General features: G+C 64.5%; 76 protein-coding genes, 1 tRNA gene and 2 pseudogenes. 43 read left to right on the top strand and 36 right to left on the bottom strand.

Features of this window, described 5'->3' with window-relative positions; genetic code table 11:
* Positions 1–150: 150 nt before the first annotated feature.
* The 12 genes from GNZ21_RS14055 to GNZ21_RS14005 all read left to right on the top strand — a co-directional run bounded on the left by GNZ21_RS14055 (position 151) and on the right by GNZ21_RS14005 (position 11,652).
* Complete coding sequence (locus GNZ21_RS14055) at positions 151–738, top strand: YdhK family protein (RefSeq protein WP_157325414.1); 588 nt, start codon at positions 151–153, stop codon at positions 736–738.
* Positions 739–791: 53 nt separating this feature from the next.
* The gene (locus GNZ21_RS14050; RefSeq protein ID WP_157325412.1) at positions 792–2,990 is read left to right on the top strand and encodes a heavy metal translocating P-type ATPase; all 2,199 of its coding nucleotides are present in this window, start codon (positions 792–794) and stop codon (positions 2,988–2,990) included.
* A 14-nt stretch (positions 2,991–3,004) separates the two neighbouring features.
* Entirely contained in the window at positions 3,005–3,325 is a 321-nt protein-coding gene (locus GNZ21_RS14045) for a metal-sensitive transcriptional regulator (protein ID WP_157325410.1), read from the top strand.
* Between the two features lie 20 nt (positions 3,326–3,345).
* Complete coding sequence (locus GNZ21_RS16110) at positions 3,346–3,477, top strand: hypothetical protein (RefSeq protein ID WP_268234837.1); 132 nt, start codon at positions 3,346–3,348, stop codon at positions 3,475–3,477.
* A gap of 246 nt (positions 3,478–3,723) precedes the next feature.
* Entirely contained in the window at positions 3,724–4,611 is an 888-nt protein-coding gene (locus GNZ21_RS14040) for an AraC family transcriptional regulator (protein ID WP_188503673.1), read from the top strand.
* 329 nt (positions 4,612–4,940) lie between these two features.
* Positions 4,941–5,855, top strand: coding sequence for a bifunctional DNA primase/polymerase (locus tag GNZ21_RS14035; protein ID WP_414477749.1), 915 nt, complete (start codon positions 4,941–4,943; stop codon positions 5,853–5,855).
* A 5-nt stretch (positions 5,856–5,860) separates the two neighbouring features.
* Positions 5,861–6,673, top strand: a complete 813-nt coding sequence (locus GNZ21_RS14030) for a DUF2637 domain-containing protein (RefSeq protein ID WP_157325437.1) — start codon at positions 5,861–5,863, stop codon at positions 6,671–6,673.
* 152 nt (positions 6,674–6,825) lie between these two features.
* Positions 6,826–7,218 (top strand): hypothetical protein, encoded by a 393-nt coding sequence (locus tag GNZ21_RS14025; RefSeq protein WP_157325404.1) that lies wholly within the window; start codon positions 6,826–6,828, stop codon positions 7,216–7,218.
* A 77-nt stretch (positions 7,219–7,295) separates the two neighbouring features.
* On the top strand, positions 7,296–8,186 hold the full coding sequence (locus GNZ21_RS14020) for a hypothetical protein (RefSeq protein ID WP_157325403.1): 891 nt from the start codon (positions 7,296–7,298) through the stop codon (positions 8,184–8,186).
* On the top strand, positions 8,183–9,259 hold the full coding sequence (locus GNZ21_RS14015) for a ParB N-terminal domain-containing protein (protein WP_157325402.1): 1,077 nt from the start codon (positions 8,183–8,185) through the stop codon (positions 9,257–9,259). Before GNZ21_RS14020 ends, GNZ21_RS14015 begins: the two co-directional genes overlap by 4 nt.
* A 30-nt stretch (positions 9,260–9,289) precedes the next feature.
* The gene (locus GNZ21_RS14010; RefSeq protein WP_157325400.1) at positions 9,290–9,967 is read left to right on the top strand and encodes a hypothetical protein; all 678 of its coding nucleotides are present in this window, start codon (positions 9,290–9,292) and stop codon (positions 9,965–9,967) included.
* A gap of 26 nt (positions 9,968–9,993) precedes the next feature.
* Positions 9,994–11,652 (top strand): M23 family metallopeptidase, encoded by a 1,659-nt coding sequence (locus tag GNZ21_RS14005; RefSeq protein WP_157325398.1) that lies wholly within the window; start codon positions 9,994–9,996, stop codon positions 11,650–11,652.
* A 213-nt stretch (positions 11,653–11,865) separates the two neighbouring features.
* Here the strand turns inward: GNZ21_RS14005 and GNZ21_RS14000 are convergent, their stop codons facing one another.
* Positions 11,866–12,696, bottom strand: coding sequence for a hypothetical protein (locus tag GNZ21_RS14000; RefSeq protein ID WP_157325396.1), 831 nt, complete (start codon positions 12,694–12,696; stop codon positions 11,866–11,868).
* Positions 12,697–12,992: 296 nt separating this feature from the next.
* On the opposite strand from GNZ21_RS14000, the gene GNZ21_RS13995 reads away from it, so the two are divergent.
* The 6 genes from GNZ21_RS13995 to GNZ21_RS13970 all read left to right on the top strand — a co-directional run bounded on the left by GNZ21_RS13995 (position 12,993) and on the right by GNZ21_RS13970 (position 19,176).
* Positions 12,993–13,259, top strand: a complete 267-nt coding sequence (locus GNZ21_RS13995; protein ID WP_157325394.1) for a DUF6112 family protein — start codon at positions 12,993–12,995, stop codon at positions 13,257–13,259.
* A gap of 164 nt (positions 13,260–13,423) precedes the next feature.
* Positions 13,424–13,744 carry a DUF6112 family protein gene (locus GNZ21_RS13990; protein ID WP_229659499.1) on the top strand — a complete coding sequence of 107 codons (321 nt, stop codon included), beginning with the start codon at positions 13,424–13,426 and terminating at the stop codon, positions 13,742–13,744.
* 34 nt (positions 13,745–13,778) lie between these two features.
* On the top strand, positions 13,779–15,281 hold the full coding sequence (locus tag GNZ21_RS13985; RefSeq protein WP_229659500.1) for a conjugal transfer protein TrbL: 1,503 nt from the start codon (positions 13,779–13,781) through the stop codon (positions 15,279–15,281).
* A 6-nt stretch (positions 15,282–15,287) separates the two neighbouring features.
* The gene (locus tag GNZ21_RS13980; protein WP_157325392.1) at positions 15,288–16,760 is read left to right on the top strand and encodes a PrgI family protein; all 1,473 of its coding nucleotides are present in this window, start codon (positions 15,288–15,290) and stop codon (positions 16,758–16,760) included.
* Between the two features lie 50 nt (positions 16,761–16,810).
* Positions 16,811–17,701, top strand: coding sequence for a hypothetical protein (locus GNZ21_RS13975; protein WP_157325390.1), 891 nt, complete (start codon positions 16,811–16,813; stop codon positions 17,699–17,701).
* Positions 17,698–19,176 carry a TraC family protein gene (locus GNZ21_RS13970; RefSeq protein WP_157325389.1) on the top strand — a complete coding sequence of 493 codons (1,479 nt, stop codon included), beginning with the start codon at positions 17,698–17,700 and terminating at the stop codon, positions 19,174–19,176. The genes GNZ21_RS13975 and GNZ21_RS13970 overlap by 4 nt, the downstream gene beginning before the upstream one ends.
* A gap of 78 nt (positions 19,177–19,254) precedes the next feature.
* On the opposite strand, the gene GNZ21_RS13965 is transcribed toward GNZ21_RS13970, so the two are convergent.
* The 4 genes from GNZ21_RS13965 to GNZ21_RS13950 all read right to left on the bottom strand — a co-directional run bounded on the left by GNZ21_RS13965 (position 19,255) and on the right by GNZ21_RS13950 (position 24,381).
* Positions 19,255–20,493, bottom strand: a complete 1,239-nt coding sequence (locus GNZ21_RS13965) for an MFS transporter (RefSeq protein WP_157325386.1) — start codon at positions 20,491–20,493, stop codon at positions 19,255–19,257.
* Positions 20,494–20,509: 16 nt separating this feature from the next.
* Positions 20,510–20,899 carry an ArsR/SmtB family transcription factor gene (locus GNZ21_RS13960; protein ID WP_157325384.1) on the bottom strand — a complete coding sequence of 130 codons (390 nt, stop codon included), beginning with the start codon at positions 20,897–20,899 and terminating at the stop codon, positions 20,510–20,512.
* Between the two features lie 882 nt (positions 20,900–21,781).
* On the bottom strand, positions 21,782–23,215 hold the full coding sequence (locus GNZ21_RS13955) for an IS1380 family transposase (protein WP_188503674.1): 1,434 nt from the start codon (positions 23,213–23,215) through the stop codon (positions 21,782–21,784).
* A 254-nt stretch (positions 23,216–23,469) separates the two neighbouring features.
* Positions 23,470–24,381: a hypothetical protein gene (locus GNZ21_RS13950; RefSeq protein ID WP_157325380.1), complete on the bottom strand. Its 912-nt coding sequence runs from the start codon at positions 24,379–24,381 to the stop codon at positions 23,470–23,472.
* Between the two features lie 200 nt (positions 24,382–24,581).
* Here GNZ21_RS13950 and GNZ21_RS13945 point away from each other — a divergent pair, with 200 nt between their 5' ends.
* Entirely contained in the window at positions 24,582–24,860 is a 279-nt protein-coding gene (locus tag GNZ21_RS13945) for a hypothetical protein (protein ID WP_157325378.1), read from the top strand.
* A 41-nt stretch (positions 24,861–24,901) separates the two neighbouring features.
* Complete coding sequence (locus GNZ21_RS13940) at positions 24,902–25,327, top strand: hypothetical protein (RefSeq protein WP_157325376.1); 426 nt, start codon at positions 24,902–24,904, stop codon at positions 25,325–25,327.
* 100 nt (positions 25,328–25,427) lie between these two features.
* Here GNZ21_RS13940 and GNZ21_RS13935 read toward each other — a convergent pair whose 3' ends face one another.
* A complete protein-coding gene (locus GNZ21_RS13935; protein ID WP_157325374.1) occupies positions 25,428–25,625 on the bottom strand; it encodes a hypothetical protein in 198 nt (65 codons plus the stop codon).
* A 748-nt stretch (positions 25,626–26,373) separates the two neighbouring features.
* Here GNZ21_RS13935 and GNZ21_RS13930 point away from each other — a divergent pair.
* From GNZ21_RS13930 to GNZ21_RS13905, 6 genes are all read left to right on the top strand, one after another.
* Complete coding sequence (locus GNZ21_RS13930; RefSeq protein WP_157325372.1) at positions 26,374–26,961, top strand: hypothetical protein; 588 nt, start codon at positions 26,374–26,376, stop codon at positions 26,959–26,961.
* Positions 26,958–28,736, top strand: coding sequence for a TraM recognition domain-containing protein (locus GNZ21_RS13925; RefSeq protein WP_157325370.1), 1,779 nt, complete (start codon positions 26,958–26,960; stop codon positions 28,734–28,736). The genes GNZ21_RS13930 and GNZ21_RS13925 overlap by 4 nt, the downstream gene beginning before the upstream one ends.
* Before the next feature lie 299 nt (positions 28,737–29,035).
* Positions 29,036–29,593, top strand: coding sequence for a hypothetical protein (locus tag GNZ21_RS13920; protein WP_188503675.1), 558 nt, complete (start codon positions 29,036–29,038; stop codon positions 29,591–29,593).
* Between the two features lie 92 nt (positions 29,594–29,685).
* Positions 29,686–34,659, top strand: a complete 4,974-nt coding sequence (locus GNZ21_RS13915) for an SNF2-related protein (protein WP_188503676.1) — start codon at positions 29,686–29,688, stop codon at positions 34,657–34,659.
* A gap of 123 nt (positions 34,660–34,782) precedes the next feature.
* The gene (locus GNZ21_RS13910; protein ID WP_157325367.1) at positions 34,783–35,262 is read left to right on the top strand and encodes a single-stranded DNA-binding protein; all 480 of its coding nucleotides are present in this window, start codon (positions 34,783–34,785) and stop codon (positions 35,260–35,262) included.
* Positions 35,263–35,275: 13 nt separating this feature from the next.
* Complete coding sequence (locus GNZ21_RS13905) at positions 35,276–35,893, top strand: hypothetical protein (RefSeq protein ID WP_157325359.1); 618 nt, start codon at positions 35,276–35,278, stop codon at positions 35,891–35,893.
* Positions 35,894–35,962: 69 nt separating this feature from the next.
* On the opposite strand, the gene GNZ21_RS13900 is transcribed toward GNZ21_RS13905, so the two are convergent.
* Positions 35,963–36,691, bottom strand: a complete 729-nt coding sequence (locus GNZ21_RS13900; RefSeq protein WP_157325357.1) for a DUF6349 family protein — start codon at positions 36,689–36,691, stop codon at positions 35,963–35,965.
* A gap of 228 nt (positions 36,692–36,919) precedes the next feature.
* On the opposite strand from GNZ21_RS13900, the gene GNZ21_RS13895 reads away from it, so the two are divergent.
* The gene (locus GNZ21_RS13895; protein ID WP_157325354.1) at positions 36,920–37,255 is read left to right on the top strand and encodes a sulfate permease; all 336 of its coding nucleotides are present in this window, start codon (positions 36,920–36,922) and stop codon (positions 37,253–37,255) included.
* Between the two features lie 159 nt (positions 37,256–37,414).
* On the opposite strand, the gene GNZ21_RS13890 is transcribed toward GNZ21_RS13895, so the two are convergent.
* The 8 genes from GNZ21_RS13890 to GNZ21_RS13855 all read right to left on the bottom strand — a co-directional run bounded on the left by GNZ21_RS13890 (position 37,415) and on the right by GNZ21_RS13855 (position 46,978).
* Positions 37,415–37,615 (bottom strand): helix-turn-helix domain-containing protein, encoded by a 201-nt coding sequence (locus tag GNZ21_RS13890; RefSeq protein ID WP_157325352.1) that lies wholly within the window; start codon positions 37,613–37,615, stop codon positions 37,415–37,417.
* A 31-nt stretch (positions 37,616–37,646) separates the two neighbouring features.
* Positions 37,647–38,972 carry a tyrosine-type recombinase/integrase gene (locus GNZ21_RS13885; protein WP_157325350.1) on the bottom strand — a complete coding sequence of 442 codons (1,326 nt, stop codon included), beginning with the start codon at positions 38,970–38,972 and terminating at the stop codon, positions 37,647–37,649.
* Positions 38,973–39,358: 386 nt separating this feature from the next.
* A complete protein-coding gene (nrdF, locus tag GNZ21_RS13880; RefSeq protein WP_188503677.1) occupies positions 39,359–40,351 on the bottom strand; it encodes a class 1b ribonucleoside-diphosphate reductase subunit beta in 993 nt (330 codons plus the stop codon).
* A gap of 79 nt (positions 40,352–40,430) precedes the next feature.
* A complete protein-coding gene (nrdE, locus tag GNZ21_RS13875; protein ID WP_229659503.1) occupies positions 40,431–42,563 on the bottom strand; it encodes a class 1b ribonucleoside-diphosphate reductase subunit alpha in 2,133 nt (710 codons plus the stop codon).
* A 26-nt stretch (positions 42,564–42,589) separates the two neighbouring features.
* On the bottom strand, positions 42,590–43,027 hold the full coding sequence (gene nrdI / locus GNZ21_RS13870) for a class Ib ribonucleoside-diphosphate reductase assembly flavoprotein NrdI (RefSeq protein WP_157325344.1): 438 nt from the start codon (positions 43,025–43,027) through the stop codon (positions 42,590–42,592).
* A gap of 20 nt (positions 43,028–43,047) precedes the next feature.
* Entirely contained in the window at positions 43,048–43,299 is a 252-nt protein-coding gene (gene nrdH / locus GNZ21_RS13865; RefSeq protein ID WP_157325342.1) for a glutaredoxin-like protein NrdH, read from the bottom strand.
* Positions 43,300–43,664: 365 nt separating this feature from the next.
* A complete protein-coding gene (gene glpK, locus GNZ21_RS13860; protein WP_157325340.1) occupies positions 43,665–45,182 on the bottom strand; it encodes a glycerol kinase GlpK in 1,518 nt (505 codons plus the stop codon).
* Entirely contained in the window at positions 45,179–46,978 is a 1,800-nt protein-coding gene (locus GNZ21_RS13855; RefSeq protein WP_188503678.1) for a glycerol-3-phosphate dehydrogenase/oxidase, read from the bottom strand. The genes glpK and GNZ21_RS13855 overlap by 4 nt, the downstream gene beginning before the upstream one ends.
* Before the next feature lie 146 nt (positions 46,979–47,124).
* On the opposite strand from GNZ21_RS13855, the gene GNZ21_RS13850 reads away from it, so the two are divergent.
* Positions 47,125–48,033, top strand: a complete 909-nt coding sequence (locus tag GNZ21_RS13850) for a GTP pyrophosphokinase (RefSeq protein WP_157325337.1) — start codon at positions 47,125–47,127, stop codon at positions 48,031–48,033.
* Positions 48,034–48,132: 99 nt separating this feature from the next.
* Here the strand turns inward: GNZ21_RS13850 and GNZ21_RS13845 are convergent, their stop codons facing one another.
* The 9 genes from GNZ21_RS13845 to mptB (GNZ21_RS13805) form a co-directional block, all read right to left on the bottom strand.
* Positions 48,133–49,770, bottom strand: coding sequence for a gamma-glutamyltransferase (locus GNZ21_RS13845; protein ID WP_157325335.1), 1,638 nt, complete (start codon positions 49,768–49,770; stop codon positions 48,133–48,135).
* A 105-nt stretch (positions 49,771–49,875) separates the two neighbouring features.
* On the bottom strand, positions 49,876–50,733 hold the full coding sequence (gene thiD, locus GNZ21_RS13840; RefSeq protein ID WP_157325333.1) for a bifunctional hydroxymethylpyrimidine kinase/phosphomethylpyrimidine kinase: 858 nt from the start codon (positions 50,731–50,733) through the stop codon (positions 49,876–49,878).
* Between the two features lie 91 nt (positions 50,734–50,824).
* Entirely contained in the window at positions 50,825–51,868 is a 1,044-nt protein-coding gene (locus tag GNZ21_RS13835) for an ABC transporter ATP-binding protein (protein ID WP_188503679.1), read from the bottom strand.
* Positions 51,865–53,394 carry an ABC transporter permease gene (locus GNZ21_RS13830; protein WP_198346036.1) on the bottom strand — a complete coding sequence of 510 codons (1,530 nt, stop codon included), beginning with the start codon at positions 53,392–53,394 and terminating at the stop codon, positions 51,865–51,867. The genes GNZ21_RS13835 and GNZ21_RS13830 overlap by 4 nt, the downstream gene beginning before the upstream one ends.
* A 108-nt stretch (positions 53,395–53,502) precedes the next feature.
* A complete protein-coding gene (locus GNZ21_RS13825; RefSeq protein WP_157325331.1) occupies positions 53,503–54,555 on the bottom strand; it encodes an iron ABC transporter substrate-binding protein in 1,053 nt (350 codons plus the stop codon).
* Between the two features lie 130 nt (positions 54,556–54,685).
* A complete protein-coding gene (locus GNZ21_RS13820; RefSeq protein ID WP_229659504.1) occupies positions 54,686–55,654 on the bottom strand; it encodes an AEC family transporter in 969 nt (322 codons plus the stop codon).
* Position 55,655: 1 nt separating this feature from the next.
* Entirely contained in the window at positions 55,656–57,005 is a 1,350-nt protein-coding gene (locus tag GNZ21_RS13815) for a glycosyltransferase family 87 protein (protein ID WP_157325327.1), read from the bottom strand.
* Positions 57,002–58,663 carry a polyprenol phosphomannose-dependent alpha 1,6 mannosyltransferase MptB gene (gene mptB, locus GNZ21_RS13810; protein ID WP_157325326.1) on the bottom strand — a complete coding sequence of 554 codons (1,662 nt, stop codon included), beginning with the start codon at positions 58,661–58,663 and terminating at the stop codon, positions 57,002–57,004. The genes GNZ21_RS13815 and mptB (GNZ21_RS13810) overlap by 4 nt, the downstream gene beginning before the upstream one ends.
* Complete coding sequence (mptB, locus tag GNZ21_RS13805) at positions 58,641–60,149, bottom strand: polyprenol phosphomannose-dependent alpha 1,6 mannosyltransferase MptB (protein ID WP_157325324.1); 1,509 nt, start codon at positions 60,147–60,149, stop codon at positions 58,641–58,643. Before mptB (GNZ21_RS13805) ends, mptB (GNZ21_RS13810) begins: the two co-directional genes overlap by 23 nt.
* A 108-nt stretch (positions 60,150–60,257) precedes the next feature.
* On the opposite strand from mptB (GNZ21_RS13805), the gene orn reads away from it, so the two are divergent.
* A complete protein-coding gene (orn, locus tag GNZ21_RS13800; RefSeq protein ID WP_157325423.1) occupies positions 60,258–60,782 on the top strand; it encodes an oligoribonuclease in 525 nt (174 codons plus the stop codon).
* Positions 60,783–60,879: 97 nt separating this feature from the next.
* Positions 60,880–60,955, top strand: a tRNA-His gene (locus GNZ21_RS13795).
* Positions 60,956–61,177: 222 nt separating this feature from the next.
* On the opposite strand, the pseudogene GNZ21_RS13790 reads toward GNZ21_RS13795, so the two are convergent.
* Positions 61,178–61,321: pseudogene (locus GNZ21_RS13790) on the bottom strand (IS3 family transposase); the annotation flags it as partial.
* A gap of 239 nt (positions 61,322–61,560) precedes the next feature.
* Between GNZ21_RS13790 and GNZ21_RS13785 the strand changes: the two are divergent.
* From GNZ21_RS13785 to GNZ21_RS13755, 7 genes are read left to right on the top strand one after another with little or no spacing between them, the layout of a single operon-like run.
* Complete coding sequence (locus GNZ21_RS13785) at positions 61,561–61,797, top strand: heavy-metal-associated domain-containing protein (protein WP_157325322.1); 237 nt, start codon at positions 61,561–61,563, stop codon at positions 61,795–61,797.
* Positions 61,798–61,848: 51 nt separating this feature from the next.
* Positions 61,849–63,888 (top strand): heavy metal translocating P-type ATPase, encoded by a 2,040-nt coding sequence (locus tag GNZ21_RS13780; RefSeq protein ID WP_188503681.1) that lies wholly within the window; start codon positions 61,849–61,851, stop codon positions 63,886–63,888.
* Positions 63,889–63,903: 15 nt separating this feature from the next.
* Positions 63,904–64,335, top strand: coding sequence for a cupin domain-containing protein (locus GNZ21_RS13775; protein ID WP_017791817.1), 432 nt, complete (start codon positions 63,904–63,906; stop codon positions 64,333–64,335).
* Positions 64,336–64,370: 35 nt separating this feature from the next.
* Positions 64,371–65,276 (top strand): NADP-dependent oxidoreductase, encoded by a 906-nt coding sequence (locus GNZ21_RS13770; RefSeq protein WP_157325320.1) that lies wholly within the window; start codon positions 64,371–64,373, stop codon positions 65,274–65,276.
* Entirely contained in the window at positions 65,273–65,941 is a 669-nt protein-coding gene (locus GNZ21_RS13765; RefSeq protein ID WP_157325318.1) for a class I SAM-dependent methyltransferase, read from the top strand. The genes GNZ21_RS13770 and GNZ21_RS13765 overlap by 4 nt, the downstream gene beginning before the upstream one ends.
* Before the next feature lie 53 nt (positions 65,942–65,994).
* On the top strand, positions 65,995–66,723 hold the full coding sequence (locus tag GNZ21_RS13760; RefSeq protein WP_087625637.1) for a Crp/Fnr family transcriptional regulator: 729 nt from the start codon (positions 65,995–65,997) through the stop codon (positions 66,721–66,723).
* Between the two features lie 58 nt (positions 66,724–66,781).
* On the top strand, positions 66,782–68,659 hold the full coding sequence (locus GNZ21_RS13755) for a heavy metal translocating P-type ATPase (RefSeq protein ID WP_157325316.1): 1,878 nt from the start codon (positions 66,782–66,784) through the stop codon (positions 68,657–68,659).
* 22 nt (positions 68,660–68,681) lie between these two features.
* Here the strand turns inward: GNZ21_RS13755 and GNZ21_RS13750 are convergent, their stop codons facing one another.
* The 3 genes and pseudogenes from GNZ21_RS13750 to GNZ21_RS16030 all read right to left on the bottom strand — a co-directional run.
* Positions 68,682–68,993 carry a metal-sensitive transcriptional regulator gene (locus tag GNZ21_RS13750; protein ID WP_017791812.1) on the bottom strand — a complete coding sequence of 104 codons (312 nt, stop codon included), beginning with the start codon at positions 68,991–68,993 and terminating at the stop codon, positions 68,682–68,684.
* Positions 68,994–69,017: 24 nt separating this feature from the next.
* A complete protein-coding gene (locus GNZ21_RS13745) occupies positions 69,018–71,129 on the bottom strand; it encodes a heavy metal translocating P-type ATPase (RefSeq protein ID WP_157325314.1) in 2,112 nt (703 codons plus the stop codon).
* 38 nt (positions 71,130–71,167) lie between these two features.
* Positions 71,168–71,399: pseudogene (locus GNZ21_RS16030) on the bottom strand (hypothetical protein); the annotation flags it as partial.
* A 343-nt stretch (positions 71,400–71,742) separates the two neighbouring features.
* Here GNZ21_RS16030 and GNZ21_RS15750 point away from each other — a divergent pair.
* Positions 71,743–72,165 carry an ankyrin repeat domain-containing protein gene (locus tag GNZ21_RS15750; RefSeq protein WP_198346035.1) on the top strand — a complete coding sequence of 141 codons (423 nt, stop codon included), beginning with the start codon at positions 71,743–71,745 and terminating at the stop codon, positions 72,163–72,165.
* Positions 72,166–72,934: 769 nt separating this feature from the next.
* Here the strand turns inward: GNZ21_RS15750 and GNZ21_RS13725 are convergent.
* Together GNZ21_RS13725 and GNZ21_RS13720 are read right to left on the bottom strand one after the other, a co-directional pair.
* Positions 72,935–73,555, bottom strand: coding sequence for a malonic semialdehyde reductase (locus tag GNZ21_RS13725; RefSeq protein WP_188503682.1), 621 nt, complete (start codon positions 73,553–73,555; stop codon positions 72,935–72,937).
* Positions 73,556–73,673: 118 nt separating this feature from the next.
* Positions 73,674–74,753, bottom strand: a complete 1,080-nt coding sequence (locus GNZ21_RS13720; RefSeq protein WP_157325312.1) for an NADH:flavin oxidoreductase/NADH oxidase — start codon at positions 74,751–74,753, stop codon at positions 73,674–73,676.
* Between the two features lie 98 nt (positions 74,754–74,851).
* Between GNZ21_RS13720 and GNZ21_RS13715 the strand changes: the two genes are divergently transcribed.
* Complete coding sequence (locus tag GNZ21_RS13715; RefSeq protein ID WP_157325310.1) at positions 74,852–75,574, top strand: class I SAM-dependent methyltransferase; 723 nt, start codon at positions 74,852–74,854, stop codon at positions 75,572–75,574.
* Positions 75,575–75,590: 16 nt separating this feature from the next.
* On the opposite strand, the gene GNZ21_RS13710 is transcribed toward GNZ21_RS13715, so the two are convergent.
* Both GNZ21_RS13710 and GNZ21_RS13705 read right to left on the bottom strand, forming a co-directional pair.
* On the bottom strand, positions 75,591–77,126 hold the full coding sequence (locus GNZ21_RS13710) for a deoxyguanosinetriphosphate triphosphohydrolase family protein (protein ID WP_188503683.1): 1,536 nt from the start codon (positions 77,124–77,126) through the stop codon (positions 75,591–75,593).
* Between the two features lie 141 nt (positions 77,127–77,267).
* Positions 77,268–78,467, bottom strand: coding sequence for an ATP-binding protein (locus tag GNZ21_RS13705; protein ID WP_331250828.1), 1,200 nt, complete (start codon positions 78,465–78,467; stop codon positions 77,268–77,270).
* A gap of 378 nt (positions 78,468–78,845) precedes the next feature.
* On the opposite strand from GNZ21_RS13705, the gene GNZ21_RS13700 reads away from it, so the two are divergent.
* The 3 genes from GNZ21_RS13700 to GNZ21_RS16105 all read left to right on the top strand — a co-directional run bounded on the left by GNZ21_RS13700 (position 78,846) and on the right by GNZ21_RS16105 (position 81,359).
* Positions 78,846–79,055, top strand: a complete 210-nt coding sequence (locus GNZ21_RS13700; RefSeq protein ID WP_188503684.1) for a DUF4166 domain-containing protein — start codon at positions 78,846–78,848, stop codon at positions 79,053–79,055.
* Between the two features lie 54 nt (positions 79,056–79,109).
* Entirely contained in the window at positions 79,110–80,354 is a 1,245-nt protein-coding gene (locus GNZ21_RS13695; protein ID WP_157325306.1) for an arginine deiminase, read from the top strand.
* 240 nt (positions 80,355–80,594) lie between these two features.
* A complete protein-coding gene (locus GNZ21_RS16105) occupies positions 80,595–81,359 on the top strand; it encodes a LysM peptidoglycan-binding domain-containing protein (protein ID WP_157325304.1) in 765 nt (254 codons plus the stop codon).
* A 4-nt stretch (positions 81,360–81,363) separates the two neighbouring features.
* Here the strand turns inward: GNZ21_RS16105 and GNZ21_RS13685 are convergent, their stop codons facing one another.
* The 4 genes from GNZ21_RS13685 to leuS all read right to left on the bottom strand — a co-directional run bounded on the left by GNZ21_RS13685 (position 81,364) and on the right by leuS (position 88,147).
* Positions 81,364–83,781 carry a ComEC/Rec2 family competence protein gene (locus GNZ21_RS13685; RefSeq protein ID WP_157325302.1) on the bottom strand — a complete coding sequence of 806 codons (2,418 nt, stop codon included), beginning with the start codon at positions 83,779–83,781 and terminating at the stop codon, positions 81,364–81,366.
* Positions 83,782–83,784: 3 nt separating this feature from the next.
* The gene (locus tag GNZ21_RS13680; RefSeq protein ID WP_157325294.1) at positions 83,785–84,525 is read right to left on the bottom strand and encodes a helix-hairpin-helix domain-containing protein; all 741 of its coding nucleotides are present in this window, start codon (positions 84,523–84,525) and stop codon (positions 83,785–83,787) included.
* A gap of 102 nt (positions 84,526–84,627) precedes the next feature.
* The gene (locus GNZ21_RS13675; protein WP_157325292.1) at positions 84,628–85,614 is read right to left on the bottom strand and encodes a DegV family protein; all 987 of its coding nucleotides are present in this window, start codon (positions 85,612–85,614) and stop codon (positions 84,628–84,630) included.
* A gap of 16 nt (positions 85,615–85,630) precedes the next feature.
* Positions 85,631–88,147, bottom strand: coding sequence for a leucine--tRNA ligase (gene leuS / locus GNZ21_RS13670; RefSeq protein WP_157325416.1), 2,517 nt, complete (start codon positions 88,145–88,147; stop codon positions 85,631–85,633).
* A gap of 40 nt (positions 88,148–88,187) precedes the next feature.
* Here leuS and GNZ21_RS13665 point away from each other — a divergent pair, with 40 nt between their 5' ends.
* A complete protein-coding gene (locus tag GNZ21_RS13665) occupies positions 88,188–89,216 on the top strand; it encodes an alpha/beta fold hydrolase (RefSeq protein WP_157325291.1) in 1,029 nt (342 codons plus the stop codon).
* The last annotated feature ends 108 nt before the right edge of the window (positions 89,217–89,324 follow it).

The following is an 89,324-nucleotide window of genomic DNA, read 5'->3' as shown; positions in this document are numbered from 1 at the left end:
TAGAAAACCCACACCTAGGGTTCCGCGCCTGCCCGAGCACACGTCCCGGCAGGCGCGGAACCCGCTCCTCCCGACCACCGCGAGTGCGGCCCGCATCGGACCAGAGGCGACATACGGGTCCAGAGCGATGTGAGACCGAAGGAGAAGCACATGAGCAAGGCACTGGCGCAGCCCCCAGGGGCAGCGGCATTCAACGCATCACTCGTCCTGACCGGCTGCGCCTCCGACGCAGAATCGGAACCGGACGAGGCGCCGGCCGAACACGAGGACCACGGCGAGGACACCGAGGACGGCCACGAGCACATGGGCCACCCGGAGGACGGCGGGCCGGTGCCCGAAGGCATGGCCGAGGCCGCCGCCCCCGAGTACGCAGACGGCGAGGAGGTCACCCTGACCGCCGATCACATGCCCGGCATGGACGGCGCCCCCGCGACGATCGTCGGCGCCTACGACACCTTCACCTACTCGGTCGACTACACCCCCACCACCGGCGGTGATCCGGTGACCGATCACAAATGGGTCGTCCACGAAGAGCTGGAAGACGCCGGAGACCAGCGCCTGGAGGACGGCACCGAGGTCACATTGGCCGCCGAACACATGGAAGGCATGGACGGAGCGACCGCCACGATCTTCTCCTCGACCGAGGAGACCGTCTACGTCGTCGACGTCGAAGCCGAGGACATGACCATGACCAACCACAAGTGGGTCGTCGAATCCGAGATCGAACCCACCAGCTGATCGCCCCGATGACGGGCCGAGGTCCGAACCAGAACAGGAGGAACGGAACCGGCATGGACAACACACACGATGCCCACCGGCATCATGCTCACAGCGGCGGGCACACCACGCATGAGGACCGACCGGAGCATCATCACCACGACGAGCACGGCGGTCACCACGACCACCAGAGCCACCACGGGCACGATGACCATGCCGGCCACGAAAGCCACACCGGTCATGGTGGTCATGACCACCACGGCGGACATGGGGGTCATGGCGGTCACGGTGATCACGTGGGCCAGTTCCGCCGCCTGTTCTGGATCATGCTCGCCCTGGCGATCCCGGTGGTCGGGTTCAACGAGATGTTCGCCCACTTGGTGGGCTACCACCTGCCCGAGGCTGAATGGGTCTGGTGGGTCTCCCCGCTTCTGGGCACCATCATCTACGTCTGGGGCGGCTCGCCGTTCCTGACCGGCGGAGTCTCTGAGCTTCGTTCACGCAAGCCGGGGATGATGCTGTTGATCGGTCTGGCGATCACTGTGGCCTTCATCGCCTCGTGGGGAGCCAGCCTGCGGATTCTTGAGCATGAGCTGAACTTCTGGTGGGAGATGGCCCTGCTCGTGGTGATCATGCTGCTGGGCCACTGGATCGAGATGCGCTCCCTGGCCCGCACCACCTCCGCACTGGACTCCCTGGCCGCCCTGCTGCCCGATGAAGCCGAAAAACTCGACGATGCCGGGGAAGTCGTCACGGTCGCTCCGGCTGACCTCGTCGTCGGAGACGTCGTCATTCTCCGTCCAGGCGCCTCGGTGCCCGCCGATGGGAAGATCGTCGATGGCTCGGCGTCGATGGATGAGTCGATGGTGACCGGTGAGTCCAAGACGGTTCGCCGCGAGATCGGCGAACAGGTGGTCGCCGGGACGGTGGCCACTGACTCTGGGCTGCGGGTGGAGGTGACCGCGACCGGTGATGACACCGCTCTGGCCGGGATTCAGAAGCTGGTCGCCGATGCACAGGCCTCATCCTCGCGGGCGCAGCGGATCGCCGACACCGCGGCGGCGCTGTTGTTCTGGTTCGCCCTGGGCGCCGCCGCGATCACCGCGATCACCTGGACCCTGCTAGGTGTGCCGGATGCCGCGGTGGTGCGCACCATCACCGTTCTGGTCATCGCCTGCCCCCATGCGCTGGGACTGGCGATCCCGCTGGTGGTCTCCATCGCGACCGAACGCGCCGCCCGCGGCGGGGTGCTGGTCAAGGACCGGCTGGCCCTGGAGTCCATGCGCACCGTCGACTCAGTGCTCTTCGACAAGACCGGCACCCTGACCAAGGGCGAGCCCACCGTCACCGGCGTCGAAACCGTCAGCGGTCGCAGTGAGGACGAGGTGCTGGCCCTGGCCGCAGCCGCCGAATCCGACAGTGAGCACCCCCTGGCCCGCGCCATCACCGGAGCCGCCGGCACCAGGGGCCTCCACGTGCCCAGGGCCTCGGACTTCTCCTCCTCCCCTGCTGTCGGGGTCAAGGCCACCGTCGAGGCCGCGGTCATCGAGGTCGGAGGGCCTTACTTGCTCCAGCAGCACTCCGCCGGCGAGCTGCCGGTGGCCGATCAGTGGCGCGAGGAAGGAGCGATCATCCTGCACGTGATCGCCGACGGCGAGGTCATCGGAGCACTCAGGCTCGCCGATGAGATCCGGCCCGAATCCCGCGACGCCGTCGACGCCCTCCACGCCCGCGGTGTGCAGGTGGTGATGATCACCGGGGACGCCCAAGCCGTCGCCGACACCGTCGCGAAGGACCTCGGCATCGACCGGGTCTTCGCCGGTGTCCGACCGGAGGACAAGGCCGCCAAGGTGGCCGAACTCCAGGATGAAGGCCGCAGAGTCGCCATGGTCGGTGACGGCGTCAACGACGCCCCCGCCCTGGCCCAGGCCGACGTCGGCATCGCCATCGGCGCCGGTACTGATGTGGCCATCGGCTCGGCCGGGGTCATCCTCGCCTCGTCCGATCCGCGCTCGGTGCTCTCGGTGTTCGAACTCTCCCGCGCCTCATACCGGAAGATGAAGCAGAACCTGTGGTGGGCCGCCGGCTACAACCTCGCCGCCGTACCGCTGGCAGCCGGTGTGCTGGCCCCGATCGGTTTCGTGCTGCCCATGAGCATCGGCGCGATCCTCATGTCGGTCTCCACCGTGGTCGTCGCGCTCAACGCCCAGCTGCTGCGCCGACTCGACCTGACCCCCCAAGCCAGCACCGAGCGCATCCTCGAACGCACATAAGGAGAGAACCTGCCATGGCCACCACCGCCCCCAGACCCGCGGATACTACCAGTCACGGCTACATCAGCGACAAAGACCGCTACCTCACCCGGTTACGGCGCATCGAGGGCCAAGCACGCGGCATCCATCGCATGATCGACGAGGATACCTACTGCATCGACATCCTCACCCAAATCAGCGCCATCACCTCCGCGCTGAACAAGGTCGCCCTCGGACTCGTTGATGACCACCTCAACCACTGCGTCAGCCGAGCCATCAACGACGGCGACACCCACGAGGCCGAAGCAAAAATCAAAGAAGCCTCCGCCGCCATCGCACGACTCGTGCGCTCCTAGAAGGACAGGACGGGAACACAATGAACATCCTCACCCGCGGGCTCCAGATACTGAGCAAGACAGGTCACATCGACTTCACCGCCCAGCGCTGCTGCCAAGCCATCCACTGGGCCTTCACCATCCGCCTAGGGCACCGCCCCGGCGGGTCATAAACACTGAGACCCGCATGACGGCCACGCTGTCTGCAACCCAGCTGTCCGGACACAGCGGTATACCCCTGACCGTGCGGGACTATGCACTCGGTCAACGGCCACCGGCGTCACCGCAGAGGCGGGGAAGATGGTCTTCAGGCTCTTCGGATACGGGCAACTACAGCCTGGAGGCGACATCGTTGGCGTCGTCCCCAGCACGGTAGACACCGGCGAGAATCCAGTGAACAGCACCAGTCTCTTCGGGCAATGAGCCTTCACAGTCCTTTGGCAGCTCGAACTGAAACGCGCATGAGTCCGCATGGTCCTAGCATCTTCAATTGCGTACAGTTCAGCTTCATCCGTCATGGGACAGCAATCATCAGTAATGGTTTGAGAGAATATAATATCCGGGCTGGAGATGCACTCATTCTCGCCCCTAATACAGTTTTCACGATCCACCCCGAAGGGTCAACGACTACAACGACCCTCTATGTGGACATTAATTATCTAATCGATCAATCCTTCTGGCGCTATGCCGCAATTCTCTCCGACCGAGATGATGCTTGGGACCTAATTTCTTCTCGCTTCCCCGATCCGACACTCATAGTGAATATCGGTGCTGACCGCATCGGCCTAATGGCTCCGTGGCTTGATCGACTGGTGGAGATGGACCTCGAAGGGGCGATCACTCAGCGCTTTTTCCGAATGCAGGCCGACTTGGCATCCGTACTTGATGTGCTCTCCCCGTTCCTCGATACCTCTCAGGGAGAGCACATTGACCAAGCAGATGAACACCCACAGACATCGCCCTTGCCATCTTTCGGGCCCCTCAGGCATGAAGCTCTTATTCTGCGCGAAACGGTAGAAGACGACATCTCTCAATACCTCACGCTGAAGAATCTGGCGTCCAAGGTTCACCTATCACCATCACAGGCACACCGGATTTTCGTTGAATCATATAACACTACGCCGCTTGCGCACCAAACCACTCTAAGAGCCCACGAAATGGCTCGCATGATACGCACCACACAGCTTCCCATTCAAGATATAGCGCGAAGAGTGGGGTGGAAAGATAGAAGTCATGCGGCGCGGTCCTTCCGCCGTGTGATGGGAGTAAACCCTCGGCACTACCGGCGACTTATCGCCGAAAAGTGAGGGCGATCGTCGCATCGTTGAGGGCAATCTTCTGGTCTCTCCCGTAAGGCTCTCGAAGTCGTCGCCCCGGGCAGATAAACAGGTGGGTCCCTTGTCCGATGCACCGTTCTGACGGTCGTCACCGGGCCTGACCGCTCCGCGTCTGCCAGCCTACGGCGCATCGTACACACCTCATCAGAAATGCCACAGGTTTCGTGGCTCCTGGAGGGAGGCTAGGCGATGACGAGCATACGGTTCCACACCAGACCGGTCCACGCGGCCAGCCTGAGTGGCCTCGATCAGACCGTGCGAGGCCTCCTGTGATGGCTGATCGTGGTGCCCTGTCCTCTGTGCTTGTGCATGTTGATGGCTCTTCTGCGCCCGTTGAGGCAGCCCGAGCGATCGTGGAGGGCGACGTCCCAGTGTTCCCGTGCGCGGCCAATGGGAAGAAGCCACTGACTGCTCGTGGGTTTCATGGGGCGACAACGGATGTGTGGCAGGTCGAGGGGTGGTGGGCGGCCATGCCGCAGGCCAATATTGGGATCCCCACAGGTGCTGCCTCCGGTGTGGTGGTGGTCGATGTGGACCGTCACCCGATGGTGGATGGTTATGAGTCGTTTGCCCGGGCGGAGAATGCTGGGTTGGTCTCTGGGTGGGAGCTGGTGACGCGTTCGCCATCAGGTGGGATGCACGCCTATTTCCCTGCGACATCAGGAGTTGAGCAGCGGTCGTGGCAGGCGGCACGGGCAGGGGTGGATTTTCGCGGTGATGGTGGCTACATCATTGTTCCTCCCTCGAGTCGGGTGATCGGTACCGATCGGATGTTCTACACGGTCGAGGCTGTGAATCCTGGGGAGACCCGCACTCTTGACGCGGATGGTCTGAGGGACTTCCTTGACCCCCGCCCCTCCCCTACCTCACCCGCGTCGATGCCCGAGGCCGTGGATCGGTCTGTCGATGCTTCGCGTCTGGCCTCGTGGGTAGCGCGGCGGCAAGAAGGCGAACGGAATGCTGGGCTGTTCTGGGCTGCGTGCAGGCTCGCGGAGAACGGCATGCCCGCCTCTGATGCGCTGGAGGTTCTGACTTCGGCGGCAGGTCATGCCGGGTTGCACGAGCAGGAGATCACCTCCACGGTGAGTTCGGCCTATCGCACGGTCCATGCCCCACGATCCCGCACCACCGGACAGACGCACGTGAACCGCGGCTTTTCCCACGCGCAGCGCCAGCCAGCTCCCTCTTCACCGCCTGTGTTTCGGGGGTTGTGATGGACATGGTCGCTGGGCGGTGGAGGTGGCCGGTCGTCATCGCAGGGACAGGCACGGTGCTGATCGGGTTGGGCGCGTTCTGGCTGTCCTTCACGGCCTTGGCTGATCTGGCTGCACGCTCTGGGGTGCCAGAAGGACGAGCGTGGGTGTGGCCGCTGCTTGTCGATGGTCTGATCGTGGTGGCAACCATTGCCGTGTTCGCACTCGATCAGCTCACCGGTGCGTGGTATGCCTGGACGCTGCTGATCTGCGGTGCTCTGGTCTCTGTGGTGGCGAATATCCTGCACGCTTTCGTCGCCGCCGACGCGACGGTTCCGGCAGTGCTGGCCGCTGTGGTCGCCGCCGTGCCTCCGTTGGTGTTGCTCGCCTCCACGCATCTGACGGTCGTGCTGATCCGCTCGACCGACCCTCCACCCTCCAGTCCTCTCGTGACCCCGGAACGGCTCGCGCCCATCAACCTGACTTCGTCGTCCCCTGCAGAAGAGATCGCTGCGGCACCGCAGACCCTTGTAGGGCTCACTGAAACGGAAGAAGAACCAGCTCCGGCCGCGGCTACGTCGCGCCCAGAGGGGTATGCCCGGGCGGTTGAGCTGCGTGATCGGGGCTGGTCCAACGCAGCTGTTGCTCGCGAGCTCGGGGTCCATCCCTCCACGATCGGACGCTGGCTCGCCCGGCGTTTCCCGGATTCCCCGTCAGGCACACCTGAAGAAGACCACCAAGAGGCCGCTACCCCACAGACAAGCCGCCCCTCTGCCCCAGTGCGCCCCGGTCCAGATGACCATGTCCCCATCAATACACAGGAAGGTACCCCGTCATGACCACCGACCCCAGTACACAGACCCTAGGCCCACAGTTCGAACCGCCTGCTCCTGAGCCATGGGAGGTACTCAGCGATCCGTCTCTGTCCGACCCAGCAGCGCGGGACCTCACCTCGGAACCATCTCCATGGTCCTCCCTTGATGCTCGTTCCGTGAGCCCGCAGGAGGTGGAGACCGGCCGTGTCGATGCAGACCCTGCGACCCGCAGCATGGGCATCGCCCCTGAGGCGGTGGGTGCTCCTGATGCGGTCGAGCATGAGAAGACCCTGTCCGGTCGTGAACGGCTCCGGCAGGCCATCTCCGTGCCCCGAGGCTCGGGTATCGAATGGGTGCGCCCGACCGAGTTTTTCACTCGCGCTGGCGCTTCGGCCTCCGGGCGCGGGATCGACTACACCGCAGCACTGTCGCAGACGAGCCGTTCCGCCGCCTGGGCGGGAATGCGCACGGTGGGCTCCAAAGCACGGAACCTTCCACCCCTGTCGTCGTTCGGCAGAGGTGGCCACACGGCACCGACCCCAGCCCGCACCAGTGTGGGAATGAGCTAGTCCGGTGATCCCCGATGAGCCCGAAGACTTCCCATGAAAGGACCTCCACACCTAGTAGGCAAGGAGGTAACCCAGACATGACCACTCACACCCCACCAGCGAGCAATGACCGTCCCCAGCAGGGAGCGGAGGCGGCTGAGGATTTCACGACCAGCGATGGGCTGCGTGCACTGCTGACCCGCTTGCACAAATCCGGCGAGGGAGCCTGGACCCACGATCCCGTGGCGACTGAGCTGATGGTCTTCGCCGCGGAGAAATACGCGGCCTTGGCACGGAAGCACTCACTGGACCCCTGGGAGGCGGCAGCGGCGGCCTTCGATGTGATGCGGACCCGCGCCGCACGCACCGCCCGCGACCCGTGGGGCGTGATCACTCACGCGGTGAGGATCACATGTATCGCTGAAGAACGCGGCCAGGGTCTGCTCTGCTCGGTGCACCAAGCCCGCAGAGCCCACATCGCTGCCTTCCACGATCCTGAGCGTTTCGGCGACCGGGAGAACCCCCTGACCGATTATCACCCGGCCCTGCGGGTCACCGACAGCTACGAGTCCGAGAACACCCCGGACCCGGCACGGGATCCACACCGGAGGGCTACCTCAGCCACCGCTGCGGTCGAGGAAGCGATAGAACTGGTCACCGCTCTGGGGTGGCCGGCCGATACCGCCCGGTCCTCCATCGACTACGTCACCGCAGCCTTGGCCCATGCCGGTAATCGCAGGACCGCCTTCGAGTCACTGCGTCGTGACGCCTACGCCCTGGCGTTCCTCGATCTGCCGGTGACCTCCTGGACGACATTGTTGCGCACCCTGCTGGGCCACCCGCATCCCGGATATGCCACGACCAGTATCGGGCGCGGCATCCTGCTGCGGCTGGTTCTCGACGAGTCAGGCGAGGACCTGCTTGAGGATCATGACCTGGTTCTATCGATCTCGTTGGCCGCGCCCTCACCGGGAGGCAGGCGGCGATGAACGAGGAACACATCGAGTTGAACAGGAAGGTGGAGGCGATCACGGTCGGCCACCGGCACCGTAAGGACCTGGGCGATATCGATGCACTGGCCACCTCGATCGAGGATCACGGACTGCTCCAGCCACCAACGATCACCCCGGAAGGATTTCTGGTCTGCGGTGCTCGCCGACTGGCCGCGGTCCGCAAGCTGGGGTGGAGGAAGGTCAGCGTCTGGGTCCGCTCCGGGCTCTCGACCAGGCTGGGTCAACTCATGGCCGAACAAGACGAGAACACCCTGCACAAGCCGCTAAGCCAGCGTGAGGCAGCGGCTCTCTACCGCGAACTCAAAGGAATCATGGGCGAAGACGCCACCCGCAGGCAGTCCGCGACCTGGTTCAGCTCCGAGCGACAGCCCGGAAGTGACGGTCCCGCCACGGTGGCGGGACCGTCACCGGGGCCACCCGGGGAGACCCGACAGCAAGCCGCCCAGATGGTCACCGGCCGGGCCTCCTACACCACCCTGGAACGCATCAGCGACCTCGAACGCCTGGCCGGCGATGCGACAGAACCCGACTCGGTTCGGGATCGGGCGCGTGCCGAACTCGAAGCCATTGACGCCGGTGGCTCAGTCAAGGCCGCCCACCAGCGCACCCAGGCCGAACTCTCCTTGGCCGAACTCGACCGCATCAGCACCGATACCAGCCTGCCTCCCGACGAGCGCGCAAGTGCCCGGGCAGAGGCCGAGGCCCTGCGCGAGGACCGCCCGGAGGAGGCCAGTAGCCTCCAAGCGCTCGCCGATGCCGCCCTGGCACGGGCCCACTCCGAGCGCGACGACACCGAAGCACCACTGTCCACGCCGAAGACTGTGGCTGCGACACCGAAGAAATACCCGGTCAAGGCCTTCCTGATGACCTGGGGTGAGCTCATCGACTGGTGGGTCCACTACGACGTGGAAGAACTGGCCGCAGAACTCACCGATGAGCAACTCGAGTCCTTCCTGACCACCGTTGACGGCACCGCCGCGTTCGCCCACCGGCTACGCACCCTACGCGAGAGCCCGGCTGAGACGGGTCGGCACCTGCACGCCATCTGAGCCAGGAACCCGGCCGCGTACCTCCCCGGTATGAAGAGCTTTCTCAGTGACCGTTCCCGACGCAGGCTCATCGGACTCATCGCAGCGCTGGCCCTGATAGTGGCCGTGGCCGGGATCGGTGTCTATGGGCTTCTGGCCGGCCCCGAGGGCGCCTCTCGGCCCTCCGATTCGGATGACCCCGCCCCGACGGTGGCCGACCCCAGTAACGAGCCCGTCTTCGAGCCGACGATCCCGCCGGTCCCGACTACCTCTGATCCCCAGACCTTCGCCCATGCGGTGGCTGAGCGGATCTTCACCTGGGAGACCACCACCGGGCTGATGCCCCTGGACTACTCCGCGGCCATCCTGGAAGTCGGTGATCCCTCCGGTACCGAACAAGCAGGGCTGGCCGCCGATCTGTCCTCCTACTTCCCCACCAGGGAAGCCTGGATCGATTTGCGCACCTACTCCACCACCCAGTGCCTCAGCATTGAGGACTCCTACACCCCGCAGGCATGGGCCGAGGCCGTCGACCAGGCCCGGTCCGGGCAGCTACCGGCTGGGGCTACCGCGGTGACCATCGAAGGCACCCGTCACCGGACCGGTGTGTGGAATGAGGAGCCAGTGACCACTAAACACGAGGTCGCGTTCACGCTCTTTCTTACCTGCCCCGAGGACGGTAACTGTGCCCTCTTGCGCCTTTCAGAACTGGATAACCCACTGCGGTAAGCCACGAAGAACAGGGGGCATGCCACATGATGAAGAAACTCGCCGCGGCCAGTCTCTGCCTCATCCTGCTGGGACCGGCGGTGGGGCTAGTCAGTATCGGAGCTCTGCTCACCCCCTCATCCAATGCCGAATGCACCATCCCGAACAGTGACGGCAGCATTGATCTGGCAGATGTTCCCGATCAACTCCGCGTGGAGACAGCCAACGGTGAAGCCCTGACCTTGGATCAGACGCAGTTGACCCATGCCGCGACGATCATCGAGTTCGGCTCCGAGATCGACGGCGTCGGGGAGCCGGGAATCATTGTCGCGCTCATGGCAGGCATGACCGAGAGCTCGTTGAAGATGCTGTCGAACACCTCGGCCTACCCCGAATCCGAGGACTACCCCCACGATGGTGACGGCAGCGACCACGACTCCCTAGGGATCTTCCAGATGCGCCCAGAGACCGGGTGGGGAAGCGTCGAGGACCTCATGGACCCGCACTACCAAGCCCAGGCATTCTATGGCGGCCCCGAGGGGCCCAATGGCGGATCACCCAGGGGCTTGTTGGATATCCCCGGGTGGGAGGACATGGACCCCGGCGAGGCCGCCCAAGCCGTGGAGGTCTCGGCCCACCCGGAGCGCTACCGGAACTACGAACCCGTCGCCGAAACCATCCTCGAGACACTGACCGAGACCGGCTCCGGTAACACTGCGGCTGGCGACAGTGCCGACGCGGTCACGGTGGGCACCGTCGTCGAGTCCTCACGCGTGATCTTCCCGCTGCCTGAAGATACGTGGGTGCTTACCAGCGAGTATGGGCCCCGGACCCACCCGGTGACCGAGGAAGAACGGCTCCATGCCGGTACTGATTTCGCCGCCCCCGATGGCACACCGATCCTCGCTGCCGCTGATGGCACGGTCACCACTGCCGACTACACCGAGTCCGGTGGTGGGCGCGTCATCATCGAGCACACCATCGACGGCGAGACGATCGCCACCGCCTATCTGCATTCCTGGGCCGAGGGCATCCACGTCCAGGCCGGGGACACCGTCAGCGCGGGCCAGCACATCGCTGATGTTGGCAGCTCCGGGATGTCTACCGGTCCGCATCTGCACTTCGAAGTCCGCGAAGGAGGCGAAGACGGCGAGCACACCGACCCGGCAGTGTGGCTCAATGACCACGATGCCGCTGACCTTCCCGAGGCAGAAGCCGGCGATCCCGAGGCCCACGGCTGTGAAACCGAGGACGACTCCCCCGGCGGTGAGCCTGAGACCGAGAACGGCGACCCCACTGAGATTGTCGATGACCCCACCAGCGAGGGACAGATCACCGCGCGTATGCTCCACGTCTATCACCAGACTCTCGAGGAGTTCCCCGATACCTCCTGGGCCTGCTACTCCCCTCGCCCCGGGCAAGAATCCGACCACCCACTAGGCCGGGCCTGTGATGTCACCTTCGGCAACCCGATTGGCCAGCACCCCACCGACTCCCAGCGCGAAGCCGGATGGGAGGTCACCTACTGGCTTCAGGAGCACGCCGAGACCCTAGGGGTCGACTACCTGATCTGGGACGGCAAAATCTGGGCGCTGGGTCGCGACGATGAAGGATGGCGCGACTACGACGGCGGTGGAATGCATGACCCGGATGATCCCACAGGCGGCCACTACGACCATCTCCACATTTCCGTCAGCGAAAATTAGCAATTATTACATCTAATGTAATCCGCTTGTTCACTAGTTCTACTATAGCAATCGCTGAGTAGAACTCTACTGCTTCTGCCCTCAGTGTAGACCTGGGCGTGACGGACACCCTTCTACATGGATCGAAACAGGTCGGACATGACGTGCCGCGCGAGGTCCGCCAATGGGCGAAGTGCCTTCTGACACTGGATATCTGCCACTGGATACTTGGGGTTAGCTACGCTTCTGCGGAACCGTCCGTTGGAAGACGCGCGAGTGGTCCTGGAATTTCGTGTCGATCCAGTCGTGCATGGCCGTGGTCACCCATTCACCAACGAGCGGATTGACACAGTACGTCTCAACATCGGGGTGTTTGGAGACATCGGGGCAGGTGACCAACCCGACGAGCTGGAGCATCTTGAGTTTGGCGGGGTCGGCGATGAGATCAATGGCGGCATTGAACGAGGCAGTCAGTGCTTTCCTCAGGGCACCCTCGACGACGGCCGACAGCACGTTATCAGCCCCGAGAGCTGAGACTACTGCCTCTGCGGTCGCTCTTGCGGTCTCGCTTGCTCGCTTTTTCGATTCGGCGACCAGTTCTAGTACGGATGCACAAATACTGCACAGGAGGTGTAGCTCGCTAACAGCGGCCTTGAGCTGTTCCTCATCGGGCTCGCTCAAGTCTTCAGCGACAATTGTCTCCACGAAGGGGCCGATCAGGGCTGTGAGCACCGCGTGTGCGCGCTCATGGTCTGCAGTGCTACCGGTGAGAACGAGAACGTCTATGGCATGGGTGACAGCGTAATCAGTGCACAGAGATCCTAGAAGAGAGTCTGCGTCAGGGTCTGGACTGTGGGCGGCAGCGGCAATGGCCTCACGGGCGGCCCTTTTTGCCGCGGTGACCCGCCATCCGGAATAGGTCTTGCGCTTTTCTTCCTTCCAGACCAAGGCACGGGCTCTCTCGGTGTGCGGGCCACCGTGAAAACTGCCCTCGCATGTGCAATCGCACTGCTCCGGTGTGGTGCGTACCGCGTCAGCGCAGGTGACGCTGTGTCCGTGGTCCATAATCGCCTCCTTATCTCATATGACCATCGTCTCACTGCACAGGGGCATGTCGCCGATGACCGCCGAACTGTGAATCACCACGGCGGTCTCTTCTAGCCGTGAGGCAACGCGGCCCAATCCCCTAGTGCTGCTTCATTCGGCCACCCACACGCGGGGGCTTTGCCCGCGGCTAGTCATGAGGGTCTGGCATCACTGCCTGATGCCCGTCTGCTCGTTCATGCGATGGGCACGTCGGCGTACCTGGAGGGTATGGAGCTTTCGCTTTCGCCTGCCGTGCTTCGGTGACTGAGGTGTTGATGACCGTTTTCCCTGACTTCGATGGTGTTGGCGGTATCGACGACATCAAAGAGGTCGTCGGTGCCCTGCTGACGGTCGTGCTGATCCTGGCTGTGTTGATGATCATTGTCTCGGCCATCATCTGGGCGATCGCCTCGTCCAATAGCAATCCCAGTGCCGCGACGAAGGGACGCATCGGGGTCTGGGTCAGCCTCGGGGCAGCGGCTTTGGCCGGTGCCGGGGTGGCCTGGATCTCCTGGCTCATCGACCTCGGCGAACAGCTCTAAACCGCATCTTGTGACGCCAGCCGTCTCACCACCGGGTGAGGCGGCTCTTCTGCGTGCCCGCGGCACGGATGGGCGGTGGTGAAAGGAGGCGAACACCTGATTGGTGACCCAGTCAACGCATCGACTACCGCCCCTGTGCGGGCCGCGTGAACAGGAGTGCACACGTGTTCGAGTTCTTTCCCCTTCTGCTGGCCATCACCGAGTCGGTGACGGCCAATATCGACATCAGCCCCAACGACGATGGGCTACCCGGTATCGCTCAGCTGCGCACCATTGTCGGGGCGGTGATGACCATCGGTCTGATCCTTTCGGTGCTGGCTTTGATCATCAGCGCGATCGTCTGGGGTTTCGGCTCCAATTCTTCGAATCCGCACCTGGCAGGTCGCGGCAAGATCGGGGTGCTCATCTCCTGTGGTGCCGCGGTGATCTGTGGTGCCTCAGTGACCCTGATCAACTTCTTCTGGGACGTCGGCCAGCAGGTATGACCTGGACCCGCGTGGTGAAAGCCGAGGTCGAGCCATGAGCGTATGCGACGTCCCTGTCATCTCTGAAGTCTGTGATGCCGTCGGCGAGGGTGCGGCCACCTTGGTCTCTGCGCCCTTTGACTGGCTGGCCTCAGCCATGGGTGAGGCCGCCGGGTGGCTGATGGAGACCATGTGGACTGTCTTTGACTCCACCACTCTGGTCGATGTCACCAACGAGGGCTATCTGGCGGTCTACAACCTGGTCTTCGGCATCGCGGTGATGGTCGTGCTGATCTTCTTCTGCCTGCAGCTGATCACCGGGCTGATCAAACGCGACCCCAACGCCCTCGCAAGGGCGGCACTCGGGGCGGCGAAATCCGTGCTCGGCTCGTTTTTGGTGATCACTCTGACCGCCTTGCTGCTCGAGATCGTCGATCAGCTCAGCGTCGGGGTCATCCAGGCTGCCGGAGAGACCACGGAGTCCATGGGCGACAAGATCGTCTTACTGACTGCCGGGCTGACCACGATCAATATTGCAGCCCCCGGTGTCGGCGCGATTATCACAATTTTCCTGGCAGGTTTGATGATCGCCGCCATCGCCATCGTCTGGTTCTCCCTGCTGATCCGCAAAGCCCTGTTGCTGGTGGCGATCGTGTTGGCACCGTTGGCGTTTTCTGGGGCCGCCTGGGATGCCACCCGCGGTTGGATCGGCAAATGGGTGGCCTTCGTCATTGCCCTGGCCGTGAGCAAGCTGGTCCTGGTGATCGTCTTCCTGATCGCGATCACCCAGATGGCCACCCCGATTGAGGCCGATCTGCAAGCGGTGACCGAACCGATCACCGGGATCGTGCTGATGGGAATCGCCGCCTTCGCCCCCTATATGGTCTATCGGTTTATCTCCTTCATCGGCTTTGACCTCTACAACACCATGGGCGCGGAGCAGGAATCCAAGAGCGCGATGAACCGCCCAGTCCCGACCCCTGGCAAGGGCGGCGGCTCCCAAGGGTCGGGATCTGGGCAGGGCCCGCAGAAGATCTTCGGTGGCAAAGAGGGCTCGGGGGCCAAACCCGGCAGTCAAGGGGCCAGCAAGACCTCCGGTGGTCCTCCTGCCTCGGGTGGCCCGGGCGCCACCGCTAGCAGTAGCGCCGGCGGTGGCGGCGGGAGCGCGGCTGCTGGCAGTGGTGCTGCAGGACCTGTGGCCGCCGGTGTGGTCATCGGCGGAAAAGTCCTCAACGACGCCGGTAAAGCCGGACCCCAGGCAGGCAAGAACCTCGGCAGTGAAGCCGAGACACACGCCGGGGCCGCCGACCAGAACGACACTGCTTCCTCCCCGGGCTCTTCGGAGAAACCAGGGTCTCCGCGCTCGCAGGGCTCACCGGACTCCCCCACCCAGTCACCGAGCTCGTCGTCACAGCCGCCCCAGTCGGGGGCTTCCCCGGCCTCGGAGGACCCCTCGCAGAGCAGGCAGAACCCGAAGAAGCGGGCGAAGGATTCACCCCCGCCGCGATCGGGACAGAACCCTCGGGCCGATGTCGATCCGATCAAGGGAAAGGAGTGACCGGGAATGGGTGACTCATCTCAGGACACCGCAAACGCCTCGTCGGAGTTGGCGCTGGTGAAGTTCTCCCGCCTCTCCCGCAGGGGCGTGCTGTTGGGGCTGTCCTTGTCCCAGTTGATCGTGCTGGCCATCGGGGTGGTCAGCCTGGTCGGTGCCTTCTACGCAGGCGGCGGGCTGCTGATCGCCTACACCGCCCCGATCTGGCTGGCCTCCGCCGCCCTGGCCTGGATACCGGTGGCTGGGCGTGTGGCTGTGGAATGGGTGCCGGTGACCACCAGGTGGCTTTGGCGGGCCACCGGTGCTCAGCTGCTCTACCGGCGCAGGATCGTCACACCCCGGCCCGCTGGCACCCTGGCCCTGCCCGGGGACGCGGCACGGCTACGCGAATACACCGACCCCGAGACCGGGGCGGGAATGATCCACGACCCCAAAGACCAGACGCTGACCGCGATCATCGGTCTCGAACACCCGGCCTTCGTGCTGCTGGACCCGGCCGAACAAGACCGCCGCACCCAAGCCTGGGGCCGGGTGCTGGCCACCACCTGCCGATCCGGGCGGATCGCGACCATCCAGGTCCAGGAACGCACGCTGCCGGAATCCGGGTCGGGGCTGGCCGAGTGGTTCGCCGAACACGGCCACCAGGATGACTCCTGGGCCTCACAGACCTATGCCGAGCTCATCGAACGGGCCGGGCCCGCCGGAGAGCGGCATTCAACCACGATCAGTCTCAGCCTGGATATGCGGGCCTGCCATCGACAGATCCACACCGCCGGGGGCGGGCTGCGCGGGGCGGCAGCGATCCTGCGCCAAGAGATGGGAGCGTTGACCGCTGCCCTGCGCTCAGCTGACCTGTCCCCCTCCCCGTGGTTGACACCGGGGCAGATCGCCGTGATTCTGCGGGCCGCCTATGACCCGGCCATCGCCGCGGCCTTAGAACGCCACGGATCGTTGGGTCAAGAGCTGGCCACCGCCGGGCCGGTCGCAGTCAATGAGTCCTGGACCCACCTGCGCAGCGATTCGGCCTATCACGCCGTGCTCTGGGTCTCGGAATGGCCCCGCTCCCAGGTCTATGCCGGGTTCCTCTCCCCACTGCTATTGACCACGGGCATCGAACGGTCCTTCTCCCTGATCTGTACCCCGCTGCGCACCGATCAGGCCGCCCGGGATATCCGGAAAAAGAAGACCGAGCACATCAGCGACCGGGCACAGCGCCAACGCATCGGGCAGATCGAAGACGCCTCACACACGGCTGAATTCGACGACGTGCTCCAACAGGAAGCCGATCTGACCGCCGGTCACGGCGTGCTGCGCTACACCGGGCTGATCTCGGTCTCGGCCCCCTCACTGGAGGAGCTCGATACCGCTGTGGCCTCCCTCGAACAGGCCGCCATCCAATCCAGCTGCGAAACCCGCCGCCTGGTCGGTCAACAGGCCACCGCCTTCACCGCCGCCGCCCTACCCCTGTGCCGGAAAGTCTGACACCGGCCTCGGACCTTCCCTGTACCCAAGCCCCTATGTGAGTGAGACCCATGCCGACATTCAACGACCCCCTCACCGACGCCGCCGAAGCCAGCGAAGCCCTGCGCGGCCTCGCCCATTCCACCGGCAGCTTCGAGACCCCCGCGGATACCTACCCCGTCATGGGAGAACTGTTGGCCACCACTCGGCGTCTCAGCCAGGTGCTCAACCAAGTCGCTACCGCCCACACCAGCAACCTGGGGCGAGCCCGCGACGACGAGGGCAACACCCTGCTGGGAGCCCATGCTGCCCAAGCCGCAGCAGCAGAACTACACAAGGCCTCCGGACTGCTCGATGAAGCAGAAACCCACCTCGATGCCGCCACCGGTCACAGTGGCCGCATCGCCTGGGCCCCTCCCCCGGTCACCGTCGAAGCCGAGCCTGCCCAACGGTGGCTCAGCGTGGTCTTCCTGCAAGGCTCCGAGGCCGACGACGTCCTCGATGTCATCGACACCGATGGCCCGGATGCCGCGATCGAGCATCTATCAGGCTTCGACTACGGAACAGAGACCACCGATGTGGCCATGGAAGACGGTCACGTCTACGACCATCCACCGGCAGGGTCACTGGATCAGGAAACCGATCTGGGCGAATACCGAATGGTCCACAACCACGCCCTGGGCCACGTCGGCCTCTACCGGCATCACACGATCCACCCCGCCGATCAGCTCCCCGACCCCCCGTCCAACGGGCTGGTCCCCACACACCGGGCCACCGGGAACCGAGGGCCCACCCCGGACCCGACATTGCTGAACAAAAGCACAGCACCAGCTCCCGCCCCAAGTGCAGCCGTGGGGCCTGCTACCGAGGTTGGTGAACGCGCCGGCCGGGCACCGCAGGAAAACACCTGGTTCACCCACCGTGGCACCACCGACACCCAGCAGCGCGGGGTGTCCCTATGAGTGATACCGAGCGTCTGCACACCTCGGTGCTGGTGACTCCGGCGAAAGAGCGTCGCCGGGCACGTCAACGGCGCCGTCACGCCGCCGCGGAGGTCCTGGCCGAACAGCGGCGTACCCGCAAAGCCGAAGCCCAAGCTGAGGCGGAGGCCGCCCGGGCCGAGCGGCGCAATACCCACTACCTGCCCTCCGCCGGTGAACCGGGTCCGGCCATGCTGCGCACCCCGGGCCGGTTCCGGCTTCCCCGCCACCAGGACACCAGCGCGACCCTGGCCGGAGCCTACCCCTTCCTGGCCGAGGGAGGGCTGGGCAGCAACGGGGTCTTCATCGGCCAGGACCTCTACTCCGGGGGAAGTTTCGTCTATGACCCCTGGGTGCTCTACTCCCAGGGCCTGATCACCGCCCCCAACCTAGTCCTTGCCGGGATCGTCGGATCGGGCAAGTCATCACTGGCCAAGAGCCTCTACACCCGCAGCTTACCGTTTGGCCGACGCGTCTACGTCCCCGGAGACCCGAAAGGGGAACACACCGCCGTCGCGCAAGCCCTCGGCGGCAAAGCCATCACCCTGGGCCATGGGCTCAGCACGCGGCTGAACCCGCTGGATGAGGGTTACCGGCCTGCCGGGATGAGCGATGAGGAATGGAAGACCACCGTGTCCTCCCGTCGTCGGGATCTCATCGGCGCTCTGGCCGAAGTCGTCCTCGCCCGTGCACTGACCCCACTGGAACACACGGCTATCGATACTGCTCTGGCTGAGGCGGTGCGCGAGAACTCCACGCCGATCCTGCCGATGGTCGTCGACCATATCCTCTCCCCTTCCGAGGACCCGGATGGGCGCTTAGCTGAGGACGGGCGCGTGCTCGGCCACGGACTGCGGCGCTTGATTCGCGGCGATCTCGCTGGACTCTTCGATGGGCCCTCCACGGTCACCTTCGACCCCACCTTGCCGATGATCTCCCTGGATCTCTCCCGGGTCACCGAGAACAGCACTCTGATCTCCGTGCTGATGACCTGTTCCTCAGCCTGGATGGAATCAGCACTGCTGGACCCCACCGGCGGACAACGGTGGGTGATCTACGACGAGGCCTGGCGGCTGATGAATCAACCCGCCCTACTACGGCGCATGGACGCTCACTGGCGACTGGCCCGCCACTACGGGATCGCCAATGTCCTGATCTTCCATAAGTTGACCGACCTGGAAAACGTCGGTGATAGCGGCTCAGCCATGCGCGCCCTAGCGAACTCCCTGTTAGCCAATGCCGAGACCCGAGTGATCTACCGGCAGGAATCCGACCAACTCGGGGTAACCGCCTCGACCTTGGGATTGACCAGAACCGAACGCAAACTGCTACCGACCCTCGGCGTAGGTCAAGGGCTATGGAAGATCAAGGAACGCAGCTTCGTCGTCCAACAGCAACTACACGCCAAGGAGCTGGAACTCTTCCGGACCGATGCCCGCTACCTCGGCAAAACCTAGAAGTTCGCGAGAAGATGCGGGTCACCACCCTGTATCGGGTGGCTGGCGTTCCACGGATTGTCCATAGTTGGTGCGTGGTCAAGCGCTGGTCTGGGAGTGTGTCTTGCTCGTACGGGCGGGGATCGTGCGCCAGGTCATCAGTGCGGTGGCGGCTCCGATCACGCCGATACCGACAAGAACGAGCGCGACCGCAGGGAGCCCGATGGCGGCCCCGAGAGCTCCGGCGAGAGGGTAGGTGATGAGGAAGCAGGCGTGGGAGAGGGAGAACTGCGCGGCGAACACGACCGGGCGGGCCTGCTCGCTGCTGTTGCGTCGTAAGAGTCGCGCTGACGGGGTGAGGATAGTCGAGGTCGCCGCCCCCAGCAGCACCCAGAGAACGAAGAGCGCGATCCATTGCGGGGTGCCGTCCATCCATGCCATCACGCCAACCGCAGTGAGCAGCAGGATCGGGGGGGCGATGCCGCCAGCGAGCATGACCCGCAGATCCGAGAGGTGTTCGAGTAGCTTCGGGATACAGAGGGCAACGATCATCGACCCGCCTCCATACGCGCCCAGCAGCAGCGCAACATCGGGCTGCGAGCGGCCGAGGTCACCCTGGACGAGAACGACGGTGTTGACGATCACCATCGCGGTCGAGGTCGCGACGACGAGGTTCAGCCCGATCAGTCCGCGCAGCTCGCCACTGGCCCAGAACGCCCGTACCCCGCGGGTGAGCCGATCGAAGAAACCCGACGGGGGCGGAGCATCAATGCGCGGAAACCGGGAAGCGACCACCAGGACGGCGGAGGCCAGGAACCCGATCACGGTGCCGATGAACAGGTTGTGATAACTGATGACCGTGAGCAGCGCGGCGGCGAGCATCGGGCTGACCAGCGATTCGAGATCATAGGCCAACCGCGACAGCGACAAGGCATGGGTGTACTCATCCTCGTCGGGCAGCACCGACGGAATCACAGCCTGGAACGCGGGGGTGAACGTCGCGGAAGCCGATTGCAGGAGGAAGATCAGGAGGTAGATCTGCCACGCCTCGGACACGAACGGCAGCGACACCGCCACCCCCGCCCGTACCAGGTCAGCAATGATGAGCACCGGCTTGCGCGAGAGCCGTGCGACGAGGGCAGCAATGCTAGGGGCAACGGCAACGTAGGCGACCATCTTGATCGTCATCGCCACCCCCATTACTACCCCGGCATCCCCGCCGGCGATGTCAAAGGCAAGCAGACCGAGGGCGACAGTGAGCAACCCCGTGCCGAGCAGGGCAATGATCTGCGCGCTGAAAAGCTTCGCGTACGTCGGGTTCCGCAGAACAGCAAACATGCGCCGCGCCTCAGGCTCAGATGTCGACAGGTCCGGGGCCGGGGTGCTGAGGCGTGTGGTGGTGCGGCGGGATCTGCCCGTTGGCGACAGCGTGCTCGGCCTGCTTGATCGCCTCGACCACCAGCGTAACCGCGTGCTCGTCGGTGAGCCGGTAGAGCACCCTCGTGCCCTCGTGGCGAGTGGTGACCATCCTGGCCATCCTGAGCCTGGCCAGGTGTTGCGAGACACCGGAAGGTTTCTTTCCGACGATCTCCGCCAGCGCGTTCACCGGCAACTCGTCGGCTTGGCGTAACGCGAGCACGATCCTGATCCTCGTCGGATCAGACAACAGCCCCAGCACCTCGCCGGCCAGCTCGACGTACTCCGAGGCCGGATGCACGCCACAAATCTTCTTATCTGCATCCATACGCAGATACTAACACTCTTGTCGAACGTTTGAGGTCGCCGGAAGCCAGGAGACGCACACAAGTTCAGCTACTCCCTTAACCTGTCGAGGTTCCAGGCCGTTCATCGGCAATCGTGGTCGCTCGTCAGGTTCTCTGAGCAGGCCAGCACTCGGCATCGTCGTTCCTTGGGCACACCTTGGTGGCATGGAAGCCACCCACGACGACGCGGATCTAGCGACAGCAACCACCAAGCAACTCCCAGATATTTAGGAACGTAGAAGACCTTCGTGGAGCTGACGACGTGGGTTGGTGCCTGCGGGACGGTCCTAGCTTTCCTGCTGTTCTTGCCCCAAGCTAGGCGGACCTGGGCGAACCGGCACCGGCCGAATCGTCTGGAGGGCATCAGCCTGCTCACCCAAGTCTGTGTGATCGCTAATGCCGCGATCTGGGGCCTCTATGCGGTACTGGCCGATGCGTTCTGGACGGGAGCCCCTGGGTTCATCAACGCACCGTTAGCGGTGTGCACGATCGTTCTCCTTGTGCGGGGGCGTCGGCTCAGATCGAGAGCTCAGCCGCAGTGTCGAGACTGTGCTGCGGGGGCATGGCACAAGATTTTCATCACCAATCCTGCCGGCTTCGGCTCCCTGATGAGCTGTACATCGGCCTCACGACCACATGGGGTGACGATCTTCTCCCTGGACGACGCCCGCGCACTGCGCCAACTCCGGCCACGCTAAACCTCGATCCACCGATGAGTTCTTTGTTGGGTCATTGAGTTGGTGAATTTTGGCTGCGGGGGATGTGGGCAGCCGGTAGCGTCCCGGCCATGCTCCGGTCTGTTCCACTTCTGGTTTCCGAGGATCTCCTGTGTCCTGGGCCTGGTGCCCTGCAGGGCTGGGTGATCAGGTGCTCTTGGCCGCCGCTGCTGGTGGGCCCAGAGCTTTGGCCCAGAGTTCCTCGAAGGCGGCAGCCCATTTCCAGTCGGTGGGCAGATGCAGGATGAGTTTCCTGGCCCGGTGAGCGATCCGTGCGGGGATGCTGATGATCCGGCGCCGCAGGGTCAGTGCCCTTGCTCGGGCCATGGTCCCGCCGATGACAGCAGCAGTAGCACGCATCAGGTTATGGGCCATGGTGGTGATCGCCAGCCAGGCCGCGTTGGCCTGGAAGACCCCGGAGGGCATATGCGTCAGCGGGCCTGCTTTGAGTTCGGCGTTGACCTGCTCGATCACCGCATGGGCCCGGTGGACCCGGTCCGCGGCCGCAGTGTCGAGCGTTGAGGCATCGATGGTGGTGAAGAACCCATGATGCCGGTAGACATCGAAGATCGTGTCTTGGCCGGCGGCCAGTTTCTTGGCGTTCTTCTCAAGCACCCGGCGCACGATGAGCCGGCCAGTGACCTGCAGGGACTTCTTCTTTGAGGTGAACGCGGTGAAGGGCACTTCAGCGACCTCAGCCTCAGAAATCCAGGTTTTGGTGGTCTCGTCATAGATGGAGTTCTTGTACTGGATCTTGGTCCACGCGTCCTCCTGGATGCCTGCGATGGCGGTCTTGACCCTCTTGTTCATCCGCACCGTCACCGAGAGTTTGGCCCCGCCATCGGCGGCGGCTTTGGCGACCTTGGCGTTGTAGTAGGCCGAATCGGCCCGGACCACCACAGGCCCGCAGGTGCCCGGGATTTTGGCTGTGGCGGCCAGGGCGTCACCGACTATCCGGGAAGCACCGCGGGCTGAATAGGCCGAGCCTTCGCGCAACCTTTGGGCCACCACCACAGGAGAGGCCTCAGCGGTGGAAGCGGTGGCCAGCAGGGCATTAAGTCCCCGGGAACCTTGATAGCCGAACCCGGCTCCTTGCTTCTTGGCAGAGTGGACTTCGATGACGGTGTCATCGATATCCACAAACGTCATGGCCGCGGCCCCGGTGGCTGAAGGCGCTACCGGCAGCAGCGGCGCATACGAGCCCAACGAGGCCAGGAATCGGGTGCCGACCGCGTCGAGCTGGCGGACATGGCCGAAGGTGTAGGCCCGTAGATGAGACCCCAACGTGGAGGGCGCATACACCGAGTCGAACAAACTCTTCATCCCGCCGTGGCGCAGCACGTCCATGTCATCGATGCTGTCGGCACCGGCGACCATCCCGGCCACGATCGAGCTGACCTTCGCACCAGCGTTGGCGCCTTTATCGGCCCCAGTGCGGTGCACCGTGACCCTGTCTTGAGCCAACTCAGCCAGCCCAGCATTCTGGGCCAGAGCCATCATCGGCGCTAGCCCAGCAGCCGACACGAGGTTGGGCTCATCGAAGGTATAGGAGACCCCAGCTGGGGCATGGTTGAATAGCACCTGAGAGGTGTGCCCTTCTGGTTGGGAACTTGTGACGTTAGACATCACTATTTTCCCAGGTCAGGCGGGCATTTCCTTGTTAACGCGCCGCTTCAGACACACCCCTCATCGGTGGATCGAGGCTAAAAGGGCCCACACCCCAGTCATTCCCAGAGGGCGCATTTCCGCGGTGCTCGGCAGTGGCGTAGCTATGGCGCGGCCCACCATCTCAGCAAGGATCGGGGTGAGTAACGGGCCGAGCGAACGCTGGCGGGTCAGAGTGACAGCGCCGCCGGGGTCATGGAGATCAGACCGCGGGAGGGCTCATCTTCCCACTCAAACCCGGCCACGCGCAGTGTTTCATCCTCTGGAGTCAGTATGTACTCCTCTGATCCCGGCTCGAGTGGTGAGTACACATCAGCGGTATCCACTGCTGGTTCCGCGCCCTCATCCAGGCCGCCGAGAACACTTATGAGTGCTTGGCGCGAGGTGGCACCGGGTGCTGCGCCCTGGGCGCTGCCTGCACCGTGACTACTGGCCTTACTGCCCGTGCCACCGGTGACCGCGGAACGGGGAAGCACAAATTGGGCAGTCCACTGGTCGTCTCCGCAGGTCTCCATCTTCTTCCAGAAGCCACGCCAGGAGATCTGCTCGAGATCTGCCACGCCCCTGGTGAGTGTCAACGTCGTCCCATCTGTCCGGGCGATGGTGGCCTGTTTACTCTTGCGCTGGCCCCGGCGGTATCGGGTGATCTGGGTGCTCAGGATGCGCCGCAGGTGGCTGCCACGAACGACCCAGGTCCATTCGGCGAACCACTTTGTCGAGGAGTGCGACTGGTATCCCAGGGCCGAACGATCCAGCGGTCTCAACCATGGGTGGCTAGGGGTATCGCCGAGGATGCCGGTCCAGACCGGTATCGCGAAGACGTAGTAGTCAGGAACCGTCTGGCGCCCATATTTGTCGAGTTGTGCGAGATCGACCGGAAGTAGGTGCCTGCCAGCGCGTTTGTCCCACTCGGTGGTTTTCAGCTCCAACCAGAATCGCTTCCCCAACAGCGCTGTGGACCCGGCGATCTGAATATCGGCACCGTCTGGGGGCCACCACATGCGCAGCTTCGCACGATAGCGGTAGCTGAGATGGATCGAGCACCAGTGCTCAAAGGTCTTCTCCGGCAGCGAACGAGTCATGCCCCCACCCTAGAGTGACCCATGCCACAGTCGCCAGAACGCTAGAAGACTCGCAGGCAGGCGAGGCTGTCTTGGGGACGACGGGGCAGTCCAGGGCCAGAGAGCTGGGCAGAGGATGGGGCCCAGCGCACCTGAGAGGTATGAGTCCTCTCAATGAACCCCGCAGGCACCGTGTCCGCTTCGATGTCAATGCCGCTGGTATGGCGATTGCAACCGTCAATGGGCAACGCCTGGTGGCCGCACCGATCCGCCAGGATCAGGTCGACGATGCGATCAGCGAGATCGTGGAGACCATAGGCGGTCCCACCGATATCGAAGTGTCCCACCCCGATGGCACCCTCGAATCCCACCGCCTCACCGCGCACACGTCCCCTAACACTGCGGCGGGGGGTCCGCCTCGTGCACACCTTGCCAGCAGTGCCGGCCTCCCCCAGAAGCGCGGCCGTCTCGCGGCACCTGGCAGCACGGGAGATCGGTGAGACCCATGGATGCCGGAGAGCGCGACCAGTTGGTGACTCAGATGGATCGTTTGAGCGCAGGGTTGGAGATGATTGCACAGGACTACCGGCGCCACGTCGACTACCACGAGGAGGACCCGGAGACCTTCGGGGCAGGTCACTTCGTCTTCTATCCTCGCGATGAGACCAGTCCACGATGGGCGATCGAAGAACAGTACACCGACACGGACTGGTCGGACCCGGATCGGGTGCCCACGTCATGGACCTGGCAGGATCAGCGGCTCCAACGCCAGCCTGATGGCAGCCACATCTGGACAGTGCACTCTGAAGGAGAAGTCACATCAGCAGAGGTCGACAGGCTCCTCGAGATCACTCGGACGTGGGCACACGGTGTGCGCACGGCTCATCTGCGGGAGGGCTTCTTCTCGGTGAGTTCATCACCACCATCCACGACCAGTCACCGCCCACCGAGTAACCGGGGCCTATAGTCCGCACCCGGCGGGCACGATCATCAATGCATTTCGCCACGGGCAGCACGGATAGCCGAGACCTGCCGAACCACCGTCTCCGGGTCCTCACACCGTGGGGTCATCCTCGTGGCGTCAGGAACGCCACTTCGTAGGCCCGGGGTTTCACATAGGGGGTGCCGTGCCTGTTGGGTTCGAAGGCGCCGACCACGATGAACGACCATTGGGCAAGGTCTTCGGCATCTTCGACTTTGGCTTTGTCCAGAACAGTGCTGAGATTCCTATCGGAGAGTCGAATTGAGGGCATCTGGCGGCGCATGGGCCCGGAGTTGAGCCAGTTGCCGTCCCCCAGACAATGACCTGCTGGTACAGGTCGTCCTCGGTGAACTCACCGGCGTGAATGCAGACCTCACGAACAGTGGTCCAGGTGCCACCACCGAGGCGGAAAGGGCGAGTGTCCTCACGGAAACCTGGATCACGGCGCAGACGGTCCAAGAGAGGTGCAAGCCTGTGGCTCTGGTCCTGACGTGACTGCCCTGATCCGGTGGCGGTGTGGCGTCGAGCGACCTCATCGTTTGCTCCGGCGCGGACCCGGCGTTGGGTTCTCTGCTCCTCGGGACGATCCAAACGCAGAATCAATCGGGACGCGTCATTAGCAATGAGCTCGACCTCAGTCTCCCATCCTGCCTCTTCGGTTGTGCCGCTCTTGGTTTGTTCCGGGCAATCCTCGGAACGATAGTGCGAACCGAACAAGGGTGGCCTGCCATTACGACTTCGGCTCGCATAGTAGGCCTTGTTCTTACACCCGATGCAGATCCATCGCGCACGGAGTGCATCGACCCGATCATCGGGAAGCCGTGCCACCTGGCGAGCTTCCCATTCCTGTGTTCCGTCAAGTAGTGCGGTCAGCATCGGCCCTCCCCATTGAAGCCAGCCTCCCCTGATCGGTTGATCAGGCTCATGTTTGCAGCCTAACGGGCACCCCTGACGCGTCCTCGCACCGCAGTTCGAGGCCGAACGGAGAGCTCACGTGAACCGCGAGTAGTGCTGATGTGCACCTGTCCGGCATGAGCCGCTCCACACACTCCACTGCGCACAGTCACGCCAGCGAAAACGCCCTCTCAAACGATGCCACCGCTGGTGGCGTCCCGGTTGAGGCTCCGGTGACGCTGCCGTATGCCCGGATCATCGTCGAAGACCGCGGGCGACTACGGGTCACCGTGGACGGGGAGGAGTATCCGCCCCCAGAAGGCAAAACGTCATGGGTCAGGGCAGACCTGGGGGGCCTGCTGGATGCGGTCACCGAGGACCGTTCGCGCACAGTGCGGGTGGAGATTTCTGAGACCGATGGCACCACCTTCACCGACATCATCCAGGCAGCACCCCGGCGCACGCCTCCTCGTTCCCTCGAGACGACAGACCGTTCGAAGCCTGCCGGTGAGAAGTCGAAACCCTCAAAGAAGCCCCCCACGATTCAGGCTGCGGGTTTCGCCCCTGGAGAGAGCGTGGCCGTGGCGGTCGTGGCCAGCGAAGCTGCCGCTGATGAGGACGGCACGGCCGAGATCACTGTGCCCAAAGGCCGCATCAAGGTCGCAGAGATCGTTCTTCTCTACGGGCGAGCCTCCGGTCGAGTCGAGCTGCGGGGGCTTGTATGAGCAGCCCGGCCAATCGGCAGACCGGATCGTTCGGTGATGAGCTGACCAATGCGGCGATGCTCGGGCTCATCGGCCTCTTCGGGTTCACCCTGATCCTGCGGGCCAGCGGCTCGATCGCGGCCTTCTTCTCCGGAACATCCCAGCCCCAGGCAGGGCTGGGGGCAGGCATCGGGGTTCTGTTCAACCCCGCGGACCCCGGACAGGCGTTGGAATCTGCCGGATTGAATCCGATCCTGTATTGGCTGGTCACCGGCTTGTTGCTGGCCGGTTTGGCCTGGGCCGGGGTCTGGGTGTGGCGGCGTCTGCGCCGACACAGCGAGGCAACCGAGTCCGATCCCCGGCGCACTCCCGGGGCTGCCACCAAGCACGAGGTCGCTACCACCGCTTCGGGTAAGGCTCTGCTGTCTCGGGCCGAGACCCTGCGGCCCTCCCTTGAGGCCCCCTCGGCCGAGGAGGTGGGCTACCGCCTGGGTCACTCGCGGGGCCATGAGGTCTGGGCCTCAGTGGAGGATTCGATCCTGATTGTGGGCCCACCGCGCTCGGGTAAGGGCCTGCATCTGGTGATCCCGGCGATCCTCGATGCCCCCGGTGCCGTGGTGACCACCAGCACCCGCCCGGATAACGTCACCGCGACCCTGCGAGCCCGCGAAAAGCACGGGCCGGTGGCGATCTTCGATCCCCAGCACTTAGCCCAGGGGCTGCCCTCGGGGCTGCGCTGGTCCCCGATCCGCGGCTGCGAAGACCCCTTGACCGCGATGATCCGGGCGGCCGGGCTGGCCGCCTCCACCGGCCTGGGCTCCGGTGGGGTGGATTCCGGTGGGTTCTGGGAGGGCAAGACCCGCACGGCCTTGCAAGCATTGTTACATGCCGCGGCCTTGGATGGGCGTCCGCCTTCTGAGCTCTATCGGTGGACGCTGGACCCCTCGGCGGCCGCTGATGCGGTGGCGATTCTGACCAACTCCACCCAGGCCGCTGGCGGGTGGGCAGACTCGCTGGCGGCGATGATCGACTCGGACCCGCGGACCCGGGATTCGATCTGGCAGGGTGTGAGCCTGGCCCTGTCCGCACTGGCTGACCCGAGGGTGTTGGATGCGGTCAGCCCTGGCCCTGGTGAGTCCTTCGACCCCGAGGAGTTTCTCACCGGCTCGGGGACCCTCTACCTGCTGGCCACCGGTGCCGGTGCCGGAGCCTCCGCGGCCCTGGTCGCTGCGTTCGTCGAGGACCTCATCGAGACCGCTCGCCGGATCGCGGCCCGCTCCCCCGGCGCTCGTCTGGACCCACCGGTGTTGCTGGCTCTGGATGAGATCGGCAACCTCGCGCCGTTGCCCTCGTTGCCGACGTTGATGGCTGAAGGTGGCGGTAGCGGGATCACCAGCATGCCGGTGTTGCAGTCGATGGCCCAGGCCAGGGATAAGTGGAATGAGAACCAGGCCAATGCCATCTGGGACGCGAGCATCGTCAAGATCATCCTCGGTGGCGGCTCGAACTCCAGAGACCTCCAGGACCTCTCGGCGCTGATCGGAGAACGTGACGAGGAAACCGACTCGATCACTATCAGCGACTACGGGTCACGGTCCTCCCAACGCTCGGTGCGCCGGGTCGCAGTGTTCCCACCGGAGAAGATCCGCACCCTGCCCTTTGGCACGGGGATTACCTTGCTGCGGGCAGCACCGCCGATCGTCACCGATCTGAAGGCCTGGACGACACGCCGGGACGCCGCCGAGCTGAAGGAGGCCCGTTCGGGTGTCGAAGACTTGCTGCGAGAGAGCCCATGACCCCACACCCAGTACCTACACGCCCCTGCTCCCCCGCGCCCGTTCGTGAGATGTGGGGGTGGGGGTGATGGCACGCCGCCGCAGACAGGCCGCCGTACCTGGCCAGCTGGAGTTCGACCTGTGGGGTCTCTCTGAGACCGACGCCGAAGCCGAAACCGAACGCAATACCCCCAATGAGGCCGCAACCGAGCCCACGCAAGCAGGGCTCGCCGAACCTGACCCGTCGGAAGCGGACGTACCTGGCCCGGACGTGGCAATCCCGCAGCGAGGTGGGTCTGATCTGGAAGGAGAGACCTCTGGTGAATCACTACGGCAGGACCGCGCAGAACCACTGGGCCCAGCACGCCCCGCAGCAGCTGGAAGCGATCGAGGATTCGGAGAGGTTCTTCACCGAGATGGGCGCGGAAATCGCGACTCAAATCAGCGAGTTGACCGCCCAGCTGGAGACCAGCCCCTCCCTGAGGGTGGAGACGGCGGGCTCTTTGGGAGACAATGGGGGCAGCTACGTAGACCAGGTGGCCTCGAAGATGACGGCCCGCCGGATCGCCGAGGAGGTCGTGATGAACCAGATGGTGTGGATTCGCGACCCGAGCCTGTCTCTTCCCGAGGCACGCCAGGAGTGGGAGGAGACCCGGGCGGCCGACGAGAATCTGATTCGCTGGGCCGAGGGGATCCAGGACTCCCCCTACCCGGTGCATTCGACCGTGGAGCTGGAGCAGAAGGCGATGGACTGGGCGGTGCCGCTCTGGTTCCTCGAGGGCCTGCTGGCCGCGGAGATCCCGGCCCAGTACGCCCGGGAGCACCAGCAGGTGCTGACCGAGGCAGCGAATCAGCGGTTCCAGCGCGAAATCCGCTAACCACCTCCGAGGACCACGAACCACCTGAGAGCGATCCCGAGGGATCTGCCGCCCCGGATGCGCCACGGTTCGATCCCACCGCCCATCCTGGGGTGCCCAGCGGGGCGAGGGCCCGGTTCCAGGCCAATATCGACGCCATCGGCCTGGTGCGCAGCCTCAAAGACCAGCAGCGGCCAGCCACCGTCGAAGAACAGCAGGTGCTGGCCCGGTGGTCGTCCTGGGGTGCCATCCCGGAGGTCTTCGATCCCCGCAAAGACCAATGGGAGGCCGAAAAAACCCAGCTACAGGGCCTGCTCAGCGAGGAAGAGTTCCAGGCCGCTGAACGCACCACCTTGAACGCTCACTACACGGATCCTCGCATCGCCGCAGAGATCTGGCAGGCCACCCGATCGCTGGGGTTCACCGGTGGCCAGGTACTCGAACCCGGCAGCGGGTCCGGCACCTTCCTGGGCCTGGCACCGCCTCAGGCGCAGATGACAGGGGTGGAGCTGGACCCGGTCACGGCCGCAATTAGCCAGGGCCTCTACCCACACGCGCAGATCCACGCCGCCTCCTTCGCCGACTTCCGCGTCCCGGAGTCCAGCTTCGATATGACAATCGGCAATGTGCCCTTCGGCAAGATCAGCCTCTATGACCCGGTGCACAACCCGAATAAGCACAGCATCCACAATCATGTGCTGCTCAAATCCCTGCACCTGACCCGGCCCGGAGGGCTGGTGGCAGCCCTGAGTTCCCACTACACCCTCGATGCCCAAAACCCCGGGGCCAGGCGGGAGATGAACCTGCTGGCTGACCTGGTCGGAGCGGTGCGTCTGCCCACCGGGGCACACCGACGCACCGCGGGCACAGAGGCGATCACCGATCTGTTGATCTTCCGCCGCCGCGCTGAGGGCGAGCCGCCGGCCGATGACCTGTGGGAAACGGTCACCCCGATCACCCTGGACGGGACCCGGGTGAAGATCAACCGGTACTTCGATGAGCACCCCGACCATGTGCTCGGCAACCTGGAGACCGGACATGGGATGTACGGGGCCGAGACCCTGACTGTCACCGGTGAGATCGATGATCTGCCTGACCGTCTGCACACGGTGCTGGAGGGACTCGCATTCACAGCCCGCCGGGCAGGTCAGGTGATGACCGAGCGCACTGACCCTACCCCGCAGCGCGTCGTGGCGACCACCGGGTCGGCACCACAGCAGTGGGATGGGTCCATCGTGAACACCGAGGCCGGGCAGTTCGGCACAGTCGTCGGAGCCTCCGTGGAACCGCTAAAAGTGCCCAAGAACGCGACCCGCGAGATGCAGGCTCTGCTGAAGCTGCGCGATACCGCCGCCGGGCTGCTCGAGTTGGAAGCGGCCACCGCCGACGACACCGAGGAGATCACCGAGACCCGTGAGGATCTGCGCCGGCAATACCAGAAGTATCTGGGCACCTATGGGCCGTTGAACCGCTACAGCCTCCGACGCACCGGCCGACAAAACGAAACAGGGAAGGACACCTACGCCCGGATCGTGCCCACCCCGATCCGCCTGTTGCGTGGGGATCCTTTCGGCGCCCTGGTCCTGGCCTTGGAGGTCTTCGACGACGCCGAGCAGACCGCCAGCCCGGCCGCGATGCTCAGCCAGCGAGTCGTCGCCCCACGAGCCGAGGTCCAAGGTGTGGAGACACCGACCGATGCGGTCGCGGTCAGCTTGGACCGCACCGGCGGTATTGACCTGCCCATCATCGCTGATCTGCTGGGCACCGATGAAGCCGAAGCCCGCAGTTCCTTGGCGGACCTGGCCTACACCGATCCGGCAACCGGGGATCTGGTGCATGCCCCGCAATACCTCTCCGGTAACGTCCGCGAAAAACTCGCCGCAGCCAAAGACCGAGCCGAACAGGACCCCTCCTTTCAGGTCAATGTCGAGGCACTCACCCGGGTCCAGCCTGAGGATCTCGGCATCGAGGAGATCAGCGCGCGCTTAGGTGCGGTCTGGATCAGCCCAGAGATCCATCAGCAGTTCCTTCAGGAGACCCTGCGCACCCCAGATGTGCGGGTGGAGAACCCCACCTCGGGAATGTGGGAGGTCCGCGGCGGTCGTGCTGGTCTGCTATCGACCAGTGAGTGGGGCACCGAACGCCGACCGGCACCGGATATCGCCCAGGCGGTGATGGAACAGCGCACCCTGCTGGTCTATGACAAGATCGACGGTCCCGACGGCAGGCCTCAGCAGATCCTCAACCCCACTGAGACCACGGCCGCCCAGGAGAAGGCCACCGCATTGCAGGAGCGATTCGCCGAGTGGGTGTGGGAAGATCCTGCCCGGTCGAAGTCCCTGGTCGATACCTACAACCACACGTTCAACAACCTGGTCTTACGCGACTACACCAGCGCCGGGGACTTTTTGACCCTGCCCGGACTCTCGGCGACGTTCACCCCCAGGCCGCATCAGCGGGCGGCGGTGGCACGGATGGTCAGCGAACCGGCAGCCGGCTTGTTCCACGAAGTCGGGGCGGGCAAGACCGCCGAGTCGATCATGGGCGTGATGGAGATGCGCCGGATGGGCCTGATCTCCAAGCCCCTGGTGGTGGTCCCGAACCACATGTTGGAGCAGTTCTCCCGGGAATGGCTGCAAATCTACCCGCAGGCACGCATCCTGGCAGCCTCCTCCAAGGACGTCACCGCTGATCAGCGCCGCCAGTTCGTCGCCCGCGCGGCAGCCAATGACTGGGATGCCCTGGTGATGACCCAATCGGCGTTTTCGAAAGTCCCCCTCCAAGAAGAGACACAGCAGGCCTACATCCAAGCCCAGGTCGATGAGCTGCGGAAGGTGGTCTCCACCGCGGAGACAGACGACTTCATGACCGTCAAACGCCTGCAGCGCAAGCTGGCGAACCTGGAGAACAAACTCAAAGACCGCCTGGATACCGGCAGGGACGCCGGCGTGTGCTTCGAAGACACCGGTATCGACTACCTGGTCGTCGATGAGATGCACATGTATAAGAACCTCTCCACCGACTCCAATATCCGCGATGCCGCCATCGAGGGCTCTTCCCGGGCCTCGGATCTGGATATGAAGCTGGACTACCTCCGCTCTCAAGACCGCGAGAGAGTGGTCACCGGGATGACCGCCACCCCGATCTCGAACTCGGTCACCGAGGCCTACGTGATGCAGAAGTATCTGCGACCAGACTTGCTGCGGGACGCGGGGCTGGAGTCCTTTGATGCGTGGGCGGCGACCTTCGGCCAGACCCTGACGCAGATGGAGATGTCGCCGACAGGGTCCGGATTCCGGATGAAGACCCGGTTCGCCCGGTTCACCAATGTGCCCGAGATGCTGCGCATGTGGTCGGTCTTCGCCGATGTGCAAACTGCTGAAGACCTCAACCTACCGGTCCCACAGATCGTAGCCCGCTCGGATGGTGCCCGGGTAGCAGAAACCACGGTCGTCCAGCCCACCGTCGAGCTGGAGGACTTCGTTGACCAGCTCGGTGAGCGGGCAGAGCGGGTCGCAGCCAAGGCGGTGGACCCCAGTGAGGACAATATGCTCACCATCACCACCGATGGCCGCAAAGCCGCCCTGGATGTGCGCCTGGTCGGTGAGGACGGCCCCTCGGGGCCGAGCAAAGTCGATGTCGCCGCTGATGCCATTCACCGGGTATGGGAACAGAACAAAGACAACGAGTACCTCGACTCCATCACCGGAGAGCCTAGCCCGGTCCGTGGGGGATTGCAGCTGGTCTTCTCCGATATCGGCACCCCCAACCCGACCCGATGGAACGCCTACGACGAGCTGGCCAGTCAGCTGATTCTGCGGGGCATCCCCGGTGAGTCCATCCGGTTCATGCACGAAGCCAAGACCGATGCCGACAAAGCACGGCTCTTCGCCGCCGCCCGTGCAGGGCACATCTCGGTCCTGATCGGTTCGACCGAGAAAATGGGTGTGGGCACAAACGTGCAAGCACGCGCGGTGGCTCTCTATCACTTGGATTGTCCGTGGCGACCCTCGGACATCGCTCAGCGCGAGGGCCGGATCCTGCGCCAGGGCAACCAGAACTCCGAGGTCGGAATCGTCCGGCTGGTGACCGAACGGTCCTTTGATTCCTACATGTGGCAAGGAGTCGAGCGCAAAGCCCGGTTCATCAGCCAACTGATGCGCGGATCCCTGGATACCCGCGAGGTCGAAGAAATCGACTCCGCCGCCCTCTCAGCCGCCGAAGCCAAAGCCATCAGCTCCGGCAACCCCCTGCTGCTGGAGCAATCCACCCTGCAGAACGAGGTCACCCGCCTGCGACGACTGGAGCGAGCCCACTCGCGGAACGAGTCGATGCTCACCCACACCCGCGAGAGCACCACCCGAGACATCGACCGGTACACGGAGGACATTGCCGGACTCGAAGCCGCGCTGCCTCGGATCACCGATACCTCCGGGGAGAACTTCACCATCACCATCGACGGGAGAAGCGTCGACTCACGCGCCGATGCCGGACAGGCCGTCGCTACCTGGGCCCAGCGGGCCGGTATCCAGTATGCGCCCACTCACCGAAGCCGCGAATACGGCACCCTTGGCTCCATCAGCGGCTTCGACATCACCGTGGAAACGCACCCACAAATGGGAGGACGACCCGCCGTCACCCTGGGACTGCACGGCCTGCCCCGTAGCAGCTTCACCGTCGAGTCCTCCGCTGTGCTGGAAGGCGGTGTGGGGCTTATCCAGCGCCTCGAGAACCGACTGGCTGGCACCGAGACCACACTGGAGAAGGCCCGGACCGAGCTGGCCGGGGCCGAACAGACTCTGGCTGATGCCACCGCCCGGATCGGCAAACCCTTCAAGCACACCGAGGCACTGGCCACTGCCGAGCGCGATCTCGCTGAGGTCGAGGCAGCCATCGGCGGCCAGGACGAGACCACGCCCGAGGGCGAACAAGACAGTGCCCGTCCGGGACAGGACCTGGATGTGGCGGCGGTGCGAGGACACGAACCGGCCATGGGGGTAAGCCCCAGCGCTGAGCGCACACCACCACAGCCTGCTCAACAGTACTCCCCTGCCTCAGGCGCGGGCCGCCCCGCTCCCGGCCTCTGAGCCTTCTCGTCATACCGGCCCGTGACCACCGGGTCCTGAGGTGTCCGGGGATGCGCACCTTCCTCATAGGAGCGATCACCACAGGTCGCCATTGGACTGAACACACGAGGAGGAGGAAGGGCCATGGCTATCAAGACCGGTCAGTCAGTATCAGGCTTCATCGCCACCGATCCACAACTGACCTATGGGCAACAGGGGGTGGCCCGGCTCTACGCCCGGATGGGCATCGAACACTACCGCCGCGAGGACGACGGCTCCTTCACCCAGCTGGAGCCCTCGTTCCACAACCTGGTGGTCTATCGCAAGACCGCTGAACGAGCAGCTGATCTTTTCGAGAAGGGCGATCCCTTCGTCGCTGACGGGTATGTGCGCGAGTACGCCTATGAAAAAGAGGGCCAGCAGCGCGGCGGTGAAGAATTCGTCGCCAAGAAGATCGGCCCCGACGCTGCCCGCAGCAGAGTGAGTGTTGATCGCACGCCCCAGCAGGAGGCGGTGGGCCAGCAGCCGGTCAGTGTGGATCAGAGCCGCACGCAGAACCAGGCGTTCGAACCACCGCAGCGGCCGGCCCAGCAGCCACCTCAGCACGCGGCAATGGGCCAGTGAGGAGACCATCACCATGAGCGAAGACGACGAGGATCTCACCCCCGGCCCAGAAGATCCACCCCAGATCGACGAGCCCGAACCAGAGGACCCTGCCAGCACAGAGTCACCTCCCGGTGCGGCTGGGACGGGACCGGCCTTGGATGAGCCGCCCGGGCCGATCAATTGGAACCTGCTCTCCTCCGAGCAGGCAGAGCTGCAGTGGCTGGAGCTCAACGCGTGGGTGAACTGGCTCCGGCAGACCTACGGGCTGCCTGTCAGTGTCATCCCTCCGATGTGGCATCGACACTCGGAACTGGTGTGGGAACTCTCCGCCCTGCACACCCACTGGCTCTGTGCCTACGACCCTGAACAAAACGGGTCCGCGCCCATTGGCTGGCACCGAGACTTCGCCGAAGCACGCCAACGCCTGCGCGATTGGGTCCAAGCCTCGGGGACACGGCTGGACCGGGACCGGCCCACCCGGCAAACCGCCTGGCCGGGGGAAGATCCCGCCGATGCGGTCGAAGAAGCCCCGATCGAGAACCGGGATGAGGACTTCGTGGAGTTCGTCCTCGACGATGTGGCCCGCCGCAAAGCCAAAGAAGACGAGTTCTACGCCAGTCTCAACCCACAAACCGGAGAAGTCACCTAACCACACACATCCACGGGGAGGGTCGCAGCATAACGACGTTGCTGCAACCCTCCCCCACGTCGGTGCCCGTCAGTCACCAAGACCACGACCCCTATCGGACGTCACACAGGGCCGCGGTCCAGCGAAATCGGGGAGCTCACGGCGGACTGTTCTGGAGGAGCCTCGTGGTGCGGCTGGTGTATCGAGAGCTGTCGAGGAGAGGTCATAGCCGCCCCACGGTGAATAGCTTGGCACATGGCGGGTGCCCACGGGGCTGCGTTCAGTGATGATCGGGGCCCCGTGGACCTGCATATCGGCTGGGTAGCGTTCGGCGATCCACGTCTTCGCGACCGTGGTCAGGCCTGACTCATGACGGACTTTAATCTGTGCAGGCACTACCGGCAGCGCTCGCCAGCCCGGCAGAGCATGATCGTGCCACGCCTCCACCGCAGCGTTCTCGTCAGCGGTGATCACGTGCCAGTCGCAGGGTTCGCAAATCATCTGCGCCAGCAGCTCCCCCGGGCCCAGGTGACCACGGTCTGACCTGAGATCAGCGCTGAACATCTCCCCACTATGATCGCCCAGCACAGTCTGTTGCTCATGGGCGATCCCACGATGCCACATATGGCTACGTCGATAGGAGTCGAAGTTCCCGTTGAGAAACGTCCAGTGCGCGAACGCTTCCTCCAACTCGTGTGGAGAGTAATACTCGCTGGTGAAGTGCAGTGGTGCGTCCCGCCATTGATCGACCTGCGCGCGGGCTTCCTCCCGGGCTAACTCATCAAAGTCGAACGCCAACTGTCCATAGACTTCTGCCATGACCGGTGCCCTCCCTTCACGGCACAGGTGCACACCAAACCAACCGCATAGGACCGGGCCCTCCGGAGCTCTTCACATGAGACCGTAAGGCCACGTAGACTCAGAGCTACGGCGATACCCTATTAGCTGCGCTGCTAGCTTCAGGCTGGTGGTTGACGACCCCGGGGACAACAGGCCGGGTGAGTCCATTCCTACGTGACGTCGCCGTCCGTAAGGGAGGACTCCGTCATGCTTCGTCTCATCTGGATCGCCAGCATTCACACCGGCGTGTTTCTTCGCGCATGGATGCCCAGCAACATCATCCTCGATCGCATCCGCACCCGTCAGGGCCTCAAATGGGGCATCCCCGCCATGGGCCTGGCCATCCCATACTTCGCCGTTGCCTACTGGTGCACCACTTTGATCGACGCCGGCGCCCCTGGCTGGCTCCACCTCATCGTCCTGGCCTGCCTCTGGTCAGCGTTCAAGTTCCTGATTATGGGGCCCATCAGTGTCGTGTACCTTATTCGAATCCGTCTCACTCGGAACGATCGCAGAGAATCCGTGCAACCGGCAACGGCATAGGTCACGAGGGCATAGCGGATCGTCTCGTTCGCAGATCACAAGGGGCGAGGACGGCTCGTTAGCCTGCCATGTTGATCAGGGGAAGGACGACGGCGGCGGTGCCTAGACACGAAGGGGGACGCGCCCCCATGGGTGCGTCCCCCTTCGTGTGGGTGTCGACTACCTCACCGAAGGGATCTCAACGAGCAATCGCTCATGGAGTTCGTCCAGGTCGACTCGGATGAGCCGTCCGACGCGGTATCCGTGAACGGTCCCGTCAGCGATTCGTCGCCGGAGTGTCTTAACCGAGACTCCAAACTGCTCTGCGGCCTCGGCCAGTGACACCAGCCTCGGTCCCGGGGTGGTCTCGTGTTGAACCATGGCAGTACCTCCTTTTAGTTGTTGCTTCACCTCATAGGTGTCCTGGGCTGTCCGAAGACGTCTCTGCTTCTTCCTTCTTCTTCTTGGCCGCGGCGATACTGGCGGCGACGTGATCACTCATCCGGTCAGCGAGCTCCCTATCTCTGGTCATGGTGGCGTGCTGGTAGCGGATCACCACACGAATATCTGAGTGTCCGCCACGACGCATCAACTCGGCCAGTGTTGCTCCTTCCTGGGCGAAGATGGTCAAGCCGGTATGCCGCAGATCATGGAAACGGAAGTAGTTAGGCAGGCTCTTCACCGCGTCTCGGGCCTCGGCCCATACGTATCCCCATCGTGTATTGGACAAGGGCACACTTCCTTGAACGTTGGTCGGAACGACTGGGGCCTTAGCCTCGGATGCGACGTTGTCCTCCATGTGCTTTCTCAGCCGGTCGATCATGATCTTCGGGATACTGAGTGAGCGTTTGCCGGCCTCACTCTTGGGATCGGTGTAGTCACCGGTGTTCGCGTTCAGCTGCCGCCGCACGTGAAGAATCGCGCTGCCGTCACGCTGCCATTGGATATCCCGGCGCTGAAGCCCAAGGCCCTCCCCGCGACGTAACTGACACCAGGCAGCAAGCAGCGCCATAATGCTGTAGAGATCGGGCAATTCCTCGTAGAGGCCTTCGACCTGCTCGGGGGTGGCCACGTCCTCCTCCGGGGAGTGGTCGATGTCATGGCGGACTGGTTCCTGCTTGGGAACTGAGACGTTCGGTACTACCCGAATGATCCCGTCTCTGGCTGCTTGCCGAAGAATCATCATCAACACGATCAGCACCGGCCTGGTGACCCCGTTGAATTTCGAGTTCGGATTCAACGGCGAAGGGATCTTATCCAACCGCTCAGTCATCACCTGTATCCGAGCTTCATCGATATCCCGCACCGGAGTGTCACCGAACTCAGGCACCAGATACCCGGTGACCTTGCCCTGATAGTCCCGAATAGTCGCTGGGGCGCGCTTCTTGCCGCTACGACCTGGCCGTGTGCGGATCATCTCCATCCACCGTTCCGAATACTCGGCGAACCCCAGGGCCTGTGCTTTCTCGGCTTCTGCCTCGGCACGACGGCGAGCTGCCACCACGGCTGGGGGCGCCCAGTCCTCCCGGGCGATTTTGGTATGCATCCCGGCCAACCACGTGCGGGCATCGGTCTTGGTCAGAAACGTCAGCGGCTTATCGTCCTCGGTCCGAGCCGGGTACATCTGCCCATCCGGGGCCGGATAGCGGGCCTGCCAACGGCCGGAGGGGAGCTTGCGCAGTCTCCCCCAGGACTCACGTCGGGTGGCAGGTGTCTGCTTCTTCGTGGTGGTGCTCATCGTACCCTCCGGTGACCTCGTACGGACTGTCCCGGGCCGTCGTGCCCCTCCGTGCCCCTCGCAGAGCACACGCGGCAAGATCCCTGTAATCCTGGGGATCCAGAGCCCTTGCGAGTACCCTGGAGGGCACGCTGGGGCACGACCTCGCGGGCATGCCGACCCCAAATTCCGGGTGGCAAAGACTCCCTTACCCATCTGGTAGGTGTGCCCGTGCCCTCGGCGTGCCCCACTGGGCGGCTTCTGATGGTCATCTCGGTCCTCCTCTGTTTCGTTGGGAGGGGACACGAAAAAGGCCTGGACCTGCAGAAGCATGCAGATCCAGGCCTTCAAGGACCCTGATGGGCGTCTGGGTCAGTCAGTGACTCAGAATGCCCAACCCTCGTCTCTCAGAAGTCCCAGTCCTCGTCTTCGGTCTCCACGGCCTTGCCGATGACGTAGGAGCTGCCGGAGCCGGAGAAGAAGTCGTGATTCTCATCGGCGTTGGGGCTCAGCGCGGAGAGGATCGCGGGGTTCACGTCAGTGACGTCGGAGGGGAACATCGCCTCATAGCCCAGATTCATCAGAGCCTTATTGGCGTTGTAGTGCAGGAACTTCTTGACGTCCTCGCTCAGGCCCACGCCGTCGTAGAGATCGTGGGTGTACTGCACCTCGTTGTCGTAGAGCTCGAAGAGCAGCTCGAAGGTGTAGTCCTTCAGTTCCTGCCGGCGCTCCGGAGTCTCAAGCTCCAGTGCCCGCTGGTACTTGTACCCGATGTAGTAGCCGTGCACCGCCTCGTCCCTGATGATCAGCCGGATAATGTCCGCAGTGTTGGTCAGCTTGGCCCGGGAGGACCAGTGCATCGGCAGGTAGAAGCCCGAGTAGAACAGGAAGGACTCCAGGATGGTAGAGGCCACCCGCTTCTTCTGCCCATCAGCGCCGTGGTAGTAGTCCATGACGATCTGGGCCTTGCGCTGTAGGTGCTGGTTCTCCCGTGACCAGCGGAAGGCGTCGTCGATCTCCTTGGTGGAGCACAGGGTGGAGAAGATCTGCGAATAGGACTTTGCGTGCACGCTCTCCATGAAGGCGATATTGGTCAGCACCGCCTCCTCATGCTGGGTCAGTGAATGCGGAATCAGCGCCACCGCGCCCACCGTGCCCTGAATGGTGTCCAGCAGGGTCAGGCCGGTGAAGACCCGCATGGTCAGGGTCTTCTCCTCCTCGGTGAGAGTCGCCCAGGACTGCACGTCATTGGACACCGGTACCTTCTCCGGCAGCCAGAAGTTGTTGACCAGCCGGTTCCAGACCTCACCGTCCTTCTCATCGGGCAGGCGGTTCCAGTTGATCGCCTCGACATGGTCGAGCAGTGTGGAGGAGGTCTCTGCCTCGACTGATGTGGTCACTGTTGCTCCGGTTCTTCCCTTGAGTGTGTGATAAGTGGTGTGGCGGTCAGGCGGGCGGGGCGGCGTCGTCGTACTGTCCCTACAGCATGCAGGAGACGCAGCCCTCCACCTCGGTGCCCTCCAGGGCCAGCTGGCGCAGCCGGATGTAGTAGAGGGTCTTGATGCCCTTCTTCCACGCGTAGATCTGCGCCTTGTTGATGTCCCGGGTGGTGGCGGTGTCCTTGAAGAACAGAGTCAGGCTCAGCCCCTGGTCCACATGCTGGGTGGCCGCCGCATAGGTGTCGATGATCTTCTCGTACCCGATCTCATAGGCATCCTGGTAGTACTCCAGGTTGTCATTGGTCAGATACGGAGCCGGGTAGTAAACCCGGCCGATCTTGCCCTCCTTGCGGATCTCGATCTTGGAGGCCACCGGGTGGATAGAGCTGGTGGAGTTGTTGATGTAGCTGATCGAGCCGGTGGGCGGCACGGCCTGCAGGTTCTGGTTGTAGATGCCGTGAGTCTGCACCTCAGCCTTCAGCCGGCGCCAGTCCTCCTGAGTGGGGATGTGTACATGGGCGAAGAGCTCCCGCACCTTGGCGGTGGCCGGCTCCCAAACCTGCTCAGTGTACTTATCGAAGAACTCCCCTGAGGCATAGGTGGAGTTCTCGAACCCGTCGAAGGTCTCCCCGGTCTCCTTGGCGATCAGGTTGGAGGCGCGCAGGCAGTGGTAGAGCACCGTGTAGAAGTAGATATTGGTGAAGTCCAGGCCCTCCTCGGAGCCGTAGTGCACCCGCTCCCGGGCCAGGTAGCCGTGCAGGTTCATCTGGCCCAGCCCGATGGCATGGGAGCGCTTATTGCCCTCAGCAATCGAGGGCACCGACTCGATATAGGACATATCCGAGACCGCGGTCAGCGAGCGGATGGCCGTCTCGATGGTGGCACCGAAGTCCGGTGAGTCCATGGTCTTGGCGATGTTCAGCGAGCCCAGGTTGCAGGAGATGTCCTTGCCGATCTGCGCGTACCCCAGGTCTGCGGAGTACTCGGAAGGCTCGGAGACCTGCAGAATCTCGGAGCAGAGGTTGGACATAGTGATCCGCCCGGCAATCGGGTTGGCCCGGTTCACCGTGTCCTCAAACATGATGTAGGGATAGCCGGATTCGAACTGGATCTCGGCCAGCGTCTGGAAGAACTCCCGGGCGTTGATCTTGGTCTTGCGGATCCGGGCATCATCAACCATCTCGTAGTACTTCTCAGTCACTGAGATCTCGCTGAACGGCTTGCCGTAGACCCGCTCCACGTCATAGGGCGAGAACAGGTACATGTCCTCGTTGTTCTTAGCCAGCTGGAAAGTGATGTCCGGAATCACCACGCCCAGGGAGAGGGTCTTGATGCGGATCTTCTCATCCGCGTTCTCCCGTTTGGTGTCCAGGAAGCGGTGGATATCCGGGTGGTGGGCGTTGAGGTACACCGCCCCAGCCCCCTGCCGGGCGCCGAGCTGGTTAGCGTAGCTGAAGGAGTCTTCCAGCAGCTTCATCACCGGGATCACGCCCGAGGACTGGTTCTCGATCTGCTTGATCGGGGCCCCGTGCTCGCGGATATTGGTCAGCGACAGCGCCACCCCTCCCCCGCGCTTGGACAGCTGCAGGGCGGAGTTGATGCCGCGGGCGATGGACTCCATATTGTCCTCGATGCGCAGCAGGAAGCAGGAGACCAGCTCGCCACGCTGCTTTTTGCCGGCGTTGAGGAAGGTGGGGGTGGCCGGCTGGAAGCGCCCGGAGATGATCTCCTCCATCAGCGCCATGGCATGTTCCTCATTGCCGCGGGCCAGGTAGAGCGCCACCATGCATACCCGGTCCTCCAGCCGCTCCAGGTAGCGCTTGCCGTCAAAGGTCGTCAGCGCGTAGGAGGTGTAGAACTTGAAGGCGCCCAGGAAGGTGGGGAACCGGAATTTGCGCGCATAGGCGGTGTCCCAGAGCCGGTGGATGAACTCCTTGGAGTACTGAGCCAGGGTCTCGGCCTCGTAATAGTCGTTCTCCACCAGGTACTTCAGCTTCTCGTCCAGGTCGTGGAAGAAGACAGTGTTGACGTTGACGTGGTCCAGGAAGTACTTCCGGGCGGCCAGCTGGTCAGCCTCGAACTGGATCTCGCCGTTGGGGCCGTAGAGGTTCAGCATGGCGTTGAGGTCCTGATAGGACAGATCCGCCCACTCTGGGGGGACATCCTTGGCCAGAGCTGGTTCCTTGCCGGAGGACTCGGCTATGCGGCTGAGAGGGCTGACTGCTGTTTCCAAAACTCTTCCAATCCCTTGTGGACTTTGGACACATCCTCTGGAGTGCCCATCAGCTCGAACCTGTACAGGTGCGGCACATTGCATTTGGCGGCGACGATGTCACCGGCAATGCAGTAGCTTTCGTGAAAATTAGTGTTGCCCGCGCCGATCACGCCTCGCAGCAGCCTCCGATTGGACTCCACGTTGAGGAACTTGATGACCTGCTTGGGCACCGATCCCCTGCCGCCATTGGCCCCGTATGTCGGCAGGATCAGCACATAGGGCTCTGTGGCCGTCAGGGTCTCAGCCCCGGTGTGCACCGGCAGTCTGGCCGCCTCCCCCTCGGGCAGGCCGAGCTTCTCCACGAACCGGTGGGTGTTGTTCGACACCGAGGAGAAGTAGATCAGCCTGGCGGAGGTGAGCATACTGGCTCCCGTAGGGGTGGTCAGGCTGCGGCGGCCTGGGGTGCTGCAGCAGCGGAGAGCTCGGAGATCTTATCGGGCCGGAATCCGGACCAGTGGTCGGATTCGGTGATCACCACAGGGGCCTGCATGTAACCGAGTGCGCGAACCCGCTCCAGGGCCTCAGCGTCCTGGGAGATATCAACGGTCTTGTAGGTGACGCCGTTCTTGTCCAGCGCGCGGTAGGTGGCGTTGCACTGCACGCAGGCGGGCTTGGTGTAGACGGTGACGCTCATGGGGAAGGTTCCTTTCCTCAGGTAGTTCCGGGGGCTGTGAAGACTCTTCAATACTACATCTTGTGTCGGCTTAAGTCAGTAGCCACAAGATGCTGTACTCACACCAGTGTAGTTATCCACTGCCTGTGCACAACGGCTGTGGATGGTGTGTTCGGCACCAGGGCGGGGAAGTACGACGCCGCCGGCTCGCCTCTCCACAGCTGTGCACAGTTCTATCCCCAGAAAAATTAATCTGACGCTCCGCGTGTCGTATTCTGCGGAGCCCTCTCTCTTCGCATCTTCGGCTCCGGCCGCTGTTCCTTTTACGCGGCACTACGCCGAAATGCTCCGCGGGCTCCGTAGCTTTAGGACGGGGACGGACTCAGTCAGTCCACCCAGTTAAAGCTCCGCTCCACGGCCTTGCGCCATTCGGTGAGGCGGTGGCTGCGGGCGTCCTGGTCCATAGTGGGGCGCCAGCGCCGGCCCTCGCGCCAGTTGCTGGTGAGCTCATCGGTGGAGGCCCAGTAGCCGGTGGCCAGGCCTGCCGCGTAGGCCGCGCCCAGGGCCGTGGTCTCGATGACCTCGGGGCGGACCACATCCACCCCGAGGAGGTCGGCCTGGAACTGCATCAGAGTTTCGTTGACCACCATGCCTCCGTCCACTTTCAGCTCGGTGAGGTCCTCGGGTGCCGAGGCGTTCATCGCCTCCACCACCTCGGCGGACTGGAAGGCCACCGATTCCAGGGCGGCCCGGCACAGGTGATCTGCGGTGACATAGCGGGTCAGACCCACGATCACCCCGCGGGCCTCGGGGCGCCAGTAGGGGGCGAAGAGACCGGAGAAGGCCGGCACAATATAGGCACCCCCGTGGTCCTTGACGTTCTCGGCCCGGTCCTCGGACTCGGCAGCGCTGCTGATCAGCCCCAGGTTGTCGCGCAGCCACTGGATCAGTGAGCCGGTGACCGCGATAGAACCTTCCAGGGCGTAGACCGGAGGCTGGGCCCCGAACTTATACGCCAGTGTGGTGAGCAGCCCCTGATCGTTGTGCACCGGCTCGTGCCCAGTGTTGATGAGCATGAAGTTTCCGGTGCCATAAGTATTCTTGCCCTGCCCAGGCTCGAAGCAGGCCTGGCCCACTGTGGCAGCGTGCTGATCACCCAGGATGCCTGCAATCGGCACGCCGGGGATCCCACTGGACTCAGCGCATTCTGCATAGACCTCCGAGGAGCTGCGGATCTGCGGCAGCACCGCCTCAGGCACCCCGATCGCCGCGCAGATCTCCGGGTTCCAGTCCAGGGTGTCGATGTTCATCAGCAGGGTCCGTGAGGCATTGGTGACATCGGTAATGTGCACCCCACCCTCGGTGCCGCCGGTGAGGTTCCATACCAACCAGGTGTCCATAGTGCCGAAGAGCAGTTCGCCGGCCTCAGCGCGCTCCCGGGCGCCCTGCACCTGGTCGAGCACCCAGCGGATCTTGGGCCCAGAGAAGTAGGTGGCAAGCGGCAGACCGGCCCGTTCCTTGAACCTCTCGGTGCCGCCGTCAGCGGCGAGCTCATCGATGATCGCCTGGGTACGGGTGTCCTGCCAGACCAGCGCTCGGTGGATGGGCTCGCCAGTGGCCCTGTCCCACACCACAGTGGTCTCACGCTGGTTGGTGATGCCCAGGGCCTTGATCTGCTCCGGAGTCACCCCGCCCTCGGTCAACGCCCCGCTGATCATTTCTTGGGTGTTCTGCCAGATTTCGACTGCGTCATGCTCCACCCATCCGGCCTGCGGGAAGTGCTGGGTGTGCTCCTTCTGTGCAGAGGCCAGGATCTGCCCGGTGTGGTCGAAGACCACCGCCCGGGTGGAGGTGGTGCCCTGGTCGATGGAGAGGATGTACTCGCTGGTCTCAGAGCTGCTCATAGCGGGTACGCCTCCACGTTCTGCCCGGGCACCGGGTAACTGGCGGCGATCAGCTCGGCGGCCGCGGCGTCGTCCTGGACCTGCTCTGCGGCGCGCACGGCTTCTACATAGGAGGTGTAGGCGCTGCGTTCGGCCTCTGCCCGCTCCGTGTCCCAGCCCAGCAGCGGGGCTGCGATCTGCAGGATCTCCTCCAGGGCGGCCAGGCCGCGGTCGGCGGTCTCATGCACCAGTCGGGTGCGCCGGGAGAGCAGATCGTCCAGGTGCATCGCACCCTCATACTGGGCGGCATAGGCGATCTCAGCACGCAGGTACGACGGCGCCTGCTCAAGTGGGCTGCCCAGGCTCGGGTCCTGCTCGATCAGCTCGAGCAGCTCAGCAAGCAGGGATCCATAGCGGTTGAGCAGCCGGTCCACCCGGTCATGGTCCCAGCCGTAGCGCGCGGTGAGATCCTCGGTCTGATCCACCCATTCGCCGTAGCCCTGCCCGCCCAGCAGCGGCAGAGCGTGGGTGATCGAGGCACGGTCCTTGAAGCTGCCCTCGGCGGCGAAGTTCACCACATCCTCGGCCATCACCCGGTAGGTGGTGAGTTTGCCGCCGGCGATGCCGGTCAGCCCGGGGGCCAGCTGCATCACGGTGTGCTCCCTTGAGACCCTGGTAGAGGCTGACTCATCGGTGGCCACCGGCTGCACCAGAGGCCGCAGTCCGGCCCAGGTGGCCAGCACATCCTCCCGGGTGAGGTCTTCGCCGAGCACCGCATTGGCGTGCTCCAAGACATAGTCGATATCTGCGGAGGTGGCCGCCGGGGAGTCCACGGCCCCGTGCCAGGCGGTGTCGGTGGTGCCTATGGCCCACACATCGCGCAGTGGGATCAGGAACAGCACCGACTTCTCCGTCTGGGTGATGATGCCCACTGTGCCCTCGGCGCTGATCCGCTCCCGGGGAACGGTGATGTGGATGCCCTTGGAGGCCAGCACTTTCAGTCCGGATTCGGTGGCGGCGGCCTCCTGGGCCTGCCCGGTCCAGACCCCGGCGGCTAGGATGATCTCCTTGGCATAGGCCTCGAAGGTCTCCCCGGTGAGGTGGTCGAGCAGGCGCACCCCGGTGATCCGTTCCGGTTCCGCAGCGCTGTTCTCCGGGGTGGCTGCTCGCAGGTACTCCACCGCCTCGGTGCGGGAGGTCACGGCCGCACCCAGGCTGTGCGCGCTCCGGGCCAGGGTGAGCACCAGCCGGGCATCATCGACTTGGGCGTCGTAGTACTCCAGGGCGCCGTGGTACCGCTCGGCATCCAGGGCGGGGAAGCGTTCACGCAGCCCGGCCCGGCCCAGGTGCCGGTGGAAGGGTACGGCCCGCCCGCGCGCCCCGCGCAGGAACGAGGAGCCGGAGGCCAGAGTGTCGTAGAGGGTGACTCCGGAGCCGATGAACGCCCGGTCCAGCACAGGCTTGTCGAAGGGGAAGATGAACGGCAGCGGCCGCACCAGGTGCGGGGCCAGGCGGCGCAGCAGCAGGTCGCGTTCGCGCAGCGCCTCGGCCACCAGCTTGAAGTCGAGCATCTGCAGGTAGCGAAGCCCACCGTGGACCAGTTTTGACGACCTGGAGCTGGTGCCCTCGCCGAAGTCCCTGGCCTCAACCAGACCGGTGCGCAGGCCCCGGCCGGCAGCGTCAAACGCGGCGGCCGCGCCCACTACGCCACCGCCGATCACCAGTACGTCAAGGGGCTCGCCCTCCGGATCGGCAGTGGCTTTCAGGCGGGCCAGGGCTTCATTGCGGGATGCTGCGTTCAGCGGCTTGGGCTTCACCCTTTCAGCCTAAGCCATCGGCAGATGTGCTCGGATCGTGACCTCCTAGCCTCTTCACAGAAAGCCCCACTAGGGTCGAGACTGGACGTCAGAGGAACTGCTGTTTCAACGTTGCACCGTTGACCTAACCCGATGAGGAGTCATCTATGTCCGCTGGTCTCACGCCTACCGAGGAGATCGAAGCCGATGCGTTGGTCAAGAAGACCGATGTTGACCTGTACCGGCAGCTGCTGACGCAGCTGAACTCCAACGCAGACGCAAACGGCCAGCCCGGGGCGGTGGACCGGATGATTGATGTCCGGCGCCAGCTCACCGAGTTCCAGCTGCACTATAAGTTCGGCATGGATGAGGTGCTCACCAAAATCAATGTGCTGCGTGAGGAGTTCGAGCACACTCGCGACTACTCCCCCATCGAGCACGTCAACTACCGGCTGAAGGCCCTGGAGCGGATCCTGGACAAGGTCCAGCGCTATGGGGTGGAGGCGAACCTGGAGTCCATCCGGCATGCGATCCGCGATATCGCCGGCATCCGGATCACCTGCAGCTTTGTCTCTGATGCCTATTGGGTGGCCGAGATGCTCTGCTCCCAGCCGGATCTGCGGGTGGTGGAGGTCAAGGACTACATCCGCTCACCCAAGCCCAATGGTTACCAGTCCCTGCATGTGATCCTCCAGGTGCCGGTGTATCTGTCCAACCGCACCGAGTTCGTCTACGTGGAGGTGCAGATCCGCACTGTGGCCATGGACTTCTGGGCCTCTCTGGAGCATAAGATCTACTACACCTATGAGGGCGAGGTGCCCTCCGACATCCTGGACGAGCTGCGCGAAGCGGCCGTGCAGGCGGCCGCCCTGGACAAGCAGATGGCGGAGATCCGGGACAAGGTCACCGCCCTGCGCGAACAGGCACCGCATTCGGGCCAAGGTGCCACCGGGCCCACTCCCTCCGACCGGCCTGATCCGGCCCACTGGTTCAGAGGCAACGACGACGCCTCGGCACCTTCAGACTCCAACACCCCACCGTTTACCTGGCAGGACCTCCAGAACCGCAGCAATTGATGCGCCCGCCTCCGCTGAGATCCGCTGTTTTCGGGTTCTGAGGCAGTAAACAGCCTTGAGAACCCGAAACCGGCGGTGCTGAGCACCCAGGAGGGCGCCTCAGTCCAGGACCCGATGCGCGCCGTCGCGGCGGGGATCATCGGCGCCGGTGATCTCACCGGTCTCGTAGTCGATCTGCAATGCTTGGATGGAGCCCCAGACGTTGGGCTCCGACTCCTCGTAGCTCCAGCCCATCTCCTCCAGCTCTGTGATCACCTCCGCCGGATGGCCGGCCTCCAGCCGGACAGTGTCCCCGTCACCGCGGAAGCGCGGGGCCGCCACTGCCTCCTGCAGCTGCTCTCCATGGAAGATCCACTGGGCCAGCACATGCCCGGTTGTGGGCACAATCTGGATGCCGCCCGGGGTGCCGATGCCCAGCACCGGGCGGCCCTCAGCGTCGAGCACCATAGTGGGGTTGGACCAGGTGACGCTGCGCCGGCCGGGTTCTGGCTGGTTGGCCGGTGAATCGATGTCCTGGAAGCGGTAGAGCGCATTGTTCATGAAGTAGCCGTCCACCGCGACCCCCGAGCCCCAGAAGTCTGTGACGGTGTTGGTCATCGAGACCATCAGGCCATCCTCATCTATGACCACCAGATGTGTGGTATTACCGTCCTGGGCCGGGGTCTGCGGCTCTGCGGCGGCCTGGCCGTTGACCTCCACCTGGGCATTAGCCTCGGGGTCGGTCAGCTCCTCGACCGGAACATCAACAAAATTCGGGTCGCCCAGATCGTTGCGGATGGTCTCCTCCCCCACCGCCCAGGCCTGGGAGAGCGCATCGATATATTCGGCAGAGCCTGGCTCGGCCTGGTCTGCTCCCTGCGTCTGGGCCACCTGGAGCATCTGGATCAGTGCCGCACCGGGCAGCGCGGGGGCTGCGGAGACCACCTGATACTCGCCCACCTCCCCCACGGCCGGCTCTGCGGTGATCACCTCATAGTCCGCCAAGGACTGCTGATCCACCCCGTCGACCTGATCGGCCAGGGACTGGGCCAGCTCACCGGTGTAGAAGTCCTGCCAGCCGGCATCGGAGAGTTGCTGCATGGTCTCGGCCAGCTCCGGCTGGATGAGCGTGTCCCCGGCCTGCAGCGGAGACCCGTCGGGGAAATAGGCCTCGTTCTCTGCCAGGTATTCCGGTCCGCTGCCGGTGTTAATCCGGTCAGCGTGATATTCGGTCACCTCAAAGCCCTGCTCAGCCAGGTCGATGGCTGGCGCCAGCACCTGCTCCCAGTCCAGTTCCCCGTAGTCCTCGTGCAGCTGCCCCATCCCGGCAACGAACCCCGGGATCCCGATATCTGTCTCCGGGATCTCGCCGTCATTATTGACCACCTCGCGGTAGTCGTAGAAGACCGGTTCACCCTCCGGGCCGGCCAGGATCACCGAACCTCCGCCGCCGATACCGGAGGCCACCGGCTCAACGGTGGCAATGGCGAATGACGCCGCCACGGCCGCGTCCACCGCATTGCCGCCCTGGTCGAAGATCTCCTCAGCAGCGTCCACGGCCAGCTCATTACCGGCACTGACCCCCTGCTGCTGAAGGTGAGGGGCGGGTTCGGGATCCTCCTCCGCGGGCTCCTCAGCGGCCTCGGGGGCCTCATCCTCCTCGAGCTGCTGGCCGGGGATATCCTCCTCAGGATCGGGTTCCGGCGCCTGCTGCTCCACCGGCCCGCAGGCTGTGAGCAGCAGGCCCGCGGCAGCCATGACGGAGACTGGGCGGAGAGTGGCCGGGGTAGCGGATGCTGATGGTGTTGGCTCCATGGGCCCTGAAGGTAAGCCGATGACCTGCAGGTTGGCTCAACATCAGCTTTAGGGGAAGTGGTTGATGGGGCCGTTGCCGCGGCCCACATCCAGCCGCTGCGCGCCCTCAAGGGCGCGCTGCATCCACTCCTTGACCACATCCAGGGACTGCTCCCAGTCCAGACCGCGGGCGCGAAGGGCGGCGAAGGCCGCAGAGACCGAGCAGCCGGTGCCGTGGGTATTGGTGGTCTCCACCCGCGGGGTGCTCACTGAGTAGGCCTGGGCCCGGCGGCCGGCAACTGCCGGGAACACCAGAGTGTCGGTGACAGTGGGCTGGTTCATATGCCCGCCCTTGGCCAGCACCACCGTATGGTGAGCATCGGCCACCTGCTCGGCCTGGCGGATCAGCTCCGCGGATGATCCCGCAGGTTCGGCTCCGGCCAGGATGGCCAGTTCGGGCACATTGGGGGTGATCAGATCTGCCCGGTGCAGGAATCCGATCAGGGAGGCCTCAGCCTCAGCCTCCAGCAGCCGGTGGCCGCTGGTGGCCACCATCACCGGGTCCACCACCAGAACTGGTGCGGTCACTGGTGAACTGTTCCCGGCGGCGTCGTTATTGGTGCTCCGGTAGGTTTCATCCCACCACTGCGCGACGGTGTCGATGATGGCGGTGGTGCCGAGCATGCCGGTCTTGGCGGCGTGAACGGTGACGTCATCGCTGACTGCGCTGAGCTGGGCGCGCAAAAACTGCACCGGCGGGGCGTGGATCTCACGGACCCCTTGAGTGTTCTGGGCAACCAGTGCGGTGACCACGCTCATCCCGTAGCCGCCATGGGCGGCGAAAGATTTCAGATCAGCCTGGATGCCTGCACCCCCGGTGGGGTCGGTGCCGGCGATGGAGAGGATATTCGGAACAGAGGCCGCCATGAGCATTCCCTTCGCAAGTGCTAACTCACAGGTTCGACGGGTGTGTTCTCAGCCCCTGGTCAGGAGCACCCCGTGCTGTGCAGCTACAGTATCAGTGGCCGCCGGGCGGGTAGGCCACTGCGGCGCCGGTGACGCGCAGCCCGATAGTTTCTCCCGGTTCCAGGGGCTGGGTGTTCAGCTGACGGACTCGGATCTCCTCCTGGCTGCCGTGCAGCCGGACCACCGCTGTGGTGTCATGGCCGAAGTAGTCGGCGTCCAGCACCAGGCCCAGGATGCCCTGCTCCGGCTCGGTGACTTCGATCTGCTCCGGGCGCAGCAGCAGGTGAACAAAACCGGTGGGCGACTCATTGCGCAGCGGGACCCTGCCGAGGGCGCATTCGGCCCAGCCTGCCGATACCTGGCCCTCCAGCACCACTGCCTCACCGAGGAACCGGGCGGTGGCTAAGTCGGCGGGCAGGTTATAGATGTTCTCCGGGGCTCCGGCCTGCCGCAGAGTCCCCTCCTGAATCACTGCCACGGAGTCGGCAAAGGAGAGCGCCTCATCCTGGTCGTGGGTGACCAGCAGGGCGGTGGTCCCGGTGGAGCGCAGCACCTTCTGCACTGCTTTTCGGGTGCGTTCGCGCAGCCCGGCGTCCAAGGCGGAGAAGGGTTCGTCCAACAGAATGATCTGGGGCCGCCTGCCCAGTGCCCGGGCCAGGGCCACTCGCTGGCGCTGACCGCCGGAGAGCTGGTCTGGGCGGCGGTCCGCGTAGTCGGCGGGCAGGCTGACCAGGTCCAGCAGCTCGCCGATCCGGCTACCGCCACGCTGACCCCGGGGCAGGCCAAAGCCGATATTGCGGCCCACGCTCAGATGCGGGAACAGCGCCCCGTCCTGTGACACCAGGCCGATCGACCGGCGGTGGGCCGGCCGGGAGGTGATATCGGTGCCGTCCAGCATCACCTGCCCCTGACTGGGCGTGAGGAATCCGGCGGCGGTGCGCAGCAGGGTGGTCTTGCCGGAGCCGGAGGGCCCCACAATCGCGGTGGCCGTGCCCGCCGGGCATTCCAGGGTCACATTGTGCAGCACCTGGTGAGCGCCGTAGCGGTGGCTGATGCCGGTCAGCTGCAGGGTGCCCGAGTCTCCAGCAGGGCTCACTTCTCCTCCTTGAGCAGTCGGGAGATCATCAGCCAGGCCGGAATGGCGGCCAGCATCACCAGCAGCACAGCAAACGGTGCGGCCGCGGCAAAGGACTCATTGCCGGTATAGGTCCATAGTCTGGTGGCAAGGGTATCGAATCCGGTGGGGCGCAGCATCAGGGTGGCTGGCAGCTCCTTGACCACAGTGAGCATCACCAGCAGGAATCCGGAGCCGATGCCCGGGGCCATCAGCGGCAGCGTAATGCGCAGATAGGCGATGAGGGTGGGTTTGCCCAGGGCCCGGGCGGCCTCCTCCAGCTCCGGCGGTGCGCTGAGGGCGGCAGCCACTGCCGGGCCCAGGGCCAGCGGCAGCATCAGTGTGCAGTAGGCCAGCACCAGCAGCCACATGCTCTGATAGAGCCCGGTCAACACCGAGATGCCCAGCATCACCACCGAGAGCCCGACCACTACGCCGGGCAGAGAGTGCGCCAGATAGGCCAGGCGCTCCAAGCTGCGGGCCAGCCGGGAGGGCCGGCGGGCAATGTAGACCGCCAGCGGAATGGCCAGCGCCGTAGTGGCCGCCCCACCCAGGGCCGCCACCCATAGGGAGTTCATAAAGGCCCCGCCCACCTCGGCCAGTGATCCCGGTGTTGACACCCCCCGATAGGCCCAATAGGCCAGGGCCGCACCGGGCACTGCCAGCGCGGTGAGCACTGTGCCCCATGCCAAGATCAGGGCCGGCGCAGCCCAGCGGCCGATGCTCAGCCGCATTGCCGGGGCGGCGGCCCCGCTGCCCACGGTGGCGTACCGGGTGGAGGTGCGGCGGAACCGGCCCTCCACCACCAGCACCACCATGGTCAGCACCAGCAGCACAGAGGACAGCGCGATCCCGCCGAGCCGGTCGAATCCCATGGAGAAGCTGGTGAACACGGCCCGGGTGAAGGTATCGACCCGCAGAATGGAGACTGCGCCGAAGTCGGCTATTACGTAGATGGCGCAGAGCAGTCCGCCGGAGGTGATTGCCGGTGCCGCTTGGCGGACAGTCACGCTGAAGAAGGTGTTCACCGGGCCGCGGCCCAGGGCGCGGGCCGCCTCCTCCTGGGCCGGATCCACCCGGAGCAGAGCTGCGGCGGCGGGCAGGAACACATAGGGGTAGGTCACGGAGGTGATCACCACAGTGGCGGCGAAGAAGCCCTCAAAGGTGGTGCCTGGGCTGACCAGGTGGTTCATCGACTGCCAGCCGAAGGCCGCCACATAGCTTGGGATCGCCAGTGGCAGGGCCGCGGCCACCGCCAGACTGCGCCGCCCCGGCAGGGTGGTGCGGGTCACCAGCACCGCCAGCCCCACCCCGATGACCAGACACAGCACGGTCACCACTGCGGTCAGCGCCAGCGAGGCTGTGGCCAGGCGGGCGCTGCGCTCGCTGAACACCGCGGCCAGGAAATCAGCGGCCGGATACTGTGCTGCCCGCACGCCTAGGTAGAACAGCGGCAGCAAGGCCACACCAGTGGTCAGACAGGCCAGTGCCGCCAACCACCAGGGCACCCCGGAGGGCCGTGTTCTGCGCTGCTTTGCCGCGCTCGCAGCCAGGCCGCCCGACGGATAGTTCTGGGCGGCCTGCTGCGTAGCAGGTTCAGAAAGTGCAGTGATGGGTTATCCCGCCAGCCCTGCCTCGGTGATCATCTGGATGGTGGTTTCCAGGTCCTCCAGCTGGTTCAGGTCGATATCCGGGACATCGAGCTCCTGCAGAGGGGGCAGTCCTGCCGGTGCCTCGAATCCTTCCACCATGGCGTACTCGGCGGTCTCCTCCACAAAGTACTGCTGGCCCTCCTCAGAGAGAAGGTACTCCAGTAAGTCCACTGCGCCCTGATTCTGCGCATCGAAGACCCCGGCGCCGGTGACATTCATCAGCGCACCGATATCGCCATCGCCGAAGAGGTGGTTGGCCGCGGGCAGCTCCTCAGGCTCCACACCGCGCTCAGCGGCCTGGGCGTAGAGGTAATAGTGATTAACCAGGCCCATCTCCAGGGCACCGTCGATCACATCGGAGACGATCGGGCCGTTGCGGTCACGGTACTGCGGGTCATTGCCGGCCAGATCGGAGAGCCACTGCTGTGCCGTCTGATCCCCTTCTGAGATGCGGAAGCCAGTGACGAAAGCCTGGAAGGAGGCGTTGGTGGGGGCAATCCCCACCCGGCCGGCATATTCGGGGCCGGTCAGCTCGGCAACTGTCTCCGGAAGCTCGGACTCCTCCACCAGATCGGTGTTGTAGATCAGGGTCCGCAGCCGTCCTGAGAGACCTACCCAACTATTGCCGTTGTCCCGGTAGATCTCAGGCACCTGCACCAGCAGCTCCTGGTCGAGTTCTGCGAAGAGCCCCTCCTGGGCTACTGCGCCCAGGGCTCCAGCGTCCTGGGCGAGGAATACATCTGCGGGGGTGGCTTGACCCTCCTCGATGAGCTGGGCGGCCAGCTCGGCAGTGTCGCCGTAACGGACACTGACCTCGATGCCGCTCTCCTCCTCGAACTGGTCAATCAGCGGCTGGATGAGTTCCTCATTGCGCCCTGAGTACAGCACAAGGCTGCCGGCTTCTGCGGAGTCGGCGCCGTTGCCGTTGCTGTCGCCGCCGCCGTTGTCCCCGCAAGCGGTGAGCACCAAGGCCGCTGCGGCCGTGAGGGCCAGAGCCGCGCGTGTTGTGCGAGTCATAGGTAGGTGTTCCTTTCCAAGTAACATCTGTGGGCCCTTGGGTGCGTAGTGCGGGCTCTCCGGTGGAAAGTCCGAGACACTACTATACGCAACATCCAAATGACCTAATTGCATTACGTGGTTGAGGGGTCTAAAGGAGCAGGGCAGCAACCAGGGGCAGGGTGAGCAGGGAGACTGCGGTGGTGGCCACCAGCAGCGCGGCGGCCATCCGTCCGTCGCCGTCGTAGGTCTCGGAGAAGATGAACGCCGTGGTGGAGGATGGCGTGGCGGCCAGGATGATCAGTGTGCCTGCCCAGACCGGGCCCAGCTGCTCGTAGAACGGCAGCAGGGCCAGCCAGGTCAGCACGGGCAGCACGGCCAGCTTGGCGGCGGTGCCGATGGCAATGGGCAGCACCGGCACTGCTCCGCTGCGAACTCCCTGAAGCGCCGGATGCAGGGCCAGGCCCACGCAGAACAGCGCCAGCGGCACAGCGGTTGTCCCAAGCATGGCCACCGGTTCGTCGAACAGTTCGGGCATGCTGAAGGGGGTCAGCACCACCAGCAGTGAGAGTCCCATGAACCAGAACACCGGGTTGAGCACCAGACCCCGGCGCAGGATCGGCCAGAGCTGGCGGCTCATGAGGTCCCCGAAGCTGGCCGCCGCGCCCTCGCGCTCCCGGGTGCGCACCGCGGTGCGCACCAGCGGGTAGCCGTTCATGAAGAAGATGTTGTGCACCATATGCACCACCCCGGCGGTGAGCCCGGCCTCGGGACCCAGCAGGCCAATGGAGATCGGGATGCCGAAGTAGCCCACGTTGCCGAAGCTGCCAGCCAGCGAGACCGGGGCCGCCAGGTCGCGGCTGAGCCCGCCCATGGCCCGGCTGAGGTAGTAGAGTCCGATCGCCAGTGTGGGCGTGACCACCAGCACCACCAGAGGCATCGCCCAGGGGAAGTGCCCCACCGGGGGTGCGGAGATGATCGTGGTGTAGATGAAGCCCGGCAGGGCGAAGTAGAACACGAAGGCGTTCAGATGCGGGGAGGCCTGCAGCAGCCGGGGCGCGAAGCCTGCCCCGAAGCCCAGCAGGATGATCGCGAACAGGGGCGCGATGACGGTGAGCATCTCAATCACGGCCGGCCTCCTGGGAGGCGAGTCTCCGCCTGAACCCGGGGAGGGTGAAGACATCGGGTTGTTCGGCGGTGGGCCCGGCCAGTGGATCCGGCTCCGAGCCCTGATCCGAGCCCCGCCCCGAGTTCCACTCCGGCCGGCGTAGCATATCGCGGACCACCAGCCCCAGCACCCAGATCAGCGCAATCATATGGGCGGCGATGCCCAGCCCGTAGAGCGTCTCGAACAGATAGTGGCCCTGCCCGAAGTCCCCACCACCGGCCTCGGCAGTGATCTTGGCGCTGATCAGCCACACACTGGCCCAGTGGAAGACCTCCGCGGCCTGCCAGATGAGGAACACCCTGACCTGCGGCACAGCCAGCACCACCAGCGGGACCAGCCAGATCACGAACTGTGGTGAGTAGACCTTCCCCAACAGCACAAAGCAGCCCACAATCAACAGGCTCAGCTGCGCGGTACTGGGCCGGACAGGGGCGGCAAGGCCCAGCCAGGCGATCGCGATGCAGCACAGCAGGAACAGCCCATTGGAGAGCAGGGAGAAGGTCTCCCCCGACCATCCAGTGGGAGCCAGGGCCAGCCACACGGAGGAGAACCCGGGCTCCCGGGCGGAGGAGAACTCATAGAAGAGCCGCCACTGCTGCGGCTGGGAGAGCATAAAAGGCAGATTCACCGCCAGCCAGCTCAGCGCTGCCGAGACTACGACGCCGCCCAGCGGCCGGTACTTCCCGGTACGCAGGCACAGTACGATGATCGCCCCCAGGAACAGCAGCGGGTAGAGCTTCATCGCCGTGCCCAGCCCAATCAGCACCCCGGCCAGCACCGGGCGGTGCCTGCCCCAGGCCAGCAGGGCGGCGGCGCCAAGGGCCACCGCCCACATATCCCAGTTGATGGAGACGGTGAGGATGATCCCCGGTGCCAGGGCAACGAGGAGGGCGTGGCGGCGTCGTGATGTCGGCAGGGCGGCGGCGGTCAGCAGCACCAGCCCGGCCCAGCAGCCGATGACCGCCAGGTGGTTGAGGTCATGGAAGGCCAGGATCCGTTCCGCGGCCGCGCCCTGTCCCGGGATGACAGCAGCGATCAGCCCCGCCACTGCGCCGATCAGCACTGGGTACTCCATGGTCTGCTCCGGTGCAACGGGGGTGATGAAGGGGAAGGCCCCATCGGCCAGGCCCCGTTCGGCGAAGAGCAGCGGGAAGTCGGAGTAGCACATGGCCAGGTGCTGCTGCGGGTCCGTCCAGCCGTTGATCCGGCACCACTGCACGGCCAAAACCGAGAGCAGCGCTGCGAATGCCGTGGCCGTAAGCAGAATGAGCACAGTCCGTGCCGAGAGCGGGGCGGGTCTCATATGCGCTCCGTCTGCTGGATGAGGCTGGGTGCGGACCAGGAGGTGTCCGGGGTGGAGAGCCTGCGCAGCCGCAACCAGCCGTCAGCGGAGTTCCACCGCTCCGAGTCTTCCCGCAGCCGGAACATGGCGGCAGTATTGGGGTCCAGCAGCACGATATAGATCAGATACCCGGCGGCCACCGCCAGTGCGATCAGCTGCACCAGCACGCTGTCCAGCCACTGGGCCACTGAAAGCTGACCCACCATGGCCAGCAGGGTCATCAGGGTGATCAGCAGGGTCACCAGCATCATCACCCGGCCGCGGTATACGTGGACCACTGCGTAGAGCGGCAGCAGCCAGAGCACGTACCAGGGCTGGATGATTGAGGAGGTGAGGATGACCACCGTGAGTCCATAGGCCGCCCACAGCACTGGATTGCCCAGCCGCCGGCTCAGCAGCAGCACGGTGAGCACCACTGCGGAGAAGATCCGGGCCGCGGTGTAGATGACGGTTGCTGTGACCTCCTGGGCTGGCCCGCCAGCGGTCTCGGTGAGCCAGCCCAGGCCCAGCCCGAGCAGTCCGACCGGGGCTGCCTGGAACGCCTCAGCCCCGGCGCCCAGGGCGGTGGTGAACCAGCCGGTGCCCACGCCGATCAGCCAGCCGCCGCCGAACAGGAGCCCGGCGGCCAGCCCCCCGGCCAGCACCCATTCCCGGATCCGGTGCAGATAGCTCCCGGTGCGGTCCAGGGGCAGCAGCACTGCGAAGGGCAGCAGCACCATGGCCACCGGTTTGATCGCTACCGCGGCGATCAGCAGCAACCAGGCGGCCAACCGGCGCCGGCGCAGGGCGTACCAGATGCCGGCCAGGGCCAGGCCCATCATCAGGGCGTCATTATGCGCAGCGGGGATGAATACGATCAGGCTCAGCGGGTTCAGCAGGCACAGCCAGATCGCCCAGGCGGGCTGGGAGCCGAAGGCCCGGGCCAGCATCGGGATGATCAGCAGCATCAGGGCCAGTCCGAACACCGAGAGCGCGCGGAACAGCAGCACGGCCAGCTCCGGGGTGCCGGCGGAGATGAACCAGATGCCCCGGGCCAACATTAGGAACAGCGGGCCGTAGGGTGAGGGCGATTCGGCCCAGAGCTCATCGGCGCCGATGCCGTACCAGCCGGGCAGTTCGGAGACTCCGGCCTCATAGGGGTTCTGGCCGGCCTGCAGCAGGCCGCCTTGGGCCAGATAGGAGAAGACATCGCGGGAGAAGATGGGGAAGCAGGCCAGCAGTGGGGCACCCCAGAGCAGCACAGCCTTGCGCATAGTGGGCAGCGCCGCCGGGTCCTCCCATCCGGTGATCCGCTGGGAGAGTCGCAGCCAGGAGCGCAGCAGCAGCAGGGCGCCAAACACCAGCAGCACTGCGCAGGCGATCACCCCGCTGGTGGTGGTACGCACCGGCAGCAGCCATTGGTGCAGCTGGAGCCAGGAGCCGGGGACCATCACCAGCCAACCCACCCCCCAGGAGCCGACCATGATCATCAGCGCAGCCAACAAGCCCTGCCGCAGCGTGTGTGAGACCTGACCCTCCGCCCCGCCAATCAGCCAGGAGGTGCCGCGGAAGCTGCCGAGGGCCTCACGGGCGGCGTCGGCGGCGCGCGAAAACCGGTTATCGGGCGGGCTGTGGGGCACTGCTTAACACTACCGAGCGGGCCCGGGAATCGGTGAACCAGATGATTGTGGCGCTGAGCACGGAGACCCCCACCGAAAGGATCACCATAGCGCTGCCCAGCTCCAGGAACTGGTGGATAAACAGCTGGTCGGCGGCCCCCTGGGCCAGGAAGAAACCGGTGCCGGCCACGGTCAGGATCAGAGGCCAGCGCCTGGAGGGCCCAGTCAGCGCCCCAGCGGCGGCGAACAGCGGCAGGATCCACAGCAGGTACCAGGGCTGGATGAGCGGGGAGAGCAGCACTACTGCAGCAAAGGCCCACATCATCCGGTGGTAGATCCGGTGGCCGGAACCCCAGAACATCAGGAATAGAACGACTGCCACCGCTGCCAGGCGGCCGATCAGGCTGGCCAGGTCATAGGCGGCATCCGGGGACTGACCCAGCAGTAGGAGCAGCACAGCGAAAGGGGTGGCCAGAATGGCCAGCGGGGCCCAGAAGCTGGCTCCGGAGCCGGCACCGGCCAGCACGATGATCCAGTCCAGGCCATAGCCGCCGGCCGCGCCGATACCCAGTAGGGCTGCCCCGGCCAGTGCCGCGGTGAGACCCCAGTAGATGAACCTCTTGACCCAGCCGGCGGCCGGTCCCGCCCAGAGCAGAGCGATGAAGGGAAGCATCACCAGGGTAATGAGCTTAGTGCCGATGGAGGCCACCATCAGCAGCACGGCGGCCAGTCCCAGCAGCAGGTGGGCGGAGCCGGTGCATCGCCCTGCGCGCAGGGCCAGCCAGGTGCTCGCCAGGGCCAGTCCCACCATCAGGGCGTCATTGTGCACGCTGGAGATGAAGCTGATGATCAGCAGCGGGTTGGCCGAGGCCACCCATTGGGCCTTGGCCGGATCAGCGCCCAGCATCCGGGCCAGCAGCGGCACCATGACCAGGATCAGCGCCATCCCCGCAGCGCAGACCAACCGGAAGAGCAGGATGGCCAGCTCCGCGGACTCCCCGGTGATATCCATCACTCCTGCACCTATCCACAGGAACAGCGGCCCATAGGGTGTGGGGTCCTCGGCCCACAGCTGGTCGGTGCCCAGCTGGAACCAGTTCTCCAGAGCGGAGACTCCGGTGGTGTAGGGGTTCTCCCCCATCAGCACCAGCCTGCCCTGATTGAGGTAGGCGAACACGTCCCGGGAAAAGATGGGTGCTGCCAGCAGCTGCGGGGCGGACCAGATGAGGGCAGCCGAGGTGACAGTGCGCAGCGCAGTTCGGCGGGCGGCGTCCTGGTCGATTGCGTGCTTCAGCCGCAGCCAGGCATGGAGCAGAACCCAGCAGCCTGCGGTCAGCGCGGTCACCGAGAGCACGACGCCGCCCACCTCGGCTCGCATCCAAATAACGGGGTCCCAGCGGTTCAGCGGGGAGTCGGTGACCAACCAGCCCGCACCGAGTGAGCCGAACAGGATCAGCAGGGAGCCGAGCAGGCCATAGAGGATGACTCCGCGCGGCGCTGTGTTCACCTGCCTGAGTTTACGCCCGCCAGGGGTCCCAGCCGGGTAGTAGAGTGGTGCTCCGTGACTGAAACGACTGCTCAGAGCCCCGCAGGCGGGGGTGACTGGTCCGGCCGGATGGTGTGGATCGACTGCGAGATGACCGGACTGAGCCCAGAGCGGGACGTGCTGATCGAGGTGGCCGCTCTGGTCACCGATGCCGACCTCAACGTGCTGGGCGAGGGCGTGGATGTGGTGATCCGCCCTGACCCGCAGGCACTGGCCGGGATGGAGAAAGTGGTGCGCGAGATGCACACCTCCTCCGGGCTGCTGGCTGAGCTAGAGGACGGCATCGCCCTGGAGACTGCGGAGAAGAAGGTCCTGGAGTATGTGCAGGCCTGGGTTCCGGAGGCCCGGGTGGCCCCCTTGGCCGGTAACACCGTGCATGCGGATAAGGCGTTTTTGAGGCTAGGTATGCCCACGCTGACCGAGTACCTGCACTATCGGATCATTGATGTCTCCACGCTCAAGGAGCTGGCTGCCCGCTGGTATCCGGAGGTCAAAGCGGCCGCTCCCAAGAAGACCGGCAACCACCGGGCAATGGGTGATATTAGAGATTCGATCGCGGAACTGAAGCACTACCGGGAGCAGATGCTGCGCTGATCTCCCGGCAGCGGCACTGAAGTCGCTCTGGAGACGTTTCAGGTGTATGATGTATTGGTTGCTTTCACCCGGGGCTCTGCTCCCGGAGAAGCACATGGTGGGCGTAGCTCAGCTGGTAGAGCATCGCGTTGTGGTCGCGAGGGTCGCGGGTTCAAGCCCCGTCGCTCACCCCAAATGGGAGAGGTTCAAACCCTCGACAAGAGTCTCCACTCTTTGTCCGGTTTGAGCCTCTCCCTTCTTCTTCGCTTCAGCGGCCCCCGAGCCGATGATGGTGCAGCCCGAGCTGAGTGCAGCTCTTCCTTTGCATCCGCTCGAAGACGGGCGCCTTGGTCTCTACGCTTGGCAGGAAGAAGCATTTTGAATTGGCCTGGTTCTTGTTCCGACCGGTTTCCCTGTCAGCCGGTCGGTGACAGAAGCGTCTCGGTTTCAGCGTAGTACGCCTGTTCGACCTCGATCGGAGTACGCATATCGAGTTCCCCGTGGAGCCGCTCATGGTTCCACCACCACACGTATTCGAGGGTCGCAAGCTCGACCTGCTCGACCGTCCGCCAGGGCCTTGCTGACGGATCAGTTCGGTCTTGTAGACCTTCATGGCGCCCAGCAGATCAACCAAGAAGCGACTCACAGCACCCAAGTAGCTGGTGAGCCACAGAGAGGAGCTCCGAGCACGACTTGATCTACGTCAAGGATGAGGTTCTATCAACGCAGTAGTCTGGGTCGTGAAGGCCAGGAACCTCCTGGTCGATCCCCGTTTCGGGGTGACGCGAGAGGACAAATCATGGCGAATGCTACTGACACCACCCACACTCTGCTGCGTGCCGAGGGTTTCTCGTGCCCGTCGTGCGTGACCAAGATCGAGAAGCAGGTCGGCAAGCTCGATGGCGTCGAGAACGTGACGGTGCACTTCGCCTCGGGTCGCGTTGAGATCGACCACGATGAGACAAGAAGTTCCGTCGACGATCTCATTGCTGCTGTCGATAAGGCCGGCTATAAGTCGAAGGCCGCCGCGTTCTAGCCAAACGGCTCCTAACGCACTAAGTTCACCAATTCGAAAGGCGGCACATTCGTGAACGCGTTCCGTAAGTGGCGGTATGGCAACTGGTTCATTCCCGTTGTCTCGGGCCTCCTCATTCTCGTGTCGTTCGGCGTCGAAAAGCTCTTCGGCGGCAGCTGGAACGTCACGGTCGGTCCGCAATGGTGGATCGACGCTGGCGAACACGCCCACGGTTCTGGTCATGTGTTTACCCTTGCGAACGCGTTCATGCTCGCCGCAGCAATTGTCGCGGGGTACGGAATCGTCGTGAAGGCCGTCCGGGCACTGCTCGTAAAGTTCATCAGTATCGACCTGCTCGTATCGATTGCAGCGATCGGCGCGACACTCATCGGCAACTTCTGGGAAGCTGCCGCCGTGACGTTCCTCTTCGCGATCGGTCACGCACTCGAAGCCGGCACGATGAACAAGACCCGTGCAGCGCTCGCTGAGTTGGTCGCGGTGGCCCCCGACGTTGCAGTCGTGATGCGCGACGGTGAGCAGGTCGAGATCGCCGCACATCAGGTGCGCATGGGCGAGATCGTGCTCGTAAAGAACGGAGCGAAAGTTCCCGTCGACGGGCAGGTCGTGTCAGGCACCGGAGCGATCGACGAGGCATCGATCACGGGTGAGTCGATCCCTGTCGAAAAGACGAAGTCAGATCACGTGTTTGCGGGCACGATCTCGCGGGGCGGATTCCTACAGGTCATGGCGACCGGCATCGGAGCCGACACGACGCTCGCGCGCATCATTCACCGTGTCGAAGAAGCGCAGGATGCGAAAGCGAAAACGCAGGCATTCATCGACCGATTCTCGAAGTGGTACACGCCCGCGGTGATGGTACTCGCGCTTGCGGCGGGCCTCATCTCTGGTGACGTAGTGCTCGGCCTCACGTTGCTCGTGATCGGTTGCCCGGGCGCGCTCGTCATCTCGATTCCCGTGGCGATCGTAGCGGGAATCGGCCGCTCGGCCCGCAACGGGATTCTCATCAAGGGCGGCGAGTACCTCGAAACCTCGGCCAAGATCTCGGCCGTCGCAGTCGATAAGACGGGGACTCTCACCGAGGGCCGCCCGGTACTCACCGACATCGTTGTGCTCAATCCTGAAGCGGATCGGCGCGAGGTGCTTCGCTGGGCAGCCGCCGCAGAAGCAGGGTCCGAGCACCCACTTGCCCTCCCGATCCTCGACACCGCACGAGAAGAAGGAGTGGCCCCCGAGGGCCTTCCGGGATCGGTCACACCGGTCGTGGGCAAGGGGATCGTGGCCGACGCTCACGGCAAGCGGGTACTCATCGGTAACGTGCCGCTGCTCGAACAGTACGGGATCGTGAACGACGCGGGGGCGGCTGTGGCTGCGAACAAACTGGCAGCGGCAGGCAAGACCCCCATGATTGTCGCGGTCGATGAGAGCGTGCTTGGCGTAATCGGTGTCGCAGATACGATCCGCGAGGATGCCCCCGAGATGATCAGGCGCTTGCACGCTAGCGGGGTGCAGAAGGTGGTGATGCTCACCGGAGATACGCGCCTTGTCGCCGAAGCCATCGGTGAGGCGGTCGGTATCGATGAGATCCATGCTTCGTTGCTACCCGAGGACAAGCTCGACGCTGTCGCGCGGTTGCAGCGCGAGGGGCACACGGTCGCGATGGTGGGCGACGGCGTGAACGACGCCCCGGCCCTCGCGACCGCCGACATTGGTGTTGCCATGGGTGCAGCGGGCTCAGCGGTGGCCGTGGAGACGGCAGACATTGCCCTGATGGGCGACAACCTCTTGAAACTGCCCGAAGCAATCAGCCTCGCCAAACGCACCGTGAACGTCATGCGCCAGAACATCTGGATCGCGCTCATCACCGTTGTCGTGCTGCTCGTCGGGGTCTTCGCAGGGGGTGTCACGATGGCTATCGGCATGCTCGTGCACGAGGGATCGGTGCTCATCGTAATCCTCAACGCGATGCGCCTGCTGCGCAACACCCAAGGAGCCACTGCGTTGTCGAGGAGTGAACGCGCCCGAGCCGCACATGAAACAGGCCGCCCGGTCGAACCAGCCACGGCCCAGAGTTCATCCGAACTTCCATCTTAAGAAAGGACCACACACATGAGTGAGAACCAGTTCAGCGTCGGCGAGAAGGCGACGCACTTCATCATCGACGAGGTCGCGAAAGCAAACACGAATTTTCGTCAGGTGCTCTGGACGGGAAAGCATTCCCAACTCGTTGCGATGACGATTCCGGTGGGCGGGGAGATCGGCGACGAGGTGCATGACACCACCGACCAGTTGCTGAGTTTTGTGTCGGGCAGCGGAGAGGCCGACCTTGACGGCGAGACGCACACCGTTGATGCTGGCGACCTGTGCGCTGTCCCGGCCGGTACTCGCCACAACTTCCGCAACACTGGCGATGAGCCTTTGGTGCTCTACACCGTCTATTCACCTCCGGAGCACGCAATTGACGCGGAGTATGCCACGAAGGAACTCGCTGATGCGGCAGAGGCTTCGGGTGAAGACGCTCCGCCACAGGCAACCACGTAAGTGGCACTCACCTGGAGAATGAGGAGAAGTCAATAATGTCGAAAGCGCTGGTCTTCGCCGCCTATGGCGGCCCCGAGACGCAGGAACTCGTTGAACGCCCCGCTCCGGCGCCTGGGCCTGGAGAGCTCGCGATCGAAGTGAAAGCGGCCGGGGTGAACCCTGCTGACTGGAAGATCCGTGCGGGGCAGATGGGCTCCCACTGGCCGCTTCCCGCACCGATGGGCCGAGAGGCCTCCGGTGTCGTCACCGCCGTAGGCGCAGAGGTCGAGAACTTCGCTGTCGGTGACATGGTGCTCGGCCTCGCGGCCAAAGGACAGGGAACGTTCGCGAAGCACACGGTGTTGGATGCGGCACAAACCGTCCAGAAGCCCGAAGAGCTTTCCTTTGCTGACGCTGCAGCACTGCCTGTCGCAGGGGCGACTGCGTATGACGTGACGCATCAGATCGAGCTGGAACCTGGTCAGACGATGCTGATTCTTGGCGCCGGAGGTGGGGTCGGGCTGATGGCGGCGCAGATCGGCAATGTGCACAAGTTCACGGTCATCGGTGTGGCCAGTGCAGCGAAGCAGGAACTGGTGGAGTCGACCGGTGCGACGTTCGTTGCCTCCGGGGAGGGTGCGGCTGACCGGGTGCGTGCCATCGCGCCGGAGGGTGTTGATGTGCTCATCGACCTGGTCGGTGGGCAGGCGCTTCGTGATCTCGCGGTCGTCGCCAAAGACCCGAGCGTCATCATCAGTACCGCAGACCCGACCACCGTGCAGCAACTCGGTGGCGTAGCGGTGGTGCGCACGCGTGAAGGGCTCGAGAAGGTCACCGGCGTCGCCCAGTACGGTCTCGTCGACCCGCAGGTGACGGACCGGTACAGTCTCGATCGGGCTGCGGAGGCCGTCGCCATGGTGGAGGCTGGGCGCACTGCCGGCAAAGTGATCATCGAACCATGACCCAGCGGCCTGAGGCACCGACGGACGCCGTATTCACAGCAGCACGGACGTCTGATCCTGTGGCCTCAATAAACCGGGTGGCCGATGCATACGGGTCGCCTGAGGTTGATATCGAGGGCATTCTCGGCGCCGAGATCTCACCGGATGACCCTGACCGTGCGGTCATCGAGCCGTGGGCCGCGGCAGTCGATGGCCCCATTCTTGATGTCGGCGCGGGTACCGGGCGTTGGACCGGTCGCCTCGCACGCCTCGGACACACGGTGGAAGGGCTCGAGCCATCGGATCGCCTCATCACGATTGCCCGAGCCAGACATCCCGCGGTTGTGTTCCATCACGATTCCATCGAAGATCTCGCCCGTTGCGAGACCCGCTGGGGCGGGATCCTCGCCTGGTATTCGACCATTCACATGAGCTCAGAAGAGCTCCTACACGCGCTCGCAACACTGCGCACTCGGCTGGGTGACGGCGGATCGCTGCTGATGTCCTTTTTCGCGGGGCCGCGGCGGGAGGCATTCGACCATCCGATCGCCGCCGCATACCGGTGGCCGATGAACAAAATGGTCGAAGCCCTCACCTACGCCGGGTTCGAGGTGATCGGGCAGCGCTCGAACCCGCGGACGCCACACGCGTACATCACTGCACGCGCCACCCCTGGCTTCAGCTGAAGCGCGTGTGTTGTGCCACGAGTCGCCATACTAGAAGGGAAGGGAAGGGAAGGATGCCGTTGGCTGTTTCAACCGATGTGGATGCTGATCCAGCAAATGATCTCTGCGTGGCCCGTGTACCGCTGTTTCAAGGGCTCACACATGCGCAGCAAGTGGAAGTTGCGGGATTTGCACGTACCGTCCGATTAGACGCTGTCGAGCAGGCGTATACAGCAGGCTCGGATATGTCGCAGTTGATGGTGGTGCACACCGGTCAGGTGAAGATCGCTCGTACAAGTGCGGCTGGGCACGAGCAGGTGATCCGGGTCCTCGGTCCGGGCGACTTCATCGGAGAATCCGCGTTTCTCACCGGCACGAGACCCGATCACGCAGCAGAAGCGCTCGTGCATACCGAACTGTGCGTGTTCCGTCATGCCGATCTCGGGCGTCTCGTCGAGAAGCATCCGAGCATCGGGCTGCGCATGCTGCAAGGAGTGAGTCAGCGCTTGGATGATACTGAGGCGCGGCTGGCTTCTGTCATCTTCGGAAACGTGAGCTCTCGTCTCGCCGATTACCTGCTCTCGCTCCCTGCGACGCCAGGGCCGCGAGGAGCCATCGACGTGACGCTGCCGCTCGCAAAGAAGGACATCGCTTCGCTCCTGTCCACGACACCAGAGTCCCTCAGTCGGCAACTTCGCAAACTCACCGACACCGGGGTGATCTCACAACAGGAACAGGGGCGGATCACGATCACTGATGTGACCGCGCTCACCGCACTCTCAACCCTCTCGAAGAGAGACTGAGAACAGCACCGTGCCAGCCCAGACCATCGCCCCACGTACCTCCGAAGCGTCACACGCAATGTCATCGACGGGGGAATTTCTTCGTAACCGCAAGCTCATGATGTTCGTGCTCGCCGGTTTGGCGACCGGGGTTATGCTCTGGCTGACCGGCGCAGAGATGGCTCTCGGGGTCACCGCATACTTGGTGCTCGGTATCGTGATCGTGATCACCGCGATCGACATGTTCAAAGATCTGATGCGCGGGCATTGGGGGCTCGACATTCTTGCGGTCATCGCCATGATCGCGACACTCGCCGTACAGGAATATGTCGCGGGGCTCATCATCGCGTTGATGCTCACCGGAGGGGAAGCACTCGAAGACCTCGCCGCTCGCCGCGCGAGCCGAGAACTCGACCAACTGTTGAGCCGAGCCCCAGCATTCGCGGGTCGAATTCACCCGGTAACAGGTGAGGTCGAACGCATCGCGATCGAAGAGGTGAAAGTCGGCGACGAACTGCTGGTGCGCTCCTCAGAGATCCTCCCCGTCGACGGGGTGCTCCTATCGAATCACGCGACGATTGATGAATCATCCGTGACCGGTGAACCGGTCCCGGTGAACTACCACGCGGGCGACCCACTGCTTTCTGGAACGGTCAACAGCACGACGAGCTTCACGATGCGCGCGCAGAAGGTGGCAGCCGATTCGAACTACGCCTCGATCGTACGGTTGGTCGAGGAGGCCGTGGACTCCCGGGCACCGATGGTGCGACTCGCCGACCGTTATGCGGTGCCGTTCACCATTGTGTCATTGCTGATTGCGGGCTTCGCGTGGTTTCTCAGCGGGGACCCGGTGCGGTTTGCCGAGGTGCTCGTCGTGGCGACGCCGTGCCCGCTGCTCATCGCCACCCCGGTCGCGTTCATGGGCGGGATGAGTTCCGCGGCAAAGCTCAACGTCATCATCAAAGACGGTGGCGTGTTAGAGGTGCTCGCCCGGGTCCGTGCAGTCGCATTCGACAAGACCGGCACCTTGACCGAAGGTAAAGCCGACGTCGTCGAGATTCACCCTGCTGCTCGCACCGTAGACGAGACGCTGCAGCTCGCGGCCGCCGCCGAGCAGTACTCCGTGCACGTGTTCGCCGATCCGATCGTGGCATCGGCACGCACACAGCAACTTGAGCTTCCCGAAGTGGTGACGGCCGACGAGGTGGCAACAAACGGTGTCCTCGCCTCCCTGGCAGACGGCACCTCGGTGCGAGTGGGCAAACCCTCATTTATCGAAGAGGTGACCGGGCCGATCGATCGACCCGTACTCTCAGCTGGGGAGACGGCCGTCTACGTATCGGTCGGTGACGAGCTCGCCGGAGTGATCATCTTGTCCGACCCGATTCGTGAGCAGTCTGCAGACACGGTGTCCCGTCTTCGCCGAGCAGGCGTAGCCGAGATCGCGATGGTGACCGGTGATATCACGTCGACCGCGGAGTCTGTCGCACACGCGGTCGACATTCAGACGGTGCACGCTGAGACCACTCCCCAGACCAAGGTGCGGATTGTGCAGGCGATGCGGCCGAGACCCGTACTCATGGTCGGCGATGGGATCAATGATGCCCCGGTGCTGGCGGCCGCCGACGTCGGTGTTGCGATGGCGGGCAGGGGTGCAACGGTCGCGAGCGAGTCAGCAGCGGCGGTGATCACCTCGAACGACATCGCGCGAGTGGCAGATGTGGCCTATGTCTCGCGGCGCACGGTGCAGATCGCCCTGCAGTCGATCTGGATGGGCATCATCATCTCAGTCGGTTTGATGCTCGTCGCCGCATTCGGCTATTTGCCGGCGGTGGTGGGAGCGCTGCTGCAAGAGATTGTTGACCTTGTGGCCATTCTGTCGGCGCTCCGCGCGCTCCGAGCGCACCGGGGTGCGCGGCGCGAGAGCCCTGCTCGGCGGGAAGTGCCGGTAGGCTAACCCGCGAGGCCGACTCACACAGTCACGATCGGATCAGCCGGTTGACCGCGGCAGTGGCCTCCTGAATCTTCTCGTGGGCGGCCTCGTCGCTAAGCTTGGCGGCATCGAGCACACAGTGCTTCAGGTGATCATCGAGCAGCCCCGTCGCCACCCCCTGCAGCGAGCGGGTGAGCGCACTGACCTGGGTCAGAATGTGGATACAGTAGTGCTCTTCGTCGATCATGTTCGCGATGCCCCGGGCCAAACCTTCGATTCGTTTCATGCGCTGCAGGTAGCGCTTCTTATCGCCGATATACCCATGGTGCGACGCGTGCGATTCAGTGGTTGATGACATGTGCTGATCCTGGGCTGCGTGAGCTCAGTTCGTGCGTTCGAGCACGGCGCGAGTGCTGGCTTCTGGGCTGAGATCGATGCGGCGCAAGAGCTGGGCATTCAGCGCCACGACGATCGTCGACAGCGACATCAGAATCGCTCCGACCGACATCGGCAGCACGAACCCGACGCGGGCGAGCACACCGGCGGCAAGCGGCACCGAAATCAGGTTGTACCCGGCCGTCCACCACAGGTTCTGTTTCATCTTGCGGTAGGCAGCACGTGAGAGTTCGATCACTGAGAGCACCGAACGCGGGTCAGAGCTGGCGAGGATCACCCCTGCCGACGCGATCGCCACATCGGTGCCCGCCCCGATAGCGATACCAACATCGGCTTGCGCGAGGGCGGGGGCATCGTTGACACCGTCGCCGACCATCGCGACAGCCGTGCCTTCGTGCTGCAACTCGGCCACCTTTGCGGCCTTATCTTCGGGGCGCACGCCCGCGAACACACGGTCGATACCGAGTTCGCGAGCAACCTCCCCCGCGACGGCTGCAGCGTCACCGGTGATCATCACGACCTCAACACCGAGCCGATGCAGTGCGGCGAGGGCATCGCGCGACTCCGGGCAAATCTCATCGGCGAGCTTCAGCCCGCCGATCATGATTCCGTCACGAACGACATGCAGAATGATGGCACCGTCGGCCCGCCAGGCATCGGCTGCACCGATCTCGGGCTGCCCGGTTTCTTCCAGAAGCCGGGGCCCACCGACCTGAATCTCGTGGCCGGCCACGGTGGCGGTGACGCCAACCGCCGGTGAAGAAGAGAACCCGGTGGCGGGTGCAAGGCTGAGGCCTCGGTCGCTCGCCGCGGCGACGATCGCTTTGGCGAGGGGGTGCTCGCTGTCGGCCTCGGCCGCGGCGGCCAGGGCCAGCAGGGCGTGCTCGTCAACATCGCCGACTGGCGCGACACCGGTGACAACCGGTTCGCCCTTGGTGAGTGTGCCCGTCTTGTCGAAGAGCACCGCGTCGACTTGGCGCATCGTCTCGAGCGCGAGACGATCTTTCACGAGCACCCCGCCGCGAGCCGCGCGCTCGGTGGCGATGGAAACCACGAGCGGAATCGCCAAGCCGAACGCGTGCGGGCAGGCGATCACTAGCACGGTAATGGTGCGCATCACGGCCGCATCTGGGTCGCCCACGAGCATCCAAACGATCGCGGTGATGACCGCTGCGGCGAGGGCGAACCAGAACAGCCACCCTGCAGCCCGGTCGGCGATGCGCTGCGCACGAGACGACGAGTTCTGTGCGTCGGCGACGAGTGGGTTGATGCCGGCAAGTGTCGTGTCGTCTCCGATGGCGGTGACTCTGACTCGCAGCCCCGAATCGGTCGCGACCGTGCCGGCGGTCACCGCATCGCCCTCGCTGCGGGTCGCGGGGTGCGATTCGCCGGTGATCATCGATTCATCCATGGCCGCACGTCCGTCAACAATCATGCCGTCGGCCGGCACGCTGCCGCCCGGGCGCACGATCACGAGATCATCAACGCGCAACTCCGCCGGGCTCACCGTGACGGCCGTTTCACCCTCGACCCGCGCGGCTTCGTCGGGCAAAAGCGCCGCGAGGGAGTCGAGCGCAGAAGTGGTCTGGGCGAGCGAACGCATCTCGATCCAGTGCCCGAGCAGCATAATGACCACCAGCAGCGCGAGTTCCCACCAGAATTCGAGCTCGTGATGCAACAGCCCGAGTGTTGCGCCCCACGATGCGAGGAAGGCCACGGTGATGCCCAGGGCGATCAGCAGCATAATGCCCGGTTTGCGGGCCTTGATTTCGCTCACCGCGCCCGTCAAGAATGGGGAGCCGCCCCAGACATACATCACGGTGCCGATAACAGGTGCGATCAAGGTGGCCCAGCCTGGTACTGAATAGCCGAGGATCATGGCAAACATTGGCGAGAACGCGACGACTGGCACCGCGAGCACGAGATTCACCCAGAACAGGCGCCGAAACTGTGCCACATGATCGCCGTGGCCGCCGTGACCGCAGTGGCCCATATGGCCAGCGTGACCATCGTGATCCTCGTGCCCAGTGCGCTCATGGTGCTCGTGGCCACTGTGAGGCCCGTGGTCGTGCCCGTGGCCCGCGTGTGGCTTCGTCATGGGTGTCTTCTCTCGGCTGGGCGACCGGGCCCGGTGTGCTAGGCAGCCTGCTTGGTGACGGACGTGAAGCCGCGCAGACGCAGGCTGTTGCCAACGACGAAGACGCTCGAGAACGCCATCGCCGGCGAGCATTGGGTTGAGCATACCGAACGCTGCGACCGGAATCGCTGCCACGTTATAGGCGAACGCCCAAGACAGGTTCGTCTTGATGGTGCCGAGCGTCTTGCGTCAGAGTCGGATCACATCGACAGCGCTCCGCAGATCGCCGCGCTACTGCCTTTACTCACCGACCTTCAAGCAGTTCGTCTTCCGACCCAGACTTGTAGAGCGAATGGCAGAAGCCGTTGAGAAGTACCAAGCGCTACTTTGCCGTGCGCCGGTCGCAAAAGGTTCGGTCAAGGTCTGACGGGTTGCAGAGGAGATCGAGTGCCGTCGCACTGGCGGCGTGACTAGAACTGTCACCTATCCGTGCAGCAGTCCCGTCTGTGCGTTCGGCTCACTTAGCTGGACAGGCAGCACTTGAACTTGCTGGTCTTGATTCTGCCGAGTTGCCGACTCTTGCAACGGCAAGTGATGTAGATCCGGCAGCAGTAGTTCTGGTTACACCGTCCGAATGTCGAGCGTAGGGTGGCAGTTGGAAGTTGATTGGCCAGGCGTGATAGAGGCGGGACTTCTCAGGGAGAGTCACGTCGACAACATCAATCGTCTTGCGGACGTTGCCAAAGTCGGCAATTGGGAGGCGGTATTTCGTCTTCTTGATCGAGAGCGATTTCTGAGCGCAAATCAATGGAGAATCGCTGGTGACTCTTGGTTCACACCACTTCACCAGGCAGTTTGGCTCGGCGCCTCATCGGAGGTCGTGGATGAACTCATCCGCCGCGGAGCATGGCGTTCGTTACGGAACGCTGAAGGCGATCGTCCAATCGATATTGCTTTGAAACGCAATCATCAGCATCTTGCTGATGCGCTGACCGTGCGTGATCTGAGCGACAACGAGTTTGCGAAAGTTTGCTGCATGGGACAAGTACCTATCTGAACTGATTCAGGAACGTACCGAGTCTTTGGAGCCCTAAAGATTCGGCCAATCCCTTCCGAGATCATCGCGTTGGAGACATTGGACAATCTGTACTTTGGTTATCCAGGTATGTACGGCGGCTTCTCGATGTCGATATTCAAGGGTCGATTGCTGGTTGAGAGTTGGAGCCGAGTCGTTGGCGGTTCAGGCCAGGCCCATGTCATTACCGAGAGCGGTTGTGTGCTTGTCGAGGAAGGCTTCGTTTAAATTCTCATAGTCGAGGCTTGATCGACGAGTGCACCAGCTGCGACTAAGGAGATGCGAACCTGCTTACGGTCGACACCGAGAGTGCGTGAGATAGCGCGCATTGAGATGCCACCGCCGTGCAGCTTCACTATCTCTGCGGCTTCCTCGATTGTGAGGCCGTGCTGGCGGCGCACGACGTTGCTCCGGGTGAGATGCTTCGAGACGGTTGCACGGTGCACACCATACTTCTGAGCGAGGTATCCGACGCTGAAACCAGTGAGGTAATCGTCGACAAGTCGATCTACTTCTGCGGGGGTGAGAAAGGTTTGAGGTTTTCCAATCCTCCTTACGCAAGGCCCTCGTACGTCGTGAATCGGGGTATTATCGGCCCGCTGCGATACCCGGTATACCCCTCGTTTCCAGCGAGAAATCAACGATTTCAGCTTCGGGGTGGGGTTTGAGAACTTTCTACGCAGGGACCCCATAGAAAAGGGCCGCTGACTGAGGAATTTTCCTCAGTCAGCGGCCCTTTCCGGTTCTTGCTTCAGCGGGTCTGGCTGACCTCGGCAAAGTCCAAGCGTGTGCTGCGGGGGTACTGAGCCAGCTCGTCCTCAGGTGCCGGGGCATGGCCCAGGTTGACCACCGCGATGGCCTTCCAGCCGTTCTCAGCATGGAAGTCCTGGTCGATCCCGGCGGCGTCGATCCCGGTCATCGGGCCGACCTCCAGGCCGTGGGCGCGCAGCGCCAGCAGCAGATAGCCGAACTGGATGAAGGCATTGTCCCGGCCCATCCCGTGCCGGTTCTCCGGCTGGGAGGCGAAGTTCTCCTTGACTCCGGGCACGGCGGGGAACAGCTCGTCCATGTTCAGGTGCCAGTTCGGCTCATAGGCGATCACCAGACTCAGCGGGGCCGCAGCGGTCTTAGCCTTATTGCCGCCCATCATGTGCTCCACCAGCTTCTGCCGGGACTCGCCCCGACTCACCAGGGTGAGCCGCAGCGGCTGGGAGTTCATGGAGACCGGGGCGAAGCGGGCGTCGTCGTAAGCTGCCTGGACCAGCTCGGGGTCCACCGGGGCGTCGGTGAAAGTGTTTGTGGTGTGCCGGCCAGCGAACAGGGTGTCGATGGCCGGGCGGTCAAGGGTCTTCTCCGCGGTCTGAGCGGTCACAGGTTCTCCTTCAGGTGAGCCTATTCAAGGGGTCACCAGTGGGGAACTCCGGCACTGGCGGGGTTCTTCCGCAGTGTCGGCAGAATCACAACGGGGCCGCCGGTGGCCGAGCAGCCGACTACCGGTAGGCACGCTCGTACTGGACAGGCAGGTAGTCAGGCCGATGCCCAAAATGCTGGGCGGTGCGCAGCGGGAAGTGCGGATCGCGCAGAGCCTCACGGCCGATGAGCACCACATCGGCCTGGCCGGTGAACACAATGTGCTCAGCCTGCACCGACTCAGTGATCAGTCCGACAGCCGCGGTGGGGATCTCCGCCTGTTCCCTGATGCTGGCGGCCAGCGGCACCTGATAGCCGGGGCCGATGGGGAAACGGATTGGCGCATTGGCCCCGGATGAGACATCGATGAGGTCCACACCGCGCTCCTTGAGCCAACCCACCACCTGCACTGTCTCCTCCAAAGTGAGACCTTCCTCAGTCCAGTCAGTGGCTGAGACCCTGACCAGCAGCGGGATCTCTTCGCCGATGCGGGAGCGGACCGCCTCGGCAACCTCCAGCACAAGCCTGGCCCGGTTCTCCAGGGAGCCGCCATAGGCGTCCTGGCGGAAGTTGCTCAGCGGGGAGAGGAACTCATGCAGCAGGTAGCCGTGGGCTGCGTGGACCTCGATGATGTCGAAGCCGGCGCGCAGGGCACGTTCCGCGGAGTCGGCAAAGGCCTGGATGATTGCGCTGATGCCTTCCTGAGTCAGCTCCTTAGGCTCAGCAAGGCCCGGGTAGGCCACCGCTGAGGGTGCCAGAGTTGTCCAGCCGCCCTCCTGCTGGGGGACACTGCCGGAGCCCTCGACGAATGGACTGTAGGTGGAGGCCTTCCTGCCAGCATGGGCCAACTGGATTCCGGCTGCCGCGCCCTGGGAATGCATGAACTCCACGATCCGGGCCAAGGCCTGCTCCTGGGCATCGTTCCACAGCCCGAGATCCTCCGGGGAGATCCGCCCCTCGGGGGTGACACCGGTGGCCTCCACAATCACCGCCCCGGCCCCTCCCCTGGCGAAGGCGCCTAGGTGAGCCAGATGCCAGTCCGTGGCCACCCCGTCCCGGGCCTGGGCCGAGTACTGGCACATCGGCGGGATCCAGATCCGGTTGCGAATGGTGCGGCTGCGCAGGGTGATCGGCTCGAAAAGGGCAGGTGCGGGGCTCATCGGGGTGCGGTCTCCTTTGCTGGGGCGGTTTCCATCTAGCTGAAAGCGTTGGGCGCCAGACTCCATTCCCGCCGCCCGGCCGTGCCAGACTGGCCGGTATGACTCTGCCGGACTTCATCCGCGCCGCCAACCAGCGCGGAGACCCGCAGCTCTATGAGCTGGAGAACCAAGCCATGGACCCCGACGGTGCGCTCTGGACAGCTCTGGAGCAGGCAGCACCCTGGGCGGGGAGGACCCTGGTGGACCTCGGCTGCGGCTCCGGCTACTGGCTTCCGGCGTATCACGCCGCCGGGAGGCTGATCGCGGTGGAGCCGGATGAGGATCTGCTGCCGCTGGCCCGCGCCCGGGACTCATCCGCCGAAATGCTCCACGGCTCCGCCGAGCACCTTCCGCTGCCTGATGCCAGTGCGGATGTGGTCCATGCCCGCTTCGCCTACTTCTTCCCCAGCCGGCACTTCGATCCGGAGCCGGGGCTGCGGGAGGTGCAGCGGGTGCTCAAGCCCGGGGGCCGGCTGGTGGTCGTCGACAATGACAGCCTCAGCGGCCAGTTCGCCGAGCTTCTGCAGGCCAGCCCCGGGTCCCAGGCTCAGGGCCATGGAGACTACTCCACCCGCTGGTGGGCCGAGCGCGGGGCGGTGACCACGCCAGTGATGAGCTCCTGGGAGTTCGGCTCCCGGCAGGACTTCGAAGATGTGCTGTATCTGGAGTTCGGCGAGACCGCCGGACCGTGGCTGGCCGCGCATCCGGAGGCCACCGGGCTCAGCTACGGCTATCTGCTGCACACCTGGACCAGGGAAAGCCGGCCGCAGCGCCCCGGCTGAGCCGCACGCGGGACCTCTAGAGCCCCTGCCCAGCCTCCCAGAGCCGCTCAGAGGTTCCGGTAAGCAGAGCGTCCAGGGAGGTGGCCTGGGCATCGGTGAGTGAGGCCACGTAGTCGATGATGCCGCGGCCCACTGCCTGCCGGCGCAGCGTGGGTTCATCGGCGGCATCCAATAGCTCAGGAGCCTCTTGGCGCAGCCGGAAGATATCCTGCTCGGCCAACTCCACCAGGTCCAGGAGCCGCCGGGGCGCCCGGCGGATATCGTGAGCATCCTGCAACCAGGCGGCGAAACCCCGCACGATGCGCTCCAGCAGCCGGGCCTGGCCCCGCTGGTACACCGTGAGATCGGCCCGGTCCAGGATGAACCGCTCATGGAGGAACTTCAGCACCGCCACCTCATGCCAGGCAGCCTGGCTGAGACTGACATGCCCGGAGCGCACATGCGGCTCAGCGTGGACCTCCACCGAGCTCTGCAGATGGCTGATCCAGGTGGCGGTGAAGGCCCCCAGCGCTCGCTCGGAGTCTCGGGAGCCGTCGAAAGGTGCCAACAGCAGCCCCTCCACTACGTCCTCATTGACCCGGTCCACCGCCGAGGCGAAGACCTCCACATTAGCGATCCAGCCGTCCTTGGTGTGCAGGCGGCGCCAGAGCAGTTCCAGGGAACGGCCCGGCACGCGCATAGTGCGCTCCAGCTCAGTCCGGTCCACACCGGCCAGTTCGGCGCGCCCGGTGCGCCAGGCTTTGAACTCTGCGGAGATCGCAGCCTGGTTGAGCAGACCGGCGCGGTAGAAGTCATCCAGATCGTGCAGGGAGTATGCGATGTCATCGGCAATGTCCATCACGGAACATTCCACTGTCTGCTGGTGCTCTTTGATCTGTGGATATGCGGACCGGGCTTGGATCATCTGGTGCCGGTCCAGGGTGTAGGCGGCAAACTTCCGCGCCCCGGCAGCATCTGGGGACAGCCCGCGCTCGGTCTGCGGCCCGGCCGGCCGGCCGATCCCCTCTGCACGGATCCACGGGTACTTCAGCACTGCGGAGCGTACTGCCGCAGTCAGGTTGAGCCCAGCGTCGGCGCGGTTGTACTGGTCCAGGCGGGTGAGGATCCGGAAGGACTGGGCGTTGCCCTCAAACCCCTCGGAGAGCCCGAACAGCTCCCGGGCCAGCCTGTCCAGAGTCTGCTCCCCCAGATGCCCGAACGGCGGGTGGCCGACGTCATGGGCGCAGGCTGCGGCCTGAACCACCACCGGGTGGCAGCCGCCCAGGCGCTCCAGGGTCTGGCGGGCCTGTCCCTCAGCAGCGGCCAGTGAGACCGCCATCGCCCGGGCCACGGCTGCCACCTTCAGCGAATGGGTCAGCCGGTTGTGGATGGCCAGCCCGGCGCCGGTCTGCGAGATCACCTGGGTGACCGCCGAGAGGCGTGAGAAATAGGGTGAGAATCTGATCCGCTCCAGGTCAGCGCGGAACTCCGGCAGGCGCTCCACCCGCTGGAAATCCTCGAGAGTTTCCGGGACAAAACGGGCAAGCCGGACGTCAGTCTGCTGATCACTCACAGTGACGAGTCTATGCTCCGCCAGCGCGGCGAATACATCAGGTCCCTGCCGCTGATCGATACGCACCTCCTGATCCGATACGCCACCGGGCAGAAACGGCCCTCGCGTAAGACGAAGTCGATCAACCGGGGGCGGGCCGTCCTATGCCCCGAGCAGCGCCAGCGGAACAACCGCAATGCCGTCCTCTCGCCGGTAGGCGTATTTACCTGTAGTCAGGACTACGAGATCTGCTATCTCATCCTTGAGCTGTTCCTTCAGCCACAATAGGTGCTTCACATCGTTGGGTTCCACAGAGGCTGAGAGCTTGACCTCGATTCCGACGACCTGACCCCCACGTCCCTCCACGATCAGATCAACCTCGTGATCCCCGTTTCGGGTGCGAAGATGCCCCACCCGCGCCCGAGCTGCTTCGGCTGCCACTTTCACACTCAAGCTCGCCAGGGACTCAAACAACGGCCCTGCCATATGCGCTCCCCGTGGTGAGGAGAGCCTCATCGCATTGAGATTCAGCAAACGGGCCGCCAATGCTGGATCCGCAAGCTGATGCTTAGGCGCCTGCTGCAGCCGCGCAAATGGATTGAGGCTTGGGCTCCACCCCGGCGTCGGATCTAGGAGCCAGAGCTGAGTCAGATGGTCTCGGTACGTGATCGTCGTTCCCTTGGCCGGCTGATGCCCATCTCCGGCAGTGGTGGCATCTAAGATCTCCGAGTATTTGGCAGGACTGGAAGAGGCTGCGGCATAGGCTGCAAGCCAACGTCGAAGGACTTCAGGCCGACGGGAGGCGAAGCCAAGCTCGGGAAGATCGCGGTCAATGACCCGCTGCACATAGGTTTCGAGCAGGTCTTCGCGATAGAGCGCTGGGCGTGACGTGATGCCGGGGAATCCGCTGGCGGCCACGGCCTCCATATAATCAGCGGCCCTAAAATCAGTGGAACCCTCGACCACCGCCTCCCCCTCCCCCAGCAGCTCCTTCAGGCTCACCGACGGGGAAACTTCTCCTCTTTCATACAATGCCATCGGCCTCATGCGCAGAGACAGGATTCGTCCCGCCCCGCTGTGAGTTCCCTGGCTAGAGACCGGTGTGGCGCTGCCAGTCAGCAGGAAACGACCCGGTGGCGCCTGGTCATCTACTTGACGGCGGACTGCATCCCATACCTGAGGCAGTTTCTGCCATTCATCGATCAGCACAGTTCCCCCAGTGCTGCGCGAGAACGACGAATCTGCACTCAGCAGAGCCCGCTGATCCTCGTCGTCCAACATCCATGCCGACGTCGCCCGACGTCTCGCGGTCGCTGTCTTCCCCACGCCCTTAGGGCCTTCGATCGCGATGGCAGGTGCCATCTTAAGGAGCTCATCCAGTTGGACGTCAAGGGTCCTCGGTCGATAGCTCATACCTGTAATGTACCTTGAGCATCCCTTCTAATGAACCTCCAGCAGTTCCACAACTGAACTAATAGCAGGATTCTCACTGGACTATGAGCATCTTCTTCATTGGACATTTCCGCACGCGCTACAGTCCCGCGCCGTGAGCACTGGGAAGTGTGGCTGCCGTGTACCCTGGGACGGCGCAACTACGTGGAGACTCTCATCCGAGCACCTTTGGACAAACACTGGGAGCACACCCAAGACTGTGCCCTTCGGATACGCCACTACCGTGCTGCCCGGGTTGAGGCTTTCGGCTCCGGGTAGTGGCGCTGTCTCCCGCCGCCCGATGAGGCGGTGCCTGGATTCATCTCCGCCGATGCCACGATCCGCGAGCACTTCGAGGAGCGGACCGGGCGGTTCAGGATCTCGGTCACAATCGCCAATGAGCGGACAGGACCGCTGTTCGGCTACCGGGGCTGGTTCGAGCTGGAGTTCTTCGAGGCGGAGCGGCTCAAAGTGCGCCCGGGCCTACGGCCCAAGCGGGAGCACCATCCCAAGGCCTAGGCCCTAGCAGCCCTGAAACTCGCAGGGGAGCCCGGCTATGGGAGCATGAACTGCATGACTGAGATGTATGTGGGCTCTGAAGTCGGTCAGCTGCGGCAGGTGATTGTGCACCGGCCGGGCACTGAACTGTTGCGCCTGACCCCGGAGACTAAGGAAGAGCTGCTCTTCGACGACCTGCTGTGGGTCCGCCGGGCCCAGGAGGAACATGATCAGTTCTCCGCGGCTCTAGAGTCCGCTGGGGCCGAGGTGTTGCACCTGGACGCCTTGCTGCGGCAGAGCCTGGCCGTGCCTGAGGCCAAAGACTTCGTACTGGACCACACCTTCGATGAGCGGGTCTACGGGCCAGCTGCTGCGCCGCTACTGAGAGAGGTGGCCGCAGGACTGGACGAGGCTGCCTTAGCCGAGCTGGTCATCGGCGGGCTGACCAAGCGCGAGCTGCTGGAGCTCACCGATGAGCCGCGCTCGGTGGTGCTGCACTCGCTGGGCCCGGATGACCTGGTGGTGGCCCCGCTGCCGAATCATCTCTTCGCCCGGGACGCCTCATGCTGGGTCTACGGCGGGGTGGCGGTGAACTCGATGCAGAAGCCTGCCCGGATGCGGGAGGCGGTCACCTATGAGGCGATCTACCGCTGGCACCCGCAGTTCGCGTCCGCCAAGTTTTCCCGCTGGTCGGACGGGCTCACTGATGGTCAGGCCACTGTGGAGGGCGGCGATGTGCTGGTGATCGGCAATGGCGCCGTGCTGGTGGGGATGAGCGAACGCACCACTCCACAGGGAGTGGAGCGGCTGGCCGAGCGACTCTTCGCCGCCGGTGCAGCAGACCGGGTGGTGGCCCTGGATTTGCCCAAGGCGCGCTCCTTCATGCACCTGGACACGGTGATGACCATGGTGGATGAGCGTTCCTTCATCGAGTATGCAGGCCTCGGCGAGTTGGCCTCCTACACGCTTACCCCGCGGAGCAGCCAGAGCGAGCCAGCGGAGGTGGAGCTCAACATTGCCGATCATCCCCCGGGCGGGGCACACCGGGCGATTGCCGAAGCGCTGGGCCTACATGGACTACGGATCCTCACCGCAGAGCAGGATGTGCACTCTGCGGCCCGGGAGCAGTGGGACGACGGCTGCAATGCCCTGGCCGTGGCCCCCGGCGCGGTGATCACCTATGACCGTACGCCCACCTCCAATGCTTTTCTGCGAGAGTCCGGGATCGAGGTCATAGAGGTTCCCGGAGGCGAGCTGGGGCGTGGCCGAGGCGGCCCACGATGCATGAGCTGCCCTACTGTGCGGGAGCCCGTGGACTAAGCCGCCACACAGATTCACAGTAAAGTCACAGAAACTAAGATCACAGGATGATAACGCCGCTGCATCCCCGTGTTTCCGGGGAACTTGTGGTTACCTGGGAGTCACCCGCAGGTTTGACGTGATCATTTTGAGACTCTTTACTGGACTGCGGACATTCCGAAGTGATGTTTCTGTGACCTTTCCATCGCGTCACACACCAGCACTGGCAGAATCAACAACCTCAGTGAGGACCGAATACCTATGAAGACAACTAAGACTTTCAAGAAGCTCCTGGGCACCTCCGTGGCAGCTGCGGCTCTGGCCGGCGGCGCCGTTGTGGCCCAGGCACCTATGGCCAACGCCTCCAGCGACTGGGACCGACTGGCTCAGTGCGAGTCCGGCGGCAACTGGTCCATCAACACCGGCAACGGCTTCTACGGCGGACTGCAGTTCATGAAGTCCACCTGGGACGCCATGGGCGGCCAGCAGTACGCCGAGTACCCGCACCAGGCCACCCGTGAGCAGCAGATCGCCGTGGCCACCGAGCTGCAGGCCCGCTACGGCTGGGGCCAGTGGCCCTCCTGCTCAGCTCAGCTGGGCCTCTCCGGCAGCCCCAGCGGCGGCAGCTCCACTCCGGCTCCACAGCCGCAGCAGCAGCAGAGCCAGCCTCAGCAGCAGCAGTCCCAGCCTGCCCCGCAGCCCCAGCAGCAGCAGAGCCAGCCTGAGCAGCAGTCCCAGCCGGCTCCGCAGCCCGAGGCCGAGCCGGAGACCCCCTCCTGGCAGTGGGCCGGCGCCTACTCCGCCGAGCCGAACACTGATGTGGAGACCTCCGAGGAGACCTACGAAGTGCAGCCGGGCGATTCCCTGGCCTCCATCGCCGAGGAGCTGGGGATCGAGTGGCAGGACCTGTGGGGCGCCAACTATGAGGAGATCGAGGATCCCAACCTGATCTACGTGGGCGATGAGCTCAAGCTCCCGGTCCTCGAGACTGAGGATAACGAGGACGAGGACGAGTCCGGGAACTGAGTCCTCACCGGCTGATAGAGACGGCCTCCAGACCCTCCGGGGTCATGCTGAAGACCACCGTGCCGTGCAGATCAGTGCGGTACACGGCGGCCCCCAGGTCCTGGAGCGTACGGAGAATCTCCTCCGCGGGATGACCGTAGCTGTTCTGCTCCCCCACTCCGATCAGGGCAACCTCGGGCTGGGCATGCTCCAGCAGTTCAGTTCCACCGTTGGCAGCCCCATGGTGGGAAACCTTCAGCACATCAATATGCTGCGGCAGCCCACCCCGGGCGAGCAGCACAGCGGCGATCTCCTCCTCGAGATCACCCAGCGCCAGCAGGCGCAGCGGATTTTTCGCGGATCCGACTGCGCCTGCTGGCGTTTGTGCATCCCAGAGCTCGAATGCCACCACCAAGGAGTTGTCATTGGGGTTGGGGTGGTAGTCGGGTGCAGACCAAACGCTCCAGGTCACTGGGTAGTCACGGTGATCCTCGAGTGTCTCACCCAGCTCGGCGCGGCGCTCCGGGACCTCCAGCACCAGTCCGTCAGTCTCCGCCACGGCATCCAGGACACTCCAGCCGGAGGTTCCTGAGTAGAGGATCTGATGGATCTGGGCGACCTGGTAGACCCCGGCGGTGCCGCCGTAATGGTCCAGATGGTCATGGGTGATCATCAGCATCGGTACCTGGTTCACCTCCAGCTGCCGCAGACAGGCCGCGGCCGCAGCCGGTTCCTCCCCCGCATCCACCACCACCGCAGCGTCCTCACCGGTGCGGATGACCAGCATGTCGCCCTGGTCCACATCGCAGAGCGCGAATCGCCAATGCTGCGGGGGTCCGCCTCCGCCCAGCAGGCCCCAGAGGACGGCACCCGGGATGATCACCGCTGCCAGTCCGCCGGCTGCGGCACTGAGCAGCAGTGCCTCTGACCACCCCGGCCGCCGCCGAGCGGTGATCACCAGGCGGCTCAGGACCACTGCGGCCGCAGTGTAGAGTCCGGCCAGCACCCACCCCCAGGGTCCTTCCGGCCAAGGCGCCAAGGCCTGCGGAAGCTCCGCGGTGGTTCTGCCGACCGCGGCGATGCCGGCTGCCGGGAAGCCGGCAAGCCAGAGCAGGCCGGCCGAGCCCCAGGGAAGCGTGGTGGACACCACCGCGGCCAGAGTGCCGGGAATGGTCGCCAGCGGAAGCAGCGGGGCGGCCACGATATTCGCCGGCACACTGTAGAGCGTCACACCTTCTGACAGCGGAAGCAGCACCGGGGTGACCAACAGCTGGGCCGAGACTGCCAGGGCCAGTGGACCGGAGATGATCCGGGGCAGGCGCAGGCTAAACCAATCGTTGAGCCGGGCACCGATCAGCACGATTCCCAGGGTGGCGGCCACAGAGAGCTGGAAGGCCGCCTGCACAGCGAACCAGGGTGAGAACCCCAGCAGCAGAATCACAGTGCTCAGCAGCAGCGCAGAGGAGGCCCGGCCCCGGCCTGCGAAGACGGCCAGCGCGCCGATGGCACCCATGACACTGGCCCGGATGACGCTGGGGGCGGGTTGGACCAGCATCACGAACAGCAGCAGCCCGACCAACAGCAGCGGCACGGTTCCCCAACGGGGCATGCGCATCATCCTGGCTAGGCCCAGCAGGGCGCCGAGAACCAATGAGGTATGTGTGCCGCTGACCACTGTCAGATGGGTGAGACCTGATACCCGCATGGCCTCGGTGAGCTCCGGGCTCATCCCGGAACGATCGCCCAGGATCACCCCGGGCAGCAGGGCAGGAGCATCCCCGACGCCGTGGCGAGAATGGTCTCGGGTGGCGCTGCGCAGCTCGTTGAACACCTCATGGGCCCGGCTGCGCGCATCCGGGGGCAACTGCTGCGGGCTCTGGTCCCCGAAGCTGCGCAGCAGCGCTGTGGTGCGATCTCCGCTGGCAGTGGGCGCAGCGCTCACCAGTGCCCGGTACCGGTGACCAGCGCGCAGCTCAGCATCACTGAAGATCAGCACTTCTGCCGTGACGCTGCGTTCGTGTTCAGCGCCGGGGCTGCGGTGGCTGATCACCACCGCCTCGGTCCGGTACCCTGCCTGTTGATCCCCGCGGGGCGTGAAGGGATGGGAGTCGCGGGTGACCCGGAATGTGACTTCCACCGGAGCCTCCGATTCCACCGCCTGGTTCCAGCCGGAGGCCTGATGGCCGTAGTGGGTCTGGGCGGCAGAGAGCACCACCCCGGCTGCCAGGCCGGCGCAGAGCAGCAGCTGCGGCAGCACTGCAGCGATGCGCGGGGAGCGCCTGCCCAGCGGCAGCAGAAGCAGTGCCACGACGGCCAGCAGCCCCAGTGCCGCGGCCAAGCGCAGTGAACCCGCCGCGGTACTGTGCACCGCCAGCAGGGCAGCGGCCCAGCAGCTGATCGCTGCCGGCAGCAGCCGCAGGTCCAGAGGTTCCCGCTCGTTCATGGGTCACCAGGTGACCTGTTCGGCGATGTTCTCAATGATCGCCGGGCCGATGCCGCTCACTGCGGCCAGCTCCTCCAGGGAGCTGAATCCTCCGTGGCTTTCCCGGTAGGTGATGATCCGCTGCGCCAGGGCTGGGCCGATTCCTGGCAGCTGTTCCAGCTGACCGGCTTCAGCAGTGTTGATATTGATCACCGCACTCTCCTGCCCCGCGGCGTCCTCTGTGCCGCCTGTCGGGGGAGGATGGTCCCCGCTTGCCAGCTCCTCAGTGGTGGGCACATAGACCAAGGAACCGTCCTGGGCCTCAGCGGCGAGATTGAGCCCGTGCAGGGCTGCCTCCTCCGTGAAGCCGCCGGCAGCCTCCACGGCATCTGCTACCCGGTCTCCCGGTTCCAGCTCCACAACCTGCTGCTGTGCCACAGCACCGGCCACGTGGACCACCACTACCGCGGGCGACTCCTCCCCGGACCCGCCGGGACGCTCCTGAGGCCGCTGCTCCGCGGTGCTGTCCAGGGTTGGCGGTTCGGGCAGCTCAGCGGTCTCCGGACGGCCCGTCACCCAGGAGACGGCGGCCCAGCTGAGCAGAGCAGCCACGGCTACGGTCACTGCACCGGCACGGAGGCTGATCCGGGCGGGGGCCGCATGCTGCTGTAGGCGTTCGGCGCGCAGCCGCTCACGGCGGCTCAGCAGCGCCTCCGGGTCGCCGGCATCCCTGCTGAGTTCACCACGGGGAGGGTCAGGCTGCATGGCCTCACGCTAGGCACCAGGGCGCACCGGCCGGGTGCGGATCACCCGCTGTGAGGAGCGCGCGGCGTGTCCGCCGCCCAGCCGGGGCAGTTGGGGAAAACTCTAAGTGTTAGGGCTGTGAGGCACAGCGCTGGTGACACAGACTCCCAGAGCGCCTAGGCCCAGATGCGCGGCCAATCCAGGCGGGAGCTCCACGACGGGCACCGGCTGAGCCGAGTGCGGCTGCAGGGCCTGGGCCAGCTCGGCGGCCTGTTCCGGGTTTCCGCAGCACTGCACGCCAATCAGCGCCCGGTCCACATCTGCGGCGCGCTCAGCGGCCAGCGCAATCATCCTTGCCGAGGCCCGCTGCATCGAATGGGCCCGTTCCAGCAGCTGAATCTCTCCGGCGCGCAGCTGCAGTACCGGCTTGATCCGGATCATCGTGCCGAAGAGTGAGGCTAAGGGGTTGATTCTGCCGCCGCGGCGCAGCTGTTCCAGGCTGGGGACCGCGAAGACCGAGTATGAGGAGGCCGCAGCTGCCTGGGCAGCGGTTGCCACCTGTTCCTGACTCCCGCCCAGCCGAGCACTCAGCGCCGCCTGAATCACTGCCTGGCCCAGGGCCAGGCCTGCCTGCTGGGAGTCCAGCACAGTAACTGGCAGGGCTGCCTGGTCTGCGGCCAGCCGGGCGGCGTCGCAGGTTCCGGAGAGGTTGGCGGCCAGGTGCACCGAGACCACTGCGGCGAATCCTTCACGGTGCAACTGCTGATAGGTCTCAGCGATCCGGCCCGGGGAGGGCCGTGAGGTGCGCACCGGCAGGCCCTGGGCCAGGGCCAGCGGCAGGTCCCGAACCAGTTCCGGCGAGGCCTCTGGGTAGATCTCGCTGCGCGGGCCGGTTTCGATCATCACCGGGATCGGCACCACTTCGATCTGTTCACCGAGCAGGCCCAGCTGCAGCCGGCCGGTGGCGGGGTCCACCGGAAGCGCGCAGGCAGCATCGGTGACCACCGCGATCCGGCCCCGGGTGCGCCGCAGATTGGGCTTGCGTCCCGGCAGCTCTGCCCGCCGGGCGTGCAGCTCGGCGTCCAGTGCCTGGATCCAGGGCTCAAGCATCACAGCAGAGTACTGTTCAACCCGTTACCACGTTGACAAGTTTGGGAGCCCGTACGATCACCTTGCGGACTCCGCCGTCCTCCTCGATGTAGCGCTGGATCTTCGGCAGCGCCAGGGCCTGGGCCTCCAGGTCCTCTGCACTGATATCGGCGGGGACCTCCAGCTTGTCGCGCAGCTTGCCCTTGACCTGCACCACCGCGGTGACCGTGTCCTCCACCAGCAGCGACTCCTCATAGGCGGGCCAGGCGGAGTTCGCCACCGAGGGATCGTGGCCCAGCATCTGCCACATATCCTCTGCGGTGTAGGGCGCCACCAGGGAGAGGATCTGGGCCGTGACCTCTGCGGCCTCGCGCACCGCGGGATCCCCGGCTCCGGCACCGGAGTCGATCTCCTTGCGGGCGGCATTGACCAGTTCCATGATCCGGGCGATGACCACGTTGTACTTCTGATCATCGAGCAGGGACTGGGCATCTGCGATAGTGCGGTGGGTGATCGCACGCAAGCCGGCAGCACCGGCGGCCGGGTCAGTGCCGGGGGCACTGGTGACGTCCTGGGCCAGCCGCCAGGCCCGGCCCAGGAACTTCTGGCTGGCGGCCGGGGAGACATCTGCCCAGTCCACGTCATCGGCCGGTGGCGAGGCGAAGACCATGGTGAGCCGGACGGCGTCGACCCCGTACTCATCCATCTGCTCGGCCAGGTCCACCCCGTTGCCCAGGGACTTGGACATCGCCTTGCCGCCGTTGAGCACCTGCCCCTGGTTCATCAGCGCCTTGAAGGGCTCGGTGAAGTTCACCAGGCCCATGTCGTAGAGCACCTTGGTGAAGAACCGGGAGTACAGCAGGTGCAGGATGGCATGCTCCACCCCGCCCACGTACTGGTCAACCGGCAGCCGCGCATTGACCTTCTCCACGTCGAAGGGGGCCTGAGTGTTCTTCGGGTCCACATAGCGCAGGTAGTACCAGGAGGAATCCACAAAGGTGTCCATAGTGTCGGTGTCCCGGGTGGCGGTGGCACCGCAGGCCGGGCAATCCACGGTGACCCAGTCGTTCAGACCTGCCAGGGGCGACTTGCCCTTGGGCCGCAGGTCCTCACCCTTGGCCTCGGTGGGCAGCTGCACCGGCAGCTGGTCCTCGGGCACCGGCACCTCGCCGCAGTCCGGGCAGTGGATCACCGGGATCGGTGCCCCCCAGAACCGCTGGCGGGAGAGCAGCCAGTCGCGCAGCCGGTAGTTGGTGGTGGCCCGTCCGGCACCCTTGGACTCCAACCAGTCGATGATCCGGGCCTTGGCCTCCTCGACCTCCAGCCCGTCCAGGGAGATCTCGGAGTTTGCGGAGTTGATGGCCGGTCCCTCGCCGGTGAAAGCCTCGCCCTCGAACTCGGCTGGGGGCTGCACAGTGCGCACGATCGGCAGATCGAAGGCCTTGGCGAACTCCCAGTCCCGCTGATCCTGCCCGGGCACGCCCATCACCGCCCCGGTGCCGTAGTCGGCCAGCACGTAGTCAGTGGCGTAGACCGGCATCTTGGCCCCGGTGGCCGGATTGGTGGCGTGCACGCCTAGGAACACCCCGGTCTTCTTCCGGTCGGCGGACTGCCGCTCGATCTCGGAGACCGATTTCAGCTGCTCCCGGTACTCCTCCAGGGCGGCCCGCTGCTCCTCCGTGACCAGTTGTGCGGCCAGATCCGCATCGGCGGCCACCACAAAGAAGGTGGCCCCGAAGATGGTGTCCGGCCGGGTGGTGAATACGGTGACGGTGTGCCCGCCCTCGACGGGGAAGTCCACATGGGCGCCCTCGGAGCGGCCGATCCAGTTGCGCTGCATGGCCAGCACCCGCTCGGGCCAGGCGCCCTTGAGCTGGTCCATATCATCGAGCAGCCGGTCGGCGTAGTCGGTGATCTTGAAGTACCACTGGTTCAGGGCCTTCTTGGTCACCGGGGTGCCGCAGCGGTCGCAGACTCCCTCGCCGACCACCTGCTCATTGGCCAGCACGGTCTGGCAGCTGGGGCACCAGTTGACCGGTGAGTCCTTGCGGTAGGCCAGGCCCTGCTCGTAGAACTTCAGGAACAGCCACTGGGTCCACCGGTAGTACTCGGGGTCTGAGGTGTGCAGCCGGGTGGACCAGTCGGCACTGATCCCGTAGCGCTTGAAACTGGCCGCCTGGGTCTCGATATTGGTGTAGGTCCACTCGGCAGGGTGGGCATTGTTCTTGATTGCGGCGTTCTCCGCAGGCAGCCCGAAGGAGTCCCAGCCGATCGGGTGCAGCACGTTATAGCCGCGCAGCCGGGCGTAGCGGGCGGCCACATCACCGATCGCGAAGGCCTCGGCGTGGCCCATATGCAGGTCCCCGGAGGGGTAGGGGAACATATCGCAGACATACTTCTGGGGCCGCTCATCGGCGGGATCGACCACAAAGGTCCCGTCCTGGACCCAGAACGGCAGCCATTTGGCCTCGATCGTCCGGAAGTCATAGGACTGCTTTTCAGCGGTTTCGCTCACAGGTGCGCACCTCAAAGATTCACGGGAATTTCGACTCAGCACAGTCTAGTGCTTCCCTGCCGCAGTTACTCTGATGCTGATGGGAAAAACACAGAGTACGACGCCGCCCCAGCCCCGTTTCCTGCCCACCAGCTGGGTGGGGTACCCGCGCCGGCAGGCTGAGCCGCAGATGGTGACGGTCCGCTTCCCCCTGGGCGGGACGCGGCTGAGCACCGAGGTGGCGGTGTGGAAGTATGCCGCCGCGGCGTCGTCCTCCCCGCCGCCACGCCTGCTGATGATTCACGGTTTCCGGGGCGATCACCACGGAATGCAGCTGATCGCTGACGCGCTGCCGGAGTTCGAGGTGTGGGTTCCTGATCTGCCGGGCTTCGGGGCCACCGCCCCGGTGCGCAGCTCTTCCGGGGAGCGGGTACAGCAGCGGGTGGAGGTCTACGCCGGTTTGGTGGAGGCTCTGGCGGCCGAGCTCAGACTGGGGCGCGGCGATACCCTGCTGGGGCACTCCTTCGGGACGATCGTCTGCGCTGCTCATCTGGCTGCCCATCAGCGGGAATGGGACCGGCTGGTGCTCAGCGCCCCGATCAGCCAGAGCATCTTCCGCGGCCGGCTGCTGCCCGGTGCTGCGGCAGTGGAGGCCTACTACCGGCTCTGCCAGGCGCTTCCCGAGCCAGCAGCCGATGCGGTGCTGCGCTCCGCCGCCGTACTCGAGGTGATGAACCTCACCCTGAGTGTAGGTTGGGACCCCGAACTGAGCGCCTTTGCGAAGGATCAGCATCGGCAGTTCTTCGGCAGCTACTCGGACCGGCGGACGCTGCTGGAGTCCTATCACGCCTCCAGCAGGCACACTGTGGCCGACTATGCTCAGCAGCTCCGGTTGCCCACCCTGCTGGCCGCCGGAGCCAAGGATAATCTGAGCACCCCCGCAGGGCTGCGAGCCCTGCGTGATGCCCTGCCTGAGGCGCGCCTTGAGGTGATCCGCGGCTGCGGCCACCTCATCCACTACGAGAAGCCTGCCCAGTTGGCTCGCGCGATCCGGCGGTTCTGTGCTGGTCCCGCCGGCGGGGAGACCCCGCTCGGCTCTCGGCCGGCTTGCGCCGGCCAGCACGCCTAAAGCAATGCATCTAAGCGTCTACTGCTGCAGCACACCCGTATCATCAGCTAGTGGTCCGTCTCTGATTTAGCTTGCCATTTCGGTGAGTTTCGCTCGTGCTCGGCGGGT

This window comes from Nesterenkonia alkaliphila, from assembly GCF_009758175.1.
Lineage (GTDB): Bacteria > Actinomycetota > Actinomycetes > Actinomycetales > Micrococcaceae > Nesterenkonia > Nesterenkonia alkaliphila.
Note: the sequence above shows the minus strand (reverse complement) of the source record. Positions and strands in the feature narration are given on the sequence as shown.

Coding starts and splice junctions, on each gene's coding strand:
- GNZ21_RS14045 (WP_157325410.1), top strand. CDS start 3,005: ATGGCCACCACCGCCCCCAGACCCGCGGATACTACCAGTCACGGCTAC.
- GNZ21_RS13885 (WP_157325350.1), bottom strand. CDS start 38,972: ATGAGCACCACCACGAAGAAGCAGACACCTGCCACCCGACGTGAGTCC.
- GNZ21_RS13925 (WP_157325370.1), top strand. CDS start 26,958: ATGAGCAGCCCGGCCAATCGGCAGACCGGATCGTTCGGTGATGAGCTG.
- GNZ21_RS14040 (WP_188503673.1), top strand. CDS start 3,724: ATGAGCCTTCACAGTCCTTTGGCAGCTCGAACTGAAACGCGCATGAGT.
- GNZ21_RS13995 (WP_157325394.1), top strand. CDS start 12,993: ATGACCGTTTTCCCTGACTTCGATGGTGTTGGCGGTATCGACGACATC.
- thiD (WP_157325333.1), bottom strand. CDS start 50,733: ATGGCGGCCTCTGTTCCGAATATCCTCTCCATCGCCGGCACCGACCCC.
- GNZ21_RS13695 (WP_157325306.1), top strand. CDS start 79,110: ATGACTGAGATGTATGTGGGCTCTGAAGTCGGTCAGCTGCGGCAGGTG.
- GNZ21_RS14055 (WP_157325414.1), top strand. CDS start 151: ATGAGCAAGGCACTGGCGCAGCCCCCAGGGGCAGCGGCATTCAACGCA.
- GNZ21_RS14050 (WP_157325412.1), top strand. CDS start 792: ATGGACAACACACACGATGCCCACCGGCATCATGCTCACAGCGGCGGG.
- GNZ21_RS13850 (WP_157325337.1), top strand. CDS start 47,125: ATGTCCGCTGGTCTCACGCCTACCGAGGAGATCGAAGCCGATGCGTTG.
- GNZ21_RS13820 (WP_229659504.1), bottom strand. CDS start 55,654: ATGCTCACCGTCATCGCGCCCCTGTTCGCGATCATCCTGCTGGGCTTC.
- GNZ21_RS13720 (WP_157325312.1), bottom strand. CDS start 74,753: ATGAGCCCCGCACCTGCCCTTTTCGAGCCGATCACCCTGCGCAGCCGC.
- GNZ21_RS13770 (WP_157325320.1), top strand. CDS start 64,371: ATGTCGAAAGCGCTGGTCTTCGCCGCCTATGGCGGCCCCGAGACGCAG.
- GNZ21_RS14020 (WP_157325403.1), top strand. CDS start 7,296: ATGACCACTCACACCCCACCAGCGAGCAATGACCGTCCCCAGCAGGGA.
- GNZ21_RS13900 (WP_157325357.1), bottom strand. CDS start 36,691: ATGGCAGAAGTCTATGGACAGTTGGCGTTCGACTTTGATGAGTTAGCC.
- GNZ21_RS15750 (WP_198346035.1), top strand. CDS start 71,743: ATGTCGAGCGTAGGGTGGCAGTTGGAAGTTGATTGGCCAGGCGTGATA.
- GNZ21_RS13715 (WP_157325310.1), top strand. CDS start 74,852: ATGACTCTGCCGGACTTCATCCGCGCCGCCAACCAGCGCGGAGACCCG.
- GNZ21_RS13940 (WP_157325376.1), top strand. CDS start 24,902: ATGGATCGTTTGAGCGCAGGGTTGGAGATGATTGCACAGGACTACCGG.
- GNZ21_RS16110 (WP_268234837.1), top strand. CDS start 3,346: ATGAACATCCTCACCCGCGGGCTCCAGATACTGAGCAAGACAGGTCAC.
- GNZ21_RS13785 (WP_157325322.1), top strand. CDS start 61,561: ATGGCGAATGCTACTGACACCACCCACACTCTGCTGCGTGCCGAGGGT.
- GNZ21_RS13705 (WP_331250828.1), bottom strand. CDS start 78,467: ATGGCACCTGCCATCGCGATCGAAGGCCCTAAGGGCGTGGGGAAGACA.
- nrdH (WP_157325342.1), bottom strand. CDS start 43,299: ATGAGCGTCACCGTCTACACCAAGCCCGCCTGCGTGCAGTGCAACGCC.
- GNZ21_RS13675 (WP_157325292.1), bottom strand. CDS start 85,614: ATGCTTGAGCCCTGGATCCAGGCACTGGACGCCGAGCTGCACGCCCGG.
- GNZ21_RS13890 (WP_157325352.1), bottom strand. CDS start 37,615: ATGGTTCAACACGAGACCACCCCGGGACCGAGGCTGGTGTCACTGGCC.
- GNZ21_RS14010 (WP_157325400.1), top strand. CDS start 9,290: ATGAAGAGCTTTCTCAGTGACCGTTCCCGACGCAGGCTCATCGGACTC.
- GNZ21_RS13845 (WP_157325335.1), bottom strand. CDS start 49,770: ATGGCTGCCGCGGGCCTGCTGCTCACAGCCTGCGGGCCGGTGGAGCAG.
- GNZ21_RS13755 (WP_157325316.1), top strand. CDS start 66,782: ATGTCATCGACGGGGGAATTTCTTCGTAACCGCAAGCTCATGATGTTC.
- GNZ21_RS13775 (WP_017791817.1), top strand. CDS start 63,904: ATGAGTGAGAACCAGTTCAGCGTCGGCGAGAAGGCGACGCACTTCATC.
- GNZ21_RS13970 (WP_157325389.1), top strand. CDS start 17,698: ATGAGTGATACCGAGCGTCTGCACACCTCGGTGCTGGTGACTCCGGCG.
- GNZ21_RS13905 (WP_157325359.1), top strand. CDS start 35,276: ATGAGCGAAGACGACGAGGATCTCACCCCCGGCCCAGAAGATCCACCC.
- GNZ21_RS13685 (WP_157325302.1), bottom strand. CDS start 83,781: ATGAACGAGCGGGAACCTCTGGACCTGCGGCTGCTGCCGGCAGCGATC.
- GNZ21_RS14000 (WP_157325396.1), bottom strand. CDS start 12,696: ATGGACCACGGACACAGCGTCACCTGCGCTGACGCGGTACGCACCACA.
- GNZ21_RS13825 (WP_157325331.1), bottom strand. CDS start 54,555: ATGACTCGCACAACACGCGCGGCTCTGGCCCTCACGGCCGCAGCGGCC.
- glpK (WP_157325340.1), bottom strand. CDS start 45,182: ATGAGCAGCTCTGAGACCAGCGAGTACATCCTCTCCATCGACCAGGGC.
- GNZ21_RS16105 (WP_157325304.1), top strand. CDS start 80,595: ATGAAGACAACTAAGACTTTCAAGAAGCTCCTGGGCACCTCCGTGGCA.
- GNZ21_RS14005 (WP_157325398.1), top strand. CDS start 9,994: ATGATGAAGAAACTCGCCGCGGCCAGTCTCTGCCTCATCCTGCTGGGA.
- GNZ21_RS13980 (WP_157325392.1), top strand. CDS start 15,288: ATGGGTGACTCATCTCAGGACACCGCAAACGCCTCGTCGGAGTTGGCG.
- GNZ21_RS13935 (WP_157325374.1), bottom strand. CDS start 25,625: ATGCGCCGCCAGATGCCCTCAATTCGACTCTCCGATAGGAATCTCAGC.
- GNZ21_RS13950 (WP_157325380.1), bottom strand. CDS start 24,381: ATGACTCGTTCGCTGCCGGAGAAGACCTTTGAGCACTGGTGCTCGATC.
- GNZ21_RS13760 (WP_087625637.1), top strand. CDS start 65,995: ATGCCGTTGGCTGTTTCAACCGATGTGGATGCTGATCCAGCAAATGAT.
- nrdI (WP_157325344.1), bottom strand. CDS start 43,027: ATGCTCACCTCCGCCAGGCTGATCTACTTCTCCTCGGTGTCGAACAAC.
- GNZ21_RS13930 (WP_157325372.1), top strand. CDS start 26,374: ATGAGCCGCTCCACACACTCCACTGCGCACAGTCACGCCAGCGAAAAC.
- GNZ21_RS13965 (WP_157325386.1), bottom strand. CDS start 20,493: ATGTTTGCTGTTCTGCGGAACCCGACGTACGCGAAGCTTTTCAGCGCG.
- GNZ21_RS13975 (WP_157325390.1), top strand. CDS start 16,811: ATGCCGACATTCAACGACCCCCTCACCGACGCCGCCGAAGCCAGCGAA.
- GNZ21_RS14030 (WP_157325437.1), top strand. CDS start 5,861: ATGGTCGCTGGGCGGTGGAGGTGGCCGGTCGTCATCGCAGGGACAGGC.
- GNZ21_RS13765 (WP_157325318.1), top strand. CDS start 65,273: ATGACCCAGCGGCCTGAGGCACCGACGGACGCCGTATTCACAGCAGCA.
- GNZ21_RS13745 (WP_157325314.1), bottom strand. CDS start 71,129: ATGACGAAGCCACACGCGGGCCACGGGCACGACCACGGGCCTCACAGT.
- GNZ21_RS14015 (WP_157325402.1), top strand. CDS start 8,183: ATGAACGAGGAACACATCGAGTTGAACAGGAAGGTGGAGGCGATCACG.
- GNZ21_RS13895 (WP_157325354.1), top strand. CDS start 36,920: ATGCTTCGTCTCATCTGGATCGCCAGCATTCACACCGGCGTGTTTCTT.
- GNZ21_RS13910 (WP_157325367.1), top strand. CDS start 34,783: ATGGCTATCAAGACCGGTCAGTCAGTATCAGGCTTCATCGCCACCGAT.
- GNZ21_RS13680 (WP_157325294.1), bottom strand. CDS start 84,525: ATGCAGCCTGACCCTCCCCGTGGTGAACTCAGCAGGGATGCCGGCGAC.
- GNZ21_RS13750 (WP_017791812.1), bottom strand. CDS start 68,993: ATGTCATCAACCACTGAATCGCACGCGTCGCACCATGGGTATATCGGC.
- orn (WP_157325423.1), top strand. CDS start 60,258: ATGGTGTGGATCGACTGCGAGATGACCGGACTGAGCCCAGAGCGGGAC.
- GNZ21_RS13815 (WP_157325327.1), bottom strand. CDS start 57,005: ATGAGACCCGCCCCGCTCTCGGCACGGACTGTGCTCATTCTGCTTACG.
- GNZ21_RS13665 (WP_157325291.1), top strand. CDS start 88,188: ATGGGAAAAACACAGAGTACGACGCCGCCCCAGCCCCGTTTCCTGCCC.
- GNZ21_RS13945 (WP_157325378.1), top strand. CDS start 24,582: ATGGCGATTGCAACCGTCAATGGGCAACGCCTGGTGGCCGCACCGATC.
- GNZ21_RS13985 (WP_229659500.1), top strand. CDS start 13,779: ATGAGCGTATGCGACGTCCCTGTCATCTCTGAAGTCTGTGATGCCGTC.
- GNZ21_RS13960 (WP_157325384.1), bottom strand. CDS start 20,899: ATGGATGCAGATAAGAAGATTTGTGGCGTGCATCCGGCCTCGGAGTAC.